Here is a 115,343-nt window from a genome sequence, read left to right as displayed (position 1 = left end):
TTCAGACCTGCTAATGCAGAACCTTTGATGATTGGAGTGTTATCTCCATCATAATCATATTTAGATAATAATTCGCGAACTTCTAATTCAACTAATTCTAAGATCTCAGGATCGTCAACTAAGTCAACTTTGTTCATGAAAACTACGATACGAGGTACACCTACCTGGCGAGCCAGCAGGATGTGCTCTTTAGTTTGAGGCATCGGACCATCAGTAGCAGCTACTACCAGGATAGCACCGTCCATCTGAGCAGCACCAGTGATCATGTTTTTTACATAATCGGCGTGACCCGGACAGTCAACGTGTGCATAGTGACGATTTTCAGTTTGATACTCTACGTGTGCAGTGTTGATCGTGATACCACGCTCTCTTTCTTCTGGAGCACCATCAATTTCATCATAACCTTTTTTAGCAGCCATACCTTTTGATGCTAATACAGAAGTGATAGCAGCTGTTAAAGTTGTTTTTCCGTGGTCAACGTGACCGATTGTACCAATGTTTACGTGGGGTTTCTCCCTGTTAAAGGTCTCTTTTGCCATTGTTATTTTTTTTAAAGAGTTGTGTTAAACGTTAAAATATACACTTTCTGTTTTGCCCTTTTTCAAAACAGAGTGCAAATATATGCATATTTTCTCATATTGTACAAATTTTAATTGTAAAACAATATTAAAAAATCATCATCTTAATTTATGCACTCCGTCTTGTTTAAAACAAGGCAAAGAAAGTATATTATTAAGAGCTGTTGAGCAGGATTGAACTGCCGACCTCTTCCTTACCAAGGAAGTGCTCTACCACTGAGCTACAACAGCTTGTTGTTGGATTTATTGTCAAAAAAAATGAACTGCGGTAGGGCTGCCGTTGTGAACAACTATTAACATACCATACGACAATTCATCTCAGACTACAATAATGAGCGGGAGACGAGTCTCGAACTCGCGACCTACAGCTTGGAAGGCTGTCGCTCTACCAATTGAGCTACTCCCGCAAAAGCACTAAAGAGTGCTATTCGCTAAATAAAAAATGTGGGCAGGGAAGGATTCGAACCTCCGTACACGTGAGTGAGCAGATTTACAGTCTGCCGCCTTTAACCACTCGGCCACCTACCCTAGTGAGACTAGCTTAAAACATGAATAAACACATTCGAAATTTCGCCTCAATAAGAGCCGCTTGCCGGACTTGAACCAGCGACCTGCTGATTACAAATCAGCTGCTCTACCAACTGAGCTAAAGCGGCGCGTTACTTCGTTTTTTATTTTCTTAAAGAACTTTGTTCCCGTTTGGGATTGCAAAGGTAGAAAACCTTTTTTTATCTGCAAAACTTTTTTTGCTTTTTTTTCAAATTTTTTTTCAAAGTCCCTTTTCAGCGGGCATTACACGCCTTTTATCATTGCCTGTCCTAATCAATATTTAATCATTAAAGTACACAAACAAATCAATACATTTGCAAGTATAACGAGCACAAAACATTTCTATAGATTATGTTACCGATTACCCTATTCAGACAAGCACAGGAAAAAGAGCGCATCCTGGATGGCCTTCGCAAAAAACATTTCAAGCAAGTTGAAATTGTAGATGAAATTATCGCGCTGGACGAACAAAAAAGAACTATTCAACAGCAATCGGAGTCATTGACGGCTCTGCAGAATCAGGCATCGAAAACGATTGGTGCACTGATGGCTAAAGGAGAAAAAGAACAAGCAGAAGCCGCTAAAAAAGAAGTGGCTGCACATAAAGAACAATCGGCAGTGCTGCAACAGGAATTAAACCGCCTGGAAGCAGAACTGCATGATAAAATCGTAAGTCTGCCCAACCTGCCGCATAGCAGCGTTCCGGAAGGCAAGACACCGGAAGAAAATGAAGTGGTGCGCAGTGGTGGTGACATGCCGGAATTTGCCGGTGAAGCATTACCACACTGGGAACTGACGACCAAATACAACCTGATCGATTTTGAACTGGGCAATAAGATTACCGGAAGTGGCTTCCCTGTATACCGCGGTAAAGGCGCGCGTTTACAGAGAGGGCTGATCCAGTATTTCCTGGATTATAATACCAAAGCCGGTTACGAAGAACTGCAGGTACCGCACATGGTTAATGAAGCTTCTGCTTATGGTACCGGACAATTGCCCGATAAGGAAGGACAGATGTATCATGCGAAAGATGATAACTTCTTCCTGATTCCTACTGCAGAGGTGCCGGTAACCAATATTTACCGTGATGAGATTGTAAAAGCAGAACAATTGCCGGTTAAAATGACCGGTTATACTCCTTGCTTCCGCAGAGAGGCGGGTAGCTATGGTAAAGATGTGCGTGGCCTGAACAGACTGCATCAATTCGATAAAGTAGAGATCGTACAGATGATACAACCGGAGCACTCTTATGCAGCACTGGAAGAGATGGTTTTACATGTAGAGAACCTGATCAAATCATTGGGCCTGCCATATCGTATCCTGCGTTTATGTGGTGGCGATATGAGCTTTACCTCTGCACTTACTTACGACTTCGAGGTGTACTCTGCTGCACAGCAGAGATGGCTTGAAGTAAGCTCTGTGTCTAACTTTGAGAACTTCCAGACTAATCGTATGAAGATCCGTTACCGCAATGCGGAAGGTAAAGTAGAACTGTTGCATTCCCTGAACGGAAGCTCTCTTGCACTGCCGAGAATACTGGCTTGTCTGCTGGAGAACAACCAGACTGCCGAGGGTATCCGCCTGCCGGAAGTGTTGAAAAATTATGTACCTTTCGAAATCATCAACTAATCTGAAACACTTATGATACAAAGAATACAATCAATATGGCTGTTGCTGGCTGCATTAGTTATGGCGGGCATGTTTTACTTTGATGTATACCACTTTGCTGCAGCTGCACCGGATGATGCCACACAGGGCGTTTATAACAGCATTAAGAATATCAACAATAACTACCTGGCTATAGTGCTTTCCGGCATCAGTGTAGTATTAAGCCTGGTTGCGATCTTTATGTTCAAAAACCGCAAAAGACAGATCGGGATGGTATGGATCAATATCCTGCTTTGCATCGGATTATTGTTCTGGCTGTTTGTAGGCCTGAATAATTTCTGGAATAAATATCCGGGTGTTGAGGGTAGTTTATGGATAGGAATGTTTCTTCCTTTTATTACCGTATTCCTCTTGCTATTTGCCTTAAGAGGCCTGCGTAAAGATGAAAAATTAATCAAGTCTCTGGACCGTTTACGATAAGTAAAATTCGGACAACAAATAAAAAAGTCCCCGCCTTCCGGCGGGGACTTTTTTATTTGTTGTAATCTGATTAATTCTTAGCCGGCAGCAGGGAATATCCTTTAGCATATTCAGCCATTTGCTCGTAGAATGAAGTCGGGTATTCGATCTTAACATCAGTGATCTTATCACCATTCATAACCGGAACCAGTCTTGGTTGCACAAACCCTTTGTATGGTTTGGTATTCAGTTTTGCATAACGATCCAGGATCTCTTTATGTAATACCGGATCTACTTTTACACCATATGTTTCCACCAGGTTTTTACCGGCATTGAAGTCACCTTCAGATTTAATACGCTGAATCTCTTTCAGCAGTTCACCAAACAGGGTACGCAGCTTATTGTAATCGTTGATTTTCACGAAAGTTTTACCGTCTTTCTTGATCAGTTCTACTACGTTATCCTTCTTACCTTTTTCATATACCCAGTATGCATTCAGGGCTCTGTTGCGCATATGTGCTTCTTCAATTTTATCACCCAGTTTCAGGCGGGTCAGCTGCGTCATCAGGCCATTCATCATGTAGTTATAGTATTCTGCTTTACCTACTTCCAGAGAAGGCATCACACCGATATCTACTAGTTTTTTGTCCATGATGTAATACAGCGCAACCAGGTCAGCACGAGCCTCTTCCAGGGCACTGGCATAGTTTTTCAGGGTTTTATCCGGAGTACCTACACCCGGGTTGATCTGTCCTGATGCGTGACCGATACATTCGTGCATATCTGTATGCAGATCGCTGGCCAGACTACCGTATTGTTTAATACGATCCATATCTTCTTTGCCATCTACAAACTCTTCCAGCATACCACTTGATTTGCTGCTTTCATTATAGGCATGTACGATATTGGTCAGGGATACCGATTTAGAACCATGTTCTTTTCTAACCCAGTCAGAGTTAGGCAGGTTGATACCGATCGGAGTACTTGGCGCCGCATCTCCGGCTTCTACAATCACTGTAATACCTTTAGCGGTAATACCTTTAACTTGTTTTTTCTTATGCTCCGGCATCAGTGGAGAGTTATCCTCGAACCATTGTGCTTCGCTGGCAATTTTAGATACGATTTTAGTTGTTTCCAGGTCTTTCAGAGACACTACAGCCTCATAACTACCTTTCTTGCCTATTGCGTCGTTATACACCTCTATATAGCCAATAGATGCATCTATACGGCTTGCTGTATCTGCTGTCCATGCGATGTTGTATTCATCCCATTTATTCAGATCACCGGTTTTGTAGTATTCAACCAGTAAAGACAGTGCTTTTTTCTGTGCTTCATTTTCCGCTACAGTAACTGCCTTTTCCAGCCAGGAAACCATTTTAGTGATCGCTGCATCATACATGCCACCTTGTTTCCATACCTTCTCGATTAATTTACCGGAAGCATCTTTCATTACTTTAGAGTTCAGTCCCCATTCCGGCTCGCGGTCAGAGTGCGGGAACAACGCTGGATTGTTGTAGAATGCTTCTACCTCTTTCTGCGTAACGCCTTCGTAGAAGTTGTTTGAAGAGTTGGCAATGTTATCAACTCCGGCACGCAGATCCACCATCTTAGGCATATAGCTCATATCATACAGTGGTGCATGAATGCGGGTCAGGAAAGCATCTACACTTTCGCCCTGCTCTAAAGGCAGTTTTGTGGTATCACTATTCTTTACCAGTGATTTGAAATATTCTTCAGAACACTCCGGAATAAATTTATCTTTTGAATAGTGGTGGTGATTACCGGTGCTGAACCAGAAACGACCAGCATATTCCATGAATTTTTTCCAGTCTTCGGAGTTCTTATCTCCTTTATACGTTGTATAAATTGTCTCGATAGTCTTGCGTAAAGTTAAACCATGAATATTGGCCTGATCGTAATAGATATCTCTACCACACAGGGCTGCTTCATAAAGGTAGTACGCCAGTGTTTTTTGCTGCAGGGTCAGCTCATCCCAACCCGGCACTTCGTAGCGCAGCAGTTGCAAGTCTGCAAAGGCCTCTGCCTCTACTTTAAAATCTTTACTGTAACCGCTTGCGGCTTTTTCTTTCCCATCCGTAGTACCGGAAGTGGTTCCTTTACAAGAAGCAAATGCTAAAGCTCCTGATAGCATCATCATTCCTATTTTTAATTTTGACATAAGCAATTAATTTTTCTGGTATTGAAGCAGTAAAGATAAACTAATTTCAATAGTAAGCCCGTCCCCCTTTCGGGGGGAGATTGTAACAAAAAAGAGCTGCATCCGAAGGATACAGCTCTTTTTATATGTAAGATTAATATTCTATTTCAGACCGAATGCTGATAAGATCAGGTATACAGATCCTGCGAACAGGGCTGAGATCGGAATGGTAATAATCCATGCCCATAAAAGGCTGATGGTTACACCCCAACGAACGGCAGACAGACGCTTGGTGGCCCCTACCCCGATAATAGAACCGGTAATGGTATGTGTTGTACTCACCGGTATTTTCAGCATCTCTGTGATAAACAGGGTTAAGGCGCCGGCTGTTTCAGCAGCTACCCCTTCGAAAGGAGTTACTTTGGTGATCTTGGTACCCATTGTTTTGATGATCTTCCAACCACCACTCATAGTACCCAAAGCGATTGCGGTATAACATGCCAGCGGTACCCAAGCCACCATATGATCCAGGCTATACTTGGTCGGATCGTAGGCGATATAGGCTGCCATAATGATACCCATTACTTTCTGAGAGTCATTACCACCGTGACCGATACTGAATGCGGCAGAGGAAACCAACTGCATGCGTTTGAACCAACGCTCAGATTGTGCATAGTTCAAAGAGCTCAGGAACAGGGTAAAGATGGACATAGACATGAGGATGAAGAACAATAATGCCCATTTCATATTATGTCCGAACAGTAATAACTTAAGGATATACGGCTTCTGGCTGTCGATTGATTTCTGTGCAGCCTCGGCTTTCTTCTTCGCTTCTTTCAGATCTTTAAACAATGGTTCTGCTTCTTTTCTCAGCTTCTCATCTGCGATCTCTTTTACTTTCTGATCGGTAGTCAGGTTTAAAGCGGTGATTTTTGCAGTTGTTTCTTCAATCTTTACCTGCGAATTATACATAGTTGCCTTCGGTGTCTCCAGCACTCTTGACATAGAGTACAGAGAAAGTATAATGATCGACACTGAAATAATCTTCGGCCATGCTCCTTTCTTAAAGGAGTGCAGGAACCAGAGTGAGATGATAAAGGCGACCAGCATACCCATAAACGGCGCCAGTACAATAAAGGAAATAATCTTGATAATGGTAGGACCATCAATAGCGCCTAATCCGGTAGCTCCGCTGCTGGATAATAAGGCATGTGCTATGGCTGCCCCGCCGAAGCCCCCGATAAGGGTGTGGGAGGAGCTGGAAGGTATTCCGAACCACCAGGTAATAAGGTTCCAGGCAATGGCTGCGATGAGACCGGCCAGGATAACCGCCAGGGTAATGTACTCCGTCTTTACCGTCTTGGCAATGGTATTGGCTACCCCGTGGTCAAAGATAAAATATGCTGCAAAGTTGAAAAATGCTGCCCATACTACAGCCTGCAAAGGTGTCAATACCTTTGTAGACACTACGGTCGCAATCGCATTTGCCGCATCGTGGAAGCCGTTAATATAGTCAAATATTAAGGCTAATGCTATAATGACAATCAGTAAAGTGAACATATAAAAATACTATTGAGATAAAATGTAAAAGAATTGATTAACCCGGAACGGATTAAGCATATTTAACGATTATCGATTCAATAATATTTGTAGCATCTTCACATTTATCGGTGATAAATTCCAGATCCTGATATACGTCTTTTAATTTGATAATTTCTACCGCAGGCAGGTTAGAAGAGAACAGGTCGGTAATGCTTGCTGTATACACATCATCAGCTTCATTCTCGTAGCTGTTTACTTTTACACAACATTCTGTAATCGCACGGATATTTTTCATATCGCGCAGGTTATCTACAGCAATAGCTAATTGTTCAACAGACAGTTGTACAATCTCCGCCATTTTCTTCATATAATCATTAGGCTCTGTAACGTCGTACGTAACGATCTTGTTACCGGCTGCATACATAAAATCAGCTACGTCATCCAGTGCGGTAGCCAGGTAGTGGATATCCTCACGGTCAAACGGGGTGATGAAATTCTGGCCCAGTTCAACAAACACTTTGTGCGATAAGTTATCGTTTTTGTGCTCCCAATCTTCCAGTTTGAGCAATGCCGCTCTTCTGCTATCGTAGTTCGGATCGTTCAATGCTGCTACAAATGCTTTGGACATTCCCTGAAGGTTTACTCCGATTTGCTCAAATAAGCTGAAAAAAATCTTGTCCTTAGGAAGGAAAGCCTTCAAAAATGAATTTAAACCCATATAATTTTATGTTATGCTTTTAAAATTTGGGGCAAATGTATCAATATAATACCGGGCTATGCAATCAAAACGCCAGAGTTAATAATTAATTAATATTGGACTTCTGCCTACCAGACCATGTCAAGGCCATATTTCAGCCTTTTCAGCTTAACATCTTTAGGAAATGTAAAGTCGGCAGCCACCAGTGACATTGGGGTAATAGACACTGCTTCTTTATCTTCTACATACTTTCCACGCAGGTCAAGTGTAATCACGCGAAGCGGCAGGGCTCCTTTAGAAGCCTTGATATATACATTCCACTCTTCCATGTTGTAGTTAGTGTATACATCGGGATTAATCCTGATCTCGGGGCTGTAGAAGTATATATACGCCCTGAAGTCCGCCTCGACCTTAACCGCCTTGCAGATATGACCCAGAATAGTGTCCGTATCTTCAACCTCAAACACTTTTACGCGTTGGGTCGTCTTGCTGGTTACATCGATCTTATAAGCGGTATGATCCCTATTAAAGAAGAAATAGGCATTATTACCAGCATTGTACAATTTCACATGATTTTTGTTCTGATCCAGTAACTTATAGTTCTGCTCATTAATGTACAAATGCTGCTCGCGGTCAAAAAATGCCGCCACTTTACTGTTAATATTATTCCCTTTAAAATCGGAATAATTCATTACGTATGAAATCTTGCCCTGGAAATACGCCGTTTTTTCCTGCGACCAAACTACACAAAATGCACATAACTGTGCCATCAATAACACGAGAAACCTCATATAAACTTTATTTTTAAATTTTTACTATTTACTACTACGTTTTTTAGGGCTGAGAGGTTACTCTTTCAATCAGTTCATATAAGGAGGTAGGGTAAAACTAAAACAATATTTTCATATTTCCTACCACACTTAAAAAACTATATGATAACTTTATGTAATATTATTAATGTTACCTTAAAACTACCATAATGAAATCTAAAACCAGCCCACAAATCCTCATTATTGACATTGAGACTGTTAGCGAACATGCAGACATTACTAACCTGGAAGAAAGCATCCGCGAGCACTGGATACACAAGTCTTCATTCTTAAAGCTTAGCGAAACAGAACTGGCCGATCCGGCCGAAAGTTATCGTAACAGGGCCTGTATCTATGCAGAATTTGGCAAAGTAATCTGCATCGGCCTGGGCATCATTGATGCTAAAAACAAACAAATCCGTATTAAGTCTATAGCCGATCACGATGAGCAAACTGTCTTGCAGACCTTTGCCGATACCATTAAAGAGATCTCGGAACAGCATCCTGCTATTATATTCTGCGGCCATAATATTAAGGAGTTCGACCTGCCTTATCTCTGCAGGCGATTTACTGTACAGGGCCTGAGCCTGCCCGATTGCTTACAGCTGAATGGCCTGAAACCATGGGAAGTACCACATATTGACACCCTTAACCTATGGCGATTTGGCGATTACAAACATTTTATTTCACTGGATCTGCTTGCCCGTACCTTAAAATTGCCGTCTTCTAAAACGGAGATGAGCGGTAGTGAAGTAGGACATAACTACTGGATAGAAAATGACCTGCCCGGTATTGCCCATTACTGCATGAGCGATATCTATACTACTGCACTGGTCTACATGCGCCTGACACAGCAAAGCAGCGATGGATATGAGCCCTGTTATGTGTAATGTTATATTCTAGGCAGAAATAGTTAAATTTGTGTGTATAAACCAGATAATGAAAAAGAATACTACTACGAATGATATTGTTATTGCATTGATTGAAGATGACGCTATAATCCGGGAAAGCTTCCAGGTTTTACTAAACGATGCTGAAGGCTACCAGGTAAAAGCAGTATTCGCAGATGCAGAAAGTGCGCTGAAGCAGCTTCCTGCAATTGCTCCGGATGTTGTGTTGCTGGACATACAGCTGCCGGGCCTATCGGGCTTGCAGGCCTTGCCCAGGATTAAAGAAATATGCCCGGATACGGCTGTAATTATCCTGTCTGTAAACGAGCACCAGGATGCCGTATTTGAAGCGCTGACCAAAGGCGCCTCCGGCTACCTGACCAAAAACACGCCTCCTCAGAAAATACTGGATGCGGTGAATGAAGTAATGCTGGGCGGCGGACCAATGAGCGCGCACATAGCCCGTATGGTTGTTAACTCCTTCCAGCGCAGCAAGGAATCACCACTCACCAAGAGAGAGACAGAGATACTGGAGCAGATTGCCAATGGAAAGACGCGGGGCAAAATAGCAGATGAATTCTTTATCGACCTGGAAACTGTAAAATCACACCTGAAAAATATATACAGTAAGCTTGATGTTCATTCTAAAGCAGAAGCCATTAAAACAGCCCGTATGAACAAATTTATATAACCCCATTTACTATTCTATAAACGCTTTAATCACATGATAAAACAGTTTTTTTGGATAATCGGATGCATACTGCTTTTATGTCCCGGCTATAGCGCGCAGGCACAGAGCAGCAGCGTTCTCTTTATCCCTAATGAAGGGCAATGGTCACAGGATTTTCTCTACAAGGGTATCTCTCCGAATGTGGACATATACCTGGAGCATGGAGGGATTACTTATCTTACCGGTGCTCCGGAAAACAATGCCCTGATCGAGCAGTATAAGGATGGTAATATTGATGCCCCTACGCTAAAGTTTCATGCTTATAAAATGAAATGGCTTAACGGGAACCAGCAGGCTGCCGTGGTACCGCAAAGCAAGCAAACTGCTTATCACAACTACTATCTGGGCAGCGATCCGCAACGCTGGAAAAGTAATGTGTCGCTGTTTGGCAATGTTACTTTTAAAGAGATTTACCAGGGTATAGATTTTTATTTCTATTCTGAAAACAGTTACCTGAAGTATGATCTGGTGGTACAACCCAATGCAGATATTAATAAAATAAAACTGCAGTACGAAGGCACAAACGGACTGAGCCTGGAAAAAGGCAACTTACAGATCCAGACCTCCGTGGGTAAGATTATAGAACAAAAGCCTTACGCTTTTCAGTATGTAGACGGCGTTCGTAGAGAAGTAAAGTGCGAGTATGTACTGAATGGTGATGTACTGAGCTTTAAATTCCCCAAAGGTTACGACAAAAGCCAGGTACTGACGATTGACCCGCAGATGGTATTCGCCACACTGACGGGTTCTATTGCAGATAATTGGGGCTTTACGGCTACCTACGATGCTGCCGGCAATCTGTATGCCGGGGGTATCGCCAGAGGAGCCGGTTATCCGGTGGGTACCGGTGCCTTCCAGACCACTTATGGCGGTGGTAGCGGGTCTGCAAGCCTGGGTATCGACTGTGATATTTCTATCTCTAAATTTAACGCTACAGGGACTTCCCTGGTTTACTCAACATACATCGGTGGCAGCAGCAATGAAATGCCGCACAGCCTTATTGTAGATCAGAATAACAATCTGGTGATCAGCGGAAAATCTGCTTCTACCAATTACCCTACTACAACCGGCGCTTTCCGTACCACCAATGCAGGAGACTTTGACATTATAGTTACCAAACTGAATGCCGGAGGCACTGCACTTGTCGGATCTACCTATATCGGAGGCACTGCTGCAGATGGTGTAAACATCTCTGCCAACTATAATACGTTTTCTACCTTAAAGCATAACTACGGTGATGATTCCCGTAGCGAAGTTATTGTCGATAATACCGGTAATATATACCTGTCCAGCAATACGCAATCTGCAAACTTCCCGGTAAGTGCCAATGCACTTAAATCATCGCTGGGTGGCACACAGGATGGTGTATTTCTGAAATTTAATCCGACACTGACCACGCTTACCTACGGCACTTACCTTGGTGGTACCAGCGTAGACGGAGCCTATAGTATTGCCCTGGACAAAACACAGGCTATGGTATATGTTTCCGGCGGTACGCAGAGTACCGACTTCCATAGCAGCAGTACGGCTGGTGCATGGCAAGCCAGTAATGCAGGAGGCATCGACGGATATATCATGCGCTTCCAGAATAGCGGTACCTATCCTTTGATCCGTACTACTTATGTGGGTACTACCGCTTATGACCAGAACTATGGTATACAGGTCGACAAAGAAAATAATGTATATGTAATGGGACAAACACAGGGTAGCTTCCCGGTAAGTCCCGGTGTATATAACAATCCGGGTTCACGCCAGTTTCTGCTGAAGCTGGACAGCACGCTTGCCACACGGATTTATTCTACTGTATATGGTAGTGGTAGTAATGTATCCAATGCAAATATCTCTCCGGTTGCATTTCTTGTAGATACCTGTGAGAATGTATATATCTCCGGCTGGGGCGGTCTTACATCTGCTGCACCGGCAACCAGTGTACTGGGTATGCCTATAACCAGCAATGCGATACAACCTACAACCGATGGTGCAGACTTTTACTTTATTGTATTAAGCAGTGGTGCCCAGAGCCTCCTTTATGGCACATACTTTGGTGCTCCGTCTAAAGAGGAGCACGTAGATGGTGGTACCAGCCGCTTTGACCCTAAAGGGGTGGTATACCAGGCTATATGTGCCAGTTGCGGTGCAGGCTCTGCATTTCCTTCTACGCCCGGTGCCTATGCAACGACAAAAGGCAGTTCTAACTGTAACCTTGGTGCGGTAAAAATCGCGTTTAACCTGGGTAGCGTGTCGGTGAATGCTGCTGCGAGCCCTTCTACTTCTGGTTGTGTGCCATTTACGGTACAATTCCAGGACAACTCTTCCAATGCTACCTCATGGAGCTGGGCCTTTGGCGACGGTGGCTTCAGTACGGCACAAACCCCTACGCATACATATACCACACCAGGCACTTATAACGTGCGCCTGATCGGAAGCAATCCTGAAGGCTGTATTACGGAAGATACCAGTTATGTGACCATTACCGTACGTGCAGATACCGTTAATGCTGACTTTACCTACACTATACTGGATAGCTGTTTTAGCCCTAAAGTGCAGTTCAACAATACCTCTGTAGGTATTAACGGCGGCCCGACCACGGGCGCTACGTTTGTATGGGATTTCGGCGATGGTAATAGCTTTACCGGTGCTAACCCTCCTGTGCACTCGTATGCCGGTACGGGACCATACAACATTAAACTGAAAATGACGATGCCCGGTGCCTGTAATAACCCGGACAGTGTGATCAAAACGATTAATTTCTCTAACCTGTTTGTAAACGCTAATCCGATTCCGGACATAAGCGCTTGTGTACATGCAGCAGTAGACTTCCCGGATTCCAGCAGCAATGCCATCTCTTATCAGTGGGATTTTGGCGATGGTACGCAAGCGACCACATCTCCAACCAGTCACGTATATACCCAGTCGGGTACATACACTGCCCGTTTGATTGTGGGCAATCCTAATACCTGTAATAAATTCGATACCATTTATGTAACGGTAACAGTCCATTCAACCCCAACTGCTTTGTTCACCTTTAGTCCTACAGTGGGCGAACCGAACGAACCATTCACCTTTACCAATATGAGCCGCGGTGCCACCAGCTATTTATGGAATTTCGGAGATGGCAGAAGCAGCACAGAAACGAATCCTGTATTTGAGTACAGACGTAGTGGAACATACGAAGTATGTCTGACCGCTACCAATGAATTCAACTGCAGCGACAAAATATGTAAGGAACTGACCGCGAGCATTTACCCTATCGTGGACCTGCCTACAGCATTCAGTCCTAATGGAGATGGCAATAATGACATCCTGCGCATCAGGGGTTATGGTATTGAAAAGGTAAACCTGCAAATCTTTAACCGCTGGGGTGAAAAAGTATTCGAGACCAGTGAACTGGATAAAGGATGGGATGGTAAGTATAAAGGTGTACTCCAGGAAATGGATACTTATGGTTACCTGCTTACTGCCGACTTCTTTGATGGCTCTACTACCAAGAAACAGGGTAATGTAACCCTTATGCGATAAGCATTTCAATCTTATATAAAACAATAAAGGAGGGCATTGCCCTCCTTTATTGTTTTATATACATTTCGCTACCGTTCAAAGGCAGCCTTCTTCTTCAATGCTGATTGCTGCTGCTGCGGTGCGATCAGTACCGCAGGGTCAAAGACGAAATCAATATCATTCTCCCAACCGGGTTTCAGATCAACTGTGGTCTGGTGCGGAAATATCATCTCGGGCTGCAGCTTTTTCCAGAAATTACCGGGATCCCACATGCCATTCCTGTTTCCGTCTGCAATAATTTTGATCGTATATTTTCCCGGATCCAGTAAGGTAAGGGTCACCACACTATCCCGTACTGTTTGCTGATAGATGCTGTCCTGATCTTTGTATACCGACAGCACAAAACTATCTGCACGGTAAGCCGCCGGGATATGTATATTCATCATGGCATAATCTTCATTACGCTTGGTGCGGAAGCTAACTTTTGCCGGAGGCAGCTCTTTCCCTGCAGTGTCTAGTGCCCAGCCCTTCACCAGTCGCAGGGTATATACTGTTTCCGGTTCCCAGCGATGGTGTATCAGTATGCGGCTGCTATCTGTGCTTATGGTCCGGCGTCCTTCTGTTTCAATACCACCTGTATTGATATAGCTGAGGTATATTTTCGAAGAATCGATTTTGCCGACAATCGTATTCAGCAGGATGCCCAAAGGTTTATTCAGCTCAAAAGTCTCGCGTTCCAGGTGCGCAGAATCGGCCTGTACAATATATACCTGGGCATTCTTGTCTGTAGAAATGATTTTACCTACCGTAAGCGGTTTGGCAATAACAGTAGTATCTTTTACTGCCGCCAGTGGAGTTCTGGCTTTGGAACTATATAAGGTTATACTGGTTGAATCTGATTCCGGTTTTGGCTGAAGGCTTCCGGCAATAAATCCGATACGCTCCTCTGCACCATACATCTTATTATCATCCGCATCGGCAATGGCAAATATGTGGAAAGACTTATCCGGCAGACCGCTTAATTTAAAATGACCATTCTGATCTACCCGGGTTACATACATCGCTTTCTTGGTGAGCAGCATGGAATCATTGAATGGTTCCGGATACAGCACTACTATAGCCCCCGTATCAGGGTGTCCCCCGTATACATCTGCCACATTACCCTGTAACTGCAGGGAATCGAAATAGTCGCCTGTTGTAAATGTATACCGGAAATTTCCATAAGGCGTTTTCTCCCGGTTATCCGTAATCGCATTTCCAAGAGAAATGCGATAGGTAGTATTGGGCTTTAATAAACTGTCTACAATTTTGATCTCTACACGTTTACCGATAGCGACCACGGAAGGTTGAATATCCAGTTGCGGCGACAGGTCCAGGTTTTTCTGCAGATCAGTCAGCTCTACGAATTTGTCGAAGTGTAATACAATTTTACTCACCTTCTGATTGCGCAAAGAATCTTTAGGAGACATGGACAGCAACTTTGGCGGAGTAATGTCCTTTTCCCCTCCGGACGGTGGAACGATATTGGCACAGGAGTACAATCCTGCAAACAATAGTGCCATCGCCGCTGGTAAAATCCAGCCTGTATATTTATTTAGTTTCAAACAAGGTATTTTTAACGCATCAAAAGTACAAGTATTCTACTGCTTAGAAAAATGTGGCTTTTTTTGTATTGTTATTTAAAAAGGTGAATTTTGCGCCTAACCTGTTAAAGCACAGCACACATCAGATGACGCATACAACCACCGGAAATATTCACCAAAAGCATAGCATCCAGGATTGGATCGCGGTACTCTCCTGCCTGATGATGATCGCCGGAATGCTGCATGCGCGCGCTTTGGTCAGTATCGGTGCCATTGCCCTTTTTCTGAATGCCTGCATGCCGGGTACCATAAAGCAACATTGGACTACAATCCGCAAAAGCCGGCTGGCTTTATGGAGTGCCCTCTTCTTTGCCAGCTACCTGCTCTCTGGTTTATGGAGCAGTAACACTGCTGAATGGGCTTCCCGCATCGTGATCAAGCTTCCGTTCCTCCTGTTACCATTTGGTTTTCTCAGCGTACCGGTTCATAAGCTGAACATGTTGCGCATACTTATATATAGCATTTCGGGACTGTTACTGATCAATATCAGTCAGAGCCTGTATACTTTTATGCAAAACCCGGGCTATTACATAGAGTCTTATGGCTCATCCAAACTGATCCCTACTTCTATATACAATGATTATATACGCTTTAGCCTGGCATTGGTATTGACAACGCTTTTAAATGTGTATTTAGTATTGGAGCACTGGACCAGGATTACAAAATGGGATAAGTTTTTGGCCTTCTTTTTCATACTGGTTCTTACAGGTTTTAATCATTTACTGGCAACGAAAACGGGCCTGCTCGGATTCTATATTATGATTGCCATACTGGGCTTTGGTAAAATTTATAATCGTAATAAGCTGGTGGCCGTATTATTCCTGCTGTCTCTGCCTGTCCTGGGTTTTCTGGCCTACTTAAAAGTGCCGACAATCCATGCCAAAATTGATTACGTACAAAAAGAGATCGAACAGGCAAACGACCCCAATGCTGCACTGGACTACAACTATAGCGACCAGGGCCGCATTATCTCTTATCAGCTGGCATTGAATATTATCAAAGAGCACCCGGTGCTGGGAGTAGGCGCCGGAGACCTGAAAAAAGCAATGGCAGATCAGTATGCAGCGCACTACCCGCTGATACCGGAAGAGAACCGCCTGATCCCTCATAACCAGTTACTTTTTGTGATGGTTGCGCTGGGTAGCGTATTAAGTCTTATCTTTATACTCATGATTGTACAACCAATATTCAGTAAAGGGCCTGGCGCAGTGTATGCGATAGCCACTTCCGCAGTACTGATCTTTGCTATGATGGCAGAGTCAATGCTGGAAGTACAGTTTGGTGTACTGGTATATCTTTTCTTCGTATTATTTGTCTGGCGCCTGCGCGCCGTCAATTCTCCTGCAGCCACAGCCGCTGCCCTTTAAGTTATTTTTCATTTCATTTCATTTCAGACTAATCTCCTTTAGGGAGAATTCAAAATATTGTAAATTGCAGCACTATGCAAAAAGATATCGTAGTTAGTGGAATCCGTTCCACCGGATTTTTACATTTGGGCAACTATTTTGGTGCCATTCATAATTATATCAAAATGCAGAATGATTACAACTGTTACTTCTTTGTAGCAGATTATCATTCCCTGACCACTCATCCTGACCCTAAAGATCTTAAGCAAAACGTTTTCCGTGTAGCCGCAGAGAACATTGCCAGCGGACTGGATCCGGATAAGGTGTCCCTGTACGCACAATCGGACGTACCGGAGATTACAGAATTATATTTAATGCTGAATATGCTGGCCTATAAAGGGGAACTGGAAAAAGTGCCTACTTTTAAGGATAAAGTGAGACAAAACCCGGACAATGTGAATGCCGGCCTGCTCACTTATCCGGTATTAATGGCAGCAGACATACTGATACACCGTGCGGTGAAAGTACCGGTGGGCAAGGATCAGGAGCAACACCTGGAAATGGCCCGCAACTTCGGTAACCGTTTCAACCAGCGCTATAACGTTGACCTGTTCCCGGAACCGCATGTATACCGCTTCGACGAGCAGACGGTAAAAATCATGAGCCTGGATGGCAATGGCAAAATGAGCAAAAGCGAGAACCAGAATGCGACCATCTACCTGAATGATGAAGCAGAAACGATCCGCAAAAAAATGATGAAGGCCAAGACAGACAGCGGTCCGACAGAACCAAACAGCGCAATGCCTGATTATATAAAGAATCTGTTTGACCTGATGGATCTGGTATCAGAAAAGGATACGGCAGCATTATTCAGAGAACAGTTCAACAGCTGCAGCATCCGCTACGGTGATTTCAAAAAGCAGCTGGCCGAAGATATGATCCGTTTTGTGGATCCGATCAGAATAGAGGCACTGGAATTGCAGAAAGACGAAGAGCGTCTGCGTAAGATCCTGAAATCGGGAGCAGAACGTGCCCGTGAAAGTGCCGTTCAGACCCTGACTGCAGCACGCAAAGCAATCGGCATTAACTATTATTAATCTCCAGAACTGTACAATAGTATAATGAGTACGTTAAAGCACATTGCCATAGCCGGAAATATCGGGGCAGGGAAAACTACCCTGACCCAGATGCTGGCTAAACACTATAAATGGGTACCGCAATTTGAATCGGTAGAGAATAATCCTTATCTGAGCGATTTCTACAATGATATGCAGCGATGGTCTTTCAACCTGCAGATCTACTTTCTGAACAGCCGGCTGAAGCAACTGCTCGAAATACAGCAGAGTGCTCATGCGGTAATACAGGACAGAACAATCTATGAGGATGCGCACATCTTTGCACCCAACCTGCATGAGATGGGATTGATGTCTTCCCGGGATTTTGAAAATTATGCCCAGTTCTTCCGTACGATCAAGAGTATGGTGAAGCCACCGGACCTGATGATCTACCTGAAGGCTTCTATTCCGACACTGGTAGACCAGATTCAGAAAAGAGGACGTTTGTACGAGGACAATATCCGGCTCGATTACCTGAAGCGCCTTAATGAGCATTATAATCATTGGGTGGATAATTATAAGGACGGTAAGCTGCTGATCATTGATATTGACAACTGTAATTATGCCGATAATACCGAAGATTTTGCCCAGGTAATCAGTAAGATAGATGCGGAGATCAATGGTCTTTTTTGACCATGTTTTAACGTATGAGAAACGTAAGTTTCGTTAATTTTGCAAAAATTTTAATATTTTGAACAGTAAGCAATTGATCGCCATTGGTGTCGCACTGGCTGCCACAGCAGGTATATACTGGGGTACAAGTAATGTAAAACCCGCAAAGGAAAGCGCTGAGGCGAGCCATAACCATAGTGCCGATGACGGACATGACCATGCTGCGGAAGCCCCCGGAGCTGCAGGCCCCATGATGGGCGGAGCAATGGCGATGGTACCACCTGCCAATTTTGACTCTTTACTTGCTGCAACCAAGAAAAAATTACTGTCTCCGCAGACTGCTGCAGAAATAAATCACCTGGAAACAGACGCCCTTACCAACAAAGATCAGACGGCGCAAGCCGCTTCCTATAAGGCTTTGGGCGATCGCTGGCAGAAAATGAACCAGTTTGGTATTGCGGCACATTATTATGCGGAAGCGGGTAATTTGGAAAATTCAGAAAAAATACTGAACTTTGCCGCCCATTTGTTTCAGGAAGCTCTGTCTGAAGAGAAAGATGCTGCTGTGAGACAATGGCTGGCCGAAGGCCGGATTGCTTCTTTGAATAAAGTGATAAACATTGATCCGAAAAGTGATACCCTTGAAATGGATATTGCTGTCGTAATGATTGACCGGGGTGATGTAATGAATGGTGTATTTAAACTGCGTGATTTTGCAGAAAAACATCCTCAGAACATCCGGGCACAGGTTACACTGGGTAAAATGGCATTACAATCCAATCAAACGGATAAGGCTATTGAACGTGGTGTAAAAGTACTGGCACTGGACAAAAACAATCTGGAAGCGCACCTGTTTATGGGTGAGGCCTACAAAATGCAGGGCAATCTCGAAAAAGCTATTGAGTTATTCAATGAGGCGAAAGCGATTATGAAAAACCCGGCATTTGATAAAGACATGGATGCATATATCGCTACTTTCAATAAGCAGCAAAAACCATAAAATTTATAGCGCGAAACGCTTGAAATATATAGTAAACATTTTATTAACTTAATTAAATCAATTAATTATGCCTTGTGGTAAGAAAAGAAAACGTCATAAGATTGCAACACACAAACGCAAAAAACGTTTAAGAAAGAATCGTCATAAAAGCAAAAAGAGATAAGTAGTACCCGTTACCACTTGTTTTTAAATATTTGATGCAGATACTTGTATACTTTTTGCGGGTATCTGTATTCTTATTTGTACCGTATGCTACTTCCCGGTCTGTATCCCACAGCACCCGGCATTAATTGCCACAGCTGTGTAAGATATACAGGGTTTAGTATTATGGTGCTGTTTTGTATTGTAAGATTCATTAAATTGCTTTCCCGAACTTAATTATGCCGACGGCATTTCTTCTGACTCTGCCTTTGTCAGAAACCTGTTGTACGGTACTTAGTATCCATAAGTGAGGAGAATGCCGGAACCCAGTTGGTGCAAACGCCTGGGGTTCGATGTAAAAGATATCACTCATGAACAAAGAAATGATTATCGATTCATCGGATAACGGAGTAGCAATAGCGTTGTTAGAGGATAAAAAACTTGTAGAATTACATTACGAGCAAAGCAATACTGCCTTTGCCGTAGGCGATTTATATCTTGGTAAGGTCAAAAAACTGATGCCAGGCCTTAATGCCGCATTTGTAGATGTTGGCTACGAGAAAGACGCATTTCTCCATTATACCGATCTGAGCCCTTATGTGCGCTCACTAATCAAATTTACCCATCAGGCCCGATTCGACACTAATCCTAACGGCTTTGATTTCGGTAATTTCAAAAACGAAGATGAGATTCTGAAAACCGGTAAGATTACTGATGTATTCAACCCGAAACCTGAAATACTGGTACAGATTCTAAAAGAACCTATTTCCTCCAAAGGACCCCGCTTAAGCTGCGAACTTTCACTTCCGGGGCGTTTCGTTGTATTGACTCCTTTCAACAACTTCGTATCTATCTCCCGCAAAATACATTCTGCTGAAGAAAGAAAACGTTTGCAGAAAATCGTGGAAAGCATCAAACCTAAAAACTTTGGTGTAATCGTACGTACTGCTGCTGAAGGAAAAAATACAGCTGAACTCCATTCCGATCTTTCTGACCTGGCCAGTACCTGGCAGAATATTCAGAATAACCTGAAAGGTGCTGTTCCGACACAGCGCATCCTGAGCGAGAAAGCTAAAACGACTTCTATCCTGCGCGATCTGCTAAATGACAGTTTCTCAAAAGTAGTGGTTAATGATAAAGGAATATTGAACGATACCCGTGACTATATTGCTAAGATCGCTCCTGAAAAGGAAGAGATTGTGCAGTTTTATCACCAGGATCAACCGATCTTTGATTCCTTTGGCATTACCCGCCAGGTAAAAGCCTCTTTTGGCAAAACCGTTAACCTGAACAGTGGTGCCTACCTGATCATTGAGCATACAGAAGCGATGCACGTGATTGATGTAAACAGCGGTACCCGTGCAGCAGACAGCAACCAGGAAGAAAGTGCATTAAAGACAAACCTGGAGGCCGCAGAAGAAATTGCACGCCAGTTAAGATTGAGAGATCTGGGCGGTATTATTATTATCGACTTTATTGACCTGAAGTTACCGGAGAACCGCAAGATACTGCATGATGCGATGTCTAAGTTTATGACTAAAGACAGAGCCAGAAATACAGTACTGCCAATCTCTAAATTCGGACTGATGCAGCTGACCCGTCAGCGCCTGCGCCCGGAAATCAATATCAATACAACGGAAGTTTGTCCTACCTGCAAAGGCAGCGGTAAGATTGAACCTTCTATCCTGATTACTGATGAAGTAGCTAAAGATGTGCAATACCTGATCAACCAGGGACATAAAAACCTGGCCATTATGTGTCACCCGATGTTGCAGTCATATATTAAGTATGGCGGCTTCTGGAAATCACTACAATGGAAATGGTATCGCAAACACAAGATCTGGCTGAAGATCAAACCTAATAATGACTTCCCGATTACACAATACAAATTCATCGATACCCAAACCGATGATTTCATAAAACTGTAAATGGAATAAGCTTATAAAAAAATAAACCTGCCATACGGCAGGTTTATTTTTTTATAAGCTTATTGTTGTTCTATAATATTATATAGTGCGTCCAGCTTAGGCTCCAGGATGATCTCCGTTCTACGGTTCAAAGCCCTGCCTTCGGGACTCTCATTGCCGGCAACCGGGAAGTACTGGCTGCGGCCACTGGCGATAATCCGCTCCGGATCAATTTTATAATCATTGGTCAGTACCCTTACGATTGCTGTTGCACGGGCAACACTAAGGGCCCAGTTATCTTCAAATTTCAAACGGATAGGAATGGAATCGGTATGTCCTTCTACAGCTATAGTAATATCCGGATTGGCATTTAATACTTCAGCAAGTTTTGACAAAGCATTCTTGGCCCCGGTATTCACCACGGCACTACCCGATGGGAACAAAAGACTTTCCTGCAGGCTTACATACACCTTACCATTTTTCTGAGATACGGTCAGTTCACTGGCCTTGAATCCTTTCAGTGCCTCCGACATCTTGTTTTTCAGTTCCTCTGTCTTGGCCTTCTGCTTATCAATCAATTCCTGCAGGGTGCGCAGCCTTTCCTGTTGAGCAGCGATCTCTGCCTGTTTGGCATCCAGTTCAGACTGCTTTGCAGTAATAGTCGACTCCTTATCCTGGATTTCCTGGGCAGCGCTATTATTGGCCGACTCCATTAATTCAAGCCGGTCTCTGAGGTTGTCAATATTGGTGTTCAAATCTTTGTTACGATTACGCAGAGAAGCAATAGTTGCATTAGCATCCTTGTACTTCTTACTGGACACACAACTATATTGTGTATTGAGCGTAAGTAAAGCGGCAGCGGCAATTAGTGGTTTTGCAATCTTTTTCATTGTAAGCAATATGGTATTTAGATGTTTTAATATTTACGGCTGGTCACATAAGCCACCAGATCTTCCATAGCGTCTCTCGCTTCTGAAGGCGGGAAACTATGTAATATATCCAATGCCTCTTTTTGATAGGCCTCCATTTTAGTCTTGGCATATTCAATTCCACCATGCTGCTTCACCAGTCCAATGACTTCCTCAACCTTATCTTTTTGCGTATTCTGGTTCTTAACGATATATATTATCTTACGTCTTGTCGTTTCCTCTGCAGTCTGCAAAGTGTAAATCAGGGGAAGGGTCATTTTCTTCTCCCGGATATCTATTCCTGTTGGTTTGCCAATATTATCATGGCCGTAGTCAAACAGATCGTCCTTTATCTGGAAACTAATGCCCAGCTTCTCGCCAAACTGGCGCATTTTCTCGGCTTCCGCTTCGTTCTCTGTAACAGACCATGCACCAGCACTACAGGCTGCAGCCAGCAATGAGGCTGTTTTGCTGCGTATGATCTCAAAATAAATATCTTCTTTAATATCGAGTTTACGTGTCTTTTCAATCTGCAGCAGTTCTCCTTCACTCATTTCCTTCACAGCCTTAGATACAATTTTAAGAATGGGGTAATCTCCATGCTCAACAGAAAGCAGCAAACCTTTAGATAACAGGTAGTCCCCTACCAACACAGCCACCTTATTTTTCCATAAAGCATTAATTGAAAAAAAGCCCCTGCGCATATTAGCCTCATCCACTACATCATCATGTACCAGGGTAGCCGTATGTAACAATTCAATAAGTGATGCTGCTCGAAAAGTGCGCTCATCAGTACCACCAGCTACTTTCGCTGCCAGAAAAACAAACATTGGTCTCATTTGTTTCCCCTTCCGCTTAATGATAAAACTCATGATACGATCGAGCAAGCCTTTGCCACTTTTCATACTCTGAGCGAAGTGCTCTTCAAATATTTTCAGCTCTTCCTCAATTACTTTTTTGGCTAATTTCATTCGAATATTATATCTTCATTAAAATGTCCGGCTAAGGTACTTATTATTTCAGGAAAGCGATGTATAAGTTCTGATCACATTTAAATTTATGTATTTATAACAACTCTGATAACAAATAACAAGGCCCAAATGCAGTTATACCCTGATTGTTATCAAATTGAAAAAATAGACGAATATGCCATAAATTCAGGTATTTATTTTTTTTTTCTCGAAATAGAATATACCTTTGTCGCAATACTTAGAAATAAAAACTAAAAACGTTAATAAACAAATCTCGTTATGGTAAACAAAAAGTACATCTTGTTAGCAGGTTTGTGTTCGGCAATGGCTTTACAACCGGCCTTTGCGCAAGAAACACAACAATCATCATCTTGGGGCGGTAGAGACATGACTTACCGTGGTCAAGTATATGATGTATTAGACACAGCGTATGTTCCAAAAAGCAGAATGGAACAACAACGCCAATATTTAAACTACCAGTATGGCTTCCCTGCAAAACCACGTAATATGTGGGAATTAGGCGTAAGCGTTGGTACACAAAACTTATTCTCTGACGTTACGGACAAAATGCCTTGGACTGCAACTAATCCGTTTAACGCTATGGGCTTCGGCGCATCTCTGCGTAAAGCTTTCGGATACACTTTCTCTGGTCGTTTACAGTATAACTTCCAAAACGCTCAAGGTATTGACTACCGTGGTCGTGAGGCTGCTTATGCAGGTACTTCTTGGGGTGCGTACAACACTAACCCAGGTGCTCTGGTTTATAACAACTACAAATACCGTGCACATGAGTTAACTTTACAAGTTGTTGCTGCTACTAACAACATCCGTTTCCACAAAGCTAAGAATGCATTCAGCTTCTACGGTTTTGCAGGTGCTGGTGCTTTACTGTGGAACACACAAGTTGGTAACATGCAAGCTAACGGTACTGCATTTGATTTCGCTGGCTGGCCAGTTGACGCAAATGGCGTATTAACTACAGATGCTCAGAAAGATTACAAAAAAGCACTGAAAGATGCGACTTATGTTGACGCTAACCGCGCTAACTTAACGAACAAAGGTCAGGCTAAATTTGACATCGGCGACAAAACATGGGGTTTAGTTCCTGCGTTAGTTGGTGGTCTGGGTATCCAATTCAAATTAGGTGATCGCGTATCTTTACAATTCGAAGATAAAATCACTTGGACTGGTCTGGACATCTTAGATGCAACTGAAAGCTCTTTCATGCAGAACAATGATAAAGATCTGATTAACTATGCTTCTGTTGGTTTAGGTTTCAACCTGGGTAACAAGAAAAGAAACGTACAACCATTATGGTGGGTTAATCCAATGGATCATATCTACAACGAAATGGCTGCTCCTCGTCACATGATGCTGCCTGATCCAGTTCTGGCTGATGATGATAAAGACGGTGTTGCTAACCAATTCGACAAATGTCCTGATACTCAAGCTGGCGTGAAAGTTGACGCTACTGGTTGTCCTCTGGATACTGATGGTGATGGCGTTCCTGATTACATGGATAAAGAATTAATCACTCCTACTTACTGTCAACCAGTTGACGCTGATGGTGTTGGTAAATGCCCTTGTCCAGACGGTTGTGGTGGTACAGTTGCTTCTTGTGGTTCTATCGCTGCAGGTTCAGTAATGTTCTCTAACAACTCTGCTCGTCTGTCTCCAGCTGCTCAAAGCCAACTGGCTAACTTAGCTGCTCAGATGAACGCTAACCCTTCTTGTAAAGTGGTAGTAATGGGTAACGCTGGTGCTTCTAAAGTACAACAACAACGTGCTTGGGACCGCGTAAACAATGTAATCGAGTACATGACTGAAACTCAAAACATCAGCCGTGACCGTTTCATCTTCCAATACTCTGGTGCTACTGGCGATATCAACTCTGTTATGTATCGTTCAGCTAACGAAGGCGAAGAAGGTCCATCTTCTGTAGCTCCTCCACACCCACACCTGGGTACAAGCAAATAATTCTAAGTTAACCATACTTTAGATCATAAAAAGAAAGCCCGCAGCAATGCGGGCTTTCTTTTTATGCTTACTTTTGTACACTAATCTTCATATATGTATATTTTAAAGAAAAGCCTGGGTCAGCACTTCCTGCATGATGAGAATATGTGCCTTAAAATTGTAGACCAGGTTACCCTCAGTGAAGGTTTAAATCTTGTAGAAGTAGGACCCGGCGGCGGCGCACTGTCCAAGTACTTACTAGAGATTCCAAATATCCATTACAAGGCTGTTGAGATTGACGACGATAAAGTAAATTATCTGAAGGCAACTTACCCGGCCATAACCGACAAACTGATCCATATCGATTTTCTGAAATCTACTGTACCATTTGAAGGTCAGTTTTCATTGGTCGGTAACTTCCCTTATAATATCTCTTCCCAGATCCTGTTTAAGGTACTGGACTGGCATCACCAGGTCGATGAGGTAATTGGTATGTTCCAGAAGGAGGTTGCACTGCGCGTAGCCGCTGCATCCGGAAAGAAAGATTATGGTATACTCAGTGTTCTGATACAAGCATACTTTGATGTTACTTACCTCTTTGATGTGCATGAGAATTGCTTCACCCCTCCTCCTAAAGTTAAATCAGGCGTGATCAGGTTGAAGAATGCCGGTAACAAATACCAGATTGACCAGTTTCCTAAGTTTCAGAAAATGGTTAAAACTGCATTTGGACAGAGACGAAAAACACTGCGTAATGCGTTAAGACCTTTGATTGCTCCTGAACAATTGGGCGATGAAATTTTCAATAAACGTGCAGAACAGCTTTCTGTAGCAGAATTTGTTGCGATGTACAATCAATACTTTAAAAAATGAGTGTGAAACGCGTATTGCTTATCACTAAAATAGAACCGGTACTGTCTGATTTTCTCCTGGAGAAGGGGTATACACTGGAAGAAGGCTTTTCGATCGATTATGAGCAACTCTCGCAGTGTATTCAGGATTATACGGGTATCATTACCTCCACCAAAATAAAGTTCGATCAGCCTTTACTGGAAAAGGCTGAAAACCTGCACTGGATAGGCCGTATGGGCAGCGGTATGGAACATATAGATGTAGCCTATGCCAAAAGCCGTAATATCATCTGCATCAGCAGCCCGGAAGGGAATGCCAATGCCGTAGCCGAACAGGCCCTGGGCATGTACCTGGCCTTACAGCACCGCATTATAAAGTCACATATAGAACTGCGCCAGGACATCTGGCTTAGGGACGATAACCGTGGCTTTGAAATAGAAGGCACAACAGCCGGTATTATCGGCATGGGTAATAATGGTTACCGCTTTGCACAAAAGCTGACTGCAATGGGGGTAAAGGTCCTGGGCTTCGATATTGAAGCAAAAGACTATCCACCCAATCCTGGAATTACATGGTGTACCGACCTTGAGCAAATATACCAGGAGGCCACGATGATCAGCTTTCACGTTCCGTATACAAAGGACACCCATCATTACTTCAACCAGGAGTTTTGTAAGCGTATGCAACATCCGTTCACCTTACTTAATTTATCAAGAGGTGAAGTGGCGGAGCAATATGCGGTCTATGATGGATTACTCCGTGGCAAAATTGTTGGCGCTGCCCTTGATGTATGGGAAAAAGAACCTATCAGCAAAATGGATGATAAGATGTTTGCGATAGCTATGGAAATGCTGCATATGCCCAACTTTATAGGCACCGCACATATAGGCGGTTATACCTATGATGCCAACACTAAAATGTGTCTTACATTAAGGAAAAAATTAGGATTTATAATTTGATCAATTGATTGTAAAGCCTTAACTTCGCTATAGTTAATGCACGCAATGTATCTCGCAACCATCGGGTACATTGTGTGTTTTATTTTTATGTAATAACCTAAAAATTGATTATTATGTCAACGGTAAACTATGTTACGAAAGAAAGCCTGGAGCTAATGAGAGGAGAGCTTGCCGAATTAAAAACCGCGGGTAGATCAGAAATAGCACAAGCTATTGCTGAAGCACGCGAAAAAGGCGACTTAAAAGAAAATGCTGAATATGACGCGGCCAAAGAGGCTCAGGGCCTTCATGAGGCCAAAATCGCCAAGCTGGAAAGTATTATTGCCAATAGCAGAGTAATTGATACAAAAGATCTGGACCTGAGTAAAGTATCCGTACTGAGCAAGGTTAAGATTACAAATATGAAAACCAAAAAACTGGTAGAGTATCATTTAGTATCAGAAAAAGAAGCCGACCTTAAAGCCGGTAAGATTTCTGTAACCTCCCCTATCGGAAGAGGCTTACTGGGGAAAGCCGTAGGCGAAATCGCTGATATCGATGTGCCTGCCGGAAAACTGCAATTCAGAATCGAAGAAATCGGAATCTAATATATACTGTTAATGGGCCTGACTTACCGGGATAGTTTTGATGTAACCATTGTGCTGATACTTATCGGCATTGTGGCTGTGTACCTATTGGTCAATATCCTGTACATTCTCACATTAAGAAATACATTCAAAGCCATTTCAGAACAGAACAGGACCATGGCGCCCAATAACACCTGGCTGCTGCTCATTCCTGTTTTCAACCTGGTATGGTCATTCATTGTAGTAAACAATCTGTCTGAATCCATTCTTAAGGAATCAAAGGTGAGGTCATTCCCGCTTTCAGAGGCCAACCCGGCCAATGGAACAGGCATTGCAATGAGCGTACTCAGGTGTACAACCGTTGTGCCCTTGCTTGGTTTCTTATCCGGTCTTGCAGCCATTATCTGCTGGATCATTTACTGGGTTCAGATCAATAATTATAAAAAGGCTATACAGACTGCACCCTATAACGGGACAGGTAATGATAGCATAATTTTTAAATTCTAATCGCATATGTCCATATTCACTAAGATTATTGCAGGTGAGATCCCAAGCTTTAAAATAGCCGAAGACAATGATTTTTATGCATTCCTGGATATATTCCCTTTAAAAGAGGGACATGTATTGGTGGTTCCGAAAAAGGAAACTGATAAAATATGGGATGTAGATGCAGATATTCTGTCTAAATGGCTGAACTTTGCAAAACCAATTGCGTTGGCTATTGAAAAAGCATTTCCCTGCAATCGCTGCGGCCTGAGTGTGATCGGTATAGAAGTACCGCATGCACATATGCACCTGCTGCCGATCAACAATGCAGACGATATCAATTTCACCAACGAAAAGCTGAAATTAAGTAATGAGGAGCTGAAGATGGTGCAGGAAAAAATCCTGGCACACCTTTAATCCCAAGTAAAGTATTCATAAAACTGACTAATTAAATTATGGCAAAAAAAAATGGCCAGTCCTGCTCTTTTTGTGGAAGAAGTGAACAGGAAGTAGGACTGCTCATCACAGGTGTTCAGGGAAATATCTGTGACGATTGTATACAGCAGGCCAGCAATATGATTAATGACAAGCCGGAAGCAAAAAAGAGTGTATCCGCACAGTACGACATTAATCAGCATAAAATTCTGAAGCCCAAAGAAATTACCAATTTCCTGGACCAGTATATTATCGGCCAGGACGATGCGAAGAAAGTAATGGCAGTAGCCATGTATAATCACTACAAGCGATTAAAGCATGTAACTACTGATGATGTGGAGATTGAAAAATCAAATATCATCATGGTGGGAGAAACCGGTACCGGTAAGACCCTGCTGGCCAAAACAGTGGCCCGTATTTTACAGGTTCCTTTTGCCATCGCTGATGCTACTGTGTTTACACAGGCCGGTTATGTGGGAGAGGATGTAGAAAGTATCCTGACCCGTCTATTACAGGCTTGTGACTATGATGTAACGGCAGCTGAGAAAGGTATTGTGTACATTGATGAGATCGATAAGATCGGTCGTAAAAGTGATAATCCATCCATTACCAGAGATGTAAGCGGTGAGGGCGTGCAGCAATCACTGTTGAAATTACTGGAAGGTTCGGAAGTACTGGTGCCACCACAAGGCGGCCGCAAGCACCCCGATCAGAAAATGGTGAAGATCAACACACAAAATATCCTGTTTATCTGTGGCGGAGCGTTTGAAGGGATCGACAAAATGATTTCCCGTCGTATCGAAACCAGCGCTATCGGTTTTAAAAGCACAGAAGAAAAGAATAAGCTGGACAGAAGTAATCTGCTGCAGTATGTAAATGCACAGGATCTGAGGGCATTCGGACTGATCCCGGAATTACTGGGTCGTTTACCTGTAGTTACTTATCTGAACCCATTAGACAAACCTGCTTTAAAGCGAATCCTTACAGAACCTAAGAATGCGCTCATCAGACAATACAAGCGTTTGTTTGAATATGAGAATATAGATCTGAAAGTGGATGACGATGCATTAGAGTATATGGTAGATAAGGCACACACGTACAAACTGGGTGGCCGTGGTTTGAGAACCATCTGTGAAATGATCCTTACCGATGCTATGTATGAATTACCATCTGCAGAACATAATGGATTATTCACCATTACGCTGGAATATGCAAAAGAAAAACTGGACCGCGGTAAGCTGGATGTCTTACGCACTGCGGGCTAATCAATATTTAAAATCATGGCAAAATGCATATCATAACGGTATGCATTTTGTTGCTTAAAAGAAGAATATATGCAATTACAGATAGCGGAATGCCTATATATAGATCAGACGAGTACCAAAGGAAGAGGTGTATATACCTCTGAAGACCTACCCGAAAATGTAATTATAGAAATATCTCCTGTACTGGCTATGAGTGGTGCAGACCGCAAACTGCTAGATCAGACACCGCTGCATGATTATATCTTTGAGTGGGGAGAGAATAATGAACTATGCTGTGCTGCATGGGGTTACATCTCTATGTACAACCATAGCTATAGCTCCAATTGTGAGTACTATATGGACTTTGAACAGCAGATCATCATGATAAGAACAGTACGCAGCATCAATGCTAATGAGGAATTGCTGATTAACTATAATGGCGATTGGGATGATGCCAGACCACTATGGTTTGATGCTCATTAAAGATGACACTGCGCACTATATTGCTTTTTTTATATACTAGCGTTTGCCGGCAAATTTGCCATATATCCAGAGTACTAATAATGCGCCGCCTACAGCTAAGGCAAAACTTTTAACTCCGAAGCCGGTAACACCGGTAGATCCCCATAATAAATTTCCGATAAAGCCACCGACCAGGGCACCTACAATACCCAGGATAATGGTGATAATACACCCCTGGGGCTCGTTCTTGCCGGGCATGATCCATTTGGCAATTACGCCTGCTATACCTCCGAAAATGATCCAAAAGATAATGTTACTCATAGTGTTTTGTTTTTAAAGTGTGATTAAATTCATCTTAAAGATATAATTTTTTGGCATAAATCTTTTTTAAGAAATCATAAAATAACTTTTTTGAGCCGGGCAATTAACTTATTTTGCGGTATCAATTAACATCCGATGAAAGCGATCATCCCTCTGGCTGGAGCAGGCACCAAATTACGCCCGCACACATACACACAGCCCAAAGCTTTAATCCCTATAGCCGGGAAAACGATCTTAAGTGTTATTGTTGAACAGCTACTGGAAAACGGAATCCATGAATTTATTTTTGTGATCGGGTACCTCGGCGATAAGATCCAGGATTATATCAACAAGAAATACCCGGAACTGAAATGCCATTTTGTGACCCAGAATGACCGTAAAGGTACGGGCCATGCCATATGGCTGACGAAGGACATTGTCAATGACGATGAAATTTTTATTGTGTACGGAGATACGATCTGTGATTATGATATCAAGGCCATTATCAATAGCCCGCATTCTGAAATCGGCGTCAGGAGGGTAGATGATCCTCGTTTGTTCGGGGTAGCAGAAATCGGGGACGACAGAACAGTCTTCAGACTGGTGGAGAAACCACTGATCCCTAAATCAAATATGGCATTGGTAGGCGTCTTCAAGATTAAAGAATCGCAATCGCTTTATAAAACACTTGACTATTGTATAGATCATGGTATAGGTACTATAGATGGTGAATACCATCTTACAGAAGCCTTGCAGCTCATGATCGATGATGGTGCGGTGTTCAAATCTTTTAAGGTTAATAACTGGTTTGACTGTGGTAAGAAGGAGACCCTGCTGGAGACCAATGCGATCTTGCTGAAAGGTCAGAAGAGCAGCCTGACGTACAATTACCAGTTTCCCAATACCGTAATTTTACCTCCTGTAAGTATTGCAGAAGGCTGTAAGATCGAGAACTCGATCATCGGTCCTAATGCAACCATCGGAGAGCATTCCACCATCAATTCTTCTATTGTCAGCAACTCCATTATCGGGTCCTTTGCGGTACTGGAAGAAGTGGTACTCAAATCTTCTATTATTGGTAGTGATGCCTTTGTAAGGGGCATGAGCCAGAGCCTGAATATCGGTGATAATACAGATATCGATTTCGGCAAATAATCATATCATTTTTTACGCAGCAGATTTATGTTAACAGACAACAGAATTACCCAATTGTTCCAGATTGAATACCCTATTATACAAGCCGGTATGATCTGGGCATCGGGCTGGCGCCTGGCCTCCGCAGTAAGTAATGCCGGCGGACTGGGCCTTATCGGTGCAGGAAGTATGTACCCCGAAATATTGAAGGAACATCTGGACAAGTGTAAAGCGGCTACAGACAAGCCTTTCGGCGTTAACCTGCCCTTATTATACCCGGATATTGATCAGCATATCAAACATATTATTGAAGCCAAAGTGCCTATCGTATTTACCTCAGCCGGCAATCCAAAAACATGGACCCCAATGCTGAAAGATGCGGGCATTACGGTAGTACATGTGGTATCCAGTGCCAAGTTTGCACTTAAGAGCCAGGATGCCGGTGTGGATGCAGTTGTAGCGGAGGGTTTCGAGGCCGGCGGACATAACGGAAGGGAAGAGACCACAACCATGTGCCTGATCCCTAATGTGCGCAAAGCCATTGATATTCCACTGATCGCAGCAGGCGGTATCGGTAGTGGGCGCAGTATGATGGCTGCAATGGTACTGGGCGCAGAAGGCGTTCAGATCGGCAGCAGGTTTGTATGCAGTGAAGAGGCCAGTAGCCATGCAAGTTTCAAACAGGCGGTAATCACTGCACAGGAAGGAGACACACAATTATCACTCAAAAAACATACTCCTGTAAGATTACTCAAAAACAAGTTCTACCAGGAAGTTTCCCGTGCCGAAGGCGAAGGGGCAACACTCGAGCAACTGGAACAGATCCTGGGGCGCGCAAGGGCAAAGAAAGGAATGTTTGAAGGAGATATGGAAGAAGGAGAGCTGGAGATCGGACAGGTGAGTAGCATGATACAGGATATTATGCCAGCCGGCAAGATTGTGAGCCAGATCTGGCAGGAGTTCCGTGACGCTGCAGCACAGCCATTTTTTAAACCATAAATGTTTTGAAATTACTTTTGTAATAATTATCTTTACCTCTTACATATACATAAACGCTATAAATCATTATGAAACAAATTTTCAAATTATCAGCGCTGCTACTGGCTTTATGCTTTTCATTTGTTTCTTGTCAGAAAGATTATGATGCAACACCTGATGTTCAAGAGCCTGTTACAAACAATCCTTTCAAAGGCACATTCAAATGTAAGATTGACGGCGACATGTTTATAGCAGAACAACAATCTGCAACACTGACAGATGTAAGCGGCGTAAAAACCCTGACAGTGACCGGTATTCAATATGGTTTTGAACGTGATGACAAAAACTTCAGAAGTGTAGGATTCACCATCAGCAACTACGACGGTAATAAAAAATATCCGGTAGGTGGCAATGTACAAGTTGTATACACCATCATGGTTGACGGTTATGCAACGCATTATACCAGCAATACGACCAATGCAAACTATCATGTAACGACTACCGGTAGTTATGTAGGAACCTTCAATACAGCAGTAGCTGAGGTAGGTAATACATCTAACAAAGTAGTACTGACCGAAGGTACATTTGATATTCAATAAACAATATTTAACGTTTTATAGACAAACCGATATTCTATTTACAGAATATCGGTTTTATTTTCGTACCTATTCTTAATTATTGAGTTATGAAATATAGTGTAAAACAGTTCCTGATCTTCCTGCTTTCTTCTTTATTAGGCTGTTTCTTTATCTTTTCTGCATTTACCAAAACCCAGCCGATCCAGCATTTTGAATACACGATCCACTCGCAGCTATATGTACCGCAGCTGGTATCGGTGTATGCGGCCCGCTTTTTTATAGGGCTGGAAGCAGCTCTGGGTTTACTGCTGCTGCTAAATATTTATGGCAGTCGCAAATGGGTGATCAGGGCCTCGTTCTGGCTGCTGATCCTGTTTACCATTCACCTGACTATATTGTATTTCAATGCGGGTAATGATGTAAACTGTGGCTGTATGGGCAGCATGGTCCCTATGACTCCACTGGCCTCTATACTGAAAAATATAGTGCTGCTGATCTTGTTCGGTCTGCTGTGGAAATATACTTCGAAACCGGAGCGTAGTACCTGGCAGCAGATTACCAGCCTGCTGGTAGTGCCGGTAATCATTGCTGTACCTTTCGTGATCTTCCCTGCACAGCTGAAACATATTCCGGTATCCAAATTATACGGACCACAGGCGAAACATGTTCCGCAAGCCGATTTACGACATGGCAAACATTTCGTTGGCTTCCTGAGTATGACCTGTTCTCATTGCCGTGATGCCGCCCGCAGCCTGAGTGCTATGAAAAAAGCAGATAGCACACTGCCTATTCAACTGGTGTTTATGGACCCTGAGGTTGATAGTACCCGCAATACTATGCTCAACGATTTCCTGGAGGATACTAAAGCGACAAATATCCCTTACAGCTTCCTGGAGCAGAAACCATTCCGCGATATAGCCGGATTATTTGTACCTGCAATGTACTGGGTTAATGATTCTGCGATTGTAAAGAAACTCAATGTCCCGGATCTGAATCAGAAGGAATTCCAGTTATGGATTAAATCGAATTAAAACAATAAAGGCTGCACTGAGTGCAGCCTTTATTGTTTAGAAGGTGAATGTCCCGATCAGTGCTCCGTCCTGCGTATGTCCGGCTTCACTCATCTGTAAGGTAATCACCTTCCGTTCTTCTTTTCCTGATGCGTAATAGAGGTAGACTTCTGCCATTACCGTAGTCGCACCGCTCAATACAAAACGGGATTCTCCAAAGTAATTGGTCTCGATTGTATATTTCCCTTTTATGGCTTTCTTCAGTAAGAACTGCTCTGGTCCGTAACCATTGGTAAAGTCGTTGCTGATGCGACCTCCAGCAGAGGTTGTAGGGGTATTGTACATACAACGCTCTCCATTAGGTTGTGTAACCCAAAGGTCAATGTCTGTATTCAGGTGATTCCAGTTAATCACTACCCGTATATCTACCGGCAGTTCCTGGATCAGTTCTTTGCGGATATGCTTTGTATTCAGTTGTCCTTTATGCAGGCTGATCAGGCGGTTAATTTCCATAACCAGGATCTCTTCCACTCCGGCATCACGATCGGCCGCTTCCGGGCTGTAGCTGCCCTGCAATATGCCATACAAGCCATCCAGTGCTTCCTGGTAGCGTCCATTGTCTTCCAGTGCCAGGGCATAGTCACGATGGCTCTGTAAGTCCATAGGGCGCCATTCCAGCACTTTGCCTGCACACCATAATTCTTTTTCATATTGCTTCCATTCTTTCAGCTTATACACCAGTATTTTCATCAGGGGTGCATCTTCAATATTCAGCTCGGCGATATTACTCAGGATCTGTATAGCAGTATCAACCGATTTTCTTTTATAGAAATACTGGGCCACATTATAATAGAAGGTTGCTTTATCCTGGTATTGTTTCCTTTCACGCAGGTAAGTTGCATAAGGTTGTTTACTGCTTTTCAGCACCTGCATATACGGCTCATCCGATACCGGCACTACAGTTTCCGATCCATACCCATCATCCGCAATAGTGGCTTCCGCGGTAGCATCACTGGCGGCAATATCGAGACCATCTGTAGCAGTACTGTCAGTCGCCGTCCAGTTATACGTTGTGACAGCACTGGTCGTAAAATTACTTTCCTGGGTAACCGGGTCGGCAAATTGCAAAGTGTTGCTTTCTCCAGCTTCTTTCTTCATTACCGCCTCTACAACCGGGCTTGCACTTGCTGCCGGTGCCAGTTGGCTCTCCACATCATGAGCAGATGAAACGGACTTATCTACCATACGGTCTTCTGCCACTTCTACTGCAGCAGCCCTTGCTGCTTCTGGTTTTTCTGGCGGTTGAGGATATCTTTTCTGTGCAGTAAATACAGTTTGCCACCAGGTTTTCAACTGGGCAGTCATCTCTACCGAGCGGGTCAGCAGATCATTCATACGTTCCTCTTCTGCTACGGAAGATTCCTTTTTCAGACGCAGATACTCTTCCATCAATTCCTGCGGAGGGGTAATGTTATAGCGTACATAGTCTGCCACTTCTTCCAGTACCATCAGACTGGTATTGCGGGTTACAATTCCGAATTGCTGTGCCAGTTCCGTTATGGTAGCTGCATTTTGTTTATAATCTCCATTTAGGGCATCTATCTTTTGCTGTGCCCACAACTTATGTATGTTCAGGGCTGTATTATTACTGCGTTGCAGCACTACTTTTCTGCGCTCGGTCACCTTGCCATCCCAGCCATATAAGAGTGTTACCTCATGCATATTTGCAGGGAGCAAACCTGTAATAACCATATGTCCGGATACCTCTGTATTGCGCACCGGGTATACCTCAGACACATTGGCCTGCTCTATGCCCATAAAGCGGTAATATATAGTGTTAATCTGTGCCACGGCATCGGCAACTGTAGCCGTGTTCAGGTTTATGAGTTTACCACCGCTGCTCAATTGCTGCATGGCTACAAAGTCGGCTTTCTGCGCTGCAATAAAAGTGAAGAAGCTGGTAGGAATACGACCGGCCTGCGGACCATAAGTGCTCATGCCATCGGTAAACAATAGCACATCTCTGTTGTTCTTGTCCAGAATATAAGCCTTATTCAGTACGCTGAAATCAGTGGCCCCGTCGTATACCAGGGATTGTAATTTCTTTCTCAATGCAGACCAGTTACCATTTTGAATGGCATAGGTGCCGGAATTAACCAGGCGGTGATTCAGCAGTTTAAGGTCAACAATGGCATTGGGCTGCTGTTTAAAAAACAAATCAAGGACCTGTAGTTCTTTTTCATGATTCCGTTCCAGGCCACTTAAGGATACATCCCAGATCAGGTCAATTTTTGAAGACCATTGCTTTTGTTTAAACTGTGCTTTCCTGTAATCGTTGATGACAAAGTAGGCCGAATTATCTGTATTGGGTGCATATAAGGCCTCGACTGTATTGATCTCTTTGGGCAGATTAATGGTCAGTGCACGACGTGGCTGAAATGATGTTTTATGCAGTTGTGCAATATAAGAGGGGCCGGTCTGGGTAAAGGAGAAACTACCATCGGGCTGCTCTGCCAATACTGGTTTTGCCGTGCTGGCGGTTACAGTCGCTTTGAGGTCAAAGCTGGCGACAGGTTGTGCATAGTCCAGGGGCAGATGATAACGTAACTGGTAACGACTGTCCAGCTTCAATGCCTCTTCATAAGTAATCATGATTGTACGACTGGCGTGTGGCAGGAATGGATAAATGCGGGTACGGAAATTATTTCCCTCTACCTGCTCCAGCAAGCCGGGGTCTACCCTGCGGTTCTCAATACTTTCAAACACTTCTGTAGCCTTGGCCTTTGAAACCGGTACCGCCTGGCGCATTTTACCATTTATATCCAGCGCAAATCCGCTGATGGTAACCCCTTGCGGCATGGGGAATGTAAGGGTTCCTTCCAGCGTACGATCGCTCTTGTTCAGGAAGGTAAGGGTCATCTGTGTGGTGGCAATATTGCCTACAATATTGATGTCTACAGACACTTTATCGAGCTGTACATCATGCGACCCATCGGAGAGGGCAAGGGTGGGATGCTGGGCGCGCACAATGAAAGTGGTGCAAAGCAGCAGGCAGCATAAGAGGAATTGGCGTATCATACAATAGGATTTATACTCCTAAGATGTACATAAAAAAAGATTTCCATAAAGAATGGAAATCTTTTTTCTAAAAATATTTTTATGTGCTTTAAAGAATGTTCAATTCATGACCGCTGAAGATCAGGATCAGGATAGCCAGTCCGAGGATGATGCGGTACCAGCCAAATGCTTTAAAACCGTGGCGGGTAAGCAGGCTGATAAAGCCTTTGATGGCAATAATCGCCACCACAAATCCGACTACATTACCTACGACCAGCAGCTTGATCTCTTCAGGAGTGAAAGTATTGCCTTCTTTAAAGAACTTCAGCATTTTGATCAGCGAGGCACCGAACATCATAGGCAGGGCCAGGAAGAAAGAAAACTCTGCAGCGGCTTTACGGGTCAGCTTCTGCGTCATAGCACCTACAATAGTACTGGCAGAACGTGAGGTACCCGGAATCAGGGCCAGACACTGGTATACACCTATGATGAATGCTTGCTTATAAGAGATATTATCTGAATCTTCAATGACGGGTTTATTGAACCATTTATCTACAAACAGCAATATGATACCACCCAATACCAGCATTACCGCCACCATAGTGGGACTTTCCAGCCATTGATCGATCTGATCATTCAGCAATACACCCAGTATAGAGGCTGGTATAGCTGCTACAATCAGCTTGATGTAAAAAGATACCGAACGGAAGAAACGCTTGTAATATAAGGCCAGTACGGAAAGGATCGTACCCAACTGTATAACGATCAGGAACAGTTTGGTAAATGCCGTAGGCTGTAATCCCATTACGGAGCTGGCAATGATCATATGTCCTGTTGAAGATACCGGTAAAAACTCGGTCAGTCCTTCGATGATCGCCAGGATAATGGCCTGCAGATAATTCATAAAACTAAGGTATGTTTAAGTATTTGTGTGTTTGTAAAGATAGGGACCATTGCGGATGCTGGCGAATATATTCCAGGATTACCGGGGTCATTTGTTCTCTTTTATCCCATTCCGTTTGCAGGTACAGCTTGCAGGATTCCGGTACCAGTGCGGCATAGGTTTCTGCCCATTGAAAATCGTGTTTATTAAAGACTACAATTTTCAGTTCATGAGCCCAGGACATATTCTCCGGTAATGGTGCCTTGAATTTTTTAGGCGATAAAGTAACCCAGTCAAAATCTCCGCTTAAAGGAGATGAGGCAGAGGTTTCGATATGTGTTCTGAAACCTGCGGCTTTAAGACCTGTAGCTAAGGGAGCCAGATCATACATTGAAGGTTCACCACCGGTAATAACGGCGATACGGCCCGGGTATGCACTTGCCGCTCCTATGATTGCTTCCACGCTCATTTTAGGATGCACATCAGCGTCCCAGCTTTCTTTTACGTCGCACCACACACAGCCTACATCACATCCTCCAAGGCGAATAAAATAAGCTGCATGCCCGGCATAGGCCCCTTCACCCTGTAGGGTGTAGAAGTGCTCCATAACTGGGTATTGAACGGCTAAATAATCGGTTGCAACAGACATAATTAATTAAAACTTGTGCGCAAAGATAAAACATATCGTGCTGACCAAGCGATAAAATAATCGTAAAGACTAACCGAGAGAAAGATGCTGCAATACTTGGTGTACTGCGGTATAGGGGCTGAGGGTATGATTAAGTACGCGGGCCTCCAGCTGATGAATATGGTCCTGCACACCATGCTGTGCCAGCAGGCGGCGAAACAGTCCTTCGTTCAGTAACTGGCGGAAGGCAAACAGGTTCTGGTTGCTGCGCTTCTGTTCAAAATGGCCATTGGAGACCTGGTGATGATGAAATTTATCGATCATGGCTGCCACTTCAGCAATTCCTGTATTTTCGTATGAGGAGCAGATTTTCACCTCCGGTATCCAACCCGATGCATTGGGTGGCATAAAGTGTAAGGCTCTGGCATACTCACTGCGGGCAGCTTTGGCCTTATGTATATTGTCTCCATCTGCTTTAGTGATGACCATTCCATCGGCCATTTCCATGATGCCTCTTTTGATGCCCTGCAATTCATCTCCGGCACCGGCCAGCATCAGCAGGAGAAAGAAGTCGGTGATCTGGCTTACTTCGGTTTCGCTCTGGCCTACCCCTACTGTTTCTACAATAATGGTATCAAAACCTGCGGCTTCACAGAGCAGTGTTGTTTCCCGGGTTTTGTAAGTTACCCCTCCGAGACTGCCACTGGCAGATGAAGGGCGTATATATGCATCTGGATGTACCGAAAGTTGCTCCATACGGGTTTTATCCCCGAGTATACTTCCTTTACTTATATTGCTGCTGGGATCAATGGCCAGTACGGCAAGCTTCCTGCCTTCGGCGATCAGGTGCATCCCAAAGGATTCGATGAAGGTACTCTTACCCACACCTGGCACACCGGTGATGCCTATGCGCAACGATTTTCCGGAATACGGCAGTATCTCATCGATCAGCTGTGCCGCCAGCACCTGGTGCTGTGGGTTAGTTGATTCGACCAGGGTAATGGCGCGGCTGAGCAGGGCTATATCGCCTGCCAGTATGCCTTCTTTTAATACTTGTATGTCGGGTAATGCGCGTCTCAAGATGTTGGTATGCAGAACAAATATAGTACTTATTGTTTGGGGCGGAATATTGTTTCTTCCATCGTCATACCCGGTTCCATCCATATGGCCTGGATCCCCGCAGCACGGGCCCCTTCTATATGCTGGAAGCTGTCGTCCAGGAATAAAGTATGTGCCGGGTTGAAGCCGGTATAGTCCAGAACGTGCTGAAAGATATCTGCATTCGGTTTACGCATACCAATACGATGGCTGTAAAATACTTTATCAAAGAATACGCCGAGGTTATCAAAACCGCAGACTTCCTTCAATACTTTATTGAAAGCACGTTCATGCGTTTCGTTGGTATTGCTCAAGAGTACGATATCGTAATGCAATTGCAGTTGCTGCAATATCTGTAGCCTGCGCAGCGGAATATCCAGCAGCATCTCATTCCAGGCATCCAGTATCTGCTGGTGGCTGATGTGTGTGCCTGTCCATCCCTGTAAGGCCTTTACAAATTCGGCCTCATCTATCTTACCGGTTTCAAAATCGGAAAACAGATCGGTCTGTGCGGCCTGCGAATAGCGATCATCAAAATCGGTAACGCCTAATGCTTTAAAAGCTTCAGCAGTACGGTTATAATCTATATTGATGAGCACACCGCCCAGGTCAAATATAATGTGCTTAATATTGTCCATATTATCCTTTTTCAGCTGCTTTAAAAGCATCAATAAATTCCTGCAGATGTTCGATCTGTACGTGATCCATCACCACAATCTTATACCAGTTTACGGCATCACCGTGACTATCCGGCACCAGCAGGAACTGTTCTGCAATAGCCACTGGCACATGTGCTGCACGAATGGTAATGATATTCATTTTCGGATGACGATAGTAAGCTACATTCATGGCATCCAGCTGCTGGCAACACCAGTCAGTACGGTATAGTAAAGTATTGATCTTTTCCAGCCATCCGTAAGGACCATAGTTATACAGGATCATCCATACTGCAATCGCATTGGCACCCGAACGGCTGCCGCATAAGGTGATATCCATACCATGCACATAGCTGGCCTCTTTGGTGAAGACATACTTCATCAGGTCTTTACGGGACAGGAAGATACCGGTACCATATGGCGCCTGCAACATTTTATGGGCATCCAGGGTAATGGAGGATACGTGAGGATTCTTAAAATTCAGGTTATGATCTGGATCGGAAGTCGGGTATATAAATCCGCCAAAAGCCCCGTCCAGGTGCAGTTTGAATGGAATATTATATTGTTGCAGGTACTGTGCATATACATCGGGATTGTCGATAGAGCCGAACATGGTTGTACCCATATTGTTCAACACAATCACATACTTGATTCCCGCTGCAATGGCTTTTTGAATGGTGCTGTCCAGCAATTCCGGCACTACCATACGGGTCTGATCATCTACCGGTACACTATAATAAGCAATGCTGAGCAGGTTAGAGCCTTTAACTACGGAGTAGTGGGTATCAGAGGAAGCCAGAATGGCGATCTCTGACAGCTGTGCGTCATATTCCTGCATAAACAGGTTGCGGTACATCCATATGGCCTGGATATTGGCTTCCGTACCGCCGGTGGCTACATAACCATCACAGCTGTTTACTTCAGCGCCAAACATATCTACAGCCAGCGTTTCGATCAGCTCGCGCTCTATCTCCTGGGTACCGTTAAAGAATGGCTCTGAATCGGTAAGGGTATGGCAACCGATATGATTGGGATTTTGTACTACTGTACGCAACAGCGGCGCATCTTTAAGGAAGCTGGCTTTATCGTAGAATACTTGTCCGTCCAGTTTTGAGGCCGGTACACCGAGCGATACTCTTTTACTATAATCAATATTTTCTGCCAGTGCTTCGGTGATGCGGGCATCCTGTTGCTCATGACTCAGCTTTTTCCAGTACTTCATTATTATTATTTAGGCTGCAAAGATAGATTTTCAAAAAGGAATGATAAAAAAATCGCCACCCTTTATGGATGGCGATCTGAAAATTATTTTTGAGCATCTGCTCCGGCTTTTAATAAAGGATTATTTGAAGCGGATTCTGCCGGTATACTACCGCTCTCTGCATTCATGGCATCCAGTACCTCTTTGGTTATATCCAATGCTTTGTTGGCATACAGTATCTGGCCGCCGGCTTTGGAATAAGTAAATATGAAATCATACTTTTTTTCCTTGTTGAATTTTTCCAGGAAGGCATCTAAGCGCTTCTGGAACTCATCCTGGATTTCAGTTTGCTCTTTCATGAGCTGAGCAGTAATGGTCTGGTGGCGCTGCTCTAAAACCTGCTGCTGCTGACCAAGGCGCTTTTGTGTAGCCTCACCTTCAGCCTGACTCATTGTTCCTGCCTGAATTTTTTTCTGGAAGGCCATTGCTTCTGCCTGCAGGGCTTTTTCCTTCTGCTGCATTTCATTTTCAAAGGCATTCTGCTTTTTTTCGTAAGCCGCTTTCTGCTCTTTCAGGAAAATGTAATTCGCATTCAGGGTATCCCCGTTTACATAAGCCAGTTTCAGACCTGCATTATTTCCTGCAGCTTGTTCAGTATTGGCTTTTGGTGCAGCGTCCGCTTTTTTCTGATCTCTGTTACAGGCTGCGAATAATACGCTGCATGCAATCGCTACTGTACCAAGACTCCATTTTATTTTATTCATGATAGTAGATTTATTATTGTTTCACTATTCATCATCGTCTTCTTCATCTTCCTCTTCGAGGTGGGCATACTTTGCCTTCTTTTCCTTCTCCGGCTTACCCGCAACTACAATTACAATTTCGCCTTTGGCAGGGTGCTGTGTATAAAAAGCAATCAGTTCTTCCAGCGTACCCCTGCGGGTATCTTCAAACATTTTACTCAGCTCACGACTTACTGATGCCTGACGATCTGCGCCCAGATGGGCTTTCAGTTCTTCAAGACATTTAACCAGCCGATGCGGGGATTCGTAGAGCACCATTGTGCGCTCTTCCGTCTGCAGCTTTTCCAGCATTGTTTTTCTGCCCTTTTTCTGAGGCAGAAATCCTTCAAAAGAGAAACGGTTTGTAGGCAGGCCAGACACGGCGAGCGCAGGCACAAAGGCCGTTGCTCCGGGCAGGCATTCAACCGGTATATTTTCCTGTATACAAGCTCTGACTAGGAAGAAGCCCGGATCGGAGATCGCGGGTGTTCCGGCGTCGGTGACCAGTGCAAAGGTCTTACCAGCTTTGAGCTGCTGCACAAGCCCCTCAGTCACCTTATGCTCATTATGCTGATGATAGCTATACAGTGGCTTCTGAATCTCATAAAGTTTCATCAGCTTACCACTGGTACGGGTATCCTCACATAAAATCGCATCGGCTCCTTTCAGTACCTCCAGTGCTCTCATGGTTATATCGCCGAGATTGCCTACAGGTGTGGGTACCAGGTACAACTTCATCCGGTTCGAATTAAATTGCAGTCAGTGTATATTCGTAAGATTCCATTACTGCATTTACCAGTAATTTCTTACATGCTTCTTCAGTGTTTGCTTTTGCTTCTGCTTCAGAAGCAGCTTCTACTTGCAGGGTAATGTGTTTACCTACTCTAACATTATCCAGACCACTCAGACCTAATTTGTGCAGGCTCTCAGTAACTGCTTTACCTTGAGGGTCTAATAATTCTTTTAAAGGCATTACCGTAATTTGTGCAGTGAATTTCATAATAAAATAAAAATATGTATAAAAATATTAAGCTAATTGTTTGTTTTCTGGATACTTGTACAGCATAGAGGCAATAATATATACTGCAAATGCCAGGAGCAATGCACTATAACCAACGATGAAGTATCCGATCACGGCGGTCAGTACAATGAGTATATGCGGCCACCAGGCGATAATGCCCTGTGCCGGTGCTTTCCATTTTAAGAACTTAATTTTGCTCACCATAAGGAAACTCAGTACAGCAACCAATGCATACAGCATCCATTTATTGCTGAACAGTCCGATGATGTAGCCTTCTCCATAAGCCAGGATCAGGGGCAGTAAAGCGACCATAATACCTGCAGCAGGAATAGGCATACCGCTAAAGTATGCAGACTGTGCTTTATTATTTTGATTGAAGCGGGCCAGTCTCAGGGCACCGAAGCAAGGCAGCAGGAAAGCGGGCAGGGTAGCCAGCGGACTTACGCTCATTGCTTTAGGTTCTGACATCAGCGACATCCACAATAACTGGTATACAATCATTGCAGGTGCTACTCCGAAAGAGACTACATCTGCCAGTGAATCCAGGTCCTTACCGATCGGAGACTGAGCATTTAAGGCACGTGCAGCCAGTCCGTCCAGTACATCAAACAGTGCGGCCAGCAAAATAAATATGCTACCGTACACCAGTTTGTGTGCCCCCATAACCGGGAAGAATGTTTCCCCTGTTACTGTTTTCAGTTCGGGATATGCACCCAGGATAAATGTAACGGCGATACAGCCGCAAACCAGGTTACATAAAGTAAGGATATTAGGCAAATGCTTCATCTAAAGAAAGCTTCTTGATTGGGTTAAGCGTTGAGATATTGGTCCAGTTGCTGACTCAGGCTTTCGCTGGCTGCAATTAAAGGCAGGCGCAGTACGTTTTCCATAAGACCAGACTTGTGTAAAACATATTTTACACCGGTCGGATTACCTTCTGCAAACAGCAGGTCAATACCCTTCAGTAATTTGTAGTGCAGCTTACGCGCAGTAACGAAGTCTTCCTGTATTCCGGCATTTACCATAGCACAGAAATCTACCGGGAAGCTGTTGGCCGCTACGGAGATCACTCCGTGGAAACCGATAGACAGTTGTGGTACGATCAGGTTATCATCGCCAGATAAAACAGCGAAGTGGTCCGGTGCACCTTGTACCAGTTCCATACATTGCGCCATATTGCCACTGGCTTCTTTGATCGCAACGATATGTTTGTATTTATTAGCCAGACGCAAGGTTGTAGCAGGCAACATATTGGCAACCGTTCTGCCCGGTACATTGTACAGGATGATCGGTTTGTCAGTTGCTTCTGCCAATGCGCTGAAATGCTGGAACAATCCTTCCTGAGAAGGTTTGTTATAATAAGGAACAACACTCAGGATACCGTCTACATCCTGCATCGGGTACTGGCTGAGGCTTTCCAGCAGCTCTTGTGTGTTATTGGAACCCAGGCCTAATACAACAGGCTTTCGTTTATTATTATGTTTCAGGATACAATCTAATACTTCCAGCTTCTCTGCTTTGGTCAATGTAGGAGTCTCTGCGGTAGTACCTAAGGCTACCAGGAAATCTACACCGCCATCGATAGTGAAGTCTACCAGTTTGCGTAATGCGTCAAAATCAACAGATTGGTCTTTTTTAAAAGGTGTGACTAATGCTACACCTGTACCTTTAAACATCATTTAATAATAAATTGGGTATGGTTTTTTAAAACGGATATACTTATAATTCTTCGTAGAAGCCCATATTGGAGAACTTCTCAATTCTTTGTTCAATACGTTTTTCCGGAGCGATTTTAGACAGGGTCTTGATCGTATCCAGGATATATTTCTTCAACGATTCTGCCATTGCTTCCGGTTGATTGTGTGCACCACCTTCCGGTTCTGCAATCACGTCATCTACCAGACCAAAAGAAGACATATCTTTTGAGGTCAATTTCAATTGCTCTGCGGCTTTCACTTTGAAATCCCAGCTGTGCCACAGGATCGTAGAACAGTTTTCCGGAGAAATTACGGTGTACCAGGTATTTTCCAGCATCACGACTTTGTCGCCGATACCGATACCTAAAGCGCCACCGGATGCACCTTCACCAATAATGATACAGATCACCGGAACTTTCAGGTTGATCATTTCAAACAGGTTACGGGCAATCGCTTCTCCCTGTCCGCGCTCTTCTGCTTCCAGACCAGGAAAGGCTCCCGGAGTGTCGATCAGGGTTACGATAGGACGGTTAAATTTCTCTGCAATCTTCATCAGGCGCAGTGCTTTACGATATCCTTCAGGATTGGCCATACCGAAATTGCGCAGCTGGCGTTGTTTCGTATTGGTTCCTTTCTGATGACCGATCAGCATAACATGCTCTCCTCCGATTTCTGCAAATCCACCTACGATAGCTTTATCATCTGCAACATTACGGTCGCCGAACAGTTCTGTAAACTTATCACAGATCTGACCGATATAGTATAAGGTATAAGGACGCTCAGGATGACGACTCAACTGTACACGTTGCCATGGAGTGAGATTAGCGTAAAGGTTCTTTCTTGTTTTATCAATTGTGGTTTCCAGTTCGGAAATAGATGCAGACATATCTACATTATTTTTCTCCGCCAGGGCCTTAAGCTTTTCTAATTGCTGATTTAAATCTTCAATAGGCTTTTCAAAATCCAAAAACTGCATAGTTTCGACTGATGTTTAATCTGCAAATGTACTACATATCTTGGTATATTGTGCATGATCAGGCATTTACTGTGTCTTATAAAGTGTAAAGCCTGCCCCGGATGGAAGCCTTGATGAAATACAACAATATCACATATGTAAATTGCACATTCCAATGCAGTATGACATGCATTTTCCTGCCTGTAAAGGTTTACTATACGGTCTAACAATACCTAAACACTGCAAATTTGGCATTCTTGTTATTTGGTTTGATATTTGTAAGGATTAGATAAAAACGTATTTACATATGGATCCTAAAGAATTTAGAAAATATGCGATAAAACATCAGGGCATCAGCAGTAATACTTTTGATAGTTATGCGGCGCACGTAAGTGCTGACCCTACTGCTCTTACTCCGTACATTATAGAGGAGCGCCCTATGAATGTGGCCTCCATGGACGTATTCAGCCGTCTGATGATGGACCGGATCATCTTTATGGGAGAACCGGTAAATGATTATGTGGCTAATATCGTTACGGCACAGCTGCTTTTCCTGGAAAGCGTAGACCGTTCCCGTGATGTACAGATGTATATCAACAGTCCTGGTGGTAGTGTATATGCCGGCCTGGGCATTTATGACACAATGCAGGTAATCAACCCGGATATTGCGACTATTTGTACCGGTATGGCAGCAAGTATGGCAGCAGTACTGATGTGTGCCGGAACGCAGGGTAAACGTACTGCACTGCGCCACAGCCGTATTATGCTGCACCAGCCAAGCAGTGCTATCGGTGGCCAGGCTACTGATATCGAGATCACCGTTAAGGAGATCAAACGGGTAAAACAAAACCTGTACGCTATTTTATCAGAACACTCCGGCCAGCCTTACGAGAAAATCGAAGAGGATTGCCAGAGAGATTATTGGTTGCTGGCAGAAGAGGCTAAAGCTTATGGTATCGTAGATGAGGTACTGATGGCGAACCCTCGCAAAGCCAAAAAATCTGTTTAAAAAACCTTTAAATTATTGATACATGAACGCTCATAAATTGCATCAGTGGCGCACCCGCATGGAAGACGAAGAAGAGGAAGAAGAAGAAGAGAAACCTCAGGTAGATCAAAACCCTACCGGCATGTGGGCTAAAAAACAGGAGGAACTGTTTTTCAAAAACCGTAATATTTATCTGTGGGGTCCTGTTGAGGACAAATCCGCTAAAGATATCGTAAACCGCCTTTTATTACTGGATGCGGATCAACCCGGCAAAGAGATCAATTTCTTTATCAACAGCCCTGGTGGTGTAGTGACCAGCGGAATGGTTATTCATGATGTCATGAAAATGATCCAATCCCCTGTAAGCACGATCTGTATGGGACTGGCTGCCAGCATGGGTTCTATCCTGCTGAGTGCCGGTACTAAAGGTAGAAGATTTATCTTCCCTAGTGGTGAGGTAATGATTCACCAGCCTAGCCTGGGTGGTTATTTCAGAGGAGTAAGTGCCGACCTGGAAATCCACGCCATCCAGATTCAGAAAACAAAAGAACTGGGTGCCAGAATCTTATCTGAAAACTGTGGTCAGCCTTATGAAAAAGTACTTAAGGACCTGGAAAGAGACTACTGGATGGATGCGCAATCTGCAATCGAATACGGTATCGTAGATGGTATTATTGAGAAACTGTAATCCCGATTTACGGAATACATTATACAAAGAGGGCCGGTTCAATTGAACCGGCCCTCTTTGTATAATGTGTATATTTTCCTACTGGAACTGATCTGTATTAGGCATCATCTCTATGATATCGCCCTCTTCAGTGGTATCGTCTTCTTCTGTAGTACGCTGTACTTCATATTCCTGCTCATAATAGCTGGTACCCCCACCGGCACTGCTGCCATAAGAGTCCCCACAAAAATTGAAGCCTTCCGGTTCGGTAAACTTCAGCCCGTTTTTATATTTCGATCTAGGATCGTTATATACTTTCTGGAAGAAATAACCCCATACCGGCAATGCCGCTGCGGCACCCTGACCTAATGCAGTACTGTTGAAACGCAGGAAGCGGTCATCATTACCTACCCAGGCTCCGGCCAGCAGTTCCGGTGTATACCCGATAAACCAGGCATCGGCCTGTCCGTTGGTTGTACCCGTTTTACCACCGATATCTCCACTCAGGCCAAAGCGACCTTTCAGGCGATGTGCCGTACCATGATCTACTACCCCTTCCATCATTTTCACCATTTTGTACGCTGTATTGGAGTTGATGATCTCTTTCTGCACCGGTGCAAAGTTTTCCAGTACATTTCCATTACGATCTTCGATCTTCACCAGGAAACGCGGCTGCGTATTGATACCCCCTGTAGGGAACATGGTGTATGCCCATAACATTTCGTATAAAGAAATCTCTGAGGCACCCAGTGCGATAGACGGCAATTCCGGCATAGTACTGCTGATACCGCATCGCTGTGAAAACTCAATAAACGAACGAATACCGGTCTGATTCAACAAATACAGAGAGGCATTGTTGACAGACTTTGCCAATGCAGACTGCATAGACATGCTACCATTCTTACTGCCCCCGGCATTGTATAATTTAGCTTGCCCTGCAAACTTCTGTGCTGCAGTGCTTACATTATCGCAAGGCGAATAACCATTATCTACGGCCAGGCAATACAGCAATGGCTTAATCGTAGAACCTACCTGGCGTTTAGTAGCCAGGTTTACGTGGTCGTATTTAAAGAATTCATGACTGATACCTCCTACCCATGCTTTGATCTCTCCGGTCATAGGATCCATTACAAGGAAGCCTGCCTGCATGAATGAACGCATGTATTTGATCGAATCGATCGGAGTCATGGTCGTATCCTTTTCATGGTCTTTATTGGACCAGGTGAATACGGTCATGCGCGTTTTGGTATTAAATGCTTTCTCAATTTCCTTTTCAGAAAATCCGTTATCTTTCATTGTTTTGTAACGATCCGAAGCCTCCATATGGCGTTTCAGTACCCGTGCTGGCTGTTCCTGTTTCCAGATAGAGCCGCTTCTGATCTGTGCCTGTGATGCAAATAATCGTTGTAATTGTTTCATCTGCTCATCTACAGCTTCTTCTGCGTATTGCTGTAACAGAGGATCAATGGTTGTATAGATCTTTAATCCGTCTTTGTAGATGTTGTAAGGCTCTCCGTTTTCTTTGGTATGGGTTTTACACCACTTCTTCACCTCCTGCTCTACGACCTGGCGGAAATAAGGAGCCAGTCCGTCTGATTGTACCAGCTTGCTATAATCCAGTGTCAGTGGTTTGGCTTTATAAGATTGTGCTTCAGATGCGGTCAGGTAGTTATACTTCTGCATCTGGTCTATCACGATATTACGGCGCTCCAATGCGATATCCGGGTTTCTGCGCGGGTTATACAGGGTATTACCTTTCAGCATACCTACCAGTACCGCTGCTTCTTCTACAGAAAGCTTATCCGGGTTTTTATTAAAAAAGGTGAGGGATGCATTTTTGATTCCATAAGTATTATCACCAAACGGAACCGTATTCAGGTACAGGGTAATGATCTCTTTTTTGGTCAGGTTACGCTCAAGCTTTACGGCCATAACCCACTCTTTCAGCTTTACAAACGGCAGCTGGAAGAAGGAAGGATTTTCCCTTGGGAACAGGTTCTTGGCTAATTGTTGCGTAATGGTACTACCACCACCTTTCTTTCCTAATAATAAAACTGCTCTCAGTACCGAAACACCATCGATACCGGAATGCTCTTCGAAACGAAAATCTTCCGTCGCAATCAGTGCATTGGTAACATTTTTTGAGATCTCATCGTAGGTAGAGTTAGAACGGTTCAGGATATAGTATTTACCGATAAGGCTTTTATCATCAGCATAGATTTCCGATGCAGTTGCAGCGGAAGGGTTCTCCAGCTCTTCCATAGAAGGCATCTCACCCATATAGCCTTTTTCAATTCCAAAGATGATAGCGGCAAAGAGTACAATACCCACAACGAATATCGTCCACATAAACCTGATTAGTTTCCTTTTCATCTATTTCTTTTCTTAAAATATACAATTACAATATTAGCACAAAGAAAGCACTATTTTTCTAAATATAAGGCGCTTACCTCGGTTGCGAAGCCAGCATTTTCTGTTTCCGGCTGTTCCTTATAAGCAGGGTTACCTGTAGCAATACAGAAAGGGCAATTAATCCCATACCAACATAAAAGCCGCCCGACAGCTGCTCATGTTCTTTAAAGAAGATAAAGGCGAGAATAATACCATATACCGGTTCCAGGTTTACGGAGAAGGTTACCGTAAAGGTAGATAAATGCTTTAGCGCACTCATGGCCAGCGACTGACCCAGTACCGTACAGAAGTATACCAGGCAGAATATCCATACAATATCCCAGTCCATCGGAAGCACCTTCTCTCCGGGATACTGATGCAGATACCAGGGAGCAAGCAAGGTCAGAAAGATAAAGCCGGTGAGCATTTCATAAAACACAAGCAAACGGGGCTCATATTTACTGGTCAACGGTTTATTGAATACGGTAAAAATCGCACTGATCACCGATGCCAGGATACCCAGACCCAGGCCCAGCGGAAAGTTTTCCATGGTATGCGCAGCGGCAGGATTGCTTTGCTCTGCCGGGTACATTGCATAAATGAAGTACACGCCAAGTATGGCGATCAGGCTGAGGCCTACCTCCAGGGGATTAATTTTTTTACGGTTCAGTAAGGGGTCCAGTACTGCCGTAAACACACTGGCGGTAGAAAGGCACACCAGGGCTATGGAAGCATTGGCCAGTTTGATGGAAGCATAAAAAGCGACCCAATGTACTGCGAAGAGCAAACCGATACCGATGATCTTGCGCATATCCACAGCACTTACTTTCTGCCATAGTTTGCGGTAGCTGATGATGATACCAATAAACAAGGCGGTAAGCCCCATACGATACCAGACCAGTACCGGTGCGGAAAGGGTTATCAGCCGTCCGAGAATACCGGTAAATCCCCATAAGAGCACCGCGAGGTGCATTTGTATCAATGCTTTTTTCAAATCTGTTGTTCTTTTAAAGGGCTATGCGGCATTAATAGTAATCTCGAATATGCTACCGACCGGCTCGTTATCTCTCACCACAATATTACCTTTATGACGGTCTACGATCTGGGCAATGATGTACAGCCCCAGGCCGGTACCTTTGGCAATGCGTGATTCTTCACTGCCGACACGATAAAACTTCTGGAAGATCTTGCTTTTCTCTTCATCTTTTATGCCCGCTCCCCTGTCTGCCACCTGCAGTACCCACTGATCGTCGGTGCGATTCAGGCGTACTGTAATGAGGGAGTCCGGTTCGCTATACTTACAGGCATTCTCGATCAGGTTACTCACCACCAGCTTCCATAATATACGGTCACCGACAATAAAGCTGTCCTGTTTGATATCGAGCAGGAAGGAATGTGTATTGCGATCGATGTATTGCTCCAGTTCTTCTTTTACAATGCCGGTCAGATTGATGCGGTCTGTTGCTGATTTGAACTGGCTGCTCTCCAGCTGGGAGGCCAGCAGCAGGTTGTTACACAGATCATTCAAACGGTTGGTTTCCTTTACACTGCGACCCAGTAAAGTGCGCAACTGCTCTTCGGAAAGTTTTCGTTTATTGATCGTTTCCAGGTTCAGTTTAATGGCGGCAATAGGGGATTTCAGCTCATGGGTAATCGAGAGCATGAAGTTGTGCTGTTGCTTGGACAATAATTGTGTGCGTCTTAAAGCAGTATATACGATTCCGGCTCCGATCAGGATAATGGCGAGAAAAGTAATTCCCTCTCCCAGGTACTGACGGTTCCTGGAATTAAAACGCTCCAGAATGGCAGTCTCTCCCATTTTGTAAGGCACAGGGTTCATCACTGAATCGATAGTACTGCGCAGCTCACGCCGCTCGTGATCATAGATCACCTGGCTCTGTACATTAAGGCTATGCCCCCAGAACAGCAATGCTGCTATGGTGTACAAAAAAATGAACACATATATAAATTTCGCAAATCGGATCATATGATATTATAACTCGATGTTTGTAGTTTTTTTAGTGAAAATCTGGAACTCTTTCATTTGCTCTTCTCCGTCTTTGAAGAAGTACACCCGATAGAGGCCCGGCAGGAAGTCTGCTTTCTGATCCTGGGGTTTACCGTTCAGGTCCATATCATAAAAGGGCTCATAATTATTACCGTGCAGGTAATGAAACTGTACTTTGCCTCTAAAGCCTGAATTGGCAATCTGCATTGTACCCGGCTCCGGAATTTCAATAATATGCGTTTGCATAAAATTCAGTTCTGGTATATATGCCATGGTTATGGGCAGGGTATTGATTTCTACATGATAGCGTCCCGGCTCATACTCCAGCAGCTCATCGCAGGACTGCTTTACCACGGGCATTACCTCAAAGCGGTTACTGACCAGCGCAGTGTATTCTTTTACCGGACGATCTTTATTGCCTTTATACTGGAATTTGATAGAGCCGCTGCTCACGGTTACGATTATTTTATCAGTAGTATTGGCTTCGATCTTAACTGTAGAAGATTTAAAGTAAGTACCCGGCTTGGTAATCTGGTAAGTACCCGGCTGAATCTTTATCGGTTCCGGCTCTCCAGTTGCTTTATTAACCAGACGGAAACTGGATTGTACCACTTTCTTTGCATTCACATCATAGAAGTCAATCTTCGGCTCTGTTTTATAGAACTTCCCTTTTCCATTGGTAAAATACACCAGCACTTTTGTTTCTTCAGATTTCTGACTGACAACGGTAACGGGGGCATCCTCTTTCACTGCAGGTGGCGTCGCTTTTTTAGGCTGAGGTGCCGGCTGCTGCTGTACCGGTTGTGGCTTAGGAACTACAACTACGGGCAGAGGCTCTTCCGGGGCAAATTTGATTGCAACCATTTTCGCCATCAAGCGGGTGGGCTTAGCCTCCGGAAATACGATCAGGTTTGGTATGCGTTTGATTTTGGGTAAAGGCTTGATGCTTATCAGAGCTACCTTCGGCAAAGGCTCTTCTTTTCCGGCAAAATTGATCTTTGTCCAGAACGGTTTTACACGGCTGGCAACTGCTTTAGCTTTAACCAGCTTAGTATTGCTGCGCTTCGGGCTCAATCGCTTCATGCCCATTAACGGCATTACAGAATGACTAACCGCAACGGGTGCAGGTTCATCATCCGGCAGGTTCAGCTTCGGCCAGGTAGGTTTATAATCTCTGGCTTTGGCTACCGGTGGTTTTATGGCTTTACTTTGTATGGCCATCTTATTGAACCATTTGCTCGGTATAGGGCTGATCTGGCTGGAGCCTGTAGGCACTTTCAGATAAATGAGCATTTTCTCCAATGCGGCTCTCTTTGCGGCATCAGGATTTACGAGTTCTGTAGGAGCATGGTTTCTCCCGGTCGTATCCGCTGGTGTTTCCAGCCGGGTCTTTACCAGGTTACCATCATTGCGCTCAAACATTAATTTATTATCCTCGACGATTGTTCTTACTGCCGGACCGATCTGGTTGGGATTGGCCACAGTCAGGAATTTTCCAAAACAGTCATATTCTCCTTTAAGCGCTGCATAGTCGACAAGGCTCAGGATATAAGGCTTGAAGGTGATGCGGTCGCTCAGGAGTTTCTGTACGGTTTCACAAACATTACCACCGCAACTTTCGCCACCATCGGTGACCAGGATAATGCTGTATGCATAACGATCACTGTTTACAAAATCAGATTCTGCGGCCTGCTCCAATGACCAGGCGATAGGCGATACACCACGTGCGGAAATATAACGCAGACGCGCCCTGATCTGCTCCAGGTTTCGGGCAGAAAACGGCACTTCCAAACGCGTATCGTAGCAGTTTTTTTCTACTGAGGGATACTGGTGACCAAATACCCTTACGGCAAATTCTACAGAAGGATTGACCTTCTGAATGCTGTCTACCACGCGGAGTATAATGCTGCTGGCGGCCGTAAAACGAGGTATATTCGGCTGCCAGTTATCCAGCATACTGCTGGAACCATCTAATAAGAAGAGTACCTTTACCGGTCTGGCATCTTGTGCCGACATATAAGGTATGGAGGAACACAGAAATACGAGTAAGAAAAGTATCGGTTTGCTAAAACGAGTCAAAACCCAATTCACTATCACAAATTTATTTAATATTGGCAAATTACATTATTTATCCAGTACAGACAGAAAATATTGGCATTTGATCTTGTTAAATTGAATATTTTTGCAGTACTATTTATATATAAACGAATATTTACTACGATTTTTAGATACCTCCAATGATTTTTACCTCTAAACTGATAGAAGATGCTGTAGAAGCTTTTTGTAAACTGCCGGGCATCGGGAAAAAGACGGCCCTGCGCATGGTATTACATTTGCTGAAAGAACAACCAGAGGTGACCAGTATGTTTACGGAACGGATACAGCGTATGCGTGATGATATCCGTTTCTGCAAAGAATGCAACAATATTGCCGATACAGATATATGCAGCATCTGCGAGAACCCTTCCCGCAGTAAGGAACTGATCTGTGTAGTAGAGAACTTCCGCGACCTGATCACTATTGAAAATACGGGCCAGTTCAGCGGTGTATATCATATTCTCGGCGGATTATTATCTCCCCTGGAAGGGATAGGACCTGATCAGCTATACATCAGCCAGCTGGTGGAGCGGGTAAAGCAACATCAGCCAAAAGAAATTATTATGGCTTTAAGTCCTACGATCGAAGGGGATACTACGGTATACTATATCGGTAAGCAACTAAAGGGTGCTAATGTACTCATCTCCGGCATTGCCCGTGGTGTGGCTTTTGGTGGTGAACTGGAGTATACAGATGAAATTACGCTGGGTAAGGCGATTGCGAAACGTCTCCCGGTAGATGTATTACAACATTAATACTGCTTTATGGGCTGGAACTTGCTGATACTACTGGCTATTCTTTTTGCATACGGGGTCTTTTCTTATATGAGTCAGAAGAGTGCTGCAAGAAAGGCGGCACGACATGAGCGACTCAAAGAGCGGCATGATGCACTGATGGGTGCCATCAAAAACAAAAAAGCAGAAGACCAGTCTTCTGCTACATAATTCTTTTAGATACTTCTTCGTGGATCTGTACCAGTCCGGGTCTTTTACCCGGCTCGAATGATCCGATAATATTATCCAGCTGTAAAGCTCTGGCACCACCTATCGTGGCCCAGGACAGCAGATCTGATAACGCGATCTGCGGATAATGCGCTCTTATCTTTTGTATTTCCCCATAAATATTCAGGTCATGATTGGAGGCGAGGCTATCGGTTCCGAGACAGATATTATGCCCCGAAGCCATCATTGCCGGTATATCCGGTAAGGCACGCTCTATATACCAGTTTGCATTAGGGCACAGACAGAGTGATACATTCCCATTATACTGATCCAGGTAAGCCAGGTCTTCGTTTGTTATACAGGTATTATGCACCAGCAATAGATCATGTGGCTGCTTAATGTATGGAAGATATGTTTGTAAGGATGTTTTTCCTGAAGGCTGAAAGTAAGTGTCATCAATATTCAATGTTTTATACAGTTCCTTCATCTCCCCGGTTTTCTCTATGAAATACTGGTTCTCTGCAGGTGTCTCTTCATTATGGATCGACAGCAGGCTACCCGGTTCAAAATTATCAATGAGCTCAAATAACTTATCCGAAACGGAGTAGGGCGCATGCGGTACAATAGATTGCCTCAGTACATATCCTTTGGGATGGCTTGTCTGTGCGGCATAACTACGGTGTACCTGCTCCGGGAATGTCATACGCTGTGCTGCGGTCTGCGGGATAAAACCCATCGTCTCAACAAACGTATGCACGTGCATATTGCCCTGCAGGCGTAAATGCAGCAGGTCTTCTGTATTGGCGATGTCTCCAACCGCGATGCAACCGGATGCTTCCAGCGCCGCCATCGCTATTTCAATGGCCTGAAGTTTGCTTTGCTCATCAGCCGCACGGTTAAAAACTACCTTCCCCAGGAAGGTAACCAGTCCGGTATGTTCGGGAATCACTCCTTTGGTATGGGATAGCTCCAGGTGGCAATGTGCATTGACAAAACCCGGGCATAAAACACCATCGAGCTCTTGTACCTGATCGGGTTCCAGTCCCGAGCGGGATACATATCCGGTAAAAATGTTGTCCTCATCAAATGCCAGTACCAGCTCCGGATCTGCGACCCAGTCTCTCCCATCATGAATGTGCGCTGCACTAAAATACTTCATACTATAAATTTCGCTTAATCCTTTCCAGTTGTGCTTTCAGTGAGGATAATTTATCTTTCAGGTCTACCTGTGCATTAATGGCCTGTTTACGGGCTTTCAATTGCTCTTTGGCTCCTTTAATGGTATGCTTATTTTCTTTTACCAGGTGGTGAATCAGGCGTAGTTTTCCGATATTCTCCGGATTGTAAAGACGATCACCTTTGCGCGTCGTACGTACTTTCAGGCTGAACTCTGTAGTCCAGAAGCGGATATGAGAGACATTAACCCCAAACATCTGCGCTACTTCACCAATGGTGTAATATTTATTCTCCAGGTCGAATTCCGGTAAGGCCGTTGTTTGCTCCTCTGCTTCCGGTTCTGTTGTCACCAGGCTTTCTTCCCATGGCTGCCCGTCCTCTTCAGCAATGATCGGCTCTTCCGTTGCATCCTGCTCCGGTTCGCTTTCTTGCTCGGCCTCTTTGGATTCCGCCACAGGGGCGGCTCCTGCTCCCGGCTCAAAGCTGAGCCCGGCATAAGCGGTATAGTCCAGTGCGATCATCTCGGTAAACATCAGTTTATCCAGGTTGTCGACCGGTTCTTCTTTTATCGGGGCAATAGAGATTTCCTGTTCCGTAGTCTCTTCTTCAATTTCCGGAACTTCGAAAGTGATTTGTTCGGTTATCGCTTCCGTTTCCTCAGGGCTTTCCACAAAGCCAATGGCTTCCGTTTCGCTATCTTCGTCTGTTGCAGCTTCACTAAGCTCATCTTCTGACTCGAAAGTATCAGATACAGTCATTTCAGCTTCGGCAGGCATATCTTCTTCCACTATTTCCTCTGCCACCTCTTCTATTATGGGTTCAGCATACGCTGGCATCTGCTCTTCTTCCCCTTCAATTTCTTCTGTCACAACATCTGCTGCTGCTTCAACAGCGATTATGTCCTCCTCTTCTGTCTCCTCGATTAGGCCAGGCTCTTCATCACTGATTGCTACAGTTTCCGGCTCCTCTGCAGGCTCCTCTTCTTCTATGGCAATGATTTCTTCTGTGATTATTTCTTCTTCTTGTATCGCAATAACAGAAGGTTCCTCTGCCACGGGCTCTGCCGCTGTAGAGATTTCTTCTGCTACGGTCGTTTCCTCTGTCACAACATCAATCACGTCCTCTAATGCAGGTGCTGCTGTCTCTATCTCAACGGTAGCCGCAGGGATTTTCTCAACCGGTTCTGGTTGTGCCTCAGCTATATCTGTTACTTGCTCCGGTACCGATTCTGCTTCCGATACCATCTCAGGTGCTGTTTCGGATACGACTTCTTCTTCCGGTTCAGCAGGTGCTTCCGGCTCTGTTCCTTTCTTTCCTTTTTTGGGTGTGTTTTTCTTTACTTCTTTCTGTGGCTGAGGGATAAAGTATTCCTCATCGTCAAAAAGTGTGGGCATTTGGCTCATAGTACAAATTTAGGGTGAAAAGCTTAAAACCGAAGGCTGGAATACGGCTTTTCTGAAATTTATATTCCTGTCCGGCAATGTTTAACATTTCCGGGATAATGTATATGTAAAAAGGGGGTGCCGCCGGCACCCCCTTTAAGTTCAGATCAAAATATATTAACTCAGTAAGTAAGAGATATCTTCTTTGGTCAGTTTTTTCAGGAAGCCACTATCATCGGCAATCAGGTCTTTTACCAGGTTCAGCTTACGCTCCTGTAACATCATGATTTTTTCCTCGATAGTATCCTTACAGATCAGGCGATATGCAAAGATGCTCTTGGTCTGCCCGATACGGTGCGTACGGTCAATGGCTTGCTGCTCTACTGCAGGGTTCCACCAAGGATCTACGATGTATACATAATCGGCTGCGGTAAGGTTCAGACCCACACCACCTGCTTTAAGGGAGATCAGGAACACACGACAATCGTCACTGTTCTGGAATTCATTAATGGCTTTCTCTCTTTCGGTCATTGAAGTACCTCCATCGAAATACACATAAGGGATACCCAGTTTCTCCAGCTGATCACGGATCAGCCCCAGCATACCCAGGAACTGAGAGAAGATCAGGGCCTTGTGGTTACCTGTATTCTCACTGATCTCACGCACCAGTTCATCGATTTTCACAGAGTGGTTTTCAAATTTCTCTGCTTCATTCAGGATAGCCGGTGAGTCACAGATCTGACGCAGTTTCATCAGACCATGCAGGATACTCATCTGTGCACGCTCAATACCTTTTGCCTCTATCTCGCCCAGGATCTTGGAGCGATATTCGGCACGGTATGCATCGTATATTTTCCTTTGCTTAGTACCCATTTCACAGAAGAGTACGGTCTCTACTTTTTCCGGAAGATCAGGTGCTACCTGCTCTTTGGTACGGCGTAACAGGAACGGATGGATCATTTTACGCAGCTGCACTTTCACCTCTTCCTCCTGGTTCTTATCAATCGGCGTCGCAAATTCATTACGGAAGAAGTCGATTGAGCCGAACATACCCGGGTTCAGGAAGTTCATCTGTGCATACAGGTCAAATGTATTATTCTGTACCGGAGTACCACTCAATGCCAGGCGGTTTTTGGATTGCAGTTGCAATGCCGCTTTGGCCACCAGTGATATCGGGTTCTTGATCGCTTGTGATTCATCCATCACCACATAATCAAAGTTGATCTGCTGCAGCATTTTAATATCGCTACGCAGTGTACCGTATGTGGTAATGATTACATGGAACGGATCGAAGTCAGACACTTTGCTGTTTCTCTTCGAACCATGATGCATCATGCTTTTCAGGTCAGGGGTAAATTTCTTTATCTCACTGGACCAGTTATGCATCAGGGACGTAGGACAAATAACCAGAAATTTGGAATCCGGTTGCTTGTTCTGGTATGATTGCATGAAGGTCAGTGTTTGCAGGGTTTTACCCAGACCCATGTCATCTGCCAGGATACCACCCCAACCGGTCTCATTCAGGAAGGTCATCCATTTGAATGCAGCCTGCTGATACGGTCTCAGTGTAGCATGTACATTATCCGGGATCTCTGCCGGTGTCGTCTCATCAAATTCATAATTGATCAGGCGCTCTTTTTTCTCGTACAGATCCTGTAATTCTTCATTTGGTCCCAGTTCTTCCTGCAGGCCTTCCAGCGCAGAGAAGTGGAATTTTTTCAGGCGCACGCTTCCGTCCTTCACCTGTCCCAGCTTCAGCATCAGGGCATATTTGTCCATCCACTCATCGGTGAATAAACCCATACTACCGTCTTTCAGCTGCACATACGTTTGCTTCTTGCTCAGGGCTTTCTTTACCTCATTTACGGTCACCTGCTGGTCTCCAAAGGATACCGTCAGTTCTACATCAAACCAGTCGATACCGCTCTTCATATTCAGATTGGTGATCGGCTTATGCGGGTTGATGCGCATCTGTTTCAGGTTTTCGTAACCGATGATCTCTACATCCTGCTCCTTAAGGGTATCCATAAAATGGAAGTACCAGCTACCTTTCAGCGCTTCTGTTGCCAGCAAAAGGAAGGACTGAGATTTACGGCTCTCCTGCATAGAAGGGTGCAGGTAACGCAGTAGGTTGAGGAAGGTCTGCTCTGAGGCTTCGTTACGCTCATACACCACTACTTTACCATTACGGGCACTTACTGCTGAAGAGGTATCCAGCCAGTGCTTTTCAATACCGGCATAAGAGAAGGCCGGTTTAAAGGCCATCATCTTGTCAGATTCTTTCAGGTACAGTTTGTACTTAGGCTCTTCAGCGACCACACGTTCCTGCAATTTCTCGTGGAAGTGTATGGTTGTTTTGGCAGAAAGCGGCATCAGTGTTTCTTCCAGAAACTTGCTCCATTCTGCTTTACCAATATACATCACGCCGGATTTATCAAACTTCGCGATGATATCAATAGTATCTATATTACCGATCGTATGGAAAGTATTTTTATACAATACCAGTCCTGCGTTCAGTAACTCTACTTCATCTATATTCAATATCTGGTCTGCGATAGAGATCTGCAGAGAGACATTTACACCCGCTTTAAATGGTTTTGCATCAATATGTGCCGTAAATACCTGCTCGCTAAAGGCACACTTAACCAGATCTGCCGGTTTCAGGCTGTCCTTTTTGCGGGCGTAATAGATAAACGGATAATCTTTATACTGTGCAAACAGTCGCTGATAGCGCGGAATGGTAAAGTCCCATACCTGCTGCTTCAGATCATTGTTCGGGTTATTGCGCAGGTCTTTGTCTACACCATCCAGGAAATCCCCGAAAGGCGAGTTTTTCTTCAGCCATTTTACCAGCTCATCGGGGCTTTGCTTACGCAATGCAGTAATGAGGATCTTCTCCCGGTCATCGAGGAAGATAGGATCAATGTACTGGTTATACAGTACCGGCTCTATATTTCGCTCATACGCATCTCCCTCGGCAGTAGGCACACCGGCTACCAGGTCAAAAGAAGTGTATGGATAATAATCACTGATGTTGCGGATAAGCACACCCAGCTTCTTACGCTCTTCTCTTATAGAAGAGGTCGCTTCCTTAACCGGCTCCGGCGCTACAGGCTTGCCTGCAGCATTAAAGTCCAGTTTCTTGATTGTTTTATCCAGAACACGCAGGAAAGGTTTTCCTTCATGATAGGAGAATTCAAACTTCCCGGTCAGGTCATCATCAACCGTATATCCGTAGAGTGCCAGCAGTTTATTTTTCTGCGTATCCCAGTTGCGCAGAGAGCTGAAATAATTGGCTCCATGTTTATACAGGATCTCCAGGAAGACAGACACTTTATGGATACATAAAGGGTAGTTCTTTTCGGCACAGCTACAGGAGGTATCAAAATAGCGCTCCTCGTTCTGCTTGATGATCACCGTAAATTTACGGGACTCATCGTCAATCACCTCCGCTCTTACAGCTTCGTCCTGTGCTTCGATGATGTTAATACGATTCTCGGCATACCAGTCTTCCGCAATAGCAGTAATGGATTCTGAAGAGAATAGTTTTAAAAAGTTGGCCGTGATCTGGCGCATACGTACAGTAGTATGCTCCTGGTTATAATCAATATGGGCATGTTCGAAAAATCCGCTTTGCAGCAGATCGTTCAACTGGAATAAGGCTGCGGCCTGGTGGCGGCATACAGGTCCCATGTTATAGGGACACTGACAACGCATAGATAATTTACCCGGTTGCAGGTAGTTACTGATCGTTACCTTGTAGAAATTGTTATACACATCATTCCGCACACGAAACGCCACCTGTTCGGTCAACGGATCGTTTTCCAGCATTTGCACCCCGGAAGTATGAAATATTTTCTTTCCTCTTCGGATTACTTCATCGGTTGCATTGTGATAAATATGTTTCAGTATTTCGGGTAAGGACATGATATAAATTGGTCAAAAAAAAGCAAGCGACAAAGTTAGGTAAAAAAGCTGGCAAAAAGATCATCGTACCTTACCCGACCGTATATTTCGGGCTTTTTAGCGTTATTTTATTATTTTAGCAAGCTAATCATTGACTTTATCTATGGCGACTACAAATGATACCTCCGGCGGCCGACCGGCTACCCAGGGCAAAAATCACCCAAAGGGCTTACCTTTCCTCTTCCTGACAGAGATGTGGGAACGATTCGGATATTACCTGATGCTGGGTATATTCCTGCTGTACATGATCGATACTAAAAGCGGTGGCTGGCAGTTCCCTGATGTAAAAGCAGAAGACATCTTCGGTACTTTTATTGCATTTACTTACCTGACCCCATTCCTCGGCGGCTTCCTGGCCGATCGCAAACTGGGCTATATTAATTCTGTGTATATAGGTGGTGTACTGATGGGCCTGGGTTATATGGGCCTGAGCATTCACCAGGAGGGGGCCTTCTTTACCTCTATTGCCCTCATTGTAATCGGTAACGGATTCTTCAAACCCAGTATCTCTACACTATTGGGTAATCTTTATTCTGAAGAACAGTATAAAGATAAGAAGGATGCGGGTTTCAACATTTTCTACATGGGTATCAACATTGGTGCTTTTGTATGTAATATCATCGCGGCCTTTATGCGTAATAAATACGGATGGAGTGCAGCCTTCCTAACTGCCGGTGTAGGTATGTTTGTGGGCCTGCTGGTATTCACTATCGGACTGAAGCATTATCGCCATGCCAATATACTGAAGCCTACAGAAAAAGGTGATGTAGGTATCAGCCAGGTGCTGCTGTACGTATTCCTGCCGGCCATCGTGGTTGGTGCTTTAGGCTGGATGATCCCGAATAATATCTTTGGTAGTGACAGTTCGGATGCCTTCATTTTTGCCTGTATTCCTGTTATTATTTTCTTCATCAGCCTGTATGCACGTGCAACAGGCAGTGATAAGAGACCTATTGCTGCCCTGCTGGCCATATTTGCGGTGAGCATTATGTTCTGGGCAGTATTTAAACAAAATGGTACTGTACTGACCCGTTGGGCCAAATACTATACCGATCGTCAGGTAACCGGCGGTGTAGAAGATGCGGCCAATAAATTATACCTGGCAGAAAAAGTACCTTCTGTAAAAGATACGGTAACCCTGTACGATTACCAGTTCCGTGCACAGAAAGATGAGCTGGGCAAAGTGATCAAGGTAGTTGATCACGATGTATATTTCAAAAATGCACGTCCGGAAAGTATCCCGACCGATGGTCAGCCGATCTCGGTGATGAATACGGAGCTGTTCCAGTCTATAAATCCGTTCTGGGTTGTTTCGCTGACACCACTTGTTGTAGCCTTCTTCGCAATGCTGCGTCGCAGGAAGCGGGAACCGACCACGCCGGCCAAGATTGCCTGGGGTATGTTTATCTCCGCATTGTCCGCACTGGTCATGGTAGCTGCCGTGTACTACAGTAATAATGGTATGGAGAAAGTATCTGCATTATGGCTGATTGGCTGTTATGGAGTTATTACGGTCGGAGAGCTGTTTTTAAGTCCAATGGGCTTATCTTTGGTATCTAAATTGAGCCCATCCCGCCTTACAGCCCTGATGATGGGAGGATTTTTCCTCTCCACGTCAATCGGTAATAAATTAAGCGGTATCCTGGCCAATACCTGGTACCAGTACGATAATAAAGCGAATTTCTTTATTGTTAACTGCGGACTATTACTGGTCTCTGCAGCCATAGGATTTGTTTTATTAAAGTGGCTGAATCAGGTAATGAAGGAAAAAGGCGTTAGATAAGTATAGAAGATCTGTTATAAATTAAGAATCATGAAGAAAATACTATTTGTCCTTGCAGGATTATTGCTCGGACTTTCGGCCAGTCAGGCGCAGGAGCGCTACAGCAGTGGTGGCCATAACAGTAAGCCTAAAAATAATGCTTCGGGTTTCGATCCGCAACGCATTGTCATCGGTGGTGGCTTATCTCTGGGCTTTGCCAACAGCACTTTTATGGCGGGCATTTCCCCTATGGTAGGCTATAAACTGACCAATAATCTGTTGGCTGGTGTAAGCCTGGGCTATCTCTACTACAGAGACGGGCAGTACAAACAGTATTACAACACCACAACAAACCGTTACGAAACGTCTGCACTACAGTCATCTATGGTATCTCCTGGAGCCTGGGTCAGATATAACGTTTTTAATCAGTTTTTTGTGCAGGTGCAATATGAGCATCACTTCTCCAGCACCCGCTGGACTGATGCGGCACGGGTAGCCGGCGGATCGGGCAAGGAAAAGGTTAGCATCAGGTATGATCTTCCTTCTCTGCTTGTGGGTGCCGGGTACAGACTGCCTGTATCTGAGCGCATCAGTATGTACATAGGATTGTACTACGATGTACTGCAAAACCAGACGACTAAAACAGTAACCTCTTCCAACGGATGGTACCAGGGAACTGTTGCCAGTCCGTACTACGGATCGATACAACCGGTTATCGGGTTTGGTATCGGCTTCTAATTTATTTTACCTATATAAAAGCGTACCAGACATATGGTACGCTTTTCATTTACCTTTTTGTTTATACACAAATGAACGCAACTTTACTTCTGCTGATCATTCTGGCCTACTTTGCACTGCTGTTGGGTGTTTCCTTTTATACAGCACGCAATTCTAACAACGAATCGTTTTTTATCGGTAACCGCAACAGTAACTGGATGCTGGTTGCCTTCGGTATGATCGGTACCAGCCTGAGTGGTGTTACTTTTATTTCGGTACCGGGCACGGTGGGCAAAATGACTTCGGGCATGTATCCCTATGGTGGCTTTGAGTACTATATGATGGTGATTGGTTTCTTCATCGGGTACTTTATCGTAGCGGCAGTACTGCTCCCGCTTTATTACCGGATGAACCTGACATCGATCTACACTTATCTCGGCAAACGGTTTAATGTGGAAGCACACAAGATCGGTTCTATTTTCTTCATTATATCCCGTAGCATCGGTGCAACAGCGCGACTGTACCTGGTGGTCAATGTGCTGCAGATCTTCCTGCTGGAGCCGCTGGGTGTACCATTCTGGGTTACTTCGCTGGTACTGCTGCTGATGGTGCTTTTATACACCTTTGAAGGCGGGGTGAAGACGATTGTTATTACTGATACCCTGCAGACTTCTTTCATGATCATCAGTCTTATTGCCTGTATTATTTATATCCTGCACTCCCTGGATCTGTCTGCCGGTGAGGCTTTCGGTCAATTGCAGGAAAAGGCGTATACCCGCGTACTGAACCTGGACATGAACGCCAAAACATATTTCCTGAAAACGATCCTCGGGGGTATGTTCATTACCATTACGATGACCGGGCTGGACCAGGAGATGATGCAAAAAAACATCTCGGTTAATAACCTGCGCAATGCCAAGAAGAATATGCTCAGTTTTGCCGGCATTTTGCTGATCGTGAATCTTGCGTTCCTCTTCCTGGGTGGTTTACTTTATTTATATGCACAGCAGCAAGGCGGACATTATATCGACAAAGGATTTGTCTTGGGCTCCGGCGGAGCCAGTGTAATGGGAGATGACCTGTTCCCGGCACTATCCCTGCAAGGTCACTTCCCTATGATCATTTCGGTTATTTTCATCATTGGGCTGATCTCGGCACTCTTTCCTTCTGCAGATGGCGCCTTAACGGCGGTAACCAGCTCTTATTGTGTAGATCTGCTGAAGCTTAATGAAGATACTTCTAAAACAGAAAGTCAGAAAAAGAAGTTAAGGATCCGTATCCACCTGATTTTTACCGTACTCTTCTTTGTCCTGATCATGATCTTTAAAGCAATCAACAATAAGTCGATTGTATACCTCATCATGGAGGTCGCAGGCTATACCTACGGACCCTTACTGGGCTTATTTGCTTTCGGTATATTTACCAAAAGGCAGATCGACCGCAAGTATGCTATTCTAACGGTAACGCTGCTGGCTCCTGTGCTGACTTATATCATCAATGCACTTGTTTCGGCTTATAGTCATTACGCCATCGGTGTCGAACTGATTATTATTAATGGCCTGATTACTTTCCTGGGCTTGCTGATCGTAAGCCATAAGGCTAATCTGCCCATCAAAACAGCATAAAAAGCTTATCATAGTAAGAAGGGGACTCATATTGAGTCCCCTTCTTTATTTCGGCCAACGAACCTGGTAAGGATAGGTTTCGTAAATAGCATTATCTTCATTTATCGTATATCCATTCTTCGCATCTTCTACAGCCTTGTTGTATAGCTTTTCCACCTTCTCAGCCGGGGCGCCCTGCCTTTTAAGACATATAGCACGGTAGTATGCCGCATCCGGAAAATTAGGGTACAAGCGCAGGGCCTCATTAAAATGTTTTAGGGCCTCATCCATATTACCCAATTCAAATTGTGCAATACCCCAGTAAAACAGGCCCAGGTGGTGTACGCGGTCTTTACCGCGTTTGACTTCCTGCTCTTCTGTATAGGCGCGCAGCAGCACTTCTGCCTCTGCAAAGCGATTTAGCTGCAGCTGACTGATGGCTATATAAAAGGCATAGGAATGATCCATAACATAGCCATTTCCATATTCAGCAATACAGGCTTCCAGGTCTGCAATGGCTCCGGCATAATTCTTCTGAAATATGCACTTGATAAAACCCCTGTAAGGAAGCCACCGCTCCCGGTCATAATGTACTGCTTTATCGAGATAACCCATACCTACCTCATATTTACGACATTTGAAATATGGCATGGCTTTCTGCTGCCATAGATATGCAATCGTACTATCCTGTGCAAGGCCCTTATCCAGGCAATCCTGCCAGGCGCGCATATTGGTGTTATAATTGTACTGCTGTGCACAATTAAGCGCCTCTTGCTGTATCTTTTCCTGTCTGGAGTCCTGTGCGGTGGCTACCAATGGGGCTACCATTAAGAATACTGCTGATAAAGTAATACATTTCATGAGCATAGCGGGTTTGTATATAAAAGAATACCCCTTCCTGAACGGAAGGGGTATTTATATGGTAAAGATGTTGCCACCTTAGTCTTATCTACGTTTTTTTGACGCTTTGAAAGAGTTTCCAGAAGGAGCATCTAAGATAGTGCTTCCTAATCTGTCCATGATACAACGGAAACCTGTAGTAGCAGTTGGTTGATTTGCTTGTTGGAAACGTCTTGTACCAGGGCTTAACCAGTAGTAGTTATCGCTCCATGAACCACCTTTGATTACACGGCTATCGTTGTTGATCAAGCTTTGTCTGCCATAGTCATAACGGTATTGGCCTTCATTTTCCAGAACATCTCTGTTATCTGCTTTCTTGTAATCTCTGTTGTATTGACCAGCTAAGTCAGTAGAATCGATATCAACTCTTACTTCGCGACCTAAGCTATCTTTTTCAGTGATAGTATAATCGCTTTCGATTTTTCTCTTAGTGAATTTATCACCACCTACAACCGGACGATAATCGCTAAAGTCTTGTAAAGAAGTTGCACGGTAAACATCCATACACCACTCATTTACGTTACCCGCCATGTTATATAAACCGTTAGCATTCGGTAAGTATTTATGTACATCAGCAGGACCGAAAGAGTTATCGTTCAGACCGCCGGTAACACCACCGTAGTCTCCGCTTTTGCGTTTGAAGTTAGCCAGCATTTCACCTTTCTGAGCATTTTTCTCCTGGTATCTTACTGAACGGATATCACCCCATGTGTTGGATTGACGATCTGTAAAAGCTTCTTCACCACGGCTGCGTTTGCTGCGAGGAGAAGGGTTGTTTGCGATTGCACCCAGTGCAGCAAATTCCCACTCTGCTTCTGTTGGCAGACGGTAGTTAGGCAGTAACATACCATCAGCATAGTTGGTTGGTCTTGAACCGGAACCTGTAGGATCCAGATCTCTTTGCTTGGTACGTCCTTGAGAACCCAGGTACTGACCGTTTACGTATGTTTCAGAAGTAAATACATCTTCATTCACCTGGTTAGGGTTTTTCTTCAGCAATCCGTTTTTCATCAGGATTTGCTCGTTCACCCTGTCAGAACGCCATTTAGCATAATCGTTAGCCTGATCCCAGGTAACGCCTACTACAGGATACTGATCGTATGCAGCGTGATTGAAGTAGTATTGAACGTAAGGCTCGTTGTATGATAAAGAAGAGCGCCAAACTGTTTCGTCTGGTTTAGCAGCATCTACCACATCCGGATAATCGGCACCATAAGCACGTTGTAACCAGTAAATATATTCACGGTAGTGTACGTTTGCTACTTCGGTTTCATCCATGTAGAAAGAAGAAACAGTTACTCTGCGTGGAGTGTTGTTTTTTGTATAATACAGATCTTCATCCGTTTGTCCCATTACAAAGCTACCACCTTCGATAAATACTAATCCGGGACCGGTTTGCATACCCTTGTAATTCTGCGCAGCAGAAAAACCACCCAAACGAGAGTCATTGTAGTTCCAGCCCGTTTTTTCGGAAACTCCTCTTCCTTTATTAGAAGAACATGATGTCAATACTGTAGCGAAACCTACACTTAGCAAACTAATACCAAATAGTGCTCTTTTCATCTGTTATTAATGTTTATTTTACATTGTTTCGATAAAAAATATACCGAAAAGCGATACAATAATATAACTTTCTTTTAGAAATGCAAAGCCTTTGCTAATATTTTCTAAATTTTTTTTAAAATTCCCAACTGTGCCAACAGACGCTCTGTCAACGCCTCACAATATTAATGATTATGGAACAAAAAAACGATAAATAACCTAAATTATTTATCGTTTTCCAGTGTTTTCCAAACGATTATTTGATCTCTTATCGTTAACGTCTGAAACCTCTGTCCATATTTCCACCGCCTCTTGAAGGAGCACTGTTGCCGGATGAGCGTTCCGGGGCTGAGCGTTGCATTGAAGGAGCAGGTCTTGATTCAAATTGCTGACGTTGTGGTGCCGGTGCAGCTTGCTGGCGTTGCGGCATTGACTGCGGAGCGCGTTCATAGCTTCTTGATGGCGCAGGCTGACTCATACGCTGAGGTGCCGGAGCCTGCTGTTGCTGTTGCATACGCACTTCTCTTGAACGGTCAATACGGTTATTATTGTTATTGTCCATCATTCGGTTTGGTGCCTGCTGCGGTTGTGGCTGCTGCATACGCACCTCTCTTGAACGATCGATACGATTATTATTGTTATCCATCATCCTGTTCGGAGCCGGTGCAGGAGTAGGTGTTACACTACGGTTAGGTGCCGGAGCATCTGTTCTGCGTTGATAGCCGCCATTATTCATCTGTGGATCAGGACGGTTGCCACGATCATAACTATTTGTATTACCTGGTGTACGTACACCATTATTATTATTGTTTCTTATCGGGTTTTGTGTTCCTTGTCCGGGATTAGCACGGTCGCCTCTGTTAATGGTTTTAACATTACGGGTATCAATACTTCTTGCATTGGTACTGCGCACAACGTTATTCACATTAGGACGATACATTTCGATATTTCCACCTCTTACATAACTACGCCCTCCGCCATTACGATCAGACAGGTTGTATACCGTAACGGATCTGCGTACAGAACGCTCTACATCGCCACGGCTTGGTCCTACAATGTAATTTCTGCCGCCGTAGTTGTTATAGTTGTTGATAACGGTAGTATTGTTATAGATATTATAAACATTACCACGGTTATAATAACGATTGTAGCCTCCTGTGTAATAAATATTACCCATCGGAACGAATGTCCACCAGTTCATAGGAGCATTGAAGCCGAATGACATGCTGATAGAAACACCAGGACCTAAAGGAGCCCAGCCATAATATCCGCCACCGCTACGCCAGTTTACCCATGCCGGTCCCCATTCATTGCCCGGAATCCAGATCCAGCCATAATAGGAGTCATACGTCCATCTTCCGTAGTGGAAGGCGGCCCATCCCCAGGAGTAATTACTCATCCAGGTATTACCGTACTGGGTCATAGCCCAATAACCGTTAGTCTGATATGGGGAGAAATCACGACCTACGCGCGGGCTCCACACCATACCGTACTGCGGATCACTGAACCATTGTCCGTGAGGGGCAAGGTCATTATAGAAGGCCATATAGTCATTGTTATAACTATTGTACCCATTGTTATTATAATTATCGTCCTGGTAACCACCCTGGTTATAACCATTGTTATACCCGTTGTTGTTGTTATTATATCCGTTATTATAATTGTTGTTATAATTATAGTCCTCGTTATATTGGGCGCTCGCCTTAGTACCGGTTCCGATCAAAGCTGCCATTCCCAGGGCAGTGCCTAAAGCCAGTGTTCTGTATTTTTGAAGTATGTTTCTCATCGTTTAGTATTTATACAAGTTTTTGCAAATCAATTATGATACATAGACGTGTATTGTGTTAACAGGTTTAGTCAGATGGATATAATAATTCGTTAATGAACTGTTTTTAAAAAATGCGAAAGGGGTACCTTACCGGCACCCCTTTACTATTAAAGCTTAATCACTTGACTTAATCGATAAATCCACGGTTGCGTAACAATGGTTTGATATCTGCTTTATGCCCGGTGAAGTTTTTAAAGGCATCGTTCAGGTCTATGGTATTACCTACAGATAAAATATACTGACGGAAGCGGTCACCGTTAGCACGGGTTAGTCCGCCATTGGCTTTAAACCAGTCGTAAGCATCATTATCCAGGATCTCTGACCAGATATAGGCGTAGTAACCTGCAGAATATCCATTACCCCAGATATGCAGGAAATACGGTGAATGGTAGCGAGGAGGCACTTCAGACACCAGCAGGCCTACATGCTCCAGTGCTTTACGTTCAAATTCATTGGCACTGGTTACCTGGCTTTCATCAGTAATACTGTGCCATTCCAGATCCAGTGCTGCTGCAGCAGCCAGCTCGGTCATATTATATCCCTGGTTGAACGTAGCTGCTTTTTTCATTTTAGCAACCAGTGCTTCCGGAATTGGTTGTTTGGTCTGGTAATGGAGTGCATAATTTTTCAATACGCTTGGCTCCAGTGCCCAATGTTCGTTGATCTGAGAAGGGAACTCTACAAAGTCTCTCGCCACGGAAGTTCCGGACAGAGATACATATTTCTGGCTGGCAAACAGTCCGTGAATAGAGTGTCCGAACTCATGGAACATAGTGGTCACATCATCATAACTGATCAGAGAAGGACGACCGGGAGCCGGCTTCTGATAGTTGAATACATTTACAATAACCGGTTTCTGTCCCAGCACATAAGACTGATCTACATAATTGCTCATCCATGCACCACCAGATTTATTATCGCGGGTGTAGAAGTCCAGGTAATAAATCGCAATGGATTTACCATCTCTGTCAAACACTTCATAAGCCACTACATCAGGATGGTATACCGGAATATCGGAGCGTTTTTTGAAGGTAACACCATACAATTTTTCAGCCGCAAAGAATACACCTTTCTCCAGGACTGTAGTTACTTCAAAGTAAGGCTTAATCTCACTTTCATCCAGGTCATACTGTGCTTTACGCAATTGCTCTGCATAGAAGTTCCAGTCCCAAGGCTCCAGTTTGAATCCGCCTTTCTGCTGATCGATCAGTTCCTGCAATGCCTGTGCTTCTTTACGGGCTTTCGCTACCGCAGGAGTGGCAATCTGTTTCAGCATTTCTTCTGCCGCTTCAGGAGTTTTGGCCATTTGATCCTGCAGTTTCCAGGCAGCATAGTTTGGTTTACCCATCAGCTTTGCCTTCTGCAAACGCAGTTTTGCGATCTGTTCAATCAGGCTGCGGGTATCATTCGCATCACCTTTCTCTGCGCGGGTCCATGAGGCTTTATAAAGCTTTTCGCGGGTAGCGCGGTTTTTAAGATTTTGCAGTAATGGTTGTTGTGTTGTATTCTGCAGGGCTAATAAGTACTTACCTTCTTTACCCGCTGCTTTTGCATCATTCTGTGCTGCCTCCAGCTCTTCTGCACTCAGGCCATCCAGTTCTGATGCCTGGTCAAAAAATACACCTCCTGCCTTACGGGCTGCAAGGAGTTTTGACGTGTAACTGGCGATCAGACCGGCTTCCTGTTCATTCAGTTTTTTCATTTGCTCTTTGGCAGTAGCAGAAAGATTAGCACCGGCCATAGTGAACTGCTCATAATAATACTCCAGCAGTTTTTTATCTTCAGTATCCAGCCCCAGCGAAAAGCGGTTGCCGTACAGTTTGCTGATGCGTGCAAACAATGCCTCGTTCAGGTAGATACCATCTTTATGTGCAGAGAATTTTGGAGCATACTCCTGTTCCAGTGCCTGAATTTCAGGACTGGTATTGGCGCTGGTAAAGTTGTAGAATACACTCAAAGCACGCTTGTATACCGCTCCGCTTAACTCCAGTGCCAGTATCGTATTTTTAAAAGTTGGTGCTTCTTTATCAGCCGCTATTTTAGCGATTTCTTCATTCTGCATTTTCATTCCCAGATCAAATGCAGGTTTGAAATGTTCTGTTTTGATTTTATCAAACTGTGGTGCCTGATATTGTAAAGGGCTCTTTGCAAAAAACGGATTATTCATAGCTTTATAGTCGGCCGTCTGGCTCTTTTTAGCAGTATTACAACCGGCTGCAGCTCCGGCCGCAGCGATGCATACCAATATTTGAGTAGTATTCATTATTCGATTTTTTTAGGCCATAAAGTTACGGCTTCCCTGATAATAATTTTGCCGCACAGATGTCGAATTGTTTAAATAAAAAAAACATACTATTCATTGCACTTTAACAATCATGGTATATAAAAGCCTTTGCCACTCCAAAAAAAGCTTCTATATTTGGGGCTCAAAAAAATTATTTAAACAGAAAAAGCATGAAAAAAATCTTTACAAGCCTTGCATTATTAGGTGCATTCGTTACAGGCGCAAACGCACAACAAAAAGACATCGATCTGGGCGTAAGATACTTACATCCAGTAACTAACCAAACATTTGCTAACCTGGCTAACGGAGATACTCTGTTATTAGCTATCGAAGTAAGCAACAATGGTACTGAGGCAATCGAAGTAACTGATACCCTGACTTCTTTCATTGATATCGGATTCTTAGGTTTAAGCACAACAATCACTTCTGTTTCTTATCCTCCTGCAAACATTCCTGCTGGTCAGAAAGATACATTCACTTTACCATTAATCAAATCTACAAACACTCCTATTCCAAACGATGCTAAAATCTGTACTTGGATTTCTATCTTCGGATTTGATCAGGATTTAGCTGTATTTAATGATGGTGGTTTCGATTTAGCTGCTTTCAATGCTGCTACAACTGTTGCTGATTTAAAAGCAGCTTTCTCTGGTAACAACATCAACGCAGCAAACAATATCGTTATCGGTAGCGGTGCTACTGATAAATGTGGTACTACAGGTATCGTTGATATCATCAAAGACAAACATTTCAAAGAAGCTCTGGTTGTTTATCCTAACCCAGCAAGCAATAACGTAAACTTTGATTACAACTTCAAGAAAAGCGCAACTGCTACTGTAAGAGTATTAGACATCACTGGTCGTGAAGTATATACACAATCTTACGGTAAACAAAACGTTGGTAAACAATCTTTCAACGTGAATATCTCTTCTTTACCTAACGGTACTTACTCTATCGAGTTAGTTACAGAAGAAAACAAAGCAGTTAGCAAATTCAACATCGCTAAATAAGCTTAACCGTTAATACCTCATTAAAAGGATCGTCAATTGACGATCCTTTTTTATTTCTATGTAGCTTTATGTTTTTACTTCTGTATTTAAAACAATCATGATCCGTATTACTGAATGGTGCATTGAGGCTATGGGCTGGGCCTCTTCAAAATGGAAAACGGGAACTATAAATTTTCTATCCGGCGTAAAAGAAGCAGAACAAGAGGATCATAAATTTTAAGATTTTCTATAACATGTTATTTAAGAATATGGTCTACTTTCGTAAAAGACCAAAACCAATGTTATGAATAATCGCAAAATCTGGCTTATTGGTGGCCTGGGGGCTGTAGTCGGAGGCTTACTGCTCTATAATAATGTAAAGGCTCAAAAACCTGCAAAAGCCCAACCGGTTACTAACTTCAATAAAGAAAAATACCTGGGCAAATGGTATGAGATTGCCCGCTTTGACTATCGTTTCGAAAAAAACATGAATAATGTCACTGCAGAGTACAGCCTTCGTGATGATGGAAAAATAAGGGTATTTAATCGAGGGTATGATACGACTGCAGGCAAGTTCAAGTCTTCGACCGGCAAAGCAAAGTTCCGTGAAGATGATAAAACGGCAGCGTTGAAAGTATCATTCTTCGGTCCTTTCTATTCGGGTTATAACGTAATAGCCATAGACAAGGACTATCAATACGCGCTTGTTGCCGGTGAGAGCCTGGATTATCTCTGGATCTTATCCCGTACACCATCTATACCGGAAAATATCAAACAGCAATATCTGAAGCTAGCCGGAAGCATTGGTTATATGACCGAAGACCTGATCTGGGTAGAACATAATTAAAAAGAGCGTACCAATATGGTACGCTCTTTTTAATTACTGATTATACTGTTATGCTTCGTTTAAGGCCTGCCACAGCACATCTTTCAACTGCATTACCCCTTGCTGGGCTACAGAAGAGAAGAATAAGTGCGGTATATGCTCCGGCAGTTCTTTAGCAATCTCTTTTTTCAGTTCATCATCCAGCATATCGCTTTTACTGATGGCGATGATCATCTTCTTGTGCAACAGTTCCGGATTATATTTTTCCAGTTCGTTATACAGGATCTCAAATTCTTTACGATGATTGTCGCTATCGGCCGGTATCAGGAACAATAATACGGAGTTACGCTCGATATGGCGCAGGAATCGATGGCCCAGACCTTTACCTTCTGCGGCACCTTCAATAATTCCCGGCAGATCGGCCATACAGAAAGATAAGTGATCTCTGTACGGAACAATACCCAGGTTAGGGGTAAGTGTAGTAAATGCATAGTTCGCTACCTTAGGTCTTGCTTCCGAGATCGTCGACAATAAAGTAGACTTACCAGCATTTGGGAATCCTACAAGACCTACATCTGCCAATACTTTCAGCTCAAGGTATTTATACCCTTCTACACCCATTTCACCCGGTTGTGCATACTCCGGTGTCTGGTTTGTTGCGGACTTAAAATTAGAGTTACCCAAGCCTCCACGACCACCTCTTACCCAGATCACTTCCTGACCATGCTCCAGGATTTCGGCTTCTATCTCACCAGTCTCTGCATCTTTTGCAATGGTACCTAAAGGCACTTCTATGATAATGTCTTTACCTTGTTTTCCGCTGCTGTTATTACCACTACCATTCTCACCGTTCTCCGCCAGTACATTTTTATAATAACGCAGGTGCAGCAATGTCCAGAGCTGGCTGTTCCCTCTCAGAATAATGTGCGCACCACGACCTCCGTCACCTCCGTCAGGACCGGCTTTCGCATTAAATTTAGTCCGCATAAAGTGCATACTACCGGCGCCTCCCTTTCCGGAACGGCAAAAGATCCGGATGTAATCAACAAAATTCGCTTTTTCCATAATCACCCAATTTCAACAATAAAGCCTTCTGTCTCAGAAGGCTTTATTGAGTTCTTTTTGCAAAGATGCTATATTATTTTTAATTCCCGGTTATATTACCGTAATTCTTGCTTTATTCTTGTGGTAAAATGAACTTTTCTACCTGGTTGCGCAAAAGACCGAAGATCTCTTCGATAGTACCGACACCTTTGATACGCTCCAGTTTACCCTGAGTCTCGTAGTAGTTCGCTACCGGTTCTGTTTTGGCTTTATATTCTGCAATACGTTTCTGAATTACTTCTTCATTATCGTCGCTGCGGCCAGACACCTCGCCTCTCAATACCAGGCGTTGCTTCAGTTCTTCCTCAGGTACTTCCAGAGACAATAATACAGAGATGTTTGTCTTTTTCAGTGCCAGCAGGTTATCTAATGCCTCTGCCTGTGCAGTTGTACGCGGGAATCCGTCAAAAATGAAACCTCTTGTATTAGGGTGTTCGTCCAGTTTGGAACCGATCATGCCGATCACTACTGCATCCGGAACGAGCTGCCCTGCATCCATAAATTTCTTTGCCTCTAAACCCAGGTTTGTTTCACGGCTGATTTCGTCTCTCAGCAGATCGCCGGTAGACAGGTGCTGCAAACCGTACGTTTGGATCAGATTGGTAGATTGTGTGCCTTTTCCGCTTCCGGGAGGACCAAAGAGAATAAGATTGAACATATATGTACTGTTTTTAACGATGCGGTGACAAATTTACGTAAATATGCTTAAACACCCAAAGCTAGCCCCTGTTACCGATTCCGAAATAGGTGAATCCCTCCTTAGCCAGCTGCACATCATCATAGATATTACGACCGTCGAAGATCACTGCAGTCTTCAGGGTTTCTTTGATTTTGTCCCAGTTCGGCAGTCGGAATTCATTCCACTCTGTAACGAGTGCTATGGCATCTGCCTCCTCAACTGTTTCATACACATCATTACAGAAATGTACTTTATCATTATCACCCAGCAAATGTTTGGCTTCTGCAACAGCTACCGGATCAAATGCCCTTACCCTGGCTCCAGCCCGGGTCAATGCTTCGATCAGTACCAGCGATGGTGCTTCACGCATATCGTCAGTATTCGGCTTGAAGGCTAAACCCCAAACGGCGATTGTCCTTCCGGCCAGCTGATGATCAAAATAGCGGGATATTTTTTCAAACAATACCGTTTTCTGGTCTTCATTAATGGCTTCTACCGATTCCAGTAAACGCATAGGTTTATTATGTTCCAGACCAATCTGGATCAGTGCCTTTACATCTTTCGGGAAACAGGAACCTCCATAACCCACACCGGCATACAGAAACTTCTTGCCAATGCGCGGATCGGTACCGATTCCGTTACGAACATGATTAATATTTGCCCCCACCAGCTCACAGAGATTTGCCACATCATTCATAAAAGAAATGCGGGTGGCCAGCATAGCATTAGCAGCATACTTGGTCATCTCTGCAGATGGAATATCCATATACAGGATACGGTAACCGTTTAACAGGAAAGGTTTGTAAATCGTATCGATCACTTCTTTGGCACGATCACTGTCTATACCTACCACAATACGATCAGGACTCATAAAGTCCTTTATCGCTGCGCCCTCTTTAAGAAATTCAGGATTGGATGCTACATCAAAATCGATCTGAGCACCTCTTGCCTGAAGCTGGTCCGAAATGGCTTTGCGTACTTTATGCGAAGAACCAACCGGTACGGTACTCTTGGTAATCACCAGTACATAATCTTCAATACTGCTGCCGATGTCTGAGGCTACCTGCAATACATATTTCATGTCGGCACTGCCATCCTCTCCCGGAGGAGTTCCTACACAGATAAAGATCGCATCGGCACCTTTGATATGTGCTGCCAGGTCTGTACTGAAGGTCAGCCTTCCTCTCTCGAAATTATTTTTTACAATAACATCCAGCCCGGGTTCATATATAGGCAATATGCCTTTCTTAAGATTTTCTGTTTTTTGTACATCTATATCAATGCAGCACACTTCTACCCCCACATCTGCCAAACAGGCTCCAGTCACTAATCCTACGTATCCGGTTCCGACTACGATAACTTTCATTAAGATAAAATTTGCGTAAAAATAAAGGTTTTTAACGGCATTTTTCTACCCTACAGTTCCAATAAATAAGTATAATTCAGGTAATGCGTTTTGTACTCTTTACCGTTGTGTATACCATTGTCCACTTTGGTAGGTGTAGACAGTTCCAGCAGATAGTTTCCTTTCAGTCCTTTAGGCAATACCAGCTTACCGTCTTTGTCGGTTTGTACCTGTATACCGTCTTTATTACCCACCTGCTCCAGGTTTACAGTTTCTCCGGCATGTGGCTTACCATCTTTCAAAACGATAATGGCATTACTTTTTTGTGCATTGGGCAACACCACCTGGTAGCGGCCTTTTCCAACAATAGCCTGCTGCTTGCCTTTCACCGAAATATATGTACCAGCAGTATAGGTGATTTTCATGTCTTTAAATACATCTTTCACCTCATGATCCAGCCAGAAAGTATATACACCTTCCTGATCCGGTGTGAAGTTGGCAAAATAGAATGTAGAATCCTGGTTTTTGTTCAGCTCCGTAACTTTGCCATCCGGGGCTGTCATCATCAGTTTATAGTCTTTCAGGTCTGAAAACCATTTTGCTGTTTTAGTAGGTTTTCCATCGCTGTACTCACCAAAGAATATTTTAACCTGCTGTTCTTTTCCTACCTGTCCTTTATTAGATGCTTCTATCCAGATGGTATGTGCATGGGCAAAGAGTTGCGTGATCACTAAAAGCAACGTAATGGCTAAAGATCTGAAGTTCATTGTTATAATTTTTAAATTGTTGAGCTGCAAAATTAATCAATGAACCAGCCAATCGTGCCGCAAGTGACCATTGTCATTATATTTTGACAATCAGCAATTTACAACCTATTCTAAACGCACCTTAATCTCCTTCAATACTTCTTGCGTATTCGTCTGCAGGCGTATGGTATAATCTCCTGAAGGATAATCGATCGTTTCAAAAGAAGCATTCAGGTCGTAGCGACCTTTGATAAAATCCTTTCCGGTAAAATAAGAGGCGACACGTTCGTTTTTATCATTGTAGATACTCAATGATAATTTTTCCGGCGCACTTAAGGTCCATTGGAGATTGGCCACCAGTTTCAATGTTTTATCCGGGCGCACTGCGGCTCCCTGAATGGCGTTAATTTCTTTTACGGTAAAGTACTGCGGTGCGTCGAGGCCAAGCAGCTGTCCCATATACGCTACCAGCTTACGTGATAATTCAGGATTATTGTAATCATACACATCGCTCAGGCTGTGCTTATTGGTCAATACCCAAACGGCATGCTGGGCCATATCATTACTCACCGAATTGGCCTTTACAAATGCCAGTACTTTGCCCATGTTGCTGCTGCCTGTACTTTCGAAGTGGTAGAGATGGCCGGCCACCGGTGCCTGATCATCACTTTCTCCGCAATAGGTCTGTAACTCCAGGATACGGGGTTTGCCGGCATTTATGGCCAGCAGCTCTGTGCCCCCGATAATCAGGTTTTGGTTTTCGGCATTTTCGGGTCGCATAATAATAGCGGAATCCATTACCAGCAGGAGATTCTCCCGGGTAATGTTCTCAATGGTAATGCGCAGGCCTTTGCCATTGTAAGGCTCTTTTGTACTGATACCTTTCAGGGTTATCTTTTGCTCTTTCAGCGCAGTGCTGAGCAGTATTTTTTCCATGCGCTGCTCCTTAGCCCAGATGCTTGTATGCTGCAACAGCATCATTATACAGATATAAATAAGCCCCTTTTTCATAAAACAGTGTGATTAATTACCGGTAAGGTATAGAATATATCAGATATTTCTTAATAACTAAAACGAAAAGGGAGCAGATTTTTCGTATCTGCTCCCTTTATAATTTTTTATGGCTTGTTCTTTTTAGAAGAAAACACCTAAACGTAAAGCGAAATTATTGAATCGTACGTTACCGTCTTTAAAGGTACTGTTCACGTTAATCTTATTGTTCGCATTATCATACAGTTCATAGTTCTGCGGACTGGTTGCATCCGGCAGGAAACCGTTGTTGAAAAAGATTCCTACATAACCCGCCACTTTATTGGTAAACGGGATTTCGGCACCGATACCTATATTCATAGACAGCATTGCTGGAGCAACTGCTGTACTGAAGGTAGCAGAAGAGGTCAACTTATCTTTCTCTTTAGAAATAGCCTGTATCTTACTGTCTGAATCGTAATAATCCAGGTCGTAAGATGCTTTCTTGGCTACGTTTATACCCAATGTCAGCCCTACCTGTCCGAAGAAGCGCATATTACCCACCGGATCAGTTCTCAGTTTAATACCTACCGGGATCTCCATATAGGCCATATTGTACTGGAATGAGGCTTTCTGAATAGTATTGGCTTCTGCAACAGAGCTTACGCGCTGCATAGACATTTTACCACCACCATTAGTCATCTGCAGACCGGTTACGATTGCATAGTTATCTTCAAAGTAGTACTCTGCCATCAGACCATAGGTAAAACCAACCTTGGAACCATCATTGGCAATATTGTAGTTTTTATTATCGTCAGATTTTGATGTTGCGCGCATCCATGCCATCGTAGGGGCAACATATGCACCAAAGCGCACCTTTTTGGTATCAATACCATAGTCTCCGGAGCGCTGGTAAGGGGCTTCCTGTGCATGTATGGCAGGTGCTGCTGCAATAAGGGATGTGAGTAGAAATGCAATTTTTCTCATAAAACAGATATTATTTACTGGCAAAAATAGAGTTTAGCATGCTAAGAATGAATTTATTATATGAAATTAACAGGCTATTCAAAAAATAAGGACCGCAAATATTGCATTGCGGCCCTTGTTATGTGCTCCGGTTCTGTATTTCACTAATGACCGGGAGTGATGTTGAAGTTTACATTCAGGTCATTGTTACCACCTGCATTCTGATAGTTAGGGCTATTGTATGCCTGTGCATCAGGATGTGTTTTGTCCAGACCATGACGCAGCAATACCTGCAGGTTAAATGTGGTATGGCCATCTATTTCAATCTTGCCATCCAGCCCTATGCCATCATTATACACATAGCTTCCGACACCGGTAGAAGGGTTGGCGAAGAAGAAGAATTTATGTTCCGCAGCATCATCAATAATCTCCTGGTTGATGTTTTCTCCGCTTGCAAAAAGATTGATGAGCATTCTGTATTGCTGATGGCTTTCCAGATCAAGGTTTGAAGGACTGGCTACCCCGCTGGCATTGAATCCTACAGTGGTTGTATCTGTGGTTTCACTACCATTTGTATCCAGTTTGATAAAGCTGATTTTAATGGCATCATATTCTTCATTCTGGTTATTTGGTTTCGGATCATTCTTCTTACAGGATGCGAAGGTGATAACGGCCAGTAAAGCGATTGCGGTTCCTATTTTTATAATATTATTTTTCATTTTTTAATTTGATTTTTGAATGATTGGTTTAAAATTTATATGCCACACGCAGCTCCACACTTCTGCCCAGATCATGCGCATAGTAGCGGAAGCGGTTCATATAGTCTTTGTATAATTGATTGGTCAGGTTATTAACACTGACATCCACATTAAGTGTTTGCTTGCCTACAGGCCATTCCAGCCCTGCACGCAGATTGATCAGCTGATACCCTTTTGGTGGTGCCTCATAATCACTGTTGGCTTCATAACGCGTCTGCCTTGCGACGGCAACATGCTCCAGTTCTGCATATACAGGTCCCGGTTTGGACATATGTGGTATAACGTAACGAATACTATGGGTAATCCGGTCTGAAGGTATAAAAGGCAAGTACTGATCATTGCTGATATCCCTGGCTCTTATGATACTCCCTTTCAGGCTATAAATCCATTGTGTACTGAAGTCGTATTTCGCAGTCAGATCCAGTCCGGTAAAGAGTGCATTGGTACTTTTATAATTAAATACCGGAAAGGCTCCTCTCAGACTTTGAAAATAAGTGAGCGAGGGATTAAGGTATATATAATTATCGAAGTAATGAACATATGCATCCAGCTCCACTGAAAAGTTTTTGCGGGTATTCTGGAAGGCAATGGTATTCATCCATTTTACACTCTGCTCTGCGCGCAGGCTGCTGTCGCCCAGTTCATACTGCGCTGCACCATGGTGCAGGCCGGTACTGTACAGCTCATTGACCGTAGGCGGACGCCAGGCTGTTGCTGCATTGGTAGACAGCCTCCAGCGATTGTCCGGTATATAGCTGGCACCTATTGAGGCGCTTATATTCTGATAATGATGGGTGCCACCATAGAGGTGATTAGAGGCATCATAGCCGGCTGCATTCAATAACTGGTAGTCATATCGCAGACCTCCCTCCAGGGTAAATGATTCTCCCAGGTAGCGGGCCAGTGCATAAGCACCCAGGTTACGGGTATCATAGTTAGGGATCAGGGGTACGGTGTACAGGTCTGGCTGATTATTATTTACCGCCATGCTGCCGTTCAGCCCTACATTTCCCCTCCACTTTTTACCATTGCTATACGCTGCATCAAGGTTCAGCTCCTGATAATATAATTGCAGGTCCACAGAAGGTATGCCCGTTCTGCCTCCGCGGCGGATATCATATTCCTGGCGGCGGTCGTACTGCAGACTATATTGTGCATCCATACTCCATTGTTCATTGAGATGGTAATGGGCTTTCAGCTTAGCCAGGTCATGCTGCACTATTTGTCTTGGTGCATCTATAGTATAATAAAAGCTGCCATCATCAAAAGGTCTGCCATTGGCAATGCGTGCTTTCAGATCGGTCGTATCGCCGATATGCGAACCTTTAAATATTCCGATTTCGCTGCGGTAATGACTGTAATAGCCTTCCATGCTCCATTTATGCACACTGTAGCCCAGTGCAGCAGAGTAATTCAGCTCCTTAGTACCGGTATTATCCAGGTAATAATCAGGGGTCTTGTAGTTACCTCCCTGCGATACGCTGGATTGCAGACGCCAGGCCCAGTTCTGGCTATTACCCAGCGCTCCGTTAAGCATCAGCCCGCCGGTTCCCCTCTGCCCGTTACTTACACCGATCAGATTAGCGGTACCATGAATCCCTGGAAAGTGATAGGGCAATGGTTCCGGGTTAACGACCAGCACACCACCTATCGCATCACGTCCGTAACGTACCGCTTCCGCACCTTTGACAACGGTAATACTGCCTGCATTCATGCCATCAATTTCCGGAGCATGCTCTGCTCCCCATTGCTGGCCTTCCTGCCGCACACCATTATTAAGGATCAGGATACGATTGCCACTCATTCCATTTATCACCGGCTTGGCAATAGATGCACCTGTCTGTAACATGGTTACCCCGGCCACAGAACTGGCCATGGCGGCAATGTTATTGCCTTTGAGGCGGCGCAGCTCGGTGCCGGACAGGGTAGCCTGTGCATTCTGCGTAGCCACCTCCATCTTATGCCCCACAACCTGTACCTCTTTCAGGTCTTTGGCTGCAGGAGACATGTCCAGATATACGGTATCGCCATTGCTGATTACAATAGTCTCGTCTATCGCCTTATATCCCTCCAGGGTAATGTGGAGGTGTGCGTTACTTTGCGGACACATCCCGTTCAGGATAGCCACTCCGCTTTCGTCAGATTGTATGACCTGTCTGTCTGTACGTACCTCTGCGGCAATTAGGGGTTCCTGTGTATTTTTATCCCGGAGCACCAATGGTACTGCCAGGCTACACTTTACCTTCTGTGCATTACCCGTATTGGGTGTAAAGCACAGAGGAAGCAACATAACAGCATAGCTGATATGTTTACTGCTGATGGGTAACATATACTTGTAAAATAAATCGTCTGAATAAATAAGCTTTCATGAGGTATCATAACCCCAGATCATTCCAATCTGTAACAGATCAGAATACTAAGCCTGTACACGAAAATCAGGCCAGGGCAGGAGGCCCTCTCAGACGGAAAGAGTAGTGTTCATTATCGAACCAAACGCTATAGGTGCGCTCCAGATAAGAGACATAACGTTTTATTTCCCATATATCGAAATGATAACTGGTCTCTGCCTTGATGAAATGAGGCAGCATCTGGGTCAGGTAATCACAGTGATGGTGATACTGCTCAAATGCCAGACCGGAAGCATCACGACCACAGTTGTCTCCATCGTTATGGATATGGTCTATGGTTTCGTGATGGTGCTCAAACGTATGGGCATACTCCTGGAGGCTGGCGTAAAAACAGACTACCAGGCCCAGCACAAATGCCAGAAATGTATGGAACATTTTTTTGAACATACGAAGCGCAGTGCAAAACTACATTATTCACTGGGAATAGAAATGAGAAAAATTCGTTATTTCCGGCCAATTGACATTCCCTATATGTGAATAATTAAAATTAAATCCCAAATTCTAAATATTGTCGGACATTTGCACCAGAAAAAAATTAATCATAAAAAGTATTTAAACAATGAACAAAGTAATCTCAGTTGGTAGCCAATTTCCTGAATTTAAGAAAATCGCCGTTTCTGCTAATGCCCTGATCGCTGATGCACCTGGTAAAGAGTTCGAAACTATTTCTAATGCTGTTCACACCGCATCCGGTCAATGGATGGTAATGTTCTGGTGGCCGAAAGACTTCACTTTCGTATGTCCTACTGAAATTGCCTCTTTCAATAATGCTTATGGTGAATTCTCTGACAGAGATACCGTTCTGATCGGTGCTTCTACTGACTCTGAATTTGTACACCTGGCATGGAGAAGAGATCACGAAGATCTGCGTGGTCTGAAATTCCCTATGTTAGCTGATACTTCTAAATCTCTGGCTGATGAGCTGGGTATCCTGCAGGCTGATGAGAAAATCGCTTACCGTGCTACTTATATCGTAGACCCACAAGGTATCATCCGTTGGGTAAACATCAACGACCTGAGCGTAGGCCGTAATGTAGACGAGGTACTGCGTGTTCTGGATGCTTTACAAACTGATGAGCTGTGTCCTTGTAACTGGAAAAAAGGTGAAGAAACCTTAACCACACAAATGGCAAACAACTAATCTCCACAATAGATTAAATACCAAAGAATGGCTGTAAGAGCACATCTTACAGCCATTCTTATACACTAACTTTTTAAAATACGGAATATGAGTATAGTACACGAAACAGTACAAAGCCTGTTTACCGAATTAAATATCGATACCAATCATAGTTCTTTTGCCCTGCACAAACTGGCCGCTACAGACAGTAAGTATCTGAAGGATCTGAAGCTGAATGTACTGACAGTATTGAACAAGAACACCAGCCTGACTAAAAAGGAAGCTTTATTACTGGCCATCTGTGTTGCGGCAAACGATCGTAACGAGGTACTGGCTGCAGGACTGGAGCAACTGGCCCTGGCCAATGAAGCGACTATGGAGGAAATCTCGGAAATGTATGCGCTGACTTCGCTGATGAATACCAATAACATCTTCTATCGCTTCAAGCATTATTTCCAGGACAACACTACTTATAACAATACTCCGGCCGGATTACGCATGAACATCATGATGAACCCGGTAACCGGTAAGGCATTTTTTGAACTGGCCAGCCTGATGGTCTCTGCACTGAACAACTGTGAAATGTGTATCAAATCTCATGAAGCATCTGTAAAACAGCATGGTGTTACAGAGCATAAGATCTTTGAAAGCGTGCGCCTGGCGGGTGTGATCAAGAGCCTTATTGAAGTATTGTAAATCTCATTTTATTATCATTGGGCGATATCAGCATGTTTATCAAAAACCAGATATTGCAATAAATAAAAGAGACACCAAATTGGTGTCTCTTTTATTTATTGCTAAAATTTCTTTGATTAGTAACGTCCGGCTCCGGCATAGAAGCGGGTCCAGTAAGCCTGGTCCAGATCGCTGATCATTACACCACGGCTGGAAGAAGCATGTACAAACATTCCGTTACCTAAATAAACACCTACGTGAGAGATGCGCTTGGTATGAATGCTGAAGAACACTAAATCGCCTTCTTTCAGTTCTTCTTTTTCGTAAATACGTTTGGTCATCATATACTGCATCGCTGCGGTTCTGTCCAGGGTTTTGCCATATACATCGGCAAACAGTTGTCTGGTGAATGCGGAACAGTCGATAGATTTCTTTGTGGTACCTCCAAGGCGGTAAGGAGTACCATACCAATCCTGAATGAAGGAATATAAACCGGTATTTTTGCGCAGACCGTCTTTGATCTTCTCTGCAGCTTCTCTTTTCTCTTTAACCGTTGGTTCCGGCTCGTCTGTTGTAACGCGAGAAGGAGTTGTTTTGTCTTTAACTGCTACCGTATTTTTAACAGATATATTCTTCTTTGCTGTCGGTGTGTTGATGCTGATACCTTCGATAAATCTTGAAGACTCATTGCTTACTTCAACTTCCGCACTAGCGATCTGGTTATTATTTCGATGCGCACGCTGCGCGTTTGCTGTTGTTATTGACCCGATAATACAAGCCGATAGAATGGTTAAAAATTGACGCATTTTTTCGGTTTTATTTTTGATAAGGAGCGAAGATAAGTGGAAAAGCGCAAAAGAAATGTTAATGTAAAAATTTCATTACAATACCTTAACACTGCCATTTATGGCAAACTATCTCCGTTTAATTATAGGCTAAGTGCTATATTTGCACAAAATTTAATTTAAATCTAATAATTCTAAACAACGAAATATGAAGATATTAGTTTGTATTGCGAAAGCTCCGGATACTACTTCTAAGATTTCATTTACGGACAATAACAGTAAATTTAATGAAGCAGGAGTAACATTCATCATTAACCCTTATGATGAAATGTATGCCTTGGTACGTGCCCTGGAACTGAAAGAAAGCGGTGCAGCCAGCGAAGTACACCTGGTAAGCGTTGGTGACGCGTCTACAGATGCCATCATCCGTAAAGCCCTGGCCTTAGGTGGTGACAGCGCATTCAGAATTGATGCTGAGAGCACAGATCCTTATGCAATTGCTGCACAGATCGCTGACCTGGTTCAGAAAAACGGTTATGATATCGTACTGACTGGTAAAGAGTCTATCGACTATAACAACTCCGCAGTAGGTGCCAGCATCGCTGGTATACTGGACTACAACTATATCGGAAGTGCTTCTAAACTGGAAGTAAGCGGTGGCGCTGCGACTGTATCCCGTGAGATTGAAGGTGGAGAAGAAACGTCTACGGCATCTTTCCCTGTGGTAATCGCTTGTCAGAAAGGTATGGCGGAACCTCGTATTCCTAACATGCGTGGTATTATGGCTGCCCGTACCAAGCCACTGACTGTGGTACCGGCTGTAGCTGCTGATACACTGACTAACATTGTAAGTTATGAACTGCCTCCTGCGAAACAAGGTGTGAAACTGTTCACTATCGATCAGATGGATGAGCTGGTAGCTGCGCTGAAAAACGAAGCTAAAGTTCTGTAATTATTAAATTTGTTATAGGGCCGCCGGCCTTAATTATCCAAACTAAAAAAACTTATATATAAAATGTCTGTTTTAGTATTTGTAGATCATGCTCAGGGTACATTCAAAAAGAATGCCTTTGAAGCAATCAATTATGCCGCAAAAACTGCAGAGCAGGTAGGTGGCGATGTGATCGCTGTAGTACTGGGTGCTGCTGCGGAAAGTGAACTGGCTGCACTGGGTACATATGGTGCTAAGCAAGTATTACATTTAAATGATGAGCGTCTGAATCATTTCAACGCTAAAGCATATACCAAAGCGATCATCGCTGCGGCAAACCAAACCGGTGCAAAAGTGATCATCGCTTCTGCAAATAATAACGGTAAAGCGCTGGCTCCAATGGTTGCGGCTCAACTGAAAGCTGGTTTAGTTGCCGGTGCTGTTGATTACCCAAGCACTGCCAACGGATTTACAGTTAAGAAATCTGTATTCTCCGGAAAGGCATTTGCTCATGTACAAATCACTTCTGATATCAAAGTAATCGGTCTGACACCAAACACTTTTGCTCCTGCGGAAGTTGGTGGTACTGCTAGCGTACAAGCGCTTTCTGCTGATTTAAACGATGCTGATTTCGGTGTGAAATTTGTATCTGAAGATGTAGTGAAAGGTGAAGTTCCATTGAGCGAAGCAGAGCGCGTGGTATCTGGTGGCCGTGGCCTGAAAGGCCCGGAAAACTGGGGTATCCTGGAAGATCTGGCTAAGGCTATGGATGCTACCCTGGCTTGTAGCCGTCCGGTAGCTGATGCACACTGGCGTCCGCACCACGAACACGTGGGTCAGACCGGTGGTACAATCCGTCCTAACCTGTATGTAGCTGTTGGTATCTCTGGTGCTATCCAGCACTTAGCAGGTGTGAACAGTTCTAAAACGATCGTTGTGATCAACAAAGATCCGGAAGCACCGTTCTTCAAAGCAGCTGATTACGGTATTATCGGCGATGCGTTCGAGATATTACCTAAATTAACTGAAGCAGTTAAAAAAGCTAAAGGATAATCTCCTTATAGTTTATACATAATAAAAGGGCGATCATCACGATCGCCCTTTTTAGTATTTCATATCCCAATATTACCATTGCGCGGTATTATTTTTCAGGAATTGTTCTGATTTGATCATATCGGTATGCAGCAAACGATCAGTATCATAAAAAGCTACATCTTTACGGTATGTTGCGAATAAATTTTCTACCGCTGCAGATGACTGTAATGGTCTTCTGAACTCCAGTGCCTGTGCAGCACACATCAATTCTACTGCTAATACACGACGCACATTATCAATCACTTTTTTCAGTTTTGTAGCAGCGTTTGCCCCCATACTCACGTGATCTTCCTGTCCATTACTACTCACGATGCTGTCTACCGAAGCCGGTGTACAATATTGCTTGCTCTGGCTCACAATAGCTGCTGAACTGTATTGTGCGATCATGAAACCACTGTTCAGTCCGGCATCCTTAGCCAGGAAAGCCGGCAGATTGCGCTGTCCGCTGATCAGCAGGTATGTTCTGCGCTCAGAGATATTACCCAGCTCAGCCATAGCTATCGCCAGGAAATCCAGGTTCAGTGCCAGAGGCTGTCCATGGAAGTTACCTCCGCTGGTGATCATATCCTCTTCCTCAAACACAATAGGGTTATCGGTTACAGAGTTAATCTCTGTTTCAAATACATTATAAATATGGGTTACGGTATCTTTTGTAGCACCATGTACCTGCGGTACACAACGGAAAGAGTAAGGATCTTGCACCTGTACTTTTGCAACCTGCTGAATAGGACTATCTTTCAGGATAGCACGTACCTGCTCTGCGGTTTTGATCTGACCCGCATGAGGACGTACACGATGTACCGGATGTGCAAACGGCTCAATCTTACCATCAAATGCATCCAGTGACATTGCCGCGATCATATCAGCCCAGTCCTGCAGTTTCAGGCTTTCCAGCATATTATATACTGCATAGCTGCTCATAAACTGTGTACCGTTCAATAAAGCCAGGCCTTCTTTTGCTTTCAATGTCAGCGGTGTTGCACCCAGACTGTTCAGCACTTCGATTGCTTCTTTCTTTTCGCCTTTATACCATACCAGGCCTTGTCCGATCAACGGCAGGCTCAGGTGTGCCAAAGGAGCTAAATCTCCGGATGCACCCAGGGAGCCTTGCTCATATACCACCGGTAAAATATCATTGTTATAAAAATAAACCAGTCGTTGGATGGTATCTTCATGAATACCACTATAACCCTGACCCAGGCCCATAATCTTCAGCAGCAGCATGATTTTTACAATCTCCTGAGGCACTTCATCTCCAAATCCTGTTGCATGAGAGCATACCAGATTTTGTTGCAACTGGCTCAACTGGTCATCATCAATACGCACATTACACAGGCTACCGAACCCGGTATTGATACCATAATAGGTTTGCCCGCCGGCAATCTTCTTGTCCAGGAAAGCTCTGTTGGCTCTTACCTTTTGAAGGGTTTCTTCTGAAAGGGTGATGGTATCGGACAGGTATTGCGGAATATCTTTGATCTCCAAATGTTGAGGAAGTGTTCTCATCAGGTCTTTTTTTTGCGCAAAGATAATCGAAAAAACCAGATGACTATGTTATCGCCAGGGCAGCTGTAGCAATACTCAGTCTTGTATCCGGTAGCTGCAGGATAGCATTGCCGCAGGCGGCCAGCGTAGCCCCTGTAGTCAGCACATCATCTACAAGTAATACATGCTTACCAGCAAGAGCCTGCGCTTGTCGTCCGGGAACAAATGCACCGGAAACATTTTCCAGGCGCTCCAGTCTTGTCATATGCGTTTGAGACGCCGTATTGACACTCCTCTTAATGGCTTTTTCGGCAACAGGGATACCGCTTACAGCCGAGATACCAGCCGCAATACTCGCTGACTGATTATAACCACGGCGATACATTTTCTTCCGGTGCAGCGGAACAGGTACTATTATATCTACAGTCTTAAACCATTCTGTACGGGCATAACGATGAGCAATAAGCTTACCCAGGAATATGCCCAGGTCAGATCGGTTGCGGTATTTCAACTGATGCATCAGCTCCTGAACCAGTCCTTCTTCTATAAAGTATAGTAGCGGTGCTGCATGCATATGAGCCAGTTTTCCATAGAGGCGGACATCCGTTTCATTATCCGGTATCTGCTCCAGGCCGGTGAAGGGCAGCTGATCAAAGCAGGAAAGGCACAATAACTCCTCTCCGGCATGCAAGGTTTGCGCACAGCCGGTACAATATTGAGGAAAAAGAATGTCTAATAAGGGGTGTAAAAGGTGGTGTTTTAGTTTTTTCATATAGGTAGTGTAACTTATACGAGGGGTATCGTATCCGGATTGCTCCTCAGGTAGTCGAGTTTTGCTTCAAACATAAGCGCCATTTTACCCGCCCGGCTCTTGGCTTCTTCTGCCACAGGACCTTCAAAATGCGTGTCAATTGTTTGATGAAATAAATCGAGCCAGATACTAAAATGCTCTTTATATATAGGCAGCTTCATATGGTGCAGAAAAGGGCTGCCGCTGTAGGTATGCTCATGTAACAGTATGGTTTGCCAGAAACGGTACATTTTCTGCAAATGTGCATCCCAATGGCCTTCCAGCTTTTCATTAAAAATAGGCCCGATCAGCTCATTCTTTCCTACGCGGGCATAAAATTCATCTACAAACAAACGTATATCTTCTACTACTGCTATATCAGGTTTCATGCTATTTTTTTGCCTATAAAGGTACGGATTTATTCCTGCAGAGGCCGCAAAACACCATTTACCACCATGCTACAGACACAAAATACCACCGTTTGTAAAAGCAGTGTTAAAAACCCTCTATTTTACCCACAATATTATCCACATTTGCGTTTTCCACATTTTTATATTCAATGTTAATTAACTGATTTACAATATGTTAAACAATACCAAATTGTGGATAAAATAGACACAACTGTATAGTGGTAAATTGTGGGAATTTGTGTTATTTTGTAGCATAATTCTCAAATTACCCTGAATGGCCTCAGTTTACGGCGAATATAAGGTTTCTATGGACGCAAAAGGACGCTTACTCGTCCCTGCTGACTTCCGCAAGCAATTGCCGGAATCGGACGTGCAGACCTATGTCGTAAAACGTGGATTAGACAACTGCCTGACTTTGTATGTTTTGAGCGAATGGGAGAAATTAAGCCAGCAACTGGACGAAATGAGTGCCTTCAATCCTAAAGTACAAAAATTCAAGCGCCTGTTTCTGGACGGCATTAACCTTCTGGAAGTTGACAGCGCAGGCAGAATACTAATCCCCAAACCATTACAGGAATATGCGGGACTGAATAAAGAAATCATCTTCTGGGCACAAGGCAATAAAGTAGAAGTCTGGGATAAGGCAAGCAAGGAAGCTTATATCGCCGCGCAGCAACAGGAAGAAGAGGATCTGGCAAACGAATTATTTAATTAATATTTATATGGAGCAGGCTTATCATCATATTTCCGTATTGCTCCGGGAGAGTATTGACGCCTTGGACATCAAGCCCAATGGCGTTTACGTCGATTGTACATTCGGCGGGGGCGGCCACAGCCGGGCCATCCTGGAACGACTGGGCAAAAACGGAAGACTCATTGCTTTTGACCATGATAAAGATGCATGGAAAAATGCAATAGATGATAAACGCTTTATACTGGTAAAGGAAAACTTTCAGTATATGAAACGTTTCCTGAGATTACACCAGGCATCTAAAGTAGATGGTATACTGGCCGATCTCGGGGTAAGCTCCTTCCAGTTCGATACGGCAGACCGCGGTTTTTCGATTCGTTTCGATGCACCGCTGGATATGCGTATGGATGACCGTCTGGACACAACAGCTGCAGACATTATCCGTGACTACAGTGAGGCAAAGCTGCATAAGATGTTTGAAGTATACGGAGAAGTCAGAAATGCACGTACACTGGCCAAAACAATCGTAGAGCAGAGAAAAAGCAGTGATATTAAAACGATTGAGGGTTTTAAAAATGCAATCGACTCCTGCATCAAAGGTAAGCCTAACCGATACCTGGCACAGGTATTCCAGGCTTTACGTATCGAGGTAAACCAGGAGATGGAGGTATTGAGCCAGTTTCTGGAGCAGACCAAAGACTGCCTGAAACCTGGTGGCCGCCTGGCGATCATCACCTTCCATTCACTGGAAGACCGCCTGACTAAAAAGATGATGAAAAACGGCACCTTAAGCGAAGTGACTACAGATGCTTTCGGCCGCAAGACGATGGAGAATCCTTTCAAAGTATTGAAGGATGTACTGCCATCAGAAGAGGAACTGGAACACAATAACCGATCAAGAAGTGCCCGCCTGCGTATAGCGGAGTACATGGATAAATAAAATATGACTGAAGCAAATGTCAGAGACAGAATAAATGCGATCAAAGAGCGCTTTGATAACATCTCCTACCGGGGGGTGGTGCTCAATGTGCCCTACCTGATCTTCCTGGCTTTACTTGCAGTAATGTATATCTCTAACAGCAATAAAGGACTGTCGCTGGCAAGAGAAATCGAAAAAAAGAAAAAAGAATTAAAAGAGGTTCGTTGGCGCTATAAGGACGCACAGGCCAGCCTGATCTATTACACTTCGGAAAGACAGATCAGCGAACAGGCTAAATCCCTGGGTATTGCTCCTTTATCCAAACCGGCCTTTGAAATAAAAGCAGTAGAAAAAAAGTAAAACATTGGCAGCACAACAAAAATCAAGTGTAAAAAGAGACATCAGCAGACGGGTTAACCTGTCTTTTGGTGCTATTGTGCTATTGGGAGCTGCCATTGTCATTAAAGCGGGCATGACCCAGGCCAATGACGGAGAGCGATTAAGGGCGCAGGCCAACCGCTCTTTTTCTGATATTGAGACCTTATATCCTGACCGCGGTAATATATATACAGAAGAAGGAAAGATCCTGTCGGCAACCATTCCGAAGTTTGACTTGAAGATGGACCTGTCGGTGATCAATAAAGACACCTTCTACAATAATGTTGATACACTGTGCGATGCACTGGCTACTATCCTCAAAGATGAGACCGCCGGTTCGCTGAAACAGAGAATGAAAGAGGGTTTCCGCCGGAAAAGCCGTTACTGGACACTTAAAAACAAAGTGGCCTATTATGACTATCAACTGATCCGCAACCTGCCTTTATTGCGCAAACCCAAAAATAAAGGTGGTTTTATGCCGGAACCGCAGATGAAGCGAATGAACCCTTATGGTATGCTGGCTTACCGTACCATTGGTTTGTGGAGAGAGAATGCCCAGATCATTGGTCTGGAAAAGAGCTACGACACAGAACTGTCGGGCAGAACAGGTACCCGCATTATACACAAAGTAGGTGGTCAGTGGGTTCCGCTTGTGGGATCTGAGATTGAGGCGGTAGAAGGACATGATATTGTATCGACCATTGATATAGACGTACAGGAAGTAACAGAACATGCATTGCATGATATTATGGCTCAGTATGAGTGTCTGCAGGGTACGGCTATTGTGATGGAAGTGGAGACCGGAAAGATCAGGGCTATTGCTAACCTGGGTCGCCAGAAGAATGGCGAATACTGGGAAGACTTTAACTATGCCATGATTCCTTCTGAACCGGGATCGGTATTCAAACTGATGTCGCTCTACGCCTTACTGGAAGACGGTTATGTCAATGCCAATACCATTGTAAGCTGTAATGGCGGACAAATGCGTTTTGGTACCCAAACAGTACGGGACGATCATGGTGGATTAGGTTCCATTACGGTGGAGAAAGCCTTTGCACAGTCGTCCAATGTGGCTTTTGCCTCCCTGGTCAACAAGTATTATCATGATAACCCGATGAAGTATATCAAGCATTTGCAACATCTGGGCTTAAACCAAAAAACGAATTTAGATCTGGCCGGCGAGCGCAAACCGCTGATCAAAACACCGGAAAGCAAAAGCTGGAATAAAATCACTTCTCTGCCCTGGATCGGTTACGGTTATGAAAGCATGATCACACCACTACATACTTGTATGGTGTACAATGCAGTAGCCAATAATGGTAAGATGATGCAACCTTACCTCGTAAGTGCGGTTAAGGAAGATGGTAAAGTGATCCGTCAGATCGAACCGAAAGTGCTCATTGAAAAAATAGGAAAAGAATCTACCATAAAGCAGTTACAGCAAGTAACCCGCGCCGTAGTAAGAGAGGGTACTGCCAAGGCAGCGCAATCTCCGTTCTATACCGCAGCAGGTAAAACGGGTACCGCACAGGTAGCAGATAAGATCGGTGATGTTTTTTATAGCTATGCCGATGGTGTAAAGCAGGGTTCTTTCGTAGGATATTTCCCGGCAGAAAAGCCTCGCTATACTATAGCAGTGGTGATCCGCTCTAAACCGCATGGCGTTTATTATGGAGCAGCACTGGGTGTACCGGTATTTAAAGCCATTGCAGACAAGCTTTATACCACCAAAATCGGTGGCTGGAAAGTAGATGCAGACTCACTGGGCAAGGATAAAATGCTGGTTGCCAAAGCAGCACCTCCGGGCCAATTGCAGTACCTGCTGAAGATGCTGGGTTATACTTCTTACCAGGAAAACAGCAATGCAATGCTCTCGTTCCTGCAGAATGACGCACAACATAAATTAAAAATTGCTTCGAAAGAAGTGAAGACAAATATAGTACCGGATGTAGTAGGAATGGGTATTAAAGAGGCACTCTACCTGTTAGAGAATGCCGGCCTTAAAGTACACATCAGTGGCGCAGGAAGCGTAAACCGGCAGTCTATACCTGCGGGCAGTAATTATAAAAAAGGACAAACCATTAACCTAGAACTCAGCTAAAGTGAAGAACATAGCAGCAATCATACAAGACATTCCGGTACGGGCTATACATGGCCGTACTGATCTTGTTATAGATGGTCTTACGATTGATTCCCGTAAGGCCGCTCCTGGTATGCTTTTCTTTGCACAGAAAGGTACGGTAACAGACGGGCATCAGTATATACCTGCTGTTATTGAAGCCGGTGCAATCGCTATAGTATGTAAAGAGCTTCCGGAAATTTTAAACCCGGAAGTATGTTATATACAGGTGGATGAGGTAGCCCCCGTAATTGGTTTGATGGCATCGGCATTTTACGGCCACCCTACCCGCAAACTGCAGGTGGTGGGTGTTACGGGCACTAACGGAAAGACCAGTGTTGCAACACTGTTATATAAATTATTTAATCAGCTGGATGAGCCTTCAGGATTGGTATCTACGGTGGAGAACAGGATAAGAGAAAATGTTATTCCTTCTACGCATACCACTCCCGATCCGGTAAGCCTGCAGGCATTGTTCCGCCAGATGGTGGATGCCGGCTGTACGTATGCTTTTATGGAAGTGAGTTCCCATGCAGTGCATCAGCACCGTATTGCAGGTATTACTTTCCGCGGAGGCATCTTTACCAATATTACACATGATCACCTGGATTACCACCAGACGTTTGATGAGTATATAAGGGTTAAGAAACAGTTCTTTGATCACTTGCCGAAAGGCACATTTGCCCTGACCAATATCGACGATAAACGCGGTATGGTGATGTTGCAAAATACTAAAGCGACAAAGAAAGCATATGGCTTAAGAGTACCCTGCGATTTCAAAGGCAAGGTATTTGAAAATAACCTGACCGGTCTGCTGATGAATGTGGACGGACAGGATGTTCATTTCCGTATGTCGGGCCTGTTCAATGCCTATAACCTCCTGGCCGTATACGGTGCAGCGGTATTGTGCGGACAGGATAAGATCGATGTACTGACAGCCCTGAGCAATATGCAGGGAGCAGCAGGCAGGTTTGAAACCTACCATTCTGCTACCGAAAAAATACTGGGTATTATAGATTACGCACATACGCCAGATGCTTTACAGAATGTATTGTCTACGATAAAACAATTCGGTCAGCAGGCAAATATCATTACCGTGATTGGCTGTGGCGGAGACAGAGATAAACTGAAACGACCAGAGATGGCACAGGTTGCCTGCGAACTGAGTTCAAAGGTGATCCTGACTTCCGACAACCCGAGAAGTGAAGACCCTGAAGCGATACTGGATGATATGGAAGCGGGTCTTACACCAGGTATGATGCGCAAAGCATTACGCATCAGTGACCGGAAAGCCGCAATCAAAACGGCAGTGAGTATGGCTCATGCAGATGATGTAATACTCGTGGCCGGTAAAGGTCATGAAACCTACCAGGAGATCAAAGGTGTACGCCATCATTTTGATGACCGTGAGGTGCTCCTCGAAATGTTTAAACTATTGGAAAAATAATTATATAGAAAAATGCTTTACAACTTATTCACATACCTAAGGGAAGTATTCGGATTGAGCGGCGCAGGTGTCTTTCAGTTCATTACCTTCCGTACATCGATGGCCATCCTCCTGTCATTGGTCATTACGATGATCTACGGGAAGAAGGTGATCAAGTTTCTGCAAAAGAAGCAAATCGGTGAAACCATCCGTGAGCTGGGCCTGGATGGACAAACATCCAAGAAAGGTACGCCTACAATGGGAGGTCTGGTCATCATTGCCGGTATACTGATACCAACGCTGCTGTTTGCGCGCATCAGCAATGTATATATCATTATGATGCTGATCAGTACGGTATGGCTTGGCATTATCGGGTTCCTGGATGATTACATTAAAGTATTCAAAAAGAATAAAGAAGGCCTGAAAGGTAAGTTTAAAGTAATCGGGCAATTAGGCCTGGGTATAATTATAGGGTCAATGATGTACTTCAACAGCCACGTAGTGACTACCCGTGAAGTAGTGGATGGCAGACCTACATTATACAACAATACAGAGAAGATCATTGGTGAGCCTACCTTCCGCAAGGAAAATGACGGCAGGGTAAGAAAATATGTGAAAGTGCAATCGGCTGTAACCAGCGTTCCGTTCAATAAAAACCACGAGATCAGCTTTGCTAAGATCGCTTCGGTTTTCGGAGATAAAAACATCAACTGGACCACGCCCTTATTATATATCATATTTGTCACCTTCATCATCATTGCAGTAAGTAATGGTGCGAATATGACCGATGGTCTGGATGGTCTGGCCACAGGGGTATCGGCGATCATAGGGGTTTGCGTAGGTATTTTCGCCTACCTCTCCGGTAACTATGTATTTGCTGAGTATCTGAACATCATGCATATTCCTAACCTGGGCGAGTTGTCCATTTTCATGGGCGCCTTTGTCGGAGCCTGTATTGGCTTCCTCTGGTACAACACCTACCCGGCACAGGTATTTATGGGTGATACCGGTAGCCTGGCACTCGGTGGTATCATTGCCTGTATGGCTATCATCATCAGAAAAGAATTACTGATTCCTATTTTCTGTGGCATTTTCCTGGTAGAAAACCTGTCAGTGCTGCTGCAAACGGGATATTTTAAATATCAGAAAAGAAAGAATGGTCTTGAATATGCAAAGGAGAACCGCCTGTTTAAAATGGCACCATTGCACCATCACTACCAGAAACTGGGATATCATGAAACTAAAATCGTAACGCGCTTCTGGATCGTTGGTATTTTACTGGCTGTACTGAGTATTGTTTCGATGAAACTGCAATAAGTATAAAGAATGATGAAACGTATTGTTGTATTAGGAGCAGGCGAGAGCGGAAACGGCGCAGCAATCCTGGCTAAGAAGGAAGGGCACGACGTATTCGTCTCGGATTTCGGCCAGATCAAGGAAAGCTACCGGACCGAACTGGAGGCACATAACATCGCTTACGAATCCGGAGGGCACACACAGGATCTGATTCTGAATGCTGACCTGATCGTCAAAAGTCCCGGCATACCGGAAAAGGCGCCGATCATAAAAGCCATCAGGACCGCAGGTATAGAACTGATCAGTGAGATTGAATGGGCTTACCGCCATAAGGGAGACAGTAAGATCATTGCTATAACAGGCAGTAACGGAAAAAGCACTACAACGAGCCTGGTCTATTACATCCTGAAGCAAAACAAACTGGATGTATCAATGGTCGGCAATATCGGGTACAGCTTTGCCAAGCAGATTGCAGAGCAGCCTACCGAATGGTATGTGGCAGAGATCAGCAGTTTCCAGCTGGATGATATTAAGACCTTCAGACCGGATATAGCCATGGTTCTGAACATAACACCGGATCACCTGGACCGCTACGAATACAATTTCGACAAGTATGCCGCAGCCAAGTTCAGGATAGCAGAAAACCAGCAGGAAAATGATATCCTCATACTGAACCAGGAAGACGAAGCAACTATAAAATACTTAGAACAAAATACTATTAACCCACGAACAATTTATATCACAATGAGCGATCACCTACTTAACAATCAGGACGGAGCATATATGAATAATGATGAAATGCACATTAAATGGGAGGGAGATGATATGAAGACTACTGTGCATGATCTGGCATTAAAAGGTAAACACAATCAATTCAACTCTATGGCCGCAGGTATTTCTGCAAGAGCAGCAGGTATTCGTAAAGAAAAGATCAGAGATTGTTTTGAAACCTTTGACGGACTGGAGCATCGTCTGGAGTATGTTGCTACTGTGCGTGGTGTTGAGTTTATCAATGATAGTAAAGGTACTAACCTGAACTCGGTATGGTTTGCCCTGGAAAGCATGAAAAAGCCAGTGGTACTGATCTTGGGAGGACAGGACAAGGGTAACAACTACAATGAGATCATGGAGTTGGTACAGGAAAAAGTGAAAGCAATTGTTTGTATGGGTATTGACAACAGCCCTATCCATAAAGCATTTGATGGTGTGGTAGCTACAATAGTAGATACCGCAAGTGCAAAAGATGCGGTAAATGCAAGCTATGCCCTGGCAGATAAAGGAGATATCGTATTACTGTCTCCGGGTTGTGCCAGCTTTGACCTCTTCAAAAATTATGAAGACAGAGGAGATCAATTTAAAGAAGCCGTAAAAGGTTTGTAAAAAATATAAGAAATTAAATAAAGCCCGTAAGGAATGAAAGCGTTGTTGCAGCAAGTAAAAGGAGATAAAGTAATCTGGTCAGTGGTAGTCATTCTATCTCTGTTCAGTCTGCTTTTGATCTACAGTACCACCGACAGGCTGGCACTGGAGCATAATACAACTCCGTTCAAATTCTTACTATCACAGATCTTTTACTTAGTACTGGGTTTGGCCACGGTATATATCTTTCACCGGATCAAGTACACCCGGTTTATGAAATGGTCGGTATACCTGTTCCTGGCGAGTATACCCTTACTGCTCTATACCCTGTTCTTCGGTACAGAACTGAACAGTGGGTCACGCTGGATCGCCATTCCTTTTGTAGGTGTTACGATACAGACATCAGACTTAGCCAAGCTGGCCATCTTTACCTTCCTGGCCCGCCAGTTGAGCCTGAAGCAAAAAGTAATCGGCAATTTCTGGAAAGGGTTCTTCCCGGTTCTGTTACCGGTACTGATTATCTGCGGACTGATTGCTCCGGCAAACCTGTCTACAGCATTGCTTTTGGGTGCTACCTGCTGCTTTATGTTCTTCATAGGCCGTATACCCATGAAGTTCATCCTGTTGCTGATTGTAGCCGGACTGGGACTGGTATTGTGCATATTTGCCATATCCAAGCTTACCGGCAAAGGTCGTGGCGGTACCTGGCAGAAGCGTATAGAAGTATTTATGGGTAAGAATGCCGATGCTGATGATACCTATCAGACAGACCAGGCAAATATTGCTATTGCGAACGGAAGATTAACCGGTCGCGGACCAGGTAACAGTTATGCAAAGAACTTCCTGCCGCACCCTTATTCCGACTTCGTATTTGCCATTGTGATCGAAGAATACGGACTCATAGGTGCGAGTGCATTGATGTTCTGCTATCTGCTGTTCCTCTGGCGAAGTATTAATATATTCAGGAGATGCCCCTATGCATTCGGTGCATTTCTATCTATAGGATTGAGTTTTACCCTGGTTTTCCAGGCCATGATCAATATGGCTGTAGCCGTGCACCTGGTGCCGGTAACCGGTCAGACCTTACCCTTTGTGAGTAAAGGGGGATCTTCTATCGTATTCACTGCTATGGCAGTGGGCGTAATACTGAGCGTAAGCCGTTATGTAGATGAGATGGAAGGTAAACAGCAATTAGTAAAACAAATTGAAAAAGAGCAGCGGGATAAAGAAGCCCTGGCTGCGGCTCAAAACAATTAACGTATGAAAGTAATCATTGCAGGTGGAGGCACAGGAGGACATATCTTTCCGGCAGTAGCAATTGCTAATGCTTTGCAGCGCTTACGTCCCGATACGGAAGTTTTGTTTGTAGGCGCAAAGGGCAAGATGGAGATGGAGAAGGTGCCGCAGGCCGGATATAAAATTGTAGGACTGGATATTGCCGGGCTCAACAGAAGCAACTGGCTTAAAAATTTATCACTTCCGTTCAAGTTATGGAAGAGCCGCCGCAAGGCTAATGAACTGATTAAAACGTTTAACCCGGACATCGTGATCGGTGTAGGTGGTTTTGCCAGTTTTCCTATGCTGAATGCAGCACAGGCAGCAGGTATCCCGACACTGATCCAGGAGCAGAACTCCTTTGCCGGGAAGAGCAATAAGATATTAGGCAAAAAGGCAAAGGCCATTTGTGTGGCTTATGACCAGATGGAACAGTTCTTTCCGAAGGATGCCATCATCAAGACCGGAAACCCGGTACGGGCCAGCATTGCACAAGCCAATATAGATCCGGTTGAGGCAAAGCGCTTCTTCGAACTGAACGAGCATCAAAAGACATTGCTGATTGTAGGTGGTAGCCTGGGGGCGAAAGCTATTAATGAAGCTATTGCTGCCAATCTGGAATTACTGACCAGCGCAGGCTTGCAGATCATCTGGCAGACGGGAGAGCCGTTCTATGCCGAGGCACAGCAAGCAGCAGCCGATTATCCGCAGGTGAAGGTACATGCCTTCATCCGCCAGATGGAACAGGCATACGCCGCAGCAGATATGGTGATATCCCGTGCAGGTGCATTAGCTATCGCAGAACTCTGCATTGTGGCCAAACCGGTAATCTTTGTCCCTTATCCGTTTGCGGCTGAGGATCATCAGACCAGCAATGCCCTTTCCCTGACCCGGAAAGATGCAGCCCTGATGATTAAAAACGATGAGGCCCAACTGCAACTGGCGGGAACCTTGTTACAGCTCTTAAACAACGAAGCACTGCAGCAACAGATGCACCGCAACCTGAAAGAGGAAGCGATCAAAGATGCTGACGAACGCATTGCCCGGATTGTGATAGATATAGTAAATCAAAAAAACTAAGATCATGAACATCGACTCAATAAAGAAAGTATATTTTGTAGGTATAGGTGGCATAGGCATGAGTGCACTGGCCCGCTTCTTCAAGCAGAGAGGCGTGGAGGTAAACGGTTATGATAAAACAGAAACCGATCTTACCCGTCAGCTGGTGCAGGAAGAGATTGGTGTGACTTATACTGATGCAGAGACAGAACTGAAGAAAGAGGTAGATGTCGTGATCTATACACCGGCCATACCGCAGGATAATGTAATCCTGAACTGGTACCGCGCTAATAATTACCCTGTGTACAAGCGCTCTGATGCATTGCAATGGATCACAGAATCTATGTTTGCGATCACAGTTGCAGGTACCCATGGTAAAACGACAATCAGCACCATGATTGGTCACATACTGAGAGATACCGGTTATGGCTGTAATGCATTTCTGGGCGGTATTTCCGTAAACTATAATACTAACTACTGGAGCTCCGACAATGCAGTAGCAGTGATAGAAGCAGACGAATATGACCGCAGCTTCCTGAAGCTGAAACCAGATGTAGCGGTACTGACGGCTATGGATGCTGATCACCTGGACATATACGGCACCCCGGAAGCGGTGCAGGAAGCGTATATCCAATATACTGCCAACATTAAACCGAACGGTACCCTGATCAAAAAACATGGTTTGAAGCAAGGTGCTCAGTTAAAAGGGGCACATAAAAAGAGCTATAGCTTACAGAATACTGGTGCAGATGCCTATGCTGATAACATCCAGATGAAAAACGGCAGTTACATTTTCGATGTAAAAGGAAATGGCATTTTCCTGACTGATGTACATCTGAATATCGGTGGTATGCATAATGTAGAGAACTGTATCGCGGCTATCGCGGTTGCCAAGCAACTGGAAATTGAGGATGAAGCGATCAAAAGTGCTGTAGCTAATTTCAAAGGAGTTAAACGTCGTTTTGAATATATAGTTAAGAATGATAAGATTGTTTATATAGACGACTACGCACATCACCCGGAAGAGCTGGCCGCATTGATTAAAAGTGCTAAAACGCTGTTCTCTAAACGCAGAATCGTAATCGCTTTCCAGCCGCACCTGTTCACCCGTACTCGCGATTTCGCTACAGAATTTGCGCATGCACTGGACATGGCTGATGAGATTATCCTGCTGGATATTTACCCGGCGAGAGAATTACCAATCGAGGGTGTGGATGCAGCAATGATTAAAAGTAAAATGGGCAATCCTAATGTCACTATACTGAGCAAGGAAGGATTATTATCTTATGTAACTAATGCTCCGCTGGACTTGTTTATAACAGCCGGTGCAGGTGATATCGATAAACTGGTAGCCCCTATAGGAAAAATATTATCAGAGAAATAGTTATAAGCATACATGTCAACAGGTAAAAAAATATCGGCAAGAAAAGTAAAGCGCTTCATCGTGGGATCACTGGTGTTGATTACTTTCTCATGCGTATTGTTTGCCGCGACGAAGAAGCAGGCGGAGCGTAAAATTGAAGGGGTTAAGGTCACCCTCCAGAACCAGGGCGAAGAAGAAAATTTTTTACTGGAAAAGGATGTAGAAAAGCTTTTTGTAACGAATACGAATATCAATATTCTCAACAAGAGCATTGCCGACCTGGACCTGAACCATATAGAAGAACTGGCGGAACAGAACCCTTGGGTAAAAAGTGCTGAAGTATATGTGGACAATAACAGCAAGCTGAATATAGAAGTAACGCAACGTTTACCGGTAGCGAGATTATTTACCCGCGAAGGGCGTAGTTTCTATATCGATTCTGCGGGTTTTGAAATGCCATTGAGCGAACGATATGCATATCCTGTAACGGTTTTCACCAATGTGCCGCATGCTGCAAATGACAGTATTTATGCCGGCATGAAAAAGAAAATTGTGTACATGAGTGAGGTACTGAAAGCAGACAGCTTCTGGAACAGCCAGATTACACAGCTGGATGTGGTGAATGAACATCACTTCAATGCATACACCACTATAGGCAAACAGAAGATTATAATAGGAGATACTGCACGTGTAGCGGATAAACTGAAGAACCTGTATTCATTCTACCGTGAAGTGTCGAATAAGATAGGATGGAATAAATATGAAGTCCTGGATATACGTTACAGAAACCAGGTTGTCGCCAGTCCTACATTTGGATGGGTACCACCTAAAGATACCAATTCGGTAGCTATTGCAGAACCGGTTACTGCTCCTGCAGACCACACGGATGCAGTAAAGCCCGTAGTGAAACCGGAACCGGTCAAACCTGCACCTGTAAAAGCAGCAGCGAAACCAGTTGTAACTGCAGCCGTAAAGAAATCCGCTCCGGAAAAGCCAAAAGCGGTAAAACCATTGACTAAACCAAGTGCGAAGACGACCACATCGAAACCTAAGTACGAGTATACCAACGAAAAAAATAAACCTAATAATAAAAAATAGTTTAGCATAAAAAAATCTTTGTGATATGAATAAGAATGAGAACCCCATCATTGTAGGCCTGGACATTGGTACCACCAAAGTCGTAGCGATTGCAGGCAGAAAGAACGACTTTGGGAAAATCGAGATTATAGGATTCGGCAGAGCAGAGTCAAACGGCGTGAGTCACGGTGTGGTGCTGAACCTGGATCAGTGTATCACATCGATTAAGAAAGCAATCGACAATCTGCATGAAAATAATCCTAACCTGGATATACATAATGTTTATGTAGGCATCGCAGGTCAGCATATTAAAAGTATTCCTTCACGCGGTGACAGGGTACGTATTTCTTCTGAACAGATTATCACTAAAGAAGAGATTGAAATGCTGATGAGCGACCAGCGTAAAACGCATATCCCTGCAGGCGACGAGGTCATTGATATTATTCCTACAGAATTCTCTGTAGACAATATTACCAATATCCCGGAACGCTCTGTAATCGGTATGAACGGTACTAAATTCGGTGCCAACTTCCATATCATTACCGGTGATAAAACAGCGATCAAAAATATACAGCGTTGCGTAGAAAGCGCAGATCTGTATACTAAAGACCTGGTACTGCAACCACTGGCATCAGCATCGGCTGTACTGGCTGATGATGACCTGGAAGCGGGTGTAGCGATAGTAGATATCGGTGGTGGTACTACGGATATGGCGGTGTTTGTAGATGGTATTCTGCAACATACTGCAGTAATCCCTTTTGCCGGTACCAATATCACGAATGATATTAAAAACGGACTGGGCGTATTGAAGGCACAGGCGGAGCAACTGAAAGTACAATTCGGTTCTGCCATTGCTGAAGAGGCCAGCGGTAACCAATATATTTCTATTCCGGGTCTGAAAGGACTTCCTGCAAGAAATCTTTCTACCAAAACCTTGTCTAACATTATCCAGGCAAGAATGGAAGAGATTCTGGAGTATGTTGTATATCACCTGAAGCAACACGATCTGGATAAGAAACTGCATGGCGGTATTATCCTGACTGGTGGTGGTAGCAGCCTGAAACACCTGAAACAACTGACGGAGTTCAAAACCGGTCTGAATACCCGTATCGGTTATCCTACCGAACACCTATCCGGTGGTTATGATGAGGTATTGAACAACCCTATGTACTCAACCTGTATCGGCCTTATCCTGAAAGGATACCTGGATCTGGAAAAGAGCAACAGTACTACTCATGTGATCAGACAAAAGAACACTGAACTGCCCGTACAACCAGAAGCACCAGCGGCACCGGTACCACAGGATCCTGTAGCCAGACAAGCTGCAAATAATATTGTTTCAGAAGAAGCATTTGAGGCGGAAGATGATCTGCTGCAAGAGCCTAAAGAAGCTAAAGAAAACCCGGGAATAAAAGTATCGCAACGCGTTGCTTCTATTTTCGGAACGCTGAAAAACAGCATCAAAGAGCTGTTTAGTGAAAATGAAGATCAACAATTAAATTAACCCATCGTAGTATAAAGAGCAACTTTACTTAACCCCCATTAAAAAAATCTATTATGATACATTTTGAAATTCCAAAAAATCAGTCCTCCATCATCAAGGTGATTGGTGTAGGCGGAGGCGGCGGAAATGCGGTGAATTCCATGTACACTCTTGGAATAGAAGGCGTAGATTTTATCGTATGTAATACCGACTCACAGGCATTGGCGCAAAGCCCGATTCCAAACAAGATCCAGTTGGGGCCACACCTGACACAGGGACTTGGTGCAGGTGCAAATCCTGAAATCGGCAAGCAAGCAGGTGAAGAGTCTATAGATGAGATCTCTAAAATCCTGAGTGTAAATACGCGCATGGCATTTATTACTGCCGGCATGGGTGGTGGTACAGGTACCGGTGGGGCTCCTGTAATTGCAAAGACGTGTCGTGACCTGGGTATCCTTACCGTAGGTATCGTGACAACGCCTTTCACTTACGAGGGTCGTAAGCGTCTGAACCAGGCTCAGAACGGTATCGCTTCGATGAGAGAACATGTGGACACTATCCTGATCATCTCTAATGACAAGCTGCGCCAGCAGTTCGGCAACCTGCCGTTTACTCAGGCCTTTGCAAAAGCGGATAATATCCTGGCTACTGCTGCTAAGTGTATTACAGACCTGATCACTGTAGACGGTCGTGTAAACCTTGACTTTAACGATGTGCAAACCGTTATGAAAAATGGCGGTGTAGCCATTCTGGGTAGTGCACAGGCAAGCGGTGAAAGCCGAGCTTACACTGCGGTAACCGAAGCATTAAACTCTCCTCTGTTGAATGATGATGACATCTCCGGAGCTAAATGGATCCTGCTGAATGTAACTTCTTCTCAAGGTGAGAATGAGCATACACTGGACGAACTGGATATCATCCAGGGATATGTTCAGGATCAGGCTGGTAATAACTGTGATATTATCTTAGGTATGGGTCATGACCCAAGCCTGGGTGATGAGATCGCTGTAACCATTATTGCAACCGGATTTCACCAGAATGAAATTAAAGATAATATGGCCCAGCTTGCCAAGCAACAAAAAGCAGCTGAGCCTGAAAAAGTAATCATGAACCTGCAGCCGGAACCAAGCCCGGTAGCGACCATTGCCCCGGAACCAACTCCTGTAGCACCTCCTGCTCCGGCAGTTGATCCTATGGCTCCGCGCCTGGTACAAGAGGATATGCCTGCTGCACCAACAGCACCACCGGCTCCGGAGCAACAGATTCATACTTTTGAACTGGAACTTCCGAATAAAATGGCGGAAGAATCTGTAGATTATGTACCACAGGCCATTACTACAGTAAGCAACCAGGAGATTCCTGCTCCGCAGCCGCAATATCAGCCGCAACCTGCTCAGCCTTCTGCTGACAGCCGTGTAAAAATGGGTGATCGCTACCTGACTCCTGATGAGATGGAAGAGCGCAACCGTTTTGAAGAGCAAAAGAAAATACTGGAAGAAAGAGCAGAACGCCTGAGAAGAATGAGCTTTAACTTTCATGGCAATAATGCTGAGGAAATTGAGAATGTACCTGCATATATGCGCCGCAACAGCAATACAGACGAGACGATTGATGAATCCTCAAAACCATTCTTATCTTCTTATCGTGTAGATGAGCGTGGCAATGGTAACATCAGCACCATCAATACTTTCCTGGACGGTAATAAGCCAGATTAATTACTACCCTTTCTCTAACTAAAACAAAACGATAAAAGCCCCGGAATATCCGGGGCTTTTATCGTTTTTAAGAACTTGTATAATTGTATTAATCAGCCAGTTTCAGGTCCATTTCTACACGTCTGTTCTGTGCACGTCCTGCAGCTGTTTTATTACTTGCTTTTGGTTTTTCCAATCCGTAGCCATTGGTAGACAGTCTGCCTTCGGCAATACCTTTGGATACAAAGTATTCTTTAACCGCAGCAGCACGTTGTTTAGACAGCTCCAGGTTACGTTCTGCAGTACCTACATTATCCGTATGGCCATCAATGGTCATATTATAATCCGTGTACTCGTTCAGTATCGAAACGATCTCATCCAGCAGTTTGTAAGATGTTTTCTTAATCACCGCCTTACCGGTTTCGAACTGGATTGCTGTAGCAGCGAAGGCCAGGCGTTTTTTAACCTCAGCACGTATCTCAGGACATCCGTGGTTATTTACAGTTCCCGGTACTGTAGGACATTTATCCAGGTGGTCTGCTATACCATCATTATCGCTATCCGGACAACCCTGTTGTGCTATCGGACCTGCATTATTAGGACATTTATCTTCCCAGTCTGCAATACCATCTCCATCTGTATCGCTACATCCCTGGAACTGTGCCAGACCAGCTATATCAGGACATTTGTCGTCTTTATCTGCAATACCATCACCATCACGGTCAGGGCAACCATTTGTGGCTACGGTACCCGCTTCATTCGGACATAAATCCTCACCATCGGCAATACCATCAAGATCAGCATCGGGACAGCCTTGAGTATTGGCCAGACCCGCTACATCAGGACATTTATCTACAGAATCTACCACACCATCGTTATCGCGGTCGGTAGGTTTACAACCCATATTGGCCCAGATGCCGGCTTCTCCCGGACATTTATCCAGTTTGTTGGACACTTTATCGCCATCGCTGTCTTTCAGTTTTTTCTTATGGAATGGAACCTGCAGTCCGAAATAGAAATTCGCTCCTTTTGCAGAGTTGCCACCCAGCAGTGCCAAACCATCATCCGTACCGAAATACAGTCCGCTCACCCGAATGCCCAAACCGGCTTTCATACTCTCTGAAGTGAAATTATAAGTCAGCGGCAAGCCTACCGTTAAGATCTTATTTTCATATCTCGGGGTTATGGTCAACTGCGAAAAGTTATAAGGGCTGTAATTATCATAAGCGGGCTTCATCAGGGAACCAATAAACGTCGCATTGGCATAGAAGCCGTTTTTAATATTCCAGTCGGCACCCAGCACCAGACTAGTCGGCATATTGATGCGTGTCCTGGTTGCTGCTCCATCATTTACCGTAAACCCTCTTGAAGCCATATAGCTTTTCAGTTCATCATAATTATTGAACTTATCGCCAAGGCTATCTACATTAAGGGTACCTATACCCGAAACACCATAGTTACGGGAATCCTTATAAGCAATGGCACCAATATCGATTACAGATGCGGAGAAGCGCAGTTTGTAAATATCTTTTTCCGGATTTCTGCGGTTAGGGCTTCCATCCATTTCATAAGTATACTTGGCTGCATCCGGAGCCCACTGGTATACCAGACCGATATCCCCGCCAATACCTGAAGACTTGCCACTGAACATGGAATTGAACAGGTCATTAAAATTGCCGTTAAGGATATTGGAATTGTACAGGTTGGTAGATGCATTAAGGCTCATGCTCTGCACCGTAATGGTCTTATTGGATTCATTATAGTTACCTACTATAGACTGTATACTGTTACCGCCATAACCAATACCGGAAAGGTAACGCAGGCTAACACCCAGTGAAAGGGAGCTGGTAGGCTTGGTAAACAGGTTGGTAGCATAGCTCAGGCCGGTTTCCGTCCAGGCGTTGATATTGAAGTTCATGTTTTGTGCATTCACGGCTATATTTCCATTATTGCTGGAAAATATGGTGTTGAAAAATGCACTGTTATAATCTCTCAGTTGATTGGCAAAACGTACGCGGTTGGTCAGTGCGAAATTATGCTTGTCTTTAAAGCTTGCATAAATGTTGAGTACATTCACACTCACCAGTGGGCCGTTGATATCAAATTTCTGCCGGTCACCCTTAGTAACGATATCTCCGATATTATAATTTTTGTCATCATTCAGCAATTTGTTGAAGATGTTTGAGGAGTTAATAGTGCCGTAATTCTGATCAATACCGCCATTAACAGATATCACATCAATGGACCATTTTACCCTGGAGTCGCTGAGCAAAGCAGGGTTCAGAAATACAGATTTTGTAGGAAGGTAGTTGCCTGTGGCTACACCCAGGTAGTGCTGGGCTGTTAGTGTTGGCGTCAGCGCAGCCAATGCCAGCAAGGTAAGTGTACATTTTTTCATCATAATTGTTAGTTTTTAAATGAATGGTAAGTGTATATTATATAATACGCCTGCAAATTAATTTGAGCATCTATACCCGCCAAAAAACAAACTAAAAACAATACAAAAGTATTGCATGGTCATGCTACACAATACTAAAATAAAATAGATATATCATAATACATAACAAAGTGAAGAATATTTACTTACAGAAACGTTAAACATTACTCTCAAAGCTTATTATAATAAGACCGGTAAAAAACTCAATCAATATTATTTTTAATTAAATTTGCTACAAACATTTTCAATTATAAGTATGAGTGCAAAAGCGAAGATTTTATTGGTTGAAGACGATGCATCATTAGGCTTTGTGGTAAAGGACAATCTTGAGGATAGCGGTTATGAAGTATTACTGTGTAGCGATGGGGAGAATGGCTGGCAAACTTTTATGCGCCAGAATGTAGATATCTGTCTGCTGGATGTTATGCTGCCTAAAAAAGATGGTATGGCGCTGGCCAGCCTGATCAGACAGAAAAACGATAAAATTCCGATACTGTTTCTTACTGCCAAAAATCTGGACGAAGATAAGATTGCCGGTTTTAAAGCGGGAGGAGATGACTATATTGTAAAGCCTTTCAATATGGAAGAGCTGTTGCTGCGTATAGAGGTATTCCTGAAACGTTCTAAGGATGAAAAACCGATGGACGCTATAGTAGGCCTTGCCGCGAACAGTTCTTTCGATTACGAAAACCTGTTGCTGGTAAACCAGGGGCATGCTCAGCAATTAACACAAAAGGAAGCTGATCTGTTTAAGTACCTGGTACAAAACAAAAACATGGTACTGAAGCGTGAGGACATCCTGATGAATGTATGGGGGAAAGACGATTATTTCCTGGGCAGAAGTATGGATGTGTTTATGACTAAGGTAAGAAAGTACATCAAAGGCATTGAAGGAGTAGAGTTGCAAACCATGCATGGTGTTGGTTTTAAATTAGTTTTTGATAAATAGGTTACCATTGCAGAAACTCCTATCTTTGCAGGCCAAATTTTTAATTGTTCAGAATACTGATATCATATGACTTGGTTTAAAAGAATTACAAAAGGTATTTCGACAGATACTAAAGAGAAAAAAGAAGTACCGGACGGCTTATGGCATAAATGTTCTTCCTGTAAAGAAACATATACCACCGACGTTCTGGTAGAGAATCTGTTTGTATGCCCTAAGTGTCAGTTTCATAACAGAATAAATGCTCCTCAATATTTCGATATTCTTTTTGATGACGGAAAATTTGAAGAACTGTTTGCCAACATCGCACCAAAAGACTTCTTACAGTTTGAGGATGTGAAGCCTTATTCTGCAAGATTGAGTGCTGCACAAAGACAGACTGGCCTGAAAGATGCTATGACTGTAGGTGTAGGTGATGTAAACGGTAAAAAACTGGTAATCGCTTGTATGAACTTCAACTTCATCGGTGGTTCTATGGGTTCTGTTGTAGGAGAGAAGATTTCCCGTGCTATTGATTACGCAATCAAACACAAGCACGCCTTCATGATCATCAGTAAATCTGGTGGTGCACGTATGATGGAAAGTGCATTCTCCCTGATGCAGATGGCTAAAACATCTGCGAAGCTGACTCAGCTGGCTAATGCAAAACTGCCTTATATCTCATTACTGACCGATCCTACCACAGGTGGTGTTACCGCATCATTTGCGATGCTGGGCGATATTAATATTGCAGAGCCTAAAGCACTGATTGGATTTGCCGGTCCGCGTATTATTAAGGAAACAATCCGTAAAGATCTGCCTGCAGGCTTCCAGCGTTCTGAGTTCCTGGTAGAACACGGTTTCCTGGATTTCATCGTAGATCGTCATGACCTGAAACAAAAACTGACCGATACTATCGAATGGTTCGGAACTAAATAATTAATTACTGTAGTTAAACATAAAAAAGAGCAGCGTATCAAATTTGATACGCTGCTCTTTTTTATGTGCTCTATACTGTTTAGTTACAAACAATTTTATAATCCAGTACATTCTGTTCTTTCATTTCTTCCAGGTGATTGACCAGGGTATCTGTAAGCAATACACTTTTTGCGCCGTTTGATTTCAGCTTGATTTCACTCTGCTCACTCACAACCATTATTTCCAGCTCGCAATCTCCACTCTGGTGGGCATAATTATCATACAGGTATTGTACAAAGTCGGCATTAATGCGTTCTAATGGGCAGCGAATACGCAGTGCTTTGGTAAAGCGTTTACGCACATCACTCATCAGCATTACTTCTGAGATTTTAAACTCAAATGTACCCGGACGGAAGCGTTGCTCCTGGTAGCGCCCGATGACCATTATCTTCTGGTCTTCGGACAGGTAGTTGCCAAACTTCACGTAATCTTCTCTCCAGAGTATAATCTCTTTAAAGCCGCTGTAATCATTAAGTATAAATCTTCCGTACTTATCTCCCTTTTTCGTCAGCAGGTGTTTAGGATCGCTCATAAAGCCCATTACCCTTACCTGCTTGTCTACAAGATCTTCCAGATCGGCCAGTGGCGTAACCTGGTAATGTTTCATTTCAAAGCGATAGTTATCCAGGGGGTGTCCGCTCAGGTAGATACCGATTACCTCTTTCTCAAATGCCAGGCGCTCTGAAAGCGGCCAGGGTTCCAGTTTAGGAATATCAGGGTGTTTTACCACCGGCATTTCCATATCACCAAAGAGGCTGCTTGTTGTCATAGAGGCATCTGCCTGTACCTGTTGCCCGAACTTAATGATCTTAGACAGGAAGGTCTCACCATCCATCATCTGGTGGAAATACTGGGCGCGATGCATATTAGAGAAGCTGTCAAAGGCTCCTCCATAGGCCAGGCTCTCCAGCGATTTTTTATTTACGGTACGCTGATTCACACGCGTGATCAGGTCAAATATACTCTCGTATGGTCCGTTCTTTTTACGCTCATCAATAACATCTACTACCGCAGCTTCACCCACACCTTTCAATGCGCCCAATCCGAAGCGGATTACCCCGTCTTTGTTTACGGAGAAACCGTTCAATGACTCATTGATATCCGGCCCCAGTACATTCAGGCCCATACGCTGGCACTCCTCCATAAAGAAGGTGATCTTCTCAATACTGTTGGCATTGTTCATCACCGCAGCCATATACTCACTCGGGTAGTGTGCTTTCAGGTATGCCGTCTGGAAGGCCACGAAGGCATAACAGGTAGAGTGTGATTTATTGAAGGCGTATTGTGCAAAGGCTTCCCAGTCCGTCCAGATCTTATCCAGCTTGTCAGCGGGCATGCCCTTGGCAATGGCACCATCCACGAACTTACCCTTCATCTTGTCCAGCGTAGCACGATCCTTCTTACCCATCGCCTTACGCAGTACGTCGGCATCCCCTTTAGAGAAGCCGCCCAGTTTCTGCGACAGCAACATCACCTGCTCCTGGTATACGGTAATACCATAGGTCTCGGCCAGGTATTCTTCCATTTCCGGAAGGTCATAAGAGATCTCTTCCTCTCCGTGTTTACGCTTAATAAAGTTAGGGATGTATTGCAGCGGGCCCGGACGATACAGGGCGTTCATCGCAATAAGGTCACCAAACTTATCCGGTTTCAGATTGATGAGGTGCTTTTGCATCCCGGGACTCTCGAACTGGAATGTTGCATTGGTATCCCCCCTCTGGTACAGCTGGTAGGTTAATTCATCATCCAGCGGAATGCCATCAATCTCAATCTCAACGCCATGGTTCATCTTGATCAATTCCAGTGCATCTCGTATAATGGACAGGGTCTTCAGACCCAGGAAGTCCATTTTGATTACACCGGCATCCTCAATGATTTTACCCTCATATTGGGTGATGAGTAAGTTTACATCTTTTGCGGTACACACCGGAATCAGATCGGAAAGGTCTTTCGGGGCAATGATGATACCTGCGGCGTGAATACCGGTATTCCGTACCGATCCTTCCAGCTTCTCCGCTTCATGCAATACACGCGAAGCTTCATCTGTTCCATTATAGAGTTCACGGATCTTCAGGATATTTTCGATATCCTCCGGACCGTAACCTTCTTTTTCATCCAGGGATTTCTCCCCGTCTTTGGCTTCTTTACTGGTAATAGGTGCATGTAGTACACGGCTTAACTTGGTACCGGGTTTATCCGGAACCAGCTTGGCCAGCGCATTGGAATCCTGTAGAGGATAATCCAGTACACGGGCAACGTCTTTAATACTCATTTTAGCCGCCATCGTACCATAAGTAACGATATGAGCCACCTGGTTTTTACCGTATTTATCTACCACATAGTCGATTACCCGCTGACGACCTTCATCATCAAAGTCGGTATCGATATCGGGCATGGACTTACGATCGGGATTAAGGAAACGCTCAAACAGGAGGTTATACTTGATCGGGTCGATATTGGTGATCCCGATACAATAAGCTACTGCCGATCCGGCAGCCGATCCACGGCCCGGGCCGATAAAGACACCTATATCACGACCGGCTTTAATAAAGTCGGATACGATAAGGAAGTAACCGGCAAAACCCATGGTGCGGATGGTAAACAACTCGAAGTTGATACGCTCTTCAATATCAGCGGTAATCTCCTGATAGCGCTCATGGGCCCCTTTCCAGGTCAGGTGCATCAGGAATGCATCCTGATCATCGTTGAACTCTTCCGGCACCTTAAAGTGCGGCAGCAGGATATCCCGCTTCAGCTGCAAGGGTTTAATCTTATCTACGATCATCTGCGTGTTATCTATCGCCTGCGGCAGATCAGAAAACAGCGAGGTCATCTGTTGTGTATTTTTAAAGAAGAACTGGTCATTCCAGAAGGCAAAGCGGGTGCCTTTTTTGGAGTCTCCGTCGTCTGTAAATTCTTTATTGGTTGGTGTAGCCTGTTTCTCACCGGTATTAATACACAGCAGGATGTCATGTGCATTATAATCTTCCTGCTCTACATAGTGAGAGTCATTGGAAGCAATAACAGGTACATTATATTTTTTGGCAAAGCGCAGCAGTACTTCGTTTACTGTTTCCTGCTCCTTCATATCATGACGCTGCAGCTCTACATAGTAATCCTCTCCGAAAAGATCGAGCCACCATCTGAACAATTGCTCTGCCTCTTCTTCGCTTTTATAAAGGATAGCCTGCGGCACTTCCGCACCGATACAACATGTAGTGGCAATCAGGCCTTCATGGTATTTTAATATCAATTCTTTATCGATACGCGGATACTTCCCGTACATTCCTTCCATAAACCCGAGCGAGCAGAGCTTGGTCAGGTTCTGATAGCCCTGTTCGTTTTTAGCCAGGAACAACTGGTGGTAGCGCTTATCCTTACCCTCTTCACGGGTAAATTTATTCTTATGGCGATCCGCAACCAGGTAGAATTCACAGCCTACAATCGGCTTCACTACCGGCTCTTTAATTTCTTTACCATGCTCATCCGTACCTACAACTTTGGTATTCTTCCAGGCTTCTGAAACGAACTGGAATACACCAAACATATTACCATGGTCGGTGATGGCAACAGCCGGCATATTATCCTTCTGTGCCTTTTTATATAGCTTTCCTATGTTGGAAGCTCCATCAAGTAAAGAGAATTGAGTATGGTTGTGTAAATGGGAAAATTGCATGATCTCTGGCCACTATTTCAGTCATACAAAATAACAAATTTTGTACGGGATAGGCGTTCTTTTTTTTTACACAACGGGCTGTCTGACACCCATTTTTGAAGACCCTTAACTTTTGTACTCTGAATTTTGTCGTACATTTATATATCCAATTTCCGTGAGCCATGCTACGTCTTCATTACATATGTATCTGCCTTCTGATGATTGTTGGATGCTCCTGTAGCGCTCCGGCACAAAAAGATAAATTTATGTCTCAGAATCCTTATTATTCCAGAACCGACACCAGCAAACTGAATGTTTCCAATGACGAATGGAAACGTATATTACCACCTGTCCTTTATGCCGTATCCCGCCAGGCTGCTACTGAGCCTTCATTTACCGGAAATATGTGGAAGGATGAAACGATTGGCAATTATTATTGCGCCGTTTGTGGTAATGCCTTATTCAAAAGCACTGCCAAATTTACGAGCATGTGCGGATGGCCCAGCTTTTTTGAACCCCTGAGAAAGGACAATATGCTGTACCGTGAAGATAACACTTATGGCATGCATCGTGTCGAGGTACTTTGTGCCCGCTGCGAGAGCCACCTTGGGCACATTTTTGATGATGGCCCTGAACCTACAGGCAAGCGTTATTGTATGAATGCCGTAAGCCTGGATTTCGAACCTACAGGAGAATAAAAGCTATTAGTTATAAAAAAGAGTTGCGGGGGCCCCCGGGGCGCGCCACAAGTTTTTTTTAATAAGGTTTGTTTATAA

99 protein-coding genes and 4 tRNA genes (1 of these 103 only partly in view) are annotated in these 115,343 nt (G+C 44.1%); 52 read left to right on the top strand and 51 right to left on the bottom strand.

What is annotated here, in order from left to right; translation table 11 throughout:
- The 5 genes from tuf to FTD44_RS08535 all read right to left on the bottom strand — a co-directional run.
- Nucleotides 1–539 carry the 5' end (the start) of an elongation factor Tu gene (gene tuf / locus FTD44_RS08555; protein ID WP_129020584.1) on the bottom strand. It extends 649 nt beyond the left edge of the window, so the window shows 539 of its 1,188 coding nt (coding positions 1–539); the start codon lies at nt 537–539; its stop codon lies beyond the left edge, outside the window.
- Between the two features lie 198 nt (nt 540–737).
- Nucleotides 738–809, bottom strand: a tRNA-Thr gene (locus tag FTD44_RS08550).
- Between the two features lie 103 nt (nt 810–912).
- Nucleotides 913–985: transfer RNA gene (locus FTD44_RS08545), tRNA-Gly, on the bottom strand.
- Nucleotides 986–1,023: 38 nt separating this feature from the next.
- A tRNA-Tyr gene (locus FTD44_RS08540) sits at nt 1,024–1,106 on the bottom strand.
- A 55-nt stretch (nt 1,107–1,161) separates the two neighbouring features.
- Nucleotides 1,162–1,234: transfer RNA gene (locus FTD44_RS08535), tRNA-Thr, on the bottom strand.
- 244 nt (nt 1,235–1,478) lie between these two features.
- Here FTD44_RS08535 and serS point away from each other — a divergent pair.
- Together serS and FTD44_RS08525 are read left to right on the top strand one after the other, a co-directional pair.
- The gene (serS, locus tag FTD44_RS08530) at nt 1,479–2,756 is read left to right on the top strand and encodes a serine--tRNA ligase (protein WP_222166043.1); all 1,278 of its coding nucleotides are present in this window, start codon (nt 1,479–1,481) and stop codon (nt 2,754–2,756) included.
- 12 nt (nt 2,757–2,768) lie between these two features.
- Nucleotides 2,769–3,215 carry a DUF4293 domain-containing protein gene (locus tag FTD44_RS08525; RefSeq protein WP_222166042.1) on the top strand — a complete coding sequence of 149 codons (447 nt, stop codon included), beginning with the start codon at nt 2,769–2,771 and terminating at the stop codon, nt 3,213–3,215.
- Nucleotides 3,216–3,285: 70 nt separating this feature from the next.
- Here FTD44_RS08525 and FTD44_RS08520 read toward each other — a convergent pair whose 3' ends face one another.
- From FTD44_RS08520 to FTD44_RS08505, 4 genes are all read right to left on the bottom strand, one after another.
- Nucleotides 3,286–5,373 (bottom strand): dipeptidyl peptidase 3, encoded by a 2,088-nt coding sequence (locus tag FTD44_RS08520; protein WP_222166041.1) that lies wholly within the window; start codon nt 5,371–5,373, stop codon nt 3,286–3,288.
- Between the two features lie 141 nt (nt 5,374–5,514).
- Nucleotides 5,515–6,912 (bottom strand): inorganic phosphate transporter, encoded by a 1,398-nt coding sequence (locus FTD44_RS08515; protein ID WP_222166040.1) that lies wholly within the window; start codon nt 6,910–6,912, stop codon nt 5,515–5,517.
- A gap of 52 nt (nt 6,913–6,964) precedes the next feature.
- On the bottom strand, nt 6,965–7,612 hold the full coding sequence (locus FTD44_RS08510) for a DUF47 domain-containing protein (protein ID WP_129020580.1): 648 nt from the start codon (nt 7,610–7,612) through the stop codon (nt 6,965–6,967).
- A 107-nt stretch (nt 7,613–7,719) separates the two neighbouring features.
- Nucleotides 7,720–8,382, bottom strand: coding sequence for a hypothetical protein (locus FTD44_RS08505; protein ID WP_222166039.1), 663 nt, complete (start codon nt 8,380–8,382; stop codon nt 7,720–7,722).
- A gap of 188 nt (nt 8,383–8,570) precedes the next feature.
- Here FTD44_RS08505 and FTD44_RS08500 point away from each other — a divergent pair, with 188 nt between their 5' ends.
- Genes FTD44_RS08500 through FTD44_RS08490 form a run of 3 tightly spaced genes read left to right on the top strand, consistent with a single transcriptional unit; the run spans nt 8,571 to nt 13,539 of the window.
- The gene (locus FTD44_RS08500) at nt 8,571–9,290 is read left to right on the top strand and encodes a ribonuclease H-like domain-containing protein (RefSeq protein ID WP_222166038.1); all 720 of its coding nucleotides are present in this window, start codon (nt 8,571–8,573) and stop codon (nt 9,288–9,290) included.
- A gap of 49 nt (nt 9,291–9,339) precedes the next feature.
- Nucleotides 9,340–9,981 carry a response regulator transcription factor gene (locus FTD44_RS08495; RefSeq protein WP_129020577.1) on the top strand — a complete coding sequence of 214 codons (642 nt, stop codon included), beginning with the start codon at nt 9,340–9,342 and terminating at the stop codon, nt 9,979–9,981.
- 33 nt (nt 9,982–10,014) lie between these two features.
- Complete coding sequence (locus FTD44_RS08490) at nt 10,015–13,539, top strand: gliding motility-associated C-terminal domain-containing protein (protein ID WP_222166037.1); 3,525 nt, start codon at nt 10,015–10,017, stop codon at nt 13,537–13,539.
- 68 nt (nt 13,540–13,607) lie between these two features.
- Here FTD44_RS08490 and FTD44_RS08485 read toward each other — a convergent pair whose 3' ends face one another.
- On the bottom strand, nt 13,608–15,122 hold the full coding sequence (locus tag FTD44_RS08485) for an Ig-like domain-containing protein (protein WP_222166036.1): 1,515 nt from the start codon (nt 15,120–15,122) through the stop codon (nt 13,608–13,610).
- 125 nt (nt 15,123–15,247) lie between these two features.
- Here FTD44_RS08485 and FTD44_RS08480 point away from each other — a divergent pair, with 125 nt between their 5' ends.
- The 5 genes from FTD44_RS08480 (at nt 15,248) to FTD44_RS08460 (ending at nt 21,303) form a co-directional block, all read left to right on the top strand.
- Nucleotides 15,248–16,528, top strand: a complete 1,281-nt coding sequence (locus FTD44_RS08480) for an O-antigen ligase family protein (protein WP_222166035.1) — start codon at nt 15,248–15,250, stop codon at nt 16,526–16,528.
- 74 nt (nt 16,529–16,602) lie between these two features.
- Nucleotides 16,603–17,604, top strand: coding sequence for a tryptophan--tRNA ligase (gene trpS / locus FTD44_RS08475; RefSeq protein WP_222166034.1), 1,002 nt, complete (start codon nt 16,603–16,605; stop codon nt 17,602–17,604).
- A 24-nt stretch (nt 17,605–17,628) separates the two neighbouring features.
- Entirely contained in the window at nt 17,629–18,255 is a 627-nt protein-coding gene (locus FTD44_RS08470; protein ID WP_129020572.1) for a deoxynucleoside kinase, read from the top strand.
- Between the two features lie 58 nt (nt 18,256–18,313).
- On the top strand, nt 18,314–19,234 hold the full coding sequence (locus FTD44_RS08465; RefSeq protein WP_222166033.1) for a tetratricopeptide repeat protein: 921 nt from the start codon (nt 18,314–18,316) through the stop codon (nt 19,232–19,234).
- Nucleotides 19,235–19,746: 512 nt separating this feature from the next.
- Nucleotides 19,747–21,303, top strand: a complete 1,557-nt coding sequence (locus FTD44_RS08460) for an Rne/Rng family ribonuclease (RefSeq protein ID WP_129020570.1) — start codon at nt 19,747–19,749, stop codon at nt 21,301–21,303.
- A gap of 59 nt (nt 21,304–21,362) precedes the next feature.
- Here FTD44_RS08460 and FTD44_RS08455 read toward each other — a convergent pair whose 3' ends face one another.
- Both FTD44_RS08455 and FTD44_RS08450 read right to left on the bottom strand, forming a co-directional pair.
- Nucleotides 21,363–22,172 (bottom strand): OmpA/MotB family protein, encoded by an 810-nt coding sequence (locus FTD44_RS08455; protein WP_222166032.1) that lies wholly within the window; start codon nt 22,170–22,172, stop codon nt 21,363–21,365.
- A 26-nt stretch (nt 22,173–22,198) separates the two neighbouring features.
- On the bottom strand, nt 22,199–23,161 hold the full coding sequence (locus tag FTD44_RS08450) for a polyprenyl synthetase family protein (protein ID WP_129020568.1): 963 nt from the start codon (nt 23,159–23,161) through the stop codon (nt 22,199–22,201).
- Nucleotides 23,162–23,440: 279 nt separating this feature from the next.
- Here FTD44_RS08450 and FTD44_RS16200 point away from each other — a divergent pair, with 279 nt between their 5' ends.
- The 8 genes from FTD44_RS16200 to FTD44_RS08410 all read left to right on the top strand — a co-directional run bounded on the left by FTD44_RS16200 (nt 23,441) and on the right by FTD44_RS08410 (nt 30,142).
- Nucleotides 23,441–25,138 (top strand): OmpA family protein, encoded by a 1,698-nt coding sequence (locus tag FTD44_RS16200; RefSeq protein WP_222166031.1) that lies wholly within the window; start codon nt 23,441–23,443, stop codon nt 25,136–25,138.
- Between the two features lie 93 nt (nt 25,139–25,231).
- Nucleotides 25,232–25,990, top strand: coding sequence for a 16S rRNA (adenine(1518)-N(6)/adenine(1519)-N(6))-dimethyltransferase RsmA (gene rsmA, locus FTD44_RS08440; protein WP_222166030.1), 759 nt, complete (start codon nt 25,232–25,234; stop codon nt 25,988–25,990).
- Entirely contained in the window at nt 25,987–26,928 is a 942-nt protein-coding gene (locus FTD44_RS08435) for an NAD(P)-dependent oxidoreductase (RefSeq protein ID WP_222166029.1), read from the top strand. Before rsmA ends, FTD44_RS08435 begins: the two co-directional genes overlap by 4 nt.
- 113 nt (nt 26,929–27,041) lie before the next feature.
- Nucleotides 27,042–27,515: a transcription elongation factor GreA gene (greA, locus tag FTD44_RS08430; protein ID WP_129020564.1), complete on the top strand. Its 474-nt coding sequence runs from the start codon at nt 27,042–27,044 to the stop codon at nt 27,513–27,515.
- A 12-nt stretch (nt 27,516–27,527) separates the two neighbouring features.
- Complete coding sequence (locus FTD44_RS08425; RefSeq protein WP_222166028.1) at nt 27,528–28,001, top strand: hypothetical protein; 474 nt, start codon at nt 27,528–27,530, stop codon at nt 27,999–28,001.
- A gap of 6 nt (nt 28,002–28,007) precedes the next feature.
- Nucleotides 28,008–28,397 carry an HIT family protein gene (locus FTD44_RS08420; protein WP_222166027.1) on the top strand — a complete coding sequence of 130 codons (390 nt, stop codon included), beginning with the start codon at nt 28,008–28,010 and terminating at the stop codon, nt 28,395–28,397.
- Nucleotides 28,398–28,435: 38 nt separating this feature from the next.
- Nucleotides 28,436–29,680, top strand: a complete 1,245-nt coding sequence (clpX, locus tag FTD44_RS08415; RefSeq protein ID WP_129020561.1) for an ATP-dependent Clp protease ATP-binding subunit ClpX — start codon at nt 28,436–28,438, stop codon at nt 29,678–29,680.
- A 69-nt stretch (nt 29,681–29,749) separates the two neighbouring features.
- Nucleotides 29,750–30,142 (top strand): SET domain-containing protein-lysine N-methyltransferase, encoded by a 393-nt coding sequence (locus FTD44_RS08410; protein WP_129020560.1) that lies wholly within the window; start codon nt 29,750–29,752, stop codon nt 30,140–30,142.
- 36 nt (nt 30,143–30,178) lie between these two features.
- Here the strand turns inward: FTD44_RS08410 and FTD44_RS08405 are convergent, their stop codons facing one another.
- A complete protein-coding gene (locus FTD44_RS08405) occupies nt 30,179–30,442 on the bottom strand; it encodes a GlsB/YeaQ/YmgE family stress response membrane protein (protein WP_222166026.1) in 264 nt (87 codons plus the stop codon).
- 135 nt (nt 30,443–30,577) lie between these two features.
- On the opposite strand from FTD44_RS08405, the gene FTD44_RS08400 reads away from it, so the two are divergent.
- The 4 genes from FTD44_RS08400 (at nt 30,578) to FTD44_RS08385 (ending at nt 34,142) form a co-directional block, all read left to right on the top strand.
- Entirely contained in the window at nt 30,578–31,576 is a 999-nt protein-coding gene (locus FTD44_RS08400) for a sugar phosphate nucleotidyltransferase (RefSeq protein WP_222166025.1), read from the top strand.
- 27 nt (nt 31,577–31,603) lie between these two features.
- Entirely contained in the window at nt 31,604–32,554 is a 951-nt protein-coding gene (locus FTD44_RS08395) for an NAD(P)H-dependent flavin oxidoreductase (protein WP_222166024.1), read from the top strand.
- 68 nt (nt 32,555–32,622) lie between these two features.
- On the top strand, nt 32,623–33,132 hold the full coding sequence (locus tag FTD44_RS08390; RefSeq protein ID WP_222166023.1) for a hypothetical protein: 510 nt from the start codon (nt 32,623–32,625) through the stop codon (nt 33,130–33,132).
- Nucleotides 33,133–33,218: 86 nt separating this feature from the next.
- Nucleotides 33,219–34,142 carry a MauE/DoxX family redox-associated membrane protein gene (locus FTD44_RS08385; protein ID WP_222166022.1) on the top strand — a complete coding sequence of 308 codons (924 nt, stop codon included), beginning with the start codon at nt 33,219–33,221 and terminating at the stop codon, nt 34,140–34,142.
- A gap of 36 nt (nt 34,143–34,178) precedes the next feature.
- Here FTD44_RS08385 and FTD44_RS08380 read toward each other — a convergent pair whose 3' ends face one another.
- The 12 genes from FTD44_RS08380 to FTD44_RS08325 all read right to left on the bottom strand — a co-directional run bounded on the left by FTD44_RS08380 (nt 34,179) and on the right by FTD44_RS08325 (nt 46,120).
- Entirely contained in the window at nt 34,179–37,199 is a 3,021-nt protein-coding gene (locus FTD44_RS08380; protein WP_222166021.1) for a VIT domain-containing protein, read from the bottom strand.
- An 88-nt stretch (nt 37,200–37,287) separates the two neighbouring features.
- Nucleotides 37,288–38,082, bottom strand: a complete 795-nt coding sequence (locus tag FTD44_RS08375; RefSeq protein ID WP_222166020.1) for an undecaprenyl-diphosphate phosphatase — start codon at nt 38,080–38,082, stop codon at nt 37,288–37,290.
- A gap of 4 nt (nt 38,083–38,086) precedes the next feature.
- Nucleotides 38,087–38,710, bottom strand: coding sequence for a 7-carboxy-7-deazaguanine synthase QueE (locus FTD44_RS08370; RefSeq protein ID WP_246625375.1), 624 nt, complete (start codon nt 38,708–38,710; stop codon nt 38,087–38,089).
- Between the two features lie 69 nt (nt 38,711–38,779).
- Nucleotides 38,780–39,769, bottom strand: coding sequence for a methylmalonyl Co-A mutase-associated GTPase MeaB (gene meaB, locus FTD44_RS08365; protein ID WP_222166019.1), 990 nt, complete (start codon nt 39,767–39,769; stop codon nt 38,780–38,782).
- Between the two features lie 29 nt (nt 39,770–39,798).
- Nucleotides 39,799–40,425, bottom strand: a complete 627-nt coding sequence (locus FTD44_RS08360; RefSeq protein WP_222166018.1) for an HAD family hydrolase — start codon at nt 40,423–40,425, stop codon at nt 39,799–39,801.
- 1 nt (nt 40,426) lies between these two features.
- Nucleotides 40,427–41,665, bottom strand: a complete 1,239-nt coding sequence (locus FTD44_RS08355) for a pyridoxal phosphate-dependent decarboxylase family protein (RefSeq protein WP_222166017.1) — start codon at nt 41,663–41,665, stop codon at nt 40,427–40,429.
- Between the two features lie 83 nt (nt 41,666–41,748).
- Nucleotides 41,749–42,408 (bottom strand): OmpH family outer membrane protein, encoded by a 660-nt coding sequence (locus FTD44_RS08350; RefSeq protein WP_222166016.1) that lies wholly within the window; start codon nt 42,406–42,408, stop codon nt 41,749–41,751.
- A 24-nt stretch (nt 42,409–42,432) separates the two neighbouring features.
- Nucleotides 42,433–43,164, bottom strand: coding sequence for a 16S rRNA (cytidine(1402)-2'-O)-methyltransferase (gene rsmI, locus FTD44_RS08345; RefSeq protein ID WP_222166015.1), 732 nt, complete (start codon nt 43,162–43,164; stop codon nt 42,433–42,435).
- Nucleotides 43,165–43,174: 10 nt separating this feature from the next.
- A complete protein-coding gene (gene purS, locus FTD44_RS08340) occupies nt 43,175–43,426 on the bottom strand; it encodes a phosphoribosylformylglycinamidine synthase subunit PurS (protein ID WP_129020547.1) in 252 nt (83 codons plus the stop codon).
- A gap of 27 nt (nt 43,427–43,453) precedes the next feature.
- Entirely contained in the window at nt 43,454–44,233 is a 780-nt protein-coding gene (gene pssA / locus FTD44_RS08335; protein ID WP_222166014.1) for a CDP-diacylglycerol--serine O-phosphatidyltransferase, read from the bottom strand.
- Nucleotides 44,234–44,256: 23 nt separating this feature from the next.
- On the bottom strand, nt 44,257–45,126 hold the full coding sequence (dapA, locus tag FTD44_RS08330) for a 4-hydroxy-tetrahydrodipicolinate synthase (protein ID WP_222166013.1): 870 nt from the start codon (nt 45,124–45,126) through the stop codon (nt 44,257–44,259).
- Nucleotides 45,127–45,166: 40 nt separating this feature from the next.
- Nucleotides 45,167–46,120 (bottom strand): acetyl-CoA carboxylase carboxyltransferase subunit alpha, encoded by a 954-nt coding sequence (locus FTD44_RS08325; RefSeq protein ID WP_222166012.1) that lies wholly within the window; start codon nt 46,118–46,120, stop codon nt 45,167–45,169.
- Between the two features lie 286 nt (nt 46,121–46,406).
- Here FTD44_RS08325 and FTD44_RS08320 point away from each other — a divergent pair, with 286 nt between their 5' ends.
- Both FTD44_RS08320 and FTD44_RS08315 read left to right on the top strand, forming a co-directional pair.
- Nucleotides 46,407–47,108: an ATP-dependent Clp protease proteolytic subunit gene (locus FTD44_RS08320; protein ID WP_222166011.1), complete on the top strand. Its 702-nt coding sequence runs from the start codon at nt 46,407–46,409 to the stop codon at nt 47,106–47,108.
- A gap of 22 nt (nt 47,109–47,130) precedes the next feature.
- On the top strand, nt 47,131–47,775 hold the full coding sequence (locus FTD44_RS08315; RefSeq protein ID WP_222166010.1) for a ClpP family protease: 645 nt from the start codon (nt 47,131–47,133) through the stop codon (nt 47,773–47,775).
- Between the two features lie 78 nt (nt 47,776–47,853).
- Here the strand turns inward: FTD44_RS08315 and FTD44_RS08310 are convergent, their stop codons facing one another.
- The 4 genes from FTD44_RS08310 to FTD44_RS08295 all read right to left on the bottom strand — a co-directional run bounded on the left by FTD44_RS08310 (nt 47,854) and on the right by FTD44_RS08295 (nt 54,169).
- Nucleotides 47,854–50,127, bottom strand: a complete 2,274-nt coding sequence (locus FTD44_RS08310) for a transglycosylase domain-containing protein (RefSeq protein WP_222166009.1) — start codon at nt 50,125–50,127, stop codon at nt 47,854–47,856.
- A gap of 73 nt (nt 50,128–50,200) precedes the next feature.
- Nucleotides 50,201–51,139 (bottom strand): DMT family transporter, encoded by a 939-nt coding sequence (locus tag FTD44_RS08305; RefSeq protein ID WP_222166008.1) that lies wholly within the window; start codon nt 51,137–51,139, stop codon nt 50,201–50,203.
- 21 nt (nt 51,140–51,160) lie between these two features.
- The gene (locus tag FTD44_RS08300; RefSeq protein ID WP_222166007.1) at nt 51,161–52,105 is read right to left on the bottom strand and encodes a sensor histidine kinase; all 945 of its coding nucleotides are present in this window, start codon (nt 52,103–52,105) and stop codon (nt 51,161–51,163) included.
- A 33-nt stretch (nt 52,106–52,138) separates the two neighbouring features.
- Nucleotides 52,139–54,169 (bottom strand): vWA domain-containing protein, encoded by a 2,031-nt coding sequence (locus FTD44_RS08295; RefSeq protein WP_222166006.1) that lies wholly within the window; start codon nt 54,167–54,169, stop codon nt 52,139–52,141.
- 221 nt (nt 54,170–54,390) lie between these two features.
- Between FTD44_RS08295 and recR the strand changes: the two genes are divergently transcribed.
- Nucleotides 54,391–55,005 carry a recombination mediator RecR gene (gene recR / locus FTD44_RS08290; RefSeq protein ID WP_222166005.1) on the top strand — a complete coding sequence of 205 codons (615 nt, stop codon included), beginning with the start codon at nt 54,391–54,393 and terminating at the stop codon, nt 55,003–55,005.
- 9 nt (nt 55,006–55,014) lie between these two features.
- Nucleotides 55,015–55,194, top strand: coding sequence for a hypothetical protein (locus FTD44_RS08285; protein ID WP_222166004.1), 180 nt, complete (start codon nt 55,015–55,017; stop codon nt 55,192–55,194).
- Here the strand turns inward: FTD44_RS08285 and FTD44_RS08280 are convergent.
- The 3 genes from FTD44_RS08280 to FTD44_RS08270 all read right to left on the bottom strand — a co-directional run bounded on the left by FTD44_RS08280 (nt 55,187) and on the right by FTD44_RS08270 (nt 61,676).
- Nucleotides 55,187–56,350: an amidohydrolase family protein gene (locus FTD44_RS08280; RefSeq protein ID WP_222166003.1), complete on the bottom strand. Its 1,164-nt coding sequence runs from the start codon at nt 56,348–56,350 to the stop codon at nt 55,187–55,189. The two genes, FTD44_RS08285 and FTD44_RS08280, sit on opposite strands and share 8 nt — an antisense overlap.
- Before the next feature lies 1 nt (nt 56,351).
- Nucleotides 56,352–57,770 (bottom strand): MerR family transcriptional regulator, encoded by a 1,419-nt coding sequence (locus tag FTD44_RS08275; RefSeq protein WP_222166002.1) that lies wholly within the window; start codon nt 57,768–57,770, stop codon nt 56,352–56,354.
- Between the two features lie 156 nt (nt 57,771–57,926).
- Nucleotides 57,927–61,676 carry a DEAD/DEAH box helicase gene (locus FTD44_RS08270; RefSeq protein WP_222166001.1) on the bottom strand — a complete coding sequence of 1,250 codons (3,750 nt, stop codon included), beginning with the start codon at nt 61,674–61,676 and terminating at the stop codon, nt 57,927–57,929.
- Nucleotides 61,677–61,818: 142 nt separating this feature from the next.
- Here FTD44_RS08270 and FTD44_RS08265 point away from each other — a divergent pair, with 142 nt between their 5' ends.
- The 3 genes from FTD44_RS08265 to FTD44_RS08255 all read left to right on the top strand — a co-directional run bounded on the left by FTD44_RS08265 (nt 61,819) and on the right by FTD44_RS08255 (nt 65,819).
- Nucleotides 61,819–63,498, top strand: coding sequence for a peptide MFS transporter (locus tag FTD44_RS08265; protein ID WP_222166000.1), 1,680 nt, complete (start codon nt 61,819–61,821; stop codon nt 63,496–63,498).
- Nucleotides 63,499–63,528: 30 nt separating this feature from the next.
- On the top strand, nt 63,529–64,215 hold the full coding sequence (locus FTD44_RS08260; RefSeq protein ID WP_222165999.1) for a hypothetical protein: 687 nt from the start codon (nt 63,529–63,531) through the stop codon (nt 64,213–64,215).
- A gap of 71 nt (nt 64,216–64,286) precedes the next feature.
- Nucleotides 64,287–65,819 carry a sodium:solute symporter gene (locus tag FTD44_RS08255; protein ID WP_222165998.1) on the top strand — a complete coding sequence of 511 codons (1,533 nt, stop codon included), beginning with the start codon at nt 64,287–64,289 and terminating at the stop codon, nt 65,817–65,819.
- 45 nt (nt 65,820–65,864) lie between these two features.
- Here FTD44_RS08255 and FTD44_RS08250 read toward each other — a convergent pair whose 3' ends face one another.
- From FTD44_RS08250 to FTD44_RS08235, 4 genes are all read right to left on the bottom strand, one after another.
- A complete protein-coding gene (locus tag FTD44_RS08250; RefSeq protein ID WP_222165997.1) occupies nt 65,865–66,659 on the bottom strand; it encodes a tetratricopeptide repeat protein in 795 nt (264 codons plus the stop codon).
- Nucleotides 66,660–66,743: 84 nt separating this feature from the next.
- Nucleotides 66,744–68,261 (bottom strand): SUMF1/EgtB/PvdO family nonheme iron enzyme, encoded by a 1,518-nt coding sequence (locus FTD44_RS08245; protein ID WP_222165996.1) that lies wholly within the window; start codon nt 68,259–68,261, stop codon nt 66,744–66,746.
- A 253-nt stretch (nt 68,262–68,514) separates the two neighbouring features.
- Nucleotides 68,515–70,026 carry a DUF6600 domain-containing protein gene (locus FTD44_RS08240; RefSeq protein ID WP_222165995.1) on the bottom strand — a complete coding sequence of 504 codons (1,512 nt, stop codon included), beginning with the start codon at nt 70,024–70,026 and terminating at the stop codon, nt 68,515–68,517.
- A 169-nt stretch (nt 70,027–70,195) separates the two neighbouring features.
- Nucleotides 70,196–72,331, bottom strand: a complete 2,136-nt coding sequence (locus FTD44_RS08235; RefSeq protein WP_222165994.1) for a M3 family metallopeptidase — start codon at nt 72,329–72,331, stop codon at nt 70,196–70,198.
- A gap of 191 nt (nt 72,332–72,522) precedes the next feature.
- On the opposite strand from FTD44_RS08235, the gene FTD44_RS08230 reads away from it, so the two are divergent.
- From FTD44_RS08230 to FTD44_RS08225, 3 genes are all read left to right on the top strand, one after another.
- Nucleotides 72,523–73,362, top strand: a complete 840-nt coding sequence (locus FTD44_RS08230; protein WP_222165993.1) for a T9SS type A sorting domain-containing protein — start codon at nt 72,523–72,525, stop codon at nt 73,360–73,362.
- Nucleotides 73,363–73,459: 97 nt separating this feature from the next.
- Nucleotides 73,460–73,582, top strand: coding sequence for a hypothetical protein (locus FTD44_RS16140; RefSeq protein ID WP_262901664.1), 123 nt, complete (start codon nt 73,460–73,462; stop codon nt 73,580–73,582).
- 63 nt (nt 73,583–73,645) lie between these two features.
- Nucleotides 73,646–74,188 carry a lipocalin family protein gene (locus FTD44_RS08225; RefSeq protein ID WP_222165992.1) on the top strand — a complete coding sequence of 181 codons (543 nt, stop codon included), beginning with the start codon at nt 73,646–73,648 and terminating at the stop codon, nt 74,186–74,188.
- Nucleotides 74,189–74,236: 48 nt separating this feature from the next.
- Here the strand turns inward: FTD44_RS08225 and obgE are convergent, their stop codons facing one another.
- The 9 genes from obgE to FTD44_RS08180 form a co-directional block, all read right to left on the bottom strand.
- Nucleotides 74,237–75,232, bottom strand: coding sequence for a GTPase ObgE (gene obgE / locus FTD44_RS08220; protein WP_222165991.1), 996 nt, complete (start codon nt 75,230–75,232; stop codon nt 74,237–74,239).
- Between the two features lie 112 nt (nt 75,233–75,344).
- Entirely contained in the window at nt 75,345–75,929 is a 585-nt protein-coding gene (locus tag FTD44_RS08215) for an adenylate kinase (RefSeq protein WP_129020523.1), read from the bottom strand.
- Between the two features lie 61 nt (nt 75,930–75,990).
- Entirely contained in the window at nt 75,991–77,316 is a 1,326-nt protein-coding gene (locus tag FTD44_RS08210) for a UDP-glucose dehydrogenase family protein (RefSeq protein WP_222165990.1), read from the bottom strand.
- 50 nt (nt 77,317–77,366) lie between these two features.
- Nucleotides 77,367–78,062: a DUF4198 domain-containing protein gene (locus FTD44_RS08205; RefSeq protein ID WP_222165989.1), complete on the bottom strand. Its 696-nt coding sequence runs from the start codon at nt 78,060–78,062 to the stop codon at nt 77,367–77,369.
- Nucleotides 78,063–78,167: 105 nt separating this feature from the next.
- Nucleotides 78,168–79,052 carry a hypothetical protein gene (locus FTD44_RS08200; RefSeq protein ID WP_222165988.1) on the bottom strand — a complete coding sequence of 295 codons (885 nt, stop codon included), beginning with the start codon at nt 79,050–79,052 and terminating at the stop codon, nt 78,168–78,170.
- Nucleotides 79,053–79,175: 123 nt separating this feature from the next.
- On the bottom strand, nt 79,176–79,997 hold the full coding sequence (locus FTD44_RS08195) for a porin family protein (RefSeq protein ID WP_222165987.1): 822 nt from the start codon (nt 79,995–79,997) through the stop codon (nt 79,176–79,178).
- Nucleotides 79,998–80,140: 143 nt separating this feature from the next.
- Entirely contained in the window at nt 80,141–80,695 is a 555-nt protein-coding gene (locus FTD44_RS08190) for a hypothetical protein (RefSeq protein ID WP_129020518.1), read from the bottom strand.
- 28 nt (nt 80,696–80,723) lie between these two features.
- Complete coding sequence (locus FTD44_RS08185) at nt 80,724–83,063, bottom strand: TonB-dependent receptor (protein ID WP_222165986.1); 2,340 nt, start codon at nt 83,061–83,063, stop codon at nt 80,724–80,726.
- 106 nt (nt 83,064–83,169) lie between these two features.
- Nucleotides 83,170–83,517, bottom strand: coding sequence for a hypothetical protein (locus FTD44_RS08180; protein ID WP_222165985.1), 348 nt, complete (start codon nt 83,515–83,517; stop codon nt 83,170–83,172).
- Between the two features lie 184 nt (nt 83,518–83,701).
- Between FTD44_RS08180 and FTD44_RS08175 the strand changes: the two genes are divergently transcribed.
- Nucleotides 83,702–84,283: a peroxiredoxin gene (locus tag FTD44_RS08175; protein ID WP_129020515.1), complete on the top strand. Its 582-nt coding sequence runs from the start codon at nt 83,702–83,704 to the stop codon at nt 84,281–84,283.
- A gap of 87 nt (nt 84,284–84,370) precedes the next feature.
- Nucleotides 84,371–84,958: a carboxymuconolactone decarboxylase family protein gene (locus FTD44_RS08170; RefSeq protein WP_222165984.1), complete on the top strand. Its 588-nt coding sequence runs from the start codon at nt 84,371–84,373 to the stop codon at nt 84,956–84,958.
- Between the two features lie 116 nt (nt 84,959–85,074).
- On the opposite strand, the gene FTD44_RS08165 is transcribed toward FTD44_RS08170, so the two are convergent.
- Nucleotides 85,075–85,743, bottom strand: coding sequence for a C40 family peptidase (locus tag FTD44_RS08165; RefSeq protein WP_222165983.1), 669 nt, complete (start codon nt 85,741–85,743; stop codon nt 85,075–85,077).
- Nucleotides 85,744–85,930: 187 nt separating this feature from the next.
- On the opposite strand from FTD44_RS08165, the gene FTD44_RS08160 reads away from it, so the two are divergent.
- Both FTD44_RS08160 and FTD44_RS08155 read left to right on the top strand, forming a co-directional pair.
- The gene (locus tag FTD44_RS08160; RefSeq protein ID WP_222165982.1) at nt 85,931–86,674 is read left to right on the top strand and encodes an electron transfer flavoprotein subunit beta/FixA family protein; all 744 of its coding nucleotides are present in this window, start codon (nt 85,931–85,933) and stop codon (nt 86,672–86,674) included.
- 63 nt (nt 86,675–86,737) lie between these two features.
- Nucleotides 86,738–87,706, top strand: coding sequence for an electron transfer flavoprotein subunit alpha/FixB family protein (locus FTD44_RS08155; RefSeq protein ID WP_222165981.1), 969 nt, complete (start codon nt 86,738–86,740; stop codon nt 87,704–87,706).
- 72 nt (nt 87,707–87,778) lie between these two features.
- Here the strand turns inward: FTD44_RS08155 and hutH are convergent, their stop codons facing one another.
- From hutH to FTD44_RS08140, 3 genes are read right to left on the bottom strand one after another with little or no spacing between them, the layout of a single operon-like run.
- A complete protein-coding gene (gene hutH, locus FTD44_RS08150) occupies nt 87,779–89,254 on the bottom strand; it encodes a histidine ammonia-lyase (protein ID WP_222165980.1) in 1,476 nt (491 codons plus the stop codon).
- A gap of 43 nt (nt 89,255–89,297) precedes the next feature.
- Nucleotides 89,298–90,005 (bottom strand): ComF family protein, encoded by a 708-nt coding sequence (locus FTD44_RS08145; protein WP_222165979.1) that lies wholly within the window; start codon nt 90,003–90,005, stop codon nt 89,298–89,300.
- A gap of 14 nt (nt 90,006–90,019) precedes the next feature.
- The gene (locus tag FTD44_RS08140) at nt 90,020–90,412 is read right to left on the bottom strand and encodes a group III truncated hemoglobin (protein WP_222165978.1); all 393 of its coding nucleotides are present in this window, start codon (nt 90,410–90,412) and stop codon (nt 90,020–90,022) included.
- Between the two features lie 295 nt (nt 90,413–90,707).
- Between FTD44_RS08140 and mraZ the strand changes: the two genes are divergently transcribed.
- Genes mraZ through ftsZ form a run of 13 tightly spaced genes read left to right on the top strand, consistent with a single transcriptional unit; the run spans nt 90,708 to nt 106,593 of the window.
- Nucleotides 90,708–91,148, top strand: a complete 441-nt coding sequence (mraZ, locus tag FTD44_RS08135; protein ID WP_222165977.1) for a division/cell wall cluster transcriptional repressor MraZ — start codon at nt 90,708–90,710, stop codon at nt 91,146–91,148.
- A 7-nt stretch (nt 91,149–91,155) separates the two neighbouring features.
- Nucleotides 91,156–92,064: a 16S rRNA (cytosine(1402)-N(4))-methyltransferase RsmH gene (rsmH, locus tag FTD44_RS08130; RefSeq protein WP_129020506.1), complete on the top strand. Its 909-nt coding sequence runs from the start codon at nt 91,156–91,158 to the stop codon at nt 92,062–92,064.
- Between the two features lie 3 nt (nt 92,065–92,067).
- Complete coding sequence (locus FTD44_RS08125; RefSeq protein WP_129020505.1) at nt 92,068–92,403, top strand: FtsL-like putative cell division protein; 336 nt, start codon at nt 92,068–92,070, stop codon at nt 92,401–92,403.
- Between the two features lie 4 nt (nt 92,404–92,407).
- Nucleotides 92,408–94,522: a penicillin-binding protein gene (locus tag FTD44_RS08120; RefSeq protein WP_222165976.1), complete on the top strand. Its 2,115-nt coding sequence runs from the start codon at nt 92,408–92,410 to the stop codon at nt 94,520–94,522.
- Between the two features lies 1 nt (nt 94,523).
- Nucleotides 94,524–95,987: a UDP-N-acetylmuramoyl-L-alanyl-D-glutamate--2,6-diaminopimelate ligase gene (locus FTD44_RS08115; protein WP_222165975.1), complete on the top strand. Its 1,464-nt coding sequence runs from the start codon at nt 94,524–94,526 to the stop codon at nt 95,985–95,987.
- 12 nt (nt 95,988–95,999) lie between these two features.
- The gene (mraY, locus tag FTD44_RS08110; protein WP_129020502.1) at nt 96,000–97,283 is read left to right on the top strand and encodes a phospho-N-acetylmuramoyl-pentapeptide-transferase; all 1,284 of its coding nucleotides are present in this window, start codon (nt 96,000–96,002) and stop codon (nt 97,281–97,283) included.
- 9 nt (nt 97,284–97,292) lie between these two features.
- Nucleotides 97,293–98,642, top strand: coding sequence for a UDP-N-acetylmuramoyl-L-alanine--D-glutamate ligase (gene murD / locus FTD44_RS08105; RefSeq protein WP_222165974.1), 1,350 nt, complete (start codon nt 97,293–97,295; stop codon nt 98,640–98,642).
- 33 nt (nt 98,643–98,675) lie between these two features.
- A complete protein-coding gene (locus tag FTD44_RS08100) occupies nt 98,676–99,878 on the top strand; it encodes an FtsW/RodA/SpoVE family cell cycle protein (RefSeq protein ID WP_129020500.1) in 1,203 nt (400 codons plus the stop codon).
- Nucleotides 99,879–99,881: 3 nt separating this feature from the next.
- Complete coding sequence (gene murG, locus FTD44_RS08095) at nt 99,882–100,976, top strand: undecaprenyldiphospho-muramoylpentapeptide beta-N-acetylglucosaminyltransferase (RefSeq protein WP_222165973.1); 1,095 nt, start codon at nt 99,882–99,884, stop codon at nt 100,974–100,976.
- A gap of 4 nt (nt 100,977–100,980) precedes the next feature.
- On the top strand, nt 100,981–102,339 hold the full coding sequence (gene murC, locus FTD44_RS08090; RefSeq protein WP_222165972.1) for a UDP-N-acetylmuramate--L-alanine ligase: 1,359 nt from the start codon (nt 100,981–100,983) through the stop codon (nt 102,337–102,339).
- Between the two features lie 12 nt (nt 102,340–102,351).
- Nucleotides 102,352–103,416, top strand: a complete 1,065-nt coding sequence (locus FTD44_RS08085; protein WP_222165971.1) for a cell division protein FtsQ/DivIB — start codon at nt 102,352–102,354, stop codon at nt 103,414–103,416.
- 25 nt (nt 103,417–103,441) lie between these two features.
- Entirely contained in the window at nt 103,442–104,899 is a 1,458-nt protein-coding gene (ftsA, locus tag FTD44_RS08080; RefSeq protein ID WP_222165970.1) for a cell division protein FtsA, read from the top strand.
- 53 nt (nt 104,900–104,952) lie between these two features.
- Nucleotides 104,953–106,593 (top strand): cell division protein FtsZ, encoded by a 1,641-nt coding sequence (ftsZ, locus tag FTD44_RS08075; RefSeq protein WP_222165969.1) that lies wholly within the window; start codon nt 104,953–104,955, stop codon nt 106,591–106,593.
- Between the two features lie 88 nt (nt 106,594–106,681).
- On the opposite strand, the gene FTD44_RS08070 is transcribed toward ftsZ, so the two are convergent.
- Nucleotides 106,682–108,973, bottom strand: coding sequence for an OmpA family protein (locus FTD44_RS08070; RefSeq protein ID WP_222165968.1), 2,292 nt, complete (start codon nt 108,971–108,973; stop codon nt 106,682–106,684).
- A gap of 292 nt (nt 108,974–109,265) precedes the next feature.
- Here FTD44_RS08070 and FTD44_RS08065 point away from each other — a divergent pair, with 292 nt between their 5' ends.
- Both FTD44_RS08065 and accD read left to right on the top strand, forming a co-directional pair.
- Nucleotides 109,266–109,958 carry a response regulator transcription factor gene (locus tag FTD44_RS08065; RefSeq protein ID WP_129020493.1) on the top strand — a complete coding sequence of 231 codons (693 nt, stop codon included), beginning with the start codon at nt 109,266–109,268 and terminating at the stop codon, nt 109,956–109,958.
- A 66-nt stretch (nt 109,959–110,024) separates the two neighbouring features.
- Nucleotides 110,025–110,873 (top strand): acetyl-CoA carboxylase, carboxyltransferase subunit beta, encoded by an 849-nt coding sequence (gene accD / locus FTD44_RS08060; protein ID WP_129020492.1) that lies wholly within the window; start codon nt 110,025–110,027, stop codon nt 110,871–110,873.
- A 79-nt stretch (nt 110,874–110,952) separates the two neighbouring features.
- Here the strand turns inward: accD and dnaE are convergent, their stop codons facing one another.
- Nucleotides 110,953–114,588 (bottom strand): DNA polymerase III subunit alpha, encoded by a 3,636-nt coding sequence (dnaE, locus tag FTD44_RS08055; RefSeq protein WP_222165967.1) that lies wholly within the window; start codon nt 114,586–114,588, stop codon nt 110,953–110,955.
- Nucleotides 114,589–114,833: 245 nt separating this feature from the next.
- On the opposite strand from dnaE, the gene msrB reads away from it, so the two are divergent.
- Entirely contained in the window at nt 114,834–115,265 is a 432-nt protein-coding gene (gene msrB / locus FTD44_RS08050) for a peptide-methionine (R)-S-oxide reductase MsrB (protein WP_246625374.1), read from the top strand.
- Nucleotides 115,266–115,343 lie beyond the last annotated feature (78 nt).

It is taken from the genome of Edaphocola aurantiacus, from assembly GCF_019797745.1.
In the GTDB taxonomy this organism is placed as follows: Bacteria; Bacteroidota; Bacteroidia; order Chitinophagales; family Chitinophagaceae; genus Edaphocola; species Edaphocola aurantiacus.
The sequence above is the reverse complement of the archived record's forward strand: the minus strand, read 5'-3'. Positions and strand labels throughout refer to the sequence as shown.

Bases quoted from the DNA above. Each gene is read 5' to 3' on its own strand.
- serS (WP_222166043.1), top strand. From the start codon at position 1,479: ATGTTACCGATTACCCTATTCAGACAAGCACAGGAAAAAGAGCGCATC.
- FTD44_RS08525 (WP_222166042.1), top strand. From the start codon at position 2,769: ATGATACAAAGAATACAATCAATATGGCTGTTGCTGGCTGCATTAGTT.
- FTD44_RS08520 (WP_222166041.1), bottom strand. From the start codon at position 5,373: ATGTCAAAATTAAAAATAGGAATGATGATGCTATCAGGAGCTTTAGCA.
- FTD44_RS08515 (WP_222166040.1), bottom strand. From the start codon at position 6,912: ATGTTCACTTTACTGATTGTCATTATAGCATTAGCCTTAATATTTGAC.
- FTD44_RS08510 (WP_129020580.1), bottom strand. From the start codon at position 7,612: ATGGGTTTAAATTCATTTTTGAAGGCTTTCCTTCCTAAGGACAAGATT.
- FTD44_RS08505 (WP_222166039.1), bottom strand. From the start codon at position 8,382: ATGAGGTTTCTCGTGTTATTGATGGCACAGTTATGTGCATTTTGTGTA.
- FTD44_RS08500 (WP_222166038.1), top strand. From the start codon at position 8,571: ATGAAATCTAAAACCAGCCCACAAATCCTCATTATTGACATTGAGACT.
- FTD44_RS08495 (WP_129020577.1), top strand. From the start codon at position 9,340: ATGAAAAAGAATACTACTACGAATGATATTGTTATTGCATTGATTGAA.
- FTD44_RS08490 (WP_222166037.1), top strand. From the start codon at position 10,015: ATGATAAAACAGTTTTTTTGGATAATCGGATGCATACTGCTTTTATGT.
- FTD44_RS08480 (WP_222166035.1), top strand. From the start codon at position 15,248: ATGACGCATACAACCACCGGAAATATTCACCAAAAGCATAGCATCCAG.
- trpS (WP_222166034.1), top strand. From the start codon at position 16,603: ATGCAAAAAGATATCGTAGTTAGTGGAATCCGTTCCACCGGATTTTTA.
- FTD44_RS08470 (WP_129020572.1), top strand. From the start codon at position 17,629: ATGAGTACGTTAAAGCACATTGCCATAGCCGGAAATATCGGGGCAGGG.
- FTD44_RS08460 (WP_129020570.1), top strand. From the start codon at position 19,747: ATGAACAAAGAAATGATTATCGATTCATCGGATAACGGAGTAGCAATA.
- FTD44_RS08455 (WP_222166032.1), bottom strand. From the start codon at position 22,172: ATGAAAAAGATTGCAAAACCACTAATTGCCGCTGCCGCTTTACTTACG.
- FTD44_RS08450 (WP_129020568.1), bottom strand. From the start codon at position 23,161: ATGAAATTAGCCAAAAAAGTAATTGAGGAAGAGCTGAAAATATTTGAA.
- FTD44_RS16200 (WP_222166031.1), top strand. From the start codon at position 23,441: ATGGTAAACAAAAAGTACATCTTGTTAGCAGGTTTGTGTTCGGCAATG.
- rsmA (WP_222166030.1), top strand. From the start codon at position 25,232: ATGTATATTTTAAAGAAAAGCCTGGGTCAGCACTTCCTGCATGATGAG.
- FTD44_RS08435 (WP_222166029.1), top strand. From the start codon at position 25,987: ATGAGTGTGAAACGCGTATTGCTTATCACTAAAATAGAACCGGTACTG.
- greA (WP_129020564.1), top strand. From the start codon at position 27,042: ATGTCAACGGTAAACTATGTTACGAAAGAAAGCCTGGAGCTAATGAGA.
- FTD44_RS08425 (WP_222166028.1), top strand. From the start codon at position 27,528: ATGGGCCTGACTTACCGGGATAGTTTTGATGTAACCATTGTGCTGATA.
- FTD44_RS08420 (WP_222166027.1), top strand. From the start codon at position 28,008: ATGTCCATATTCACTAAGATTATTGCAGGTGAGATCCCAAGCTTTAAA.
- clpX (WP_129020561.1), top strand. From the start codon at position 28,436: ATGGCAAAAAAAAATGGCCAGTCCTGCTCTTTTTGTGGAAGAAGTGAA.
- FTD44_RS08410 (WP_129020560.1), top strand. From the start codon at position 29,750: ATGCAATTACAGATAGCGGAATGCCTATATATAGATCAGACGAGTACC.
- FTD44_RS08405 (WP_222166026.1), bottom strand. From the start codon at position 30,442: ATGAGTAACATTATCTTTTGGATCATTTTCGGAGGTATAGCAGGCGTA.
- FTD44_RS08400 (WP_222166025.1), top strand. From the start codon at position 30,578: ATGAAAGCGATCATCCCTCTGGCTGGAGCAGGCACCAAATTACGCCCG.
- FTD44_RS08395 (WP_222166024.1), top strand. From the start codon at position 31,604: ATGTTAACAGACAACAGAATTACCCAATTGTTCCAGATTGAATACCCT.
- FTD44_RS08390 (WP_222166023.1), top strand. From the start codon at position 32,623: ATGAAACAAATTTTCAAATTATCAGCGCTGCTACTGGCTTTATGCTTT.
- FTD44_RS08385 (WP_222166022.1), top strand. From the start codon at position 33,219: ATGAAATATAGTGTAAAACAGTTCCTGATCTTCCTGCTTTCTTCTTTA.
- FTD44_RS08380 (WP_222166021.1), bottom strand. From the start codon at position 37,199: ATGATACGCCAATTCCTCTTATGCTGCCTGCTGCTTTGCACCACTTTC.
- FTD44_RS08375 (WP_222166020.1), bottom strand. From the start codon at position 38,082: ATGAATTATCTGCAGGCCATTATCCTGGCGATCATCGAAGGACTGACC.
- FTD44_RS08370 (WP_246625375.1), bottom strand. From the start codon at position 38,710: ATGTCTGTTGCAACCGATTATTTAGCCGTTCAATACCCAGTTATGGAG.
- FTD44_RS08360 (WP_222166018.1), bottom strand. From the start codon at position 40,425: ATGGACAATATTAAGCACATTATATTTGACCTGGGCGGTGTGCTCATC.
- FTD44_RS08355 (WP_222166017.1), bottom strand. From the start codon at position 41,665: ATGAAGTACTGGAAAAAGCTGAGTCATGAGCAACAGGATGCCCGCATC.
- FTD44_RS08350 (WP_222166016.1), bottom strand. From the start codon at position 42,408: ATGAATAAAATAAAATGGAGTCTTGGTACAGTAGCGATTGCATGCAGC.
- rsmI (WP_222166015.1), bottom strand. From the start codon at position 43,164: ATGAAGTTGTACCTGGTACCCACACCTGTAGGCAATCTCGGCGATATA.
- purS (WP_129020547.1), bottom strand. From the start codon at position 43,426: ATGAAATTCACTGCACAAATTACGGTAATGCCTTTAAAAGAATTATTA.
- pssA (WP_222166014.1), bottom strand. From the start codon at position 44,233: ATGAAGCATTTGCCTAATATCCTTACTTTATGTAACCTGGTTTGCGGC.
- dapA (WP_222166013.1), bottom strand. From the start codon at position 45,126: ATGATGTTTAAAGGTACAGGTGTAGCATTAGTCACACCTTTTAAAAAA.
- FTD44_RS08325 (WP_222166012.1), bottom strand. From the start codon at position 46,120: ATGCAGTTTTTGGATTTTGAAAAGCCTATTGAAGATTTAAATCAGCAA.
- FTD44_RS08320 (WP_222166011.1), top strand. From the start codon at position 46,407: ATGGATCCTAAAGAATTTAGAAAATATGCGATAAAACATCAGGGCATC.
- FTD44_RS08315 (WP_222166010.1), top strand. From the start codon at position 47,131: ATGAACGCTCATAAATTGCATCAGTGGCGCACCCGCATGGAAGACGAA.
- FTD44_RS08310 (WP_222166009.1), bottom strand. From the start codon at position 50,127: ATGAAAAGGAAACTAATCAGGTTTATGTGGACGATATTCGTTGTGGGT.
- FTD44_RS08295 (WP_222166006.1), bottom strand. From the start codon at position 54,169: ATGTCGGCACAAGATGCCAGACCGGTAAAGGTACTCTTCTTATTAGAT.
- recR (WP_222166005.1), top strand. From the start codon at position 54,391: ATGATTTTTACCTCTAAACTGATAGAAGATGCTGTAGAAGCTTTTTGT.
- FTD44_RS08285 (WP_222166004.1), top strand. From the start codon at position 55,015: ATGGGCTGGAACTTGCTGATACTACTGGCTATTCTTTTTGCATACGGG.
- FTD44_RS08280 (WP_222166003.1), bottom strand. From the start codon at position 56,350: ATGAAGTATTTTAGTGCAGCGCACATTCATGATGGGAGAGACTGGGTC.
- FTD44_RS08275 (WP_222166002.1), bottom strand. From the start codon at position 57,770: ATGAGCCAAATGCCCACACTTTTTGACGATGAGGAATACTTTATCCCT.
- FTD44_RS08270 (WP_222166001.1), bottom strand. From the start codon at position 61,676: ATGTCCTTACCCGAAATACTGAAACATATTTATCACAATGCAACCGAT.
- FTD44_RS08265 (WP_222166000.1), top strand. From the start codon at position 61,819: ATGGCGACTACAAATGATACCTCCGGCGGCCGACCGGCTACCCAGGGC.
- FTD44_RS08260 (WP_222165999.1), top strand. From the start codon at position 63,529: ATGAAGAAAATACTATTTGTCCTTGCAGGATTATTGCTCGGACTTTCG.
- FTD44_RS08255 (WP_222165998.1), top strand. From the start codon at position 64,287: ATGAACGCAACTTTACTTCTGCTGATCATTCTGGCCTACTTTGCACTG.
- FTD44_RS08250 (WP_222165997.1), bottom strand. From the start codon at position 66,659: ATGAAATGTATTACTTTATCAGCAGTATTCTTAATGGTAGCCCCATTG.
- FTD44_RS08245 (WP_222165996.1), bottom strand. From the start codon at position 68,261: ATGAAAAGAGCACTATTTGGTATTAGTTTGCTAAGTGTAGGTTTCGCT.
- FTD44_RS08240 (WP_222165995.1), bottom strand. From the start codon at position 70,026: ATGAGAAACATACTTCAAAAATACAGAACACTGGCTTTAGGCACTGCC.
- FTD44_RS08235 (WP_222165994.1), bottom strand. From the start codon at position 72,331: ATGAATACTACTCAAATATTGGTATGCATCGCTGCGGCCGGAGCTGCA.
- FTD44_RS08230 (WP_222165993.1), top strand. From the start codon at position 72,523: ATGAAAAAAATCTTTACAAGCCTTGCATTATTAGGTGCATTCGTTACA.
- FTD44_RS16140 (WP_262901664.1), top strand. From the start codon at position 73,460: ATGATCCGTATTACTGAATGGTGCATTGAGGCTATGGGCTGGGCCTCT.
- FTD44_RS08225 (WP_222165992.1), top strand. From the start codon at position 73,646: ATGAATAATCGCAAAATCTGGCTTATTGGTGGCCTGGGGGCTGTAGTC.
- obgE (WP_222165991.1), bottom strand. From the start codon at position 75,232: ATGGAAAAAGCGAATTTTGTTGATTACATCCGGATCTTTTGCCGTTCC.
- FTD44_RS08215 (WP_129020523.1), bottom strand. From the start codon at position 75,929: ATGTTCAATCTTATTCTCTTTGGTCCTCCCGGAAGCGGAAAAGGCACA.
- FTD44_RS08210 (WP_222165990.1), bottom strand. From the start codon at position 77,316: ATGAAAGTTATCGTAGTCGGAACCGGATACGTAGGATTAGTGACTGGA.
- FTD44_RS08205 (WP_222165989.1), bottom strand. From the start codon at position 78,062: ATGAACTTCAGATCTTTAGCCATTACGTTGCTTTTAGTGATCACGCAA.
- FTD44_RS08200 (WP_222165988.1), bottom strand. From the start codon at position 79,052: ATGAAAAAGGGGCTTATTTATATCTGTATAATGATGCTGTTGCAGCAT.
- FTD44_RS08195 (WP_222165987.1), bottom strand. From the start codon at position 79,997: ATGAGAAAAATTGCATTTCTACTCACATCCCTTATTGCAGCAGCACCT.
- FTD44_RS08190 (WP_129020518.1), bottom strand. From the start codon at position 80,695: ATGAAAAATAATATTATAAAAATAGGAACCGCAATCGCTTTACTGGCC.
- FTD44_RS08185 (WP_222165986.1), bottom strand. From the start codon at position 83,063: ATGTTACCCATCAGCAGTAAACATATCAGCTATGCTGTTATGTTGCTT.
- FTD44_RS08180 (WP_222165985.1), bottom strand. From the start codon at position 83,517: ATGTTCCATACATTTCTGGCATTTGTGCTGGGCCTGGTAGTCTGTTTT.
- FTD44_RS08175 (WP_129020515.1), top strand. From the start codon at position 83,702: ATGAACAAAGTAATCTCAGTTGGTAGCCAATTTCCTGAATTTAAGAAA.
- FTD44_RS08170 (WP_222165984.1), top strand. From the start codon at position 84,371: ATGAGTATAGTACACGAAACAGTACAAAGCCTGTTTACCGAATTAAAT.
- FTD44_RS08165 (WP_222165983.1), bottom strand. From the start codon at position 85,743: ATGCGTCAATTTTTAACCATTCTATCGGCTTGTATTATCGGGTCAATA.
- FTD44_RS08160 (WP_222165982.1), top strand. From the start codon at position 85,931: ATGAAGATATTAGTTTGTATTGCGAAAGCTCCGGATACTACTTCTAAG.
- FTD44_RS08155 (WP_222165981.1), top strand. From the start codon at position 86,738: ATGTCTGTTTTAGTATTTGTAGATCATGCTCAGGGTACATTCAAAAAG.
- hutH (WP_222165980.1), bottom strand. From the start codon at position 89,254: ATGAGAACACTTCCTCAACATTTGGAGATCAAAGATATTCCGCAATAC.
- FTD44_RS08145 (WP_222165979.1), bottom strand. From the start codon at position 90,005: ATGAAAAAACTAAAACACCACCTTTTACACCCCTTATTAGACATTCTT.
- FTD44_RS08140 (WP_222165978.1), bottom strand. From the start codon at position 90,412: ATGAAACCTGATATAGCAGTAGTAGAAGATATACGTTTGTTTGTAGAT.
- mraZ (WP_222165977.1), top strand. From the start codon at position 90,708: ATGGCCTCAGTTTACGGCGAATATAAGGTTTCTATGGACGCAAAAGGA.
- rsmH (WP_129020506.1), top strand. From the start codon at position 91,156: ATGGAGCAGGCTTATCATCATATTTCCGTATTGCTCCGGGAGAGTATT.
- FTD44_RS08125 (WP_129020505.1), top strand. From the start codon at position 92,068: ATGACTGAAGCAAATGTCAGAGACAGAATAAATGCGATCAAAGAGCGC.
- mraY (WP_129020502.1), top strand. From the start codon at position 96,000: ATGCTTTACAACTTATTCACATACCTAAGGGAAGTATTCGGATTGAGC.
- murD (WP_222165974.1), top strand. From the start codon at position 97,293: ATGATGAAACGTATTGTTGTATTAGGAGCAGGCGAGAGCGGAAACGGC.
- FTD44_RS08100 (WP_129020500.1), top strand. From the start codon at position 98,676: ATGAAAGCGTTGTTGCAGCAAGTAAAAGGAGATAAAGTAATCTGGTCA.
- murG (WP_222165973.1), top strand. From the start codon at position 99,882: ATGAAAGTAATCATTGCAGGTGGAGGCACAGGAGGACATATCTTTCCG.
- murC (WP_222165972.1), top strand. From the start codon at position 100,981: ATGAACATCGACTCAATAAAGAAAGTATATTTTGTAGGTATAGGTGGC.
- FTD44_RS08085 (WP_222165971.1), top strand. From the start codon at position 102,352: ATGTCAACAGGTAAAAAAATATCGGCAAGAAAAGTAAAGCGCTTCATC.
- ftsA (WP_222165970.1), top strand. From the start codon at position 103,442: ATGAATAAGAATGAGAACCCCATCATTGTAGGCCTGGACATTGGTACC.
- ftsZ (WP_222165969.1), top strand. From the start codon at position 104,953: ATGATACATTTTGAAATTCCAAAAAATCAGTCCTCCATCATCAAGGTG.
- FTD44_RS08070 (WP_222165968.1), bottom strand. From the start codon at position 108,973: ATGATGAAAAAATGTACACTTACCTTGCTGGCATTGGCTGCGCTGACG.
- FTD44_RS08065 (WP_129020493.1), top strand. From the start codon at position 109,266: ATGAGTGCAAAAGCGAAGATTTTATTGGTTGAAGACGATGCATCATTA.
- accD (WP_129020492.1), top strand. From the start codon at position 110,025: ATGACTTGGTTTAAAAGAATTACAAAAGGTATTTCGACAGATACTAAA.
- dnaE (WP_222165967.1), bottom strand. From the start codon at position 114,588: ATGCAATTTTCCCATTTACACAACCATACTCAATTCTCTTTACTTGAT.
- msrB (WP_246625374.1), top strand. From the start codon at position 114,834: ATGTCTCAGAATCCTTATTATTCCAGAACCGACACCAGCAAACTGAAT.